This window comes from Opitutaceae bacterium TAV5 (genome assembly GCA_000242935.3).
Lineage (GTDB): Bacteria > Verrucomicrobiota > Verrucomicrobiia > Opitutales > Opitutaceae > Geminisphaera.
This window is the reverse complement of record CP007053.1, coordinates 1,604,112-1,719,454: the sequence shown is the minus strand read 5'-3', so window position 1 is coordinate 1,719,454 and position 115,343 is coordinate 1,604,112. Positions and strand designations below refer to the sequence as shown.

Annotated in this window: 87 protein-coding genes and 2 tRNA genes (2 of these 89 cut by a window edge); 36 read left to right on the top strand and 53 right to left on the bottom strand. The window is 63.8% G+C overall.

The genetic code is table 11. From position 1 onward, the window contains the following. Positions 1-1,070, top strand: the 3' portion of a protein-coding gene (locus OPIT5_07770; GenBank protein AHF90138.1) for an O-succinylbenzoic acid synthetase. It extends 121 nt beyond the left edge of the window; the window shows 1,070 of its 1,191 coding nt (coding positions 122-1,191); the start codon falls outside the window, past its left edge; its stop codon occupies positions 1,068-1,070. Positions 1,071-1,127: 57 nt separating this feature from the next. After that, positions 1,128-2,078, top strand: a complete 951-nt coding sequence (locus OPIT5_07765; protein AHF90137.1) for a 3-oxoacyl-ACP reductase — start codon at positions 1,128-1,130, stop codon at positions 2,076-2,078. On the opposite strand, the gene OPIT5_07760 is transcribed toward OPIT5_07765, so the two are convergent. Beyond that, positions 2,075-5,308: an autotransporter gene (locus OPIT5_07760; protein ID AHF90136.1), complete on the bottom strand. Its 3,234-nt coding sequence runs from the start codon at positions 5,306-5,308 to the stop codon at positions 2,075-2,077. The two genes, OPIT5_07765 and OPIT5_07760, sit on opposite strands and share 4 nt — an antisense overlap. A gap of 131 nt (positions 5,309-5,439) precedes the next feature. Here OPIT5_07760 and OPIT5_07755 point away from each other — a divergent pair, with 131 nt between their 5' ends. The 3 genes from OPIT5_07755 to OPIT5_07745 all read left to right on the top strand — a co-directional run bounded on the left by OPIT5_07755 (position 5,440) and on the right by OPIT5_07745 (position 9,756). Then, a complete protein-coding gene (locus OPIT5_07755) occupies positions 5,440-7,437 on the top strand; it encodes an ATP-binding protein (protein ID AHF90135.1) in 1,998 nt (665 codons plus the stop codon). Beyond that, complete coding sequence (locus OPIT5_07750; GenBank protein ID AHF90134.1) at positions 7,434-8,102, top strand: LuxR family transcriptional regulator; 669 nt, start codon at positions 7,434-7,436, stop codon at positions 8,100-8,102. Before OPIT5_07755 ends, OPIT5_07750 begins: the two co-directional genes overlap by 4 nt. Positions 8,103-8,238: 136 nt before the next feature. Further along, positions 8,239-9,756 carry a glucose sorbosone dehydrogenase gene (locus OPIT5_07745; protein ID AHF90133.1) on the top strand — a complete coding sequence of 506 codons (1,518 nt, stop codon included), beginning with the start codon at positions 8,239-8,241 and terminating at the stop codon, positions 9,754-9,756. Positions 9,757-10,170: 414 nt separating this feature from the next. Here OPIT5_07745 and OPIT5_07740 read toward each other — a convergent pair whose 3' ends face one another. Then, positions 10,171-11,310 carry a cell filamentation protein Fic gene (locus OPIT5_07740; protein AHF90132.1) on the bottom strand — a complete coding sequence of 380 codons (1,140 nt, stop codon included), beginning with the start codon at positions 11,308-11,310 and terminating at the stop codon, positions 10,171-10,173. 330 nt (positions 11,311-11,640) lie between these two features. Here OPIT5_07740 and OPIT5_07735 point away from each other — a divergent pair, with 330 nt between their 5' ends. The 3 genes from OPIT5_07735 to OPIT5_07725 all read left to right on the top strand — a co-directional run bounded on the left by OPIT5_07735 (position 11,641) and on the right by OPIT5_07725 (position 15,335). After that, positions 11,641-12,672: a membrane protein gene (locus OPIT5_07735; protein AHF90131.1), complete on the top strand. Its 1,032-nt coding sequence runs from the start codon at positions 11,641-11,643 to the stop codon at positions 12,670-12,672. Next, a complete protein-coding gene (locus tag OPIT5_07730) occupies positions 12,669-13,640 on the top strand; it encodes a membrane protein (GenBank protein ID AHF90130.1) in 972 nt (323 codons plus the stop codon). The genes OPIT5_07735 and OPIT5_07730 overlap by 4 nt, the downstream gene beginning before the upstream one ends. Before the next feature lie 126 nt (positions 13,641-13,766). Beyond that, on the top strand, positions 13,767-15,335 hold the full coding sequence (locus OPIT5_07725; GenBank protein ID AHF90129.1) for a calcineurin phosphoesterase: 1,569 nt from the start codon (positions 13,767-13,769) through the stop codon (positions 15,333-15,335). Between the two features lie 168 nt (positions 15,336-15,503). On the opposite strand, the gene OPIT5_07720 is transcribed toward OPIT5_07725, so the two are convergent. Further along, positions 15,504-16,484: a LysR family transcriptional regulator gene (locus tag OPIT5_07720; protein ID AHF90128.1), complete on the bottom strand. Its 981-nt coding sequence runs from the start codon at positions 16,482-16,484 to the stop codon at positions 15,504-15,506. A 157-nt stretch (positions 16,485-16,641) separates the two neighbouring features. Here OPIT5_07720 and OPIT5_07715 point away from each other — a divergent pair, with 157 nt between their 5' ends. From OPIT5_07715 to OPIT5_07700, 4 genes are all read left to right on the top strand, one after another. Continuing rightward, the gene (locus OPIT5_07715) at positions 16,642-17,037 is read left to right on the top strand and encodes a transcriptional regulator (GenBank protein AHF90127.1); all 396 of its coding nucleotides are present in this window, start codon (positions 16,642-16,644) and stop codon (positions 17,035-17,037) included. Between the two features lie 311 nt (positions 17,038-17,348). Then, a complete protein-coding gene (locus tag OPIT5_07710) occupies positions 17,349-18,803 on the top strand; it encodes a sodium:sulfate symporter (GenBank protein ID AHF90126.1) in 1,455 nt (484 codons plus the stop codon). Between the two features lie 691 nt (positions 18,804-19,494). Continuing rightward, the gene (locus tag OPIT5_07705; protein ID AHF90125.1) at positions 19,495-21,114 is read left to right on the top strand and encodes an autotransporter; all 1,620 of its coding nucleotides are present in this window, start codon (positions 19,495-19,497) and stop codon (positions 21,112-21,114) included. Further along, positions 21,111-21,779: a hypothetical protein gene (locus tag OPIT5_07700; GenBank protein AHF90124.1), complete on the top strand. Its 669-nt coding sequence runs from the start codon at positions 21,111-21,113 to the stop codon at positions 21,777-21,779. The genes OPIT5_07705 and OPIT5_07700 overlap by 4 nt, the downstream gene beginning before the upstream one ends. 16 nt (positions 21,780-21,795) lie before the next feature. Here OPIT5_07700 and OPIT5_07695 read toward each other — a convergent pair whose 3' ends face one another. Beyond that, complete coding sequence (locus tag OPIT5_07695) at positions 21,796-22,701, bottom strand: AraC family transcriptional regulator (GenBank protein ID AHF90123.1); 906 nt, start codon at positions 22,699-22,701, stop codon at positions 21,796-21,798. A gap of 86 nt (positions 22,702-22,787) precedes the next feature. On the opposite strand from OPIT5_07695, the gene OPIT5_07690 reads away from it, so the two are divergent. After that, on the top strand, positions 22,788-25,256 hold the full coding sequence (locus tag OPIT5_07690) for a hypothetical protein (GenBank protein ID AHF94177.1): 2,469 nt from the start codon (positions 22,788-22,790) through the stop codon (positions 25,254-25,256). A 184-nt stretch (positions 25,257-25,440) separates the two neighbouring features. Here OPIT5_07690 and OPIT5_07685 read toward each other — a convergent pair whose 3' ends face one another. Next, positions 25,441-26,541: a radical SAM protein gene (locus OPIT5_07685; GenBank protein AHF90122.1), complete on the bottom strand. Its 1,101-nt coding sequence runs from the start codon at positions 26,539-26,541 to the stop codon at positions 25,441-25,443. Positions 26,542-26,791: 250 nt separating this feature from the next. Then, positions 26,792-27,568: a nitroreductase gene (locus OPIT5_07680; GenBank protein ID AHF90121.1), complete on the bottom strand. Its 777-nt coding sequence runs from the start codon at positions 27,566-27,568 to the stop codon at positions 26,792-26,794. Positions 27,569-27,850: 282 nt separating this feature from the next. Here OPIT5_07680 and OPIT5_07675 point away from each other — a divergent pair, with 282 nt between their 5' ends. Then, positions 27,851-29,491 carry a spermidine synthase gene (locus OPIT5_07675; protein AHF90120.1) on the top strand — a complete coding sequence of 547 codons (1,641 nt, stop codon included), beginning with the start codon at positions 27,851-27,853 and terminating at the stop codon, positions 29,489-29,491. Between the two features lie 144 nt (positions 29,492-29,635). Here OPIT5_07675 and OPIT5_07670 read toward each other — a convergent pair whose 3' ends face one another. The 6 genes from OPIT5_07670 to OPIT5_07645 form a co-directional block, all read right to left on the bottom strand. Further along, complete coding sequence (locus OPIT5_07670; GenBank protein AHF90119.1) at positions 29,636-31,060, bottom strand: glycosyl hydrolase; 1,425 nt, start codon at positions 31,058-31,060, stop codon at positions 29,636-29,638. A 1,322-nt stretch (positions 31,061-32,382) separates the two neighbouring features. Next, entirely contained in the window at positions 32,383-32,757 is a 375-nt protein-coding gene (locus OPIT5_07665; GenBank protein ID AHF90118.1) for a hypothetical protein, read from the bottom strand. A gap of 154 nt (positions 32,758-32,911) precedes the next feature. After that, positions 32,912-34,201 (bottom strand): SAM-dependent methyltransferase, encoded by a 1,290-nt coding sequence (locus OPIT5_07660; protein ID AHF90117.1) that lies wholly within the window; start codon positions 34,199-34,201, stop codon positions 32,912-32,914. Between the two features lie 384 nt (positions 34,202-34,585). Next, complete coding sequence (locus OPIT5_07655) at positions 34,586-36,637, bottom strand: hypothetical protein (GenBank protein ID AHF94176.1); 2,052 nt, start codon at positions 36,635-36,637, stop codon at positions 34,586-34,588. A 423-nt stretch (positions 36,638-37,060) separates the two neighbouring features. Further along, entirely contained in the window at positions 37,061-39,655 is a 2,595-nt protein-coding gene (locus OPIT5_07650) for a hypothetical protein (protein AHF94175.1), read from the bottom strand. Next, positions 39,643-39,879: a hypothetical protein gene (locus OPIT5_07645; protein ID AHF94174.1), complete on the bottom strand. Its 237-nt coding sequence runs from the start codon at positions 39,877-39,879 to the stop codon at positions 39,643-39,645. The genes OPIT5_07650 and OPIT5_07645 overlap by 13 nt, the downstream gene beginning before the upstream one ends. Before the next feature lie 227 nt (positions 39,880-40,106). Between OPIT5_07645 and OPIT5_07640 the strand changes: the two genes are divergently transcribed. Then, a complete protein-coding gene (locus tag OPIT5_07640; GenBank protein ID AHF90116.1) occupies positions 40,107-40,994 on the top strand; it encodes an rRNA methyltransferase in 888 nt (295 codons plus the stop codon). Between the two features lie 62 nt (positions 40,995-41,056). After that, positions 41,057-42,340, top strand: coding sequence for a gamma-glutamyl phosphate reductase (locus tag OPIT5_07635; protein AHF90115.1), 1,284 nt, complete (start codon positions 41,057-41,059; stop codon positions 42,338-42,340). Positions 42,341-42,583: 243 nt separating this feature from the next. On the opposite strand, the gene OPIT5_07630 is transcribed toward OPIT5_07635, so the two are convergent. Genes OPIT5_07630 through OPIT5_07620 form a run of 3 tightly spaced genes read right to left on the bottom strand, consistent with a single transcriptional unit; the run spans position 42,584 to position 44,856 of the window. Beyond that, positions 42,584-43,060, bottom strand: coding sequence for a thioredoxin (locus OPIT5_07630; GenBank protein ID AHF90114.1), 477 nt, complete (start codon positions 43,058-43,060; stop codon positions 42,584-42,586). A 51-nt stretch (positions 43,061-43,111) separates the two neighbouring features. Continuing rightward, the gene (locus OPIT5_07625) at positions 43,112-44,110 is read right to left on the bottom strand and encodes a riboflavin biosynthesis protein RibF (protein ID AHF90113.1); all 999 of its coding nucleotides are present in this window, start codon (positions 44,108-44,110) and stop codon (positions 43,112-43,114) included. A 17-nt stretch (positions 44,111-44,127) separates the two neighbouring features. Then, positions 44,128-44,856, bottom strand: a complete 729-nt coding sequence (locus tag OPIT5_07620) for a tRNA pseudouridine synthase B (protein AHF90112.1) — start codon at positions 44,854-44,856, stop codon at positions 44,128-44,130. A 401-nt stretch (positions 44,857-45,257) separates the two neighbouring features. Between OPIT5_07620 and OPIT5_07615 the strand changes: the two genes are divergently transcribed. Further along, complete coding sequence (locus tag OPIT5_07615; protein AHF94173.1) at positions 45,258-45,461, top strand: hypothetical protein; 204 nt, start codon at positions 45,258-45,260, stop codon at positions 45,459-45,461. A gap of 11 nt (positions 45,462-45,472) precedes the next feature. On the opposite strand, the gene OPIT5_07610 is transcribed toward OPIT5_07615, so the two are convergent. The 4 genes from OPIT5_07610 to OPIT5_07595 all read right to left on the bottom strand — a co-directional run bounded on the left by OPIT5_07610 (position 45,473) and on the right by OPIT5_07595 (position 50,163). After that, positions 45,473-46,249, bottom strand: coding sequence for a glucose-6-phosphate isomerase (locus OPIT5_07610; GenBank protein ID AHF90111.1), 777 nt, complete (start codon positions 46,247-46,249; stop codon positions 45,473-45,475). Between the two features lie 257 nt (positions 46,250-46,506). After that, a complete protein-coding gene (locus tag OPIT5_07605) occupies positions 46,507-48,288 on the bottom strand; it encodes a mannose-6-phosphate isomerase (protein AHF90110.1) in 1,782 nt (593 codons plus the stop codon). A 201-nt stretch (positions 48,289-48,489) separates the two neighbouring features. Further along, a complete protein-coding gene (locus OPIT5_07600; protein AHF90109.1) occupies positions 48,490-49,119 on the bottom strand; it encodes a glucose-6-phosphate isomerase in 630 nt (209 codons plus the stop codon). Between the two features lie 54 nt (positions 49,120-49,173). Further along, positions 49,174-50,163 carry an ATPase gene (locus tag OPIT5_07595; protein AHF90108.1) on the bottom strand — a complete coding sequence of 330 codons (990 nt, stop codon included), beginning with the start codon at positions 50,161-50,163 and terminating at the stop codon, positions 49,174-49,176. A 236-nt stretch (positions 50,164-50,399) separates the two neighbouring features. Between OPIT5_07595 and OPIT5_07590 the strand changes: the two genes are divergently transcribed. Then, positions 50,400-51,170: a DeoR family transcriptional regulator gene (locus OPIT5_07590; protein AHF90107.1), complete on the top strand. Its 771-nt coding sequence runs from the start codon at positions 50,400-50,402 to the stop codon at positions 51,168-51,170. Positions 51,171-51,204: 34 nt separating this feature from the next. Here OPIT5_07590 and OPIT5_07585 read toward each other — a convergent pair whose 3' ends face one another. Further along, the gene (locus OPIT5_07585) at positions 51,205-52,236 is read right to left on the bottom strand and encodes a LacI family transcriptional regulator (protein AHF90106.1); all 1,032 of its coding nucleotides are present in this window, start codon (positions 52,234-52,236) and stop codon (positions 51,205-51,207) included. Between the two features lie 208 nt (positions 52,237-52,444). Between OPIT5_07585 and OPIT5_07580 the strand changes: the two genes are divergently transcribed. The 4 genes from OPIT5_07580 (at position 52,445) to OPIT5_07565 (ending at position 59,238) form a co-directional block, all read left to right on the top strand. Continuing rightward, a complete protein-coding gene (locus OPIT5_07580; protein ID AHF94172.1) occupies positions 52,445-53,371 on the top strand; it encodes a hypothetical protein in 927 nt (308 codons plus the stop codon). A gap of 56 nt (positions 53,372-53,427) precedes the next feature. Next, on the top strand, positions 53,428-54,867 hold the full coding sequence (locus tag OPIT5_07575; GenBank protein ID AHF90105.1) for an agarase: 1,440 nt from the start codon (positions 53,428-53,430) through the stop codon (positions 54,865-54,867). Then, complete coding sequence (locus tag OPIT5_07570; GenBank protein AHF90104.1) at positions 54,864-55,625, top strand: hypothetical protein; 762 nt, start codon at positions 54,864-54,866, stop codon at positions 55,623-55,625. Before OPIT5_07575 ends, OPIT5_07570 begins: the two co-directional genes overlap by 4 nt. Positions 55,626-55,794: 169 nt before the next feature. Continuing rightward, a complete protein-coding gene (locus OPIT5_07565; protein ID AHF90103.1) occupies positions 55,795-59,238 on the top strand; it encodes a hypothetical protein in 3,444 nt (1,147 codons plus the stop codon). Between the two features lie 18 nt (positions 59,239-59,256). Here the strand turns inward: OPIT5_07565 and OPIT5_07560 are convergent, their stop codons facing one another. The 9 genes from OPIT5_07560 to OPIT5_07520 form a co-directional block, all read right to left on the bottom strand. Next, complete coding sequence (locus OPIT5_07560; protein ID AHF90102.1) at positions 59,257-60,696, bottom strand: sodium:melibiose symporter; 1,440 nt, start codon at positions 60,694-60,696, stop codon at positions 59,257-59,259. A 218-nt stretch (positions 60,697-60,914) separates the two neighbouring features. Further along, positions 60,915-63,509, bottom strand: a complete 2,595-nt coding sequence (locus OPIT5_07555; protein ID AHF90101.1) for a hypothetical protein — start codon at positions 63,507-63,509, stop codon at positions 60,915-60,917. Between the two features lie 2 nt (positions 63,510-63,511). Then, complete coding sequence (locus tag OPIT5_07550; protein AHF90100.1) at positions 63,512-64,288, bottom strand: N-terminal cleavage protein; 777 nt, start codon at positions 64,286-64,288, stop codon at positions 63,512-63,514. Positions 64,289-64,341: 53 nt separating this feature from the next. Then, positions 64,342-65,175 carry a glycosyltransferase family 1 gene (locus OPIT5_07545; protein AHF90099.1) on the bottom strand — a complete coding sequence of 278 codons (834 nt, stop codon included), beginning with the start codon at positions 65,173-65,175 and terminating at the stop codon, positions 64,342-64,344. A gap of 156 nt (positions 65,176-65,331) precedes the next feature. Further along, positions 65,332-66,357: a LacI family transcriptional regulator gene (locus OPIT5_07540; GenBank protein ID AHF90098.1), complete on the bottom strand. Its 1,026-nt coding sequence runs from the start codon at positions 66,355-66,357 to the stop codon at positions 65,332-65,334. Between the two features lie 247 nt (positions 66,358-66,604). Beyond that, positions 66,605-67,642 carry a phosphoesterase gene (locus tag OPIT5_07535; protein ID AHF90097.1) on the bottom strand — a complete coding sequence of 346 codons (1,038 nt, stop codon included), beginning with the start codon at positions 67,640-67,642 and terminating at the stop codon, positions 66,605-66,607. Positions 67,643-67,863: 221 nt separating this feature from the next. After that, the gene (locus OPIT5_07530; protein AHF90096.1) at positions 67,864-68,229 is read right to left on the bottom strand and encodes a ribosome-binding factor A; all 366 of its coding nucleotides are present in this window, start codon (positions 68,227-68,229) and stop codon (positions 67,864-67,866) included. Between the two features lie 104 nt (positions 68,230-68,333). Then, positions 68,334-70,808, bottom strand: a complete 2,475-nt coding sequence (locus OPIT5_07525; GenBank protein ID AHF90095.1) for a translation initiation factor IF-2 — start codon at positions 70,806-70,808, stop codon at positions 68,334-68,336. A gap of 70 nt (positions 70,809-70,878) precedes the next feature. Beyond that, positions 70,879-72,108, bottom strand: coding sequence for a transcription elongation factor NusA (locus tag OPIT5_07520; GenBank protein ID AHF90094.1), 1,230 nt, complete (start codon positions 72,106-72,108; stop codon positions 70,879-70,881). Positions 72,109-72,339: 231 nt separating this feature from the next. Here OPIT5_07520 and OPIT5_07515 point away from each other — a divergent pair, with 231 nt between their 5' ends. Continuing rightward, a complete protein-coding gene (locus OPIT5_07515) occupies positions 72,340-72,744 on the top strand; it encodes a hypothetical protein (GenBank protein ID AHF90093.1) in 405 nt (134 codons plus the stop codon). A 588-nt stretch (positions 72,745-73,332) separates the two neighbouring features. Next, a complete protein-coding gene (locus OPIT5_07510) occupies positions 73,333-75,072 on the top strand; it encodes a hypothetical protein (protein AHF94171.1) in 1,740 nt (579 codons plus the stop codon). A 32-nt stretch (positions 75,073-75,104) separates the two neighbouring features. Here OPIT5_07510 and OPIT5_07505 read toward each other — a convergent pair whose 3' ends face one another. The 6 genes from OPIT5_07505 to OPIT5_07475 form a co-directional block, all read right to left on the bottom strand. After that, on the bottom strand, positions 75,105-75,899 hold the full coding sequence (locus tag OPIT5_07505; GenBank protein AHF90092.1) for a peptidoglycan-binding protein: 795 nt from the start codon (positions 75,897-75,899) through the stop codon (positions 75,105-75,107). A 25-nt stretch (positions 75,900-75,924) separates the two neighbouring features. Further along, positions 75,925-76,788, bottom strand: coding sequence for an iron ABC transporter permease (locus OPIT5_07500; GenBank protein AHF90091.1), 864 nt, complete (start codon positions 76,786-76,788; stop codon positions 75,925-75,927). After that, a complete protein-coding gene (locus OPIT5_07495; protein ID AHF90090.1) occupies positions 76,785-77,657 on the bottom strand; it encodes a membrane protein in 873 nt (290 codons plus the stop codon). Before OPIT5_07495 ends, OPIT5_07500 begins: the two co-directional genes overlap by 4 nt. Beyond that, on the bottom strand, positions 77,654-78,586 hold the full coding sequence (locus tag OPIT5_07490) for an iron ABC transporter permease (GenBank protein AHF90089.1): 933 nt from the start codon (positions 78,584-78,586) through the stop codon (positions 77,654-77,656). The genes OPIT5_07495 and OPIT5_07490 overlap by 4 nt, the downstream gene beginning before the upstream one ends. A gap of 73 nt (positions 78,587-78,659) precedes the next feature. Further along, a complete protein-coding gene (locus tag OPIT5_07480) occupies positions 78,660-79,598 on the bottom strand; it encodes a periplasmic chelated iron-binding protein yfeA (protein AHF90088.1) in 939 nt (312 codons plus the stop codon). A gap of 27 nt (positions 79,599-79,625) precedes the next feature. After that, a complete protein-coding gene (locus OPIT5_07475; protein AHF90087.1) occupies positions 79,626-80,543 on the bottom strand; it encodes a hypothetical protein in 918 nt (305 codons plus the stop codon). Positions 80,544-80,882: 339 nt separating this feature from the next. Between OPIT5_07475 and OPIT5_07470 the strand changes: the two genes are divergently transcribed. Next, on the top strand, positions 80,883-81,383 hold the full coding sequence (locus OPIT5_07470) for an Mn-dependent transcriptional regulator (protein AHF90086.1): 501 nt from the start codon (positions 80,883-80,885) through the stop codon (positions 81,381-81,383). Between the two features lie 334 nt (positions 81,384-81,717). Here OPIT5_07470 and tsf read toward each other — a convergent pair whose 3' ends face one another. Further along, the gene (tsf, locus tag OPIT5_07465) at positions 81,718-82,299 is read right to left on the bottom strand and encodes an elongation factor Ts (GenBank protein AHF90085.1); all 582 of its coding nucleotides are present in this window, start codon (positions 82,297-82,299) and stop codon (positions 81,718-81,720) included. Positions 82,300-82,373: 74 nt separating this feature from the next. Further along, complete coding sequence (locus OPIT5_07460) at positions 82,374-83,279, bottom strand: 30S ribosomal protein S2 (protein AHF90084.1); 906 nt, start codon at positions 83,277-83,279, stop codon at positions 82,374-82,376. A gap of 253 nt (positions 83,280-83,532) precedes the next feature. On the opposite strand from OPIT5_07460, the gene OPIT5_07455 reads away from it, so the two are divergent. Next, complete coding sequence (locus OPIT5_07455) at positions 83,533-84,792, top strand: MFS transporter (GenBank protein AHF90083.1); 1,260 nt, start codon at positions 83,533-83,535, stop codon at positions 84,790-84,792. 170 nt (positions 84,793-84,962) lie between these two features. Here OPIT5_07455 and OPIT5_07450 read toward each other — a convergent pair whose 3' ends face one another. The 6 genes from OPIT5_07450 to OPIT5_07425 all read right to left on the bottom strand — a co-directional run bounded on the left by OPIT5_07450 (position 84,963) and on the right by OPIT5_07425 (position 92,775). Beyond that, positions 84,963-85,769 carry a hypothetical protein gene (locus tag OPIT5_07450; protein ID AHF90082.1) on the bottom strand — a complete coding sequence of 269 codons (807 nt, stop codon included), beginning with the start codon at positions 85,767-85,769 and terminating at the stop codon, positions 84,963-84,965. Between the two features lie 49 nt (positions 85,770-85,818). Then, on the bottom strand, positions 85,819-86,268 hold the full coding sequence (locus tag OPIT5_07445) for a hypothetical protein (GenBank protein AHF90081.1): 450 nt from the start codon (positions 86,266-86,268) through the stop codon (positions 85,819-85,821). A gap of 61 nt (positions 86,269-86,329) precedes the next feature. After that, complete coding sequence (locus tag OPIT5_07440; protein ID AHF90080.1) at positions 86,330-87,766, bottom strand: multidrug transporter; 1,437 nt, start codon at positions 87,764-87,766, stop codon at positions 86,330-86,332. A gap of 18 nt (positions 87,767-87,784) precedes the next feature. Further along, positions 87,785-90,907, bottom strand: a complete 3,123-nt coding sequence (locus OPIT5_07435) for a multidrug transporter (GenBank protein AHF90079.1) — start codon at positions 90,905-90,907, stop codon at positions 87,785-87,787. 94 nt (positions 90,908-91,001) lie between these two features. After that, complete coding sequence (locus OPIT5_07430; GenBank protein ID AHF90078.1) at positions 91,002-92,162, bottom strand: hemolysin D; 1,161 nt, start codon at positions 92,160-92,162, stop codon at positions 91,002-91,004. Positions 92,163-92,238: 76 nt separating this feature from the next. Beyond that, positions 92,239-92,775: a transcriptional regulator gene (locus OPIT5_07425; GenBank protein ID AHF90077.1), complete on the bottom strand. Its 537-nt coding sequence runs from the start codon at positions 92,773-92,775 to the stop codon at positions 92,239-92,241. A 200-nt stretch (positions 92,776-92,975) separates the two neighbouring features. Between OPIT5_07425 and OPIT5_07420 the strand changes: the two genes are divergently transcribed. Continuing rightward, the gene (locus OPIT5_07420) at positions 92,976-93,914 is read left to right on the top strand and encodes a LysR family transcriptional regulator (protein AHF90076.1); all 939 of its coding nucleotides are present in this window, start codon (positions 92,976-92,978) and stop codon (positions 93,912-93,914) included. 423 nt (positions 93,915-94,337) lie between these two features. Here OPIT5_07420 and OPIT5_07415 read toward each other — a convergent pair whose 3' ends face one another. Beyond that, entirely contained in the window at positions 94,338-95,432 is a 1,095-nt protein-coding gene (locus tag OPIT5_07415) for a deoxyhypusine synthase (protein AHF90075.1), read from the bottom strand. A 526-nt stretch (positions 95,433-95,958) separates the two neighbouring features. On the opposite strand from OPIT5_07415, the gene OPIT5_07410 reads away from it, so the two are divergent. The 6 genes from OPIT5_07410 to OPIT5_07385 all read left to right on the top strand — a co-directional run bounded on the left by OPIT5_07410 (position 95,959) and on the right by OPIT5_07385 (position 101,501). Next, positions 95,959-97,839: an ABC transporter ATP-binding protein gene (locus OPIT5_07410; protein AHF90074.1), complete on the top strand. Its 1,881-nt coding sequence runs from the start codon at positions 95,959-95,961 to the stop codon at positions 97,837-97,839. A gap of 173 nt (positions 97,840-98,012) precedes the next feature. Next, complete coding sequence (locus OPIT5_07405; protein AHF90073.1) at positions 98,013-98,918, top strand: diacylglycerol kinase; 906 nt, start codon at positions 98,013-98,015, stop codon at positions 98,916-98,918. A gap of 171 nt (positions 98,919-99,089) precedes the next feature. Next, positions 99,090-99,165 (top strand) — tRNA-Ala (locus OPIT5_07400). A gap of 434 nt (positions 99,166-99,599) precedes the next feature. Next, complete coding sequence (locus OPIT5_07395) at positions 99,600-100,604, top strand: oxidoreductase (protein ID AHF90072.1); 1,005 nt, start codon at positions 99,600-99,602, stop codon at positions 100,602-100,604. Positions 100,605-100,656: 52 nt separating this feature from the next. Further along, positions 100,657-101,109: an elongation factor GreAB gene (locus OPIT5_07390; GenBank protein ID AHF90071.1), complete on the top strand. Its 453-nt coding sequence runs from the start codon at positions 100,657-100,659 to the stop codon at positions 101,107-101,109. Positions 101,110-101,189: 80 nt separating this feature from the next. Beyond that, positions 101,190-101,501 (top strand): cupin, encoded by a 312-nt coding sequence (locus OPIT5_07385; protein ID AHF90070.1) that lies wholly within the window; start codon positions 101,190-101,192, stop codon positions 101,499-101,501. 34 nt (positions 101,502-101,535) lie between these two features. On the opposite strand, the gene OPIT5_07380 is transcribed toward OPIT5_07385, so the two are convergent. The 3 genes from OPIT5_07380 to OPIT5_07370 all read right to left on the bottom strand — a co-directional run bounded on the left by OPIT5_07380 (position 101,536) and on the right by OPIT5_07370 (position 104,616). Further along, on the bottom strand, positions 101,536-102,243 hold the full coding sequence (locus tag OPIT5_07380) for a permease (GenBank protein ID AHF90069.1): 708 nt from the start codon (positions 102,241-102,243) through the stop codon (positions 101,536-101,538). Positions 102,244-102,452: 209 nt separating this feature from the next. Further along, a complete protein-coding gene (gene tpiA, locus OPIT5_07375; GenBank protein AHF90068.1) occupies positions 102,453-103,217 on the bottom strand; it encodes a triosephosphate isomerase in 765 nt (254 codons plus the stop codon). A 148-nt stretch (positions 103,218-103,365) separates the two neighbouring features. After that, positions 103,366-104,616, bottom strand: a complete 1,251-nt coding sequence (locus OPIT5_07370; protein AHF90067.1) for a phosphoglycerate kinase — start codon at positions 104,614-104,616, stop codon at positions 103,366-103,368. A gap of 106 nt (positions 104,617-104,722) precedes the next feature. Between OPIT5_07370 and OPIT5_07365 the strand changes: the two genes are divergently transcribed. Then, the gene (locus OPIT5_07365) at positions 104,723-104,854 is read left to right on the top strand and encodes a hypothetical protein (protein AHF94170.1); all 132 of its coding nucleotides are present in this window, start codon (positions 104,723-104,725) and stop codon (positions 104,852-104,854) included. A gap of 8 nt (positions 104,855-104,862) precedes the next feature. Here the strand turns inward: OPIT5_07365 and OPIT5_07360 are convergent, their stop codons facing one another. The 6 genes from OPIT5_07360 to OPIT5_07335 all read right to left on the bottom strand — a co-directional run bounded on the left by OPIT5_07360 (position 104,863) and on the right by OPIT5_07335 (position 112,986). Further along, a complete protein-coding gene (locus OPIT5_07360) occupies positions 104,863-105,909 on the bottom strand; it encodes a glyceraldehyde-3-phosphate dehydrogenase (protein AHF90066.1) in 1,047 nt (348 codons plus the stop codon). 283 nt (positions 105,910-106,192) lie between these two features. Beyond that, the gene (locus OPIT5_07355) at positions 106,193-108,004 is read right to left on the bottom strand and encodes a ribonuclease (GenBank protein ID AHF90065.1); all 1,812 of its coding nucleotides are present in this window, start codon (positions 108,002-108,004) and stop codon (positions 106,193-106,195) included. Positions 108,005-108,103: 99 nt separating this feature from the next. Further along, entirely contained in the window at positions 108,104-109,321 is a 1,218-nt protein-coding gene (locus OPIT5_07350; protein AHF90064.1) for a cell cycle protein, read from the bottom strand. A gap of 210 nt (positions 109,322-109,531) precedes the next feature. Further along, a tRNA-Val gene (locus OPIT5_07345) sits at positions 109,532-109,608 on the bottom strand. Between the two features lie 150 nt (positions 109,609-109,758). Then, positions 109,759-111,939 carry a hypothetical protein gene (locus OPIT5_07340; GenBank protein AHF90063.1) on the bottom strand — a complete coding sequence of 727 codons (2,181 nt, stop codon included), beginning with the start codon at positions 111,937-111,939 and terminating at the stop codon, positions 109,759-109,761. 60 nt (positions 111,940-111,999) lie between these two features. After that, complete coding sequence (locus OPIT5_07335) at positions 112,000-112,986, bottom strand: folate-binding protein (protein ID AHF90062.1); 987 nt, start codon at positions 112,984-112,986, stop codon at positions 112,000-112,002. Between the two features lie 892 nt (positions 112,987-113,878). On the opposite strand from OPIT5_07335, the gene OPIT5_07330 reads away from it, so the two are divergent. Beyond that, positions 113,879-115,045: an S-adenosylmethionine synthetase gene (locus OPIT5_07330; GenBank protein AHF90061.1), complete on the top strand. Its 1,167-nt coding sequence runs from the start codon at positions 113,879-113,881 to the stop codon at positions 115,043-115,045. Between the two features lie 41 nt (positions 115,046-115,086). Next, on the top strand, positions 115,087-115,343 hold the beginning of the coding sequence (locus OPIT5_07325; GenBank protein AHF90060.1) for an S-adenosyl-L-homocysteine hydrolase. 1,195 nt of this gene lie beyond the right edge of the window; only the first 257 of its 1,452 coding nucleotides appear in the window; its start codon is at positions 115,087-115,089; its stop codon lies off the right edge, out of view.

The window sequence follows — 115,343 nt, the reverse complement described above, 5'->3', positions numbered from 1 at the left end:
CGCCCGCCGGCCATGCGGATGATCCCGGCAGCCGGCCGCGTACCGGTTTCGGCGAAATCGCGCCGATCCCCTGGTTCGGAACGGAAACCGTGGACGAAGCCGAAGCCCTGCTGCGCGAACTCGGCGACCGGGTGAACGACGCAACGCTCGACGCCCTTCCTGCCCGCTACGCCTGCACGCACTTCGCCCTCCACTCCGCCCGCGCAAAATGCGGAGTGCGGAATGCGGCGTGCGGCCTCACCGAACCCGCTTCCGCGTCTCCGCTCTCCGTTCCGCATCCGGCCCCGTCCGCTCTCCCCGTCGCCGCCCTGCTTCCGGCGGGGCGCCTCGCGCTGACGCAAATCGCGCCGAAAGCGGAGCTCGGTTTCCGCACCTTCAAGTGGAAAGTCGGCGCCGGGGATGCCGCCGACGAACTCGCCCTCCTCGACGACGTGATCGCTGCTCTCCCCGACGGCGCCCGTCTGCGTCTCGACGCCAACGGCGCGTGGGATCACCGCACCGCCGGGCGCTGGCTCGAACGCGCCGCCGACCGCCCTGTCGAATTCATCGAGCAACCCGTCTCCCCGGCCGCGCGCGGAGCCGACGATCTCCTCCTCGGCCTCGCCGGCGATTACCCCACGCCGCTCGCGCTCGACGAATCCCTCGTCGGCGCGACGGACGCCGCCCGCTGGCTCTCGCTCGGCTGGCCCGGCATCTGGGTGATCAAACCCGCGCTCCTCGGCGATCCCGCCGGTGTGCTCGCGCAGCTCGCCGCCGCCGGCGTCGCGCGCGAGGATGTGGTCTTTTCGTCCGCGCTCGAAACCGCTGTCGGCGCGCGCGCGGTGCTCGAACTGGCGTTTGCATGGCATGCCGGCCCCCCCCCGGGGGCCGCGGGAGCCCCGGCTGCCGCCGGCGGCAGCAGCGGCGCCCGCCCCGCGAAACCGCGCGCCCTCGGTTTCGGCATCTGGCCGTTGTTCACCGGCGCGCACCGCGATTGCGACGGCCTCGGCGAACTCCCTTTCGTGCGCCCCCGCGATCCGGAACGCCTCGATGCGCAGGCCGCGTGGGACCATCTGCAACGGCCCGCGTGAGCCTTGCCGGACGCGGTGCCCTTGCCCGGCCGCGACTTTCGCCTATACTTCCCTGCCATGAGACCCTGCGGCGAACCCCTGCCTGACGATGCAGTTTTGCTCGTGACCGGAGCGAGCACCGGTCTGGGGCTGGCGCTGGCAAGGCGGTTGATCCGGGAAACGCGTTACCGGCTCGCGCTCACGGCCCGGACGAGCTCTCTGGAACGCTTCGCCGCGGCCGGCATCGTGGAGAGCCCGCGCATTCGCCTGCTGGCGCTCGACGTGGCCAGCCCCGCGAGCCGCGCCGCTGCGGTCGCCGCGGTGGAGGCGTGCTGGGGCGGGGTGGAAATCCTGGTCAACAACGCCGGCATCGCCACGCGGGCGGTGGTCGAGCACATCGCGGATGCCGACTTCGATGACGTGATGGCGGTGAATTTTCGCGGGCCGCTCGACCTGATCCGGCGCGTGCTGCCCGGCATGCGCGAGCGCCGCCGGGGCCGCATCCTCACGGTGTCGAGCGTGGGCGGCATGATGGCGATGCCGACGATGGCAGCCTACAGCGCGTCGAAGTTCGCCATCGAGGGCGCGTGCGAGGCGCTCTGGTACGAGGCGCGGCCCTGGGGCATCGGCGTCTCGCTGGTGGAGCCGGGATTCATCCATTCGGATTCCTTCACGCATACGCGTTATACCCGCGCAAGCCGGCGGGCGCAGGAGGATCCGGCCGATCCGTATCATCGTCATTATGACGCCATGTCGGGCATGATCGCCCGCCTCATGCGCCGCACCTGGGCCACGCCCGATCACGTGGCGGCGGCGACCGTGCGCACGATCCGCGCCCGCCACCCGCGGCTGCGCGTGCGGGCCACGCCGGATGCGCTGATCTTCGATTACCTGCGCCGCTGGCTGCCGCGCCGGCTGTATCACCGCGTGCTCTACGCCGGCCTGCCGGATGTGAAACGCTGGGGCCTGCCGCCGCCGGCTGCGCCGGATCGCCGGCCCGGCGAAACAGCCGGGAAAACCGCAGACTAGGCCCCGACCCGAGCCTGGGGCAGGTGACTCTTGCGGCGACGCACGACGGCGAGGGCAAGCGTGGCGGTGGCGAGGAGGGCGGCGACGGCGGCGGGCTCGGGGATGGCGGTGACGGTGAGCCGGAGGGCGCTGCCACTGAGGGCGAGGGCATAGTCGTATCCGGCGGGGGTGCTGCCGAAGACGAAACCGGAGACATCGAAATCGGCGAGAGTGGCGCCGGAAAAATCGAAGAGGGTCCAGGTGCCCGCGATGAGTCCGCCGGCGTCGGCGAGGTTGAGGGTGATTGTGCCGCTGCCGGGGCCGGAGAGGATGCCGCCGGAGATGCGAATCAGGTCGCGGTCGTCGCCGAGCTCGAAGTCGAGGATCGCGCCGGACTGGAGAGCGAGGCCGGCGGTGAAGGTGAGCGTGCCGGGGCTGTTGCCGGGGGCGAGGTGCGCGCCGGACCGGATCGTAGTCAAACCGCCGATACTGCCGCTGCCGCCGAGGGTGGCGCCGTCGGCGACGGTCACGGCGGTGCTGGCGAGGGAGCCGTTGACGAGGAGCGTGCCGGCGTTGACGGAGGTGGAGCCGGTCCAGGTGTTCGCGCCGGAGAGGGTGAGCGTGCCGGCGCCGGATTTCACGAGATTGCTGGCGGTCGTATTGGCGCCGTCCCGGTTTCGGATCGCGCCAGTGACGAGGATGTCGCCCGTGCCGGCAAGCGTGAGCGTGCGTCCGGTGTTGTTCTCCGAGAGGTTGATCGTGCCGAACGTGGTCAGGCCTGCGTTGTTGATGGTCAGGGTCCGGTTGCCGCCGGAGTTCGTGAGGTTGCCGTTGAAGGTGAGGTCCGCTGCGCCGCCGAGGGTGGAATTGGCGGAGAGGGTGACGGTGTTGCCGAGGGTGCGCGCGGTGGTGCTGGTCAGCGTGCCGCCATTGAGGACGAGCGTTCCGGTGGAGGGAAGCGCGGCGGCGCTGGCGAGGACGAGCGTGCCGGCATTGAGGGTCGTGGTGGCTCCGGCCCAGGTGTTGTTGCCGGAGAGGGTGAGGGTGCCGGCGCCGGATTTGGCGAAGGCTCCGGTACCGGTGATGTCGCCGGAAAGGGTGACGTCGTTGCCGTTGGTATTGAAGGTGGAACCGCCGGAACCGATGGCGAGCACGCGGCCGCCGGCGGTAACGTCGGCGGTATTGTTGGCGTCCCAGCGCAGTTCGCCGCCGGAGAGCGTGAGCGGGCCGGAACCGAGGCTGGCGAGACCGGAGAAGCGGAGCACGCCGCCGCTGACGGTGAGGCCGCCGGTGAAGTCGTTGACGCCGGCAAGGGCAAGGGTGCCGGAGGAGGTCTTGCGAAGGGCGCCGGAGCCGGTGATGGCGCCTGAAAGCGTGAGGGTGCGTCCGTTGGCGACCTCGATTGTGCCGGTGACGCCCGGGTCGATGGCAACGTTGCCGGCAAAGGCGGTGTCCGTATAGTCGATTTGCAGGGTGGAGTTGCCCGAAAAACCGAGGGAGCCGGCGCCGAGGCTGCCGGGCAGGGGATTGACGATGCCCTCCGCGATGGTGAGGCCGCCGGTAAAGGAGTTTATCCCGTCGAGATAGAGCGCCCCCGGGCCGGTTTTGATCAGACCGCCCGGGCCGCGGATCACACCCTCCATGTACATGATCTGGCCGGCGCCGCCAGGGGTGGAGAGCGTGCTGGTCGTGCCGGCCTTCAAGGTGATATCGGCATAGACGGTGAGGCTGCTCCGGTTGTTGCCGAGCACCTGCAGCGTGCCGCCGCCGAGTTCGAAGAGGTAGCTGGCCGCCGAGGGCGTGACGATGCCCGCGCCGAAGGCGTCGCCGACGACAAGCGTGCCGCCGAGCAGATGATATTCCGCCGTGCCCTTGAAGAAGTGGATGTAGCGCGTGACCGTGACCGTGCCGCCGTTTTGATTCACGATGCCCACTGCGGCGTCGTCGTTGCCAATGCGGAGAGTGAAACCGGCGTTGACCGTGCCGCCGTCGTTGATTTCGAGGGTGCCGCGCCCGGAATCACCGACGACGATCGCGGCGCTGGTGACGTTGAGGGTGGCGGAATCGCCGCCGACGGTCACCCGGCTGGTCGTGCCCGTGTTGCCGCCGATGCCGAACAGGTTGCCGACGGTCATCGTGCCGCCGTCCAGGATCGAGAGCGATCCGGTGCCATCCACGGCGACCACGTTCGTGGTGGTCCAGCTCGATCCCGCGCCGGTGATGGTGACGTTGGCGGTGCCGAGCCCGCTGCTGGCGCCGATGTTGCCGGAACTGCTGTTCACTTTTCCGCCGGCGCTGATGGTGGCCGTCGTCGCGCCCGCGGCGGCGCCGTTGCCGAAATTCAGGGTGCTGGTCGTCGTGAAGGTGGAGCTGGCGCCGGTCACGAGAAAGTCCGCCGTCCGGCCCGCCGCCGGTGCGAACACGGCAGGGCGGGCGAGCGTGACCGCGCCGCCGTTGGAGACGGTGAGGGAGCCGCTGCCGCCGGAGGCGATGGACAGGGTGGTGCCGCTCGTATGGGTGATGTTCCAGGCGGAGCCCGCGCCATCGACGGTGACGCTGCCGGTCGTGCCGGAGGCGCCGCCGAGCGTGGCGGTGGTGTTTTGGACCACCGCGCCGTTCTCGATGGTGAGCGAGCTGTCGGCCGTCGAGCCGACGCTCAGGGTCGAGGCCGACGCGCCCGCCACGCCGATGGAGGCTCCGCTGCCGCTCACGGCGAGAGTACCTCCGTTGACGAGGGTGGCGCCGGTCCAGGTATTGGCAGCGGTGAGGATGAGGGTGCCCGAGCCGGTTTTCGTGAAGCTGGTGGCGGCTCCGGCGAGGATGGAGGCCAGGGTCTGCGTGCCGTCACCGGTATCGACGGAGCCGATACCGGCGAGCGTGAGCGTGTTGCCCGTGATCGTGTAGCCATCGGTGGCGAACGTGAGCGATCCTGCGGAGATGGCTTCGCCGAGCGTGACCGTGCCGGCCGGGCCGGAAAACACGGCGGTGTCGAAGGCCGGGTTGCTCCATGTCTGGAAGGGCGGGGAGAGGGCGGGGTCGGGGGTCCAGGCCAGCTCCGTGGTGTCCCACGTGCCGTCGCCGCCTGTCCAGTGGATCACGTCGCCGGAGGCAGAGGCGGAGATGGCGAGCAGGAGCCCGGCGGCCAGCCGGGGCAGGCACGGGAGGAGACCGGGGAAGGTATTTCCCGCCGGCCGGCCGGCGCAGGATTTTGGTCCGGAAAAAGGCGAGGCGGGGGTCGGAGAGGAGTTCATGGGTGCGGGCATGGCACAAGAATGGCGTTTCCGCGTCCGCATCCGGCAACCGGTGAAACCTGTCATTTATACCGGGTTTGGCGGAAACAGGGAGCTTGCGCGGGGGGCCGGGGGCGGTGGAGCGTGGGGGCATGAAACCCGCGTCGATCCTCTCCTGGCTGCCCCTCGCGGGGGTGCTGGGCTTGGCGGCGCTGGCTGTGGGCGGCCTGATGTTCGGGCTGGCGGGCAACCATGCGGGGATGCGGAGGCTGCCGGACGCGGCCACCGGCTCGACCGTGGAGACGCTGCCCGATGCGGGGCGGCGGCTGTCGATCGACGAGGCGGCGGCGGCGCCCGCGAGCGCGTGGAGCGCATGGCCGGGCCGGGGCTACATCCACGCCGGGCGCGGCGATGCGGTGTGGGTGCGCGTGACGTTGCGCAATCCCGGGCCGCAGCCGGCGCGCGGCGTGCTGGCGGATTCGGAGTATTTTTCGGACCGCGTGGAGCTCTGGGAACGGGAGGAGGCCGGCGGCGGATGGCGGCACGAGGTGTCGGGCGAGGGGCTTGCGTCGCGGGAGAAGCCGCGGTGGGGCCGCATGGCCGCCTTCGCGGTCGAGGTGCCGGCGCGGGGAGAGCGGACGGTTTATCTGCGGGCGGAGGATTTTTTTGCGGTGTGGCTGCGCGCGGTGTGGTGGCCGGAGGAAGGGGCGTTCACGGCCGCGCTGGTGCGCGATGTGCTGGCGGAGGGGATCTATTACGGCGGGCTGGCCGCGCTGCTGTTTTACAACGCCGTCCTGTGGCTGCGGCTGCGGTTTCCGGATACGGGGTGTTACGCGGGTTATCTGGGATCGGTGGCGACGTTCAACTTTGTAGCGAACGGCGGGTTCGGGCTCCTGGGCGTCGGCGCGGGGTCGCCGTGGACCGAGGTGATCGCGACGGTGGCGCTGGCGGCGAGCGGCCTGTTCCTGCTGCAGTTTGCGCGGATGTTCCTCGAACTGAAGCGGCGCGTGCCGGTGGCGGAGACAATCACCCGCTGGCTGCAGGGCGCGCTGGCCGTGCTCCTGCTGGGCGGGCTGGCTTTTCCCTGGATGCAGGGCACGGGCTGGCTGCACTGGACGGTGCCGGCGGTCGTGGCCGTGCATGCCTGCCTGCTGGTCATCGCGGTGGCGGCGTGGCGGGCGGGCGCGGGGCAGGCGCGGTATTTTGTGCTGGCGTTCGGGTTCCTGTTCGCGGGCGCGCTGCCCGCCGCGGTGTCCTGGCTGGAGGCGGACACGCAGAAGCGGGCGGTCATGGGACTGCTCGCGGGCTCGGCGCTGGAGATGCTGCTGCTGTCGCTGGCGGTGGCCGACCGCTTCGCGCGCATCCAGCGTGAGAGGACCGAGGCCCAGGAACAGCTCGTGGAGGAAACGGAACAGCGGCGCGCCATCCAGGAGGCTTATGCCGACGAACTCGAGGTGGAGGTGCGCGAGCGCACGCGCGAGTTGCGGGAGGCCGGTCAGGACAAGGACCGGATGATCGCGGTGATCGGCCACGATCTGCGCGGTCCGCTCACGGCATTGACGCAGAGCGCGGAGCAGGCCGCGGTGGCGCCGTCCGTGTATCCTGATTTTGCATACGAGGCGGCGCAGGCCGGCCGGCGGGTGCTGCTGCTCATCGAAGACCTGGTGTTGTGGGCGCGCCTGCGCGCGGGCACGATCCATCCGGGCCGGTATCCGGCGGAGGCTTTCGTGGGGCCGGTGGTTGCCTTGCTGCGACCGGTGGCCGTGCAACGCGGGATCGCGGTGGCGGTCGCCGTGCCGGCGGATTTGTGCGTGACCACCGATCTGGTGCTGGCGCAGACGCTTGTGCGCAACCTGGTGTCCAACGCCCTGCGTTTCGCGCGGGCCCGCGTGGAAGTAAGCGCGGCGTCCGTGGCCGGCGGTGTGCGGCTGACCGTGGCCGACGACGGTCCGGGGCTGCCGCCCGCCGTGGCGGCGCGGTTGTCCGGCGACACGCCCGGCAGCGGGCTGGCGGAGGGCGGACTGGGGCTGCGGTTGTGCGTGGAGATCGGCCGGGCCCTCGGCATCCGCCTCGAAGTGAAGACAGGGGCGGGGGAGGGCACCCGGTTCGACTTCACGCTGCCGGCGGCGAAAACGGAGGACGGAGCATGACGGCGGGACCTCTTTCCGCTTCCGGAGCCCCGCGCCGGGTGCGCGTGCTTGTCGTCGAGGATCTGACGATGTTTCGCGCGTTCCTCGTCAAATGGCTGGCGGGCCGTCCGCGGTTCGAACTGGCGGGCGCGGCCGGATCGGGCGAGGAGGCGGTGCCACTGGTCGCCTCGACGCGGCCGGATGTCCTGCTGGTGGATCTGCATCTGACGGGCATGGACGGCCTCGAGTTCGTGCGGGCGGCGCGGCAGTCGAGGCCGCAGGTGCGGGCGCTGGTGCTGTCGTCGCTGGTCGATCCGCTGGCGCTGACGCGGGTGCGCGAGAGCGGCGTGGAAGGCTATGTCGAAAAGGATGCGGAGCCGGAATTGCTGGCCGAGGCGCTCGATGCGGTGGCGGACGGGCGGAGGTTTTATTCGGCGCGATTCGGCGAGACGCTGGCGCGCGAGGGAGCGAAGGCGGAGGCGGTGGGCAAGATCCTGTCGCGGCGCGAGCAGGAGGTGCTGATGCATGTGCTGGCCGGGCGAACGAGCCGGGAGATCGGCGAACTGATCGGGCTGAGCCAGCGCACGGTGGATTTTCACCGCGCGAACATCATGGGGAAACTGGGCGCCACCAACGTGGCCGATCTGGTGGCCAACGCCCGCCGCCACGGCTTCGGGTCGCCGTGAGATATGAGCACAAGGCCGGGGATTTTTCGCCCCCCCCGCCCCCCTGTGCCGCCGGCCCGACCGGCGGCGGCAAACTCCCCCGCCTGCTGGCGATTTCGGGCAACCCGGTTAAGCGTGGACTTTCACCTGACCCGTGATGATTCAACCGACCATGACGATCCCGCCAGCCCGGCGCCGCCTCCTCGCGTCCGTTATCGCCCTGCCTTTTCTGTTTTTTTGCGCCGCCCTGTTGCCCGCAGTCCGGGCCGATGCCACGCCGCCGGACACGATTCCCCCCTTCACCCTTTCCAAAGGCCGCGACGTTACCCGGCTCTACGCGCAGCTCTGCGCCAACTGTCACGGCGAGGACCTCCGGGGCAACAAGACCGATTCCCTCCTCGATGATCACTGGAAATACGTGGACGGCAGCGACGACGCCGCGATCGCCGCCGTCATCCGCGACGGGCTGCCCCGCTCCGGCATGCCGGGTTTCGCGGCCACGCTCAACGAGGCCGAGGTTCTCGGCCTCGTCGTGCTCATCCGCGAGACGGCCCGCCGCTCCGTCGATCCCGTGCCGCAGCGGGCGTCCGCCCTCCCGGAGGGCGTGCAGCACAGCGAGCGTCACGCGTGGCGCTTCGAATCCGTCGCCGAGGGCCGCGACGTCCCGTGGGGCATCGCCTTCCTGCCCGACGGACGCCTGCTCTTCACCGAGCGCACCGGCAAGCTCTACCAGCTCCCGCCCGGAGCCACCGCCGCCACCGCCAGTCCCGTGGAAATCACCGGCATCCCGCGCGTCTGGGTGCGCGACGAAGGCGGACTCATGGCCGTGGTCCCGCATCCCGATTATGCGCACAACGGCTGGATCTACCTCACCCTGAGCGACCCCGGCGACAACGACACCGGCATGACCAAAATCGTGCGCGGCCGCATCCGCGACGGACGCTGGACGGACGAGGAACCCGTCTTCGCCGCGCCCCGCTCCAGCTACACCGACCGCAGCGTGAATTTCGGCAGCCGCATCGTCTTCGAGGGAGACTACATGTTCTTTACCGTGGGCGAGCACGGCGCGACCGGGCAGGCCCAGGACCTCGCGCTTCCCAACGGCAAAGTGCACCGGACCTGGCACGACGGCCGCGTGCCGCCCGACAATCCTTTCGTGCACACACCCGGAGCCTACCCCTCCATCTGGAGCTACGGACACCGCAACCCGCAGGGCCTCGCCCGCAATCCGGCCGACGGCGGCCTCTGGTCCACCGAGCACGGCCCGCGCGGCGGCGACGAACTCAACTACGTCCGCCGCGGAGCCAACTACGGCTGGCCTGTCATCACCTATGGAGTCAATTACGACGGCACGCCCGTTTCCCCGCTCACCGCGAAGGAGGGCATGGAGCAGCCTGTGAAATACTGGACGCCCTCCATCGCCGTGAGCCCGATCCACTTCTACACCGGCGACGCCTTCCCGATGTGGAAAGGCAACCTCTTCCTCGGCTCGCTCGCGCAGCAGGAACTCCACCGGTACGAAATCCGGGGTGACAAGATCGTGCACGAGGAGCTGGTGTTCAAGAACCTCGGCCGTATCCGGGATATTGCGACGGGACCTGCCGGCGAGCTTTACATTTCGCTGGAGCTCCCCCGCGTCCCCGGCCGCATCGTCCGCCTCCTGCCTGCCGAGTGATTCATCCGCCATCGGCGAGAGCTGGAAATCCGGTCGCTATGGAGAAAGTCGTAAGGAGTCAGGCTGTATTCGTTGATTTTTGAAAAATCTGATTTCCCCTCCCAGGTTTTCACCACCAGCCAGCAGGGCAACCGTCTCCAGCTCGCCAGTCCAGGAACAGGCAGGAGGGTAATGAAAAATGCAATTGCATGCAGGGATGTGAGCTGCCTGTGCATGACTTTGCGCCGACAAGTGATCGTAACCTGCCAGAAATAAAGGAGTAACTTTTGCGAATGCTCCAATTGGATCCAAAAGAGCGATTTTTGATCCAAAGCAGGAAAAACGTCTCACCAGTGAGACGTTTTTAGTTTGTGTCTCATGGATCTGTATTTTTGAGACACAAAAACAGGAACGACTCACGGATGAGACGCAAACTCAGCCTACGGAGTCAAACTGCTGGCGGTTCACGATATTCAGCAACTCGGGAAAACGCAGGATAGCGGAACGGCGTCCGGCTCCGGGGCGAAGCGTCTCCAGGATGCCATTTTCGAGCAAAATGCCCACAATGCGAGCGGCTGAAGCCTTCGGAATGCGGGAGCGCGTGACAAAATCTGCCTGTCGGAAGACGGGGGCCATGAAGACGGCATCGAGCGCCGCCGCGGAAAACTGACTGTGAGTCAGGGAAGGCAATCTGGCCAGCAGGCGATCGTACAGAGCCAGGATATCTCTGGCTTGCCGGGCATTGGCTTCGGCCTGGGCTCGCACTGCTTCCAGAAAAAACAGCAGCCAGCCATTCCAGTCTCCTCGGGCAGTGATGCCAAGCAGGCGGTCACAATAGTCTTGCCGACGTGCTTCCAGGTAGGAGCTGAGGTAAAACATGGGACTGCCCAGCACCTTCTTCTCGAAGAGGAACAGGGGTACAAGCATGCGGCCGACGCGGCCATTACCATCAAGAAAAGGATGCAAGATTTCGAACTGGGCATGGATGATGCCAAGCTGGGCTATGGGATCACGCTCCTCATAATGAAGATAATTTTCAAAGTTGGTGAGCGCATCGGCGAGATCCATCGGGCTGGGTGGAATGAAACGGGCCTGCCCGAGATGGGTGCCTTGGCGGCCGATCCAGTTCTGTATCGTGCGGAATTGCCCTCGGGCCTTGTTGTGGCCTCGCACACTGTCCAGGAGGATGCCATGAGCCTTGAGCAACGTGCCCAGATGGAGTGGTTTTTCTTTCAGAAATTCACGGGCAGCATGGAGTGCCTTGCGGTAGTTGATGATCTCGAAAATATCGGCTCGCAGCGCCGGTTCTTTGGTTTCTTCACCGCTTTCGAATTCCAATACTTCCTGCAAGGTGGCCTGTGTCCCTTCAATTTTTGAGGACAGCACTGCTTCGTTGGCTGTAAGCGGAGAGAGTAGCACCGCAGGATTGGGCACATTGCGGAGTACGCCATCGTAATGAGCGATGGCACGATTGGCTTTGCCCAGCGGGCCGACCAGTTCTCCCCAGTCGAGCTTTTCCAGCGGCAGGCGATCAGGCCGGCAGGGTTGACTGGATACTGGGTCTTCAGTGCTCATGTGTAAAGTGACAGGCAGTCCGGTTTGGGATAGTCCTGCAACTCAATCCGCCAGCTTGCCACGGCCAAAAAACCCGAATGCAAAACCGGGCGATCCTGGAGACCCGTGTGCAAGATCGGGAGAACACAGGCTTCGCTGCCCCGGAGGCGCTTCCTGCCAATGGCCGGCCAGGATTCAATCCAGACGCATCCGCATTCCGGCCTGTCCCCGGGAGCCCGCTCGAAAAAATCGTCCGGATCCGGGCCGGTTAAGCTTGGAGGGGCGGCGCGCTTGCCCGAAGGTGCGCTTCCGTTCCACACGTTAACCTTCTGCTCAGGAAATATTCATTTGATGGCAAACCGACCTTACCCGGCCTCGGAGGGCAGCGACAATCCGCTGCTCGACTTCGTGCAAAGATACGGACGACGACTCTTCATCGTTCCTGTCATCCTCGTCCTGCTGGTCGCCGGACTCACCGGCTACTACATCGTGCAGCCCGAGGAGGAAGCGGTCGTCAAACGCTTCGGCCGCGTCATCGCGATCAACCAGCCGGGCATTCACTTCAAGCTCCCCTTCGGCATCGACCGCGTCCAACCCGTCCCGACCGCCCGCGTCCTCAAGGAGGAGTTCGGCTTCCGCTCGGTCGGCACCGACGCCCGCACCCACTATCGCAAGGACCAAGTGCATCGCGTCGAGTCGCTCATGCTCACCGGCGACCTCAAGGTCATCGATGTCGAGTGGGTCGTCCAGTACCGCATCAGCGATGCCGACAAGTTCCTCCACCGCGCCCGCGATCCCCGCGCCACCCTGCGCGACAACTCCGAAGCCGTCATGCGCCGCATCGTGGGCAACAGCCTCGGCAGCGACGTGCTCACCGAAAAACGCGTCCAGGTCTCCGCCGCCGCCCGCGTCGAATTGCAGGCGCTCCTCGACAGCTTCGATATCGGCGTGCAGATCACCACGATCGAGTTGCAGGACGTCACCCCGCCCGAGCTCGTCAAGCCCGCCTTCAACGAGGTCAACCAGGCCGAGCAGGAGCGCGAACGCCTGATCAGCGAGGCGGAGAAACGCCGCAACCAGGTCATCCCGCGCGCCGAGGGCGAAGCCCGCCAGATCATCGCCGAAGCCGAGGGCTACCGGGCCGAGCGCGTCAACCGCGCCCGCGGCGAAGCCGGCCGCTTCACCTCCATCCTCGCCGAATACAAACAGGCGCCGGACATCACCCGCCGCCGGCTCTATCTCGAAATGATCGACAACGTCCTGCCTCGCGCCGGCCAGATCTACATCATGCAGGAAGGCCACACGCCGCCCGTACCCCTGCTCAACCTCACTCGCGAGACCGCCCTCCCCCGACCCGTCCAGCCCGCCGCCTCCAAACGATGAACCGCACCACCACCTTGCTCATTCCACTCGGGCTTGTCGCGCTCCTCGCCGTCATCGTCCTCTTTGCCTCGGTTTACACCCTCGACGAATCCGAGCAGGCCATCGTCGTGCAACTCGGCGCCCCCGTGGGCGACCCGGTCACCCGGCCCGGCCTCTATTTCAAGAAACCCTTCGTCCAGGAAGTGCGCCGCTTCGACAAGCGCCTGATCTCCTGGCGCGGCGATCCCAACCAGATCCCGACCCGCGGCGAACAGTTCATCTCCGTGGACACCACCGCCCGCTGGCGCATTGCCGACCCGCTGCTCTTCCTGCAACGCGTGCAAAACGAGCACGGCGCGACGATGCGGCTCAACGACATTCTCGACTCTGTCGTGCGCGACCACATCTCCTCCAGCGACCTCATCGAGATTGTCCGGTCCAGGGACTGGGAGGTTTCCAAGGAGGATCTCAAGCGCGCCCAGGCCGGCAAGGACGACGAGGAGACTCTCCTGCAAAAGGTGTCCACCGGTCGTGAGGAGATCGTGCGCTCCATTCTCAAAAAAGCGCAGGAGCTGGTGCCGGAATATGGCATTGAGCTGGTCGACATCCGCATCAAGCGTGTGGACTACGTCGAGGCGGTGCAGCAGCGGGTGTTCGAGCGCATGATCGCCGAGCGCCAGCGCATCGCGGAACAATTCCGCTCCGAAGGCCAGGGCCGTGCCGCCGAGATCGATGGCGACACCCAGCGCCTGCTCGCGCAGGTGCGCTCCGAGGCGCAACGCCGGGGCGAACTGATCCGCGGCGAAGCCGACGCCGAGGCCACGCGCATTTACAATGAAGCCTTCAGCACGGACCCGGAGTTTTTTGCGTTCTTCCGCACCCTGGAAAGCTACAGCCGCTCGCTGGGGGAGAAAACCACGCTCATGCTCGGCGCCGATTCCGAATACGTGCGCTACCTCCGCAGCACGGAACGCGTGACCGACGAATAACCTCAGACAGACCGCACGTGAAACCACGGGTCGGGCAGAGCCAAAACCGGAGCATTGAACAGAAGATAACGAGAGGATGTTCCGGTTCCAGCCCCCCTGTGATTGCCTCGAATTGACCGGCCCGGGATGTGCTTCTTCCCGGCCATGCTTCCGTCATGCTGGCCCGGGTTTCTCGCGTTGTGCTGCCTGGCTGCGCCGGCCGGCGCGGCGTCGTTCCGGGTCGGCGGCGTGGTGTTCGACGATCGCAACGCCAACGGCCTGCGCGACGCCGGCGAACCCGGACTGGCCGGCGTGGGCGTATCCGACGGCGTGACGGTCGCGCTCACGGGCGACGACGGACGCTACGAACTGACCGTGGAGCCGGCCGCCGCCGGCGCCGAGGCGACGGTTTTTGTCATCAAGCCTCGCCACTGGCGTCCGCCCGTCGATGCCCGCAACCTGCCCCGCTTCCACCGTCGCGCGGCCGCCGCCGACGGCGGGATCGATTTCCCGCTCACGCGCCGCGAGGAACCCGACGCCTTCCGCGCGCTCGTTTTCGCCGATCCGCAGGTCGATTCGCTCCGGCAGGTCGATTACCTGGCGCGCTCGCTCGTGGCCGGGCTGGAGGGCGCGCGGGACTTTGCCTTCGGCGTGACGCTGGGCGACATCGTCAACGACCGCCCCGAGCTTTTCGGGCCGGTCAACGAGGTCATGGGCCGCGTGGGCATTCCCTGGTACAACATCAACGGCAACCACGATCTCGACCCCGGTGCCGGCGATGCCGGGCGCGCCTCGACCCGGACCTTCGAGGCGACGTACGGGCCGGCGACCTACGCCTTCCACTACGGGCGCGCGCTCTTTGTCGCGCTCGACAACGTCCGTCCGCAAGGCGGCCCCCGCGTCATCGGCGGCCTGCGCGAGGATCAGTTTCTCTTCCTCGAAAACCTGCTGCGCGCCACCCCGCGCGACGAACTCGTCGTGCTGATGATGCACATCCCCTGGTTTTATCCGGACCCGTCCCGGTCCGAAACGTTTCGCTCCGCCGACCGCGCCCGGCTCTTTGCGCTGCTGGAAGACCGCCCGCACCATTTGTGGCTTTCGGGGCACACCCATTACCAGCGGCACGTGTTCTACGGTCCGGCCGACGGATGGAAGGGTGCGAATCCACTCCATGAATACAACGTGGCCGCCGCCGGCGGCTCTTTCTGGACGGGGCCGCTCGATGCCGGGGGCCTGCCGCTGGCCACGATGTGGGACGGCACCCCGCCCGGCTACGCCGAGCTGACGTTCGACGGCGTCGAGGTGCGCGCCGACTACCGCCCGGCGCGCCGGCCGGCGGAGAGCCAGATCGGCCTGCACGCGCCCGCCGTGGCCCGGCGGGGCGCCGGTTATGTCTCGTTTTACGCCAACGTCTTTAACGGGCACGACGGATGGACGGTCGAAGCGCGGGCAGGCGGGCGGGACTGGCGGCCGCTGCTCCGCGTGCTCGCGTGGGACCCCGCCTACGCGCAGCTTTTTCTCGCGCAGAACGAGACGCCGGCCGTCCCGGCCGAGCCGCGCCTGCCCGATCCGGTGATCTGCCATCACCTGTGGAGAGGCTACCTGCCCGCCGATCTCCCGGCGGGCGTGCATGCGTTGGAAGTCCGCGCCATCGATCCGGCGGGGCGGACCTTCACCGCCACGCGCGAGGTACGCGTGGCCGAACCGGAGCCATGACCGGGGACAAGCGGACGGGGAGGCCAGGCCGTTGCCGGTTGATTTTCGGGAGGGAGATCTGGACCGGGGATCTGATCCGGGTTGGCCTGATCCGTCTCCCCCGGTAATACGACAGGCTGATTCCGGATTGATCAACTTGTCCACTCGGCGAATGGAACCGCCCCGCAATCAGCGAACAACAACCCGACCTTGTCTGTTTGTGCCTGCCCGTCCGGTCCGCTTGCGGCGTCTGTCCGACCGGACATTCTGATCATGCATCCAATCCTTTATGACAGATATGAAATTGGCGACGAGCGGGGAATTCTCCTTCTCGTGCCAGATGGCGGCCATGCGCGTGACCAGATCGTCCCCATCTTCCCTGAGCGGCCTCCACGCCAGATTGTGCGAGGCAATCCGATGAGTGCCTTTGGGGACCAGGGATACGCCCTGACCGCCGGCGATCAGGGCGATGAACGCCTCGTAACTGTTCACTTTTTGCATGGAAAATTTCCGGAATCCGCGGGCGTGGAAAATTTCCGTGAGGGATTTCGCATGGCTTGGGTTTCCCGGTAGCTCGATCGCAAGCAGCCGTTCGCCGAACACATCGTCGAGCGAGACCCGCCGGCATCGGGCCAGCCGGTGGCTCGAGTTCGAGATCATGCCCAGGGGCTGGCGGTACACGACCAGTTGCCGTATCCCCGGCATGGTCAGTTCGTCCGTCCCCTTGGTGATCCTGAACGCGAGCTGGATGTTGCCGTTGTTTCGCGAGATTTCCTGCTCGGCCATGCCGGTTTCGGCCAGGACAATCTCGACCTCCGGATATTTTTCCCGAAACAGGTTCAGGCAGGCGGGCAGGAACATGTGACCTATTTTCGAGGTGTTGCCGATACGCAGCACCCCGCGTTTGCCCCCGGCCGCCTCGCGAGTGGCCGTCGTCAGCGACTCCGTCGCTTCAAGCACCCGTCGCGCTCTTTCCAGCGCCACTTCTCCCGGGCCGGTGAGTCGCACGCGCGCGGTGTCGCGCTCCAGCAGGCGGGAACCGAGGGCGTCTTCCAGATCCCTGATCTGTTCGCTGAGCGTCGGAGGCGAGACGTGAAGCCTGTCGGCCGCCCGGCGGAAATTCAGCTCCTCGGCCACCGCGATGAAGTACCGGAGATGTCGCAATTCCATTTTCTCATCTGTTCGGAAGAACCGAACAAGATGCAAGGATCAAAGTAATTCCGTCCGGACGGGTTCGATGATAATCTGCGGGCCTGCCACCAACGAGCCGTCTCACCGGCGCACACCGTCTTTTCACTCACATCCGCAACCGACTCCGGATTCTGCCATGATTCCTGCCACCGATCCGTTCCAGCAAGCCCTTGGCCAACATCTCCCCGCGCGCTCGGGGGCCGGCAAACTTCGCTGCCGCTCGTTGCTCGCGCTGCTCGTCTCTGCCCAGAAAATCCGCTCCTTTCTCCGGCATTGCCTCTTGCGCCAGCAACTGACCGAGTGCGGCTTCAGGCTGCTGGCCGTGCTGGCGGCGCATGGCGACAGGCAGCCGCTGAATCCGACGCGTATCGCCAGCCTCGCTTCCATGTGGCCGCCCACGGTCACCGAAGCTCTCTCCCGGCTCGAGATGTCGGGGCTGGTCAGCCGCGAGCGCGACCCTCTCGACCGGCGCCAGATTTCCATCCGGCTCACGCCCGACAGAGGCGAACGGGGTCAGGCCGTTGTTTGCTGATTTTCAGGAAGAGAATCGGTCAGGAAATGTCGAGCGAACTTCGCCTCATCATGTCCCCGTTGGGAACGTAAAAGTCTTATAATGAATTGATAGGTTCTATCACCTGACACATCAAACTACTCAAAAATCAACAAACAACGGCCTGACCCTCTGGATCGGCTTCTGACCCTCTGGATCGGCTACCCTAAATAATTCGAGTTGCAGCGGCCCCAAAGGGGCGAGGCTCATGAATGAGCCGAGTATTGCCAATGCACCTTCAACGTGAAGTATGACGGGGACATAGCCCTAACGTTAACCAAAGGAATGGTCCGGTGAAAATCAAAACATCCTATGGTCTGAGCTGGCTGCCGCTGCTGGTTATTTTGACGGTTGGCTTGGTGCTGTGGCGGCTTGGCCCGCCCACCGGGCTAAGTATTCATGCCTGGCATTCAGCGGTAATATTCGTCGCCACCATTATCGCCATTGTGGCTAACATCTTGCCCATTGGCGCCATAGGCATTATCAGCATCACGATTTTTGCGTTGACCTATGCCGCCGGTGACAAGACCGCCGACGGCGCCATTGTCACCGCGCTCAGCGAACTTAACAGTTCGCTGATTTGGCTTATCGTCGTGGCCTTTATGATAGCGCGCGGTTTTATCAAAACCGGCCTTGGGCGCCGGCTGGCGCTGATGCTGATCCGGCTGCTGGGAAAGCGCACCCTCGGCCTGGTGTATGGCCTGGCGTTCGCCGATTTGCTGCTGGCGCCGGCGATGCCGAGCAATACCGCGCGCTGCGGCGGGGTGATTTACCCTATCGCCGATTCCCTGGCGCGCAGCTTTGATTCCCATCCCGATAACGCTTCCCGCAGTAAAATCGGCACCTTCCTGATTGTCTGTATCGGCAACGTCAATGATATTACCTCCGCGCTGTTTATGACCGCCTATACCGGCAACCTGTTGGCGGTGAAGCTGGCGGCCGACGTCGGCGTCCACCTCTCCTGGTTCGGATGGTTTCTCGCCGCGCTGCTTCCCTGCCTGGTGTCGCTTATCGTGGTGCCGCCCTGTGTTTATTTCCTGGTGCGACCGGAGATAAAAAAGACCCCGGACGCGCCTAAGTTCGCCGACGCCGAACTGACGAAAATGGGTCCGCTGAGCACATCGGAGTGGCTGATGGTGGTCACGGTATTGCTGCTGCTGGTGCTGTGGATTTTTGGCTCATTCCTGGGCGTCGATCCCACCACCGCATCGTTTGTCGGCCTGTCGTTCTTATTGCTGACCGGCGTATTGACCTGGGAAGATATCAAAAGCGAAAAGGGCGCCTGGGACACCCTGGTGTGGTTCGCCGCGTTGCTGATGATGGCCAACAAACTGAAAGACCTGGGCTTCACCACCTGGTTCGGCAATGTCATCGGCTCGAATATCGGCCACTTGATGGCCGGCACCCATTGGATATGGGTGCTGCTGCTGCTAAACGCCGCCTATATGTACACCCATTACTTTTTCGCCAGCGGCAACGCGCAGATCGCCGCACTGTATGCGGTATTCCTGGCAGTCGGCCTTCAGTTGGGCATCCCGGCGGTACCAATGGCCTTTATGCTGGCCTTTACCAGCAGCTTCTACTGCTCGCTGACCCAATATACCCACGCGCGCGGCCCGATCCTGTTCGGCGCCGGGTACGTGCCCACCAACGTCTGGTGGCGAACCGGATTTGTCATCAGCGTAATCAATCAGGTGATTTTTATGGGGGTGGGCCTGGCCTGGTGGCGGGTGTTGGGGTTGTATTGACCTGGTAAATGCGACGCTGTCCTGAGAACGGACCGTGGGGGAGGCCATTACCTACTCCCCTGCGGCGCGATCGTATGCGTCGCATAAAGTCCTGATATCCAACATACTGATGAGAAAAGACCAGAAATAGCACTCTAACTCTGCATGCCGATCCCCTGGTTTGGGGCCACGGGCCGAAAGTTTTCGAGGGACAGGCGAACGGGGTCGGGGCAGGCGAATGGGGTCGGGCAGGCGAATGGGGTCAGGCCGTTGTTTGCTGATTTTCAGGAAGAGAATCGGTCAGGAAATGTCGAGCGAGCTTCGCCTCGTCGCGTCCCCCGCTGGAAATGTAACAGTATGATAATGAATTTGTTGATTCTGACCCCATGCGTTTTCCTACCCCATGCGGTTTTCCTTGAAATCACCCTGCAATGATCTGGCCCCGTCCATTTGGACCGGGTGGTCGTAACAACCGGAAAGCATGGCGAAGGAGAATGAACGGACTATCGCCGCATGTTATTAAAATCAAAGTTTTGTTTCGGAACGTAAATCCATTCGTGTTGTTACCTGTGTTCTTGCAGGCAAATTGAGCTCCTGACTCCAGCCTCCCCGATTAACCTGTTTCCCCGGCGACTGACATTTGGACGGAGGCGCGGAAATCACCTCATACAAACCGCCCATGAACACCATCCACCGGTCTTCCCAAATCCCGATGCCCTCCTCGCGACACTCCGCCAGTATCGCAGTTTCCGGTCTCTTCGTCCTGGCCAGCATCATCGCCCCCCTCGTAGTGGCACCCTGCGCTTCTGCCCGGACATGGACAGGCGCCGGTGGCAACAGCGACTGGTCCACATCCGCCAACTGGGAAGGCAACCTCACCCCGGCCAACGACGGCACTGCCGACATTCGTTTCGATGCCACCACGCCCGCCTCATCTGCCAGCGCCCGCGTGGATGTGCCCTGGAGCATCAACAGGCTTTCATTCACCGGCGCCGACGCCACTCCCGCGATTACTCTTGCCGCCGCAACCGGTGCGTCGATCACGCTCCAGTCAACCGCATCAGGAACCGGTGCTGCGATTTTCAATGACACCACGGCCACGCAAACAATCCAGGCCAACCTCATCCTCGGCGCTACCGCTGCCAACAGCTCCCACTACATCAACGCCCAGGCCGGTACCCTGGATATCACCGGCAACATTGCGCTTTCCAGCAACCGCATCGTTCTCGCCGGCGCAGGCAACGTAAACCTCTCCGGGGTCATCAGCGGCAACGGTGCGACCACCGGTGCGATCGTTCTTGATGCCGGCTTTACCGGCATCGCCACGCTTTCCGGCAACAACACCTTCAGCCGACAGGTCTCCGTGCGCGAAGGCACCCTTGTCGTCAAAAGCAATGCCCCCGACAACGCCGCCGGAGCGCTCGGCCAATCCACGCGCGCCGTTGAACTCGGCAACCCCACCGGCGTCCGGGACTCCGCTCTCCTTGTCGACGGTGCCCATGAGATTGGCCGCACCATCCAGATCAAAAGCACGACCGGCGCAGGTCGCGTGACGCTCGGAGGCAACACCGCCGACGCCTCCGTCTTTTCCGGTGACATCACCCTTGGCGACGCGGGTGCAGCCGGTCGGGCCCTGCACCTCATGGCCGTCGCCGGAGGCACCGTTACCTTTTCGGGCAATCTCCTCACCGGCACCACCACCGGAGCCACCGATGCCGTCACCAAAACCGGCGCAGGCACCGTCATTTTCACCGGTACAGGCAGCACCTATGCCGGCGCCACCACCGTCAGCGAAGGCGTGCTTCTCATAAACGCCGCTTTCGCTTCCGCCGGCGCGGCGATCACCGTCGCGGCCGACGCCCGCCTCGGCGGCAGTGGCCTTATCAACCGTGCCGTCCACGTTCAGCAAAACGGTATCCTGATAGCCGGTACAGGCAGTCCCGGTGAAACCTTGGCCATCGACAGCGATCTCACCCTCGCCTCCGGCTCCATCATCGCCCTCGCGCTCGGAGAGGCTGGCGAACATTCCACGCTTGCCCGTCAGGGGGGCGTATGGCTGTTCGACGCCGGCCAGTCCTTTCTCGTCACCGACCTCGGCGCGCAGGCCGGCCTTTACACCGGCATCGTTACCGGGCTCACCGCCGACACCGACGTTAGCGGATGGACGATCCGCAACGCCGGCTGGGCCGGACAATTCGTCAACAATTCAGGAGCCATCGACCTCATCCTCACCCGGACCAGCATCCCCGAACCGTGCACCGCGACCCTGTTCCTTGCGCTTGGCACCTTGACCATCGGCCTCTTCATTCGGTCCCGTCGTACACACAAATGACAACCTCGCTCGCTTTCCCCCCGCCATCCTCCGCTCGCCCCCGCATGCTCCGGAGCGCCTTCACGCTGGTCGAACTGCTGACCGTCATCGCCATCATCGGGATTCTCGCCGCCCTCATCATCCCGGTGACCGGCACCATCCGCCAGCGCGCGCGCTCCGCGCAATGCGTATCCAACCTCCGCCAGGTCGGGATCGGCCTCACCGCCTATGCCGGGGAGAACAAAGGCAGATTTCCCCCCCGCTACTCCTCCAGCCCCGCCACCCCTTCCTGGCGCTTCATCCTCGGTCCCTACCTGGGCATCCACACCATGGGCAGCGCTCCCAGGCCCGGCTCCGACGGCGTGCTCCTTTGCCCCGATCACACCTACAACCCTCTCCCCGGCGGCGACGGGCGCAAAAATCCCTATGGCTACAACGCCAGCATCGACAAGGCCTTCGCTGCCGGCGCCAAAACCTGGGACTATCACCAGGCCGTCCCCGAACCTGCCCGCACCTTTCTTGTCGTGGAAATGGACATCAACAGCGATATCTTCCGGCCCGACATCAACATCACATCGTTGCGCCATCCCGGCAACTCCGCCAACTACCTCTTTGTCGATGGCCACGTCTCCAACATCAAGGACCTCATTCCCGAAACCGACCCCCGTTGGTACCGGGAACAGTGATACGATGGTCGTGCTCTCACGCCGCCTCACCGCCCCTCGGCGAACCCCACCCCAGCCGTCGGCGATACTCGCGCGGTGAAATCTGTTCCGCGCGACGGAACCAGATCGAAAATGTTGACAGATCCCGGAACCCCATTTCGTGCGCCACGGCCTTGATCTGTATCGCCGGATCCAGCAACCGCCTCCTCGCGTAACGAATTCTCAGATACCGAAGAAACTCATGTGCCGTCTGGTGGTGATGCCTCATGAAAAGCCGGTTCAGGTGGACGAAACTCACCCCTGCCACTTTCGCGGCCTCGCGCATATCCACCTCCTCCTCCATCGACCGGGCTTCAATCCATCGGCGCGCTGCGTCCACCCGCGGATCCGCCGGATGCGCTGCTTCCAGGTCGGGCATCCGCGCGCGCCACACCCTGAATGCTTCCGCCAGCCAGCCTGAAAACCAGTTCTTCGTCGTCAGGAACACCTCGAAATCGCATCCCCCGCCTCGCCTGAACCAGGCCCGGTCCGGCAACGGAGCGAGCAACCGCGCCAGCGCCGGCAATGTCTTGTCCATTCCCGACGCCTCTTCGCCGCGCACCAGCAGCCCCGGTCGCAGATCGATCAACGGCCGCCCATCCTGCCAGCACAACCGGAACATCAACGACGTCAGATCCGCATCCCTGGAAAAACGCTGCTTTCGATACCCGTTGGGCAAAAACAGCCAGTCGCCCGCCACCGCCCGAAACGACGCACGCGCCGTCCCCACCACGACACTTCCTGCGTGCAGGAGCCACGCGGTAAGATGCTCCGGCGAACACTCCATGTTACGCCCGTCAAGCAACGGCATCCCCTGATAAATCCGCACCACCCGTATGTGGCATTCTTCCCACGCTCCCGGCGTCAGCAGAAGCCGTTTCCCGTTTCCGGTCGTGTTTCCCATGGATGATCTTTAAAGCAAAGTTTTGAGTTTGAGTCCAAACTATTGACCATTGTCCCCCGAAACTCCGGAGGCCGAGATTCAGCACCATGCATCCTGCCCCCCTCCGGTCATGGTTTTTCAATCCGCCCCTCATGCGCCATTTGCTCGCAGCCACGTTTGCGGCACTCGTCCCCGTTGGCATCACTGCATCCGAAGCCGTGAAAGGCGTCTCTCCCCAATCCGGCACACCCGGCGTGGCCCGGCTGGAAACCGTCGGCGGAGTTCCGACCCTCGTCCTTGACGGACAACCCTGCGGAGCCATGATGATCAGCCGCTGCCGGGCCTCGTTTGAGCAGCTCGCCGAGTTCTCCGGAAACAACTTTCGACTTTACCAGGAGCAGGTTCCTCTCATCGGCCTGGAGGGTGACTCCTCCCGCGCCCTGCAAATCCTGGAAGAGCGCATCGGCCGTATAGTCGGGATCGCGCCCGACGCCTACATCGTCCTTCGTTTCAACACCGGAGTCCCGGCCGGTTTTCTCGAAAAATATCCCGACGAACTGATCCGGTTCGACGACGGCCGTCCGGACCATTTTCTCGGCCGCCTGCCCATCGCCGGCCGTCCCCCCGTCCCCACCCGTTACCCCAGCCTGGCCTCCACGGTATGGCGCGAACAGATTGCCGCTGCCATCAGCCGCCTCGTGCGCCATGTCGAAACCGGGCCCCATGCGTCGCGAATAATTGGATACATGATCGGTGGCGGTGCCACCGGTGAATGGAACTACTGGGGGCCGCAGAAATTCGACTCGCCCACGCTCGACATCGACTACTCCGCTCCGATGCTCGCCGCCTTCCGTCACCTCCTCCGTAACAAATATCCCGATGACGCCACCCTCCGCCTCGTTTGGGCCGATCCCCATGTGACGCTCGACACCGCCATGCCCCCGTCTCCCGCCGAACGGCGCCGCATGGAGTCTGGCATGTTTTACAATCCCCGCACCCAGCGCCGTGTCATGGATTACTACGAGGCCTGCAACCGCGCCATGACCGACAGCCTCCTCCACTTCGCCCGCGCCGCCAAAAGCGCCTCTGCCGGCGGCCGGCTTGTCGGCGGCTTCAACGGATACCTCCTCACCACCATGTACCTCGCCAGCGGCCACACCTTCGGCGATGAACTTCTTCACTCTCCGGACATCGATTTCCTCGCCGGTCCTCCGCAATACAAATACTGCGGCCCCGGCGACGCCACCCTCGACCGTTTCACCACCGAAAGCATGAAACGCCACGGCAAACTCTGGTTTCGCGAAGCCGATACCAAGACATGCTTTGCCGATCCCTGGACCGGCAGCCACCCGCGCATCGCACCGCCCGATCTCTTCCAGTCGCTTGGCATGTTAAAACGTGAATTCGCCGAAGTTCTCTGCCACGGCATCAATGGCTGGTGGTATCCCATCGAGTCCACCTACTTCAACCATCCACCCATCCTCGACCTCTTTGCGCGCATGCAAATCACGGGCCGGGCCGCGTTGCGATTTCCACGCGATTCCGATGCCGACATCGCCGTCGTCGCCGACTTCAAAAGTCTCCTCCACTCCGCTCCCTCCCACAGCGCGGCCATCTCCGATCCCGCCGCCGGCCCCTTTCCCGCCCTCCTTGAAGGTTTCCGCGTCCAGGAAATATCACGCATCGGCGCCCCCGTTGATTTCATCGGTCTCGATGACCTTCTGGCCGATCCGTCCCCCCGCTACAAACTGGTCATTCTGCTCAACACCTTTGCCCTCGACAACGCCCGCCGCCGTTTGATCGACCTCCGTTTGCGCCGCCCCGGCCGTACTCTTCTCTGGATGTTCGCACCGGGTATTTTTAATCCCGATGCCGGATCCGGAGCCGCCGGTGGCCAGGAACTGGACACTCGCCACATGAACAGCCTCCTCGGTCATAGCGTGGAGCTCACGACCGGCCGGGCATTTCCCTACGAACTTCGCCTGTCAGAACAAGGCTGGCGTGCATTCCCATCCTGGGAGCCCGGACAAAAATTCGGCTATGTCCGCCGCCCGGAGACACGCGTGGATGCCAGAGCCCGTTCTGTATCTTTCTTCACGCATCCGATACCCGCCTATCCCATGCGCTTCACTGCCATCGCCCCGCCGTCGGCGTCGTCCGTCGACGTCCTGGCCCGTTTTCCCGACGGAGCCGCCGGACTCGTTCGCACCCGCCGCCACGCGACCGGGACAACCGAATACTGGTCCGGCGTACTGGTGCTCCCCGCCGAGTTGCTGCGCGACATGGCGCGCGAAGCCGGATGCCATTTATTTACGGATACAAGTGAAATCGTATCCGCCAGCAAGAGCTTCCTGTCCTGTCACGTGGCGATTGCGGGTGAACGAACATTCCGGTTACGCCGGAGATCCGATGTCGTTGACGCCATCACGGGCGAGCTCATTGCCCACCAGGTGGAGACGTTCACCACGTCAATCCCCGCCTTCGATACCCGGCTCTATTTCCTTGGAGACTCCACCGAATGGCGCCAGGCCATGGCGGATGCCGCCGACTGGTTCCAGTCCCGGTCAAAAAACTGAAAACCTGTCGGAGCAGTCCAAAGGATGCATCCTTCGACGCATGCAGTGGCACAATCCGACAGGGGCAGGCGAATGGGGTCGGGGCAGGCGAATGGGGTCAGGCCGTTGTTTGCTGATTTTCAGGAAGAGAATCGGTCGGGAAATGCAGGGCAGGGGGGCGGGCGCAGAAGGGGGGGAGGGGGCGTCAGGCGCCGGCGGATTCGCGCGGGAACAGCTCCAGTTGCACGCCGCCGGGGCGCCGGAAATGTTCGGTCGTCAACTCCGGGCCGCCGCCATCGAGACCCGCCCGGCGGGCGGTGATGTGAAACAGGTCGCGTAATTGTTGGGCGAATACTCCCTGCCCCTGCATGCGGTCGCCCCACGCGGAGGAGTTGAGCCGGCCGCCGCGCAGGGATTCGAGACGGGAGAGGATGCGGGCCTTCTTTTCGGGCGCGTGGTCGTCGAGCCATTGCAGGAACACGTCCTTCACGGCGTAGGGCAGGCGCAGGAGGGTGTAGCCGGCCGTGCAGGCGCCCGCGTCGGCCGCGGCGGCGAGGATGGCGGGCAGTTCCGTATCGGTAAGGCCGGGGATGACCGGTGCGGCCATCACGCCGACGGGCACGCCGGCGTCGGCGAGCGCGCGGATCGTGCGCAGGCGATGTTCGGGACGGGCGGCGCGGGGTTCGAGCTTGCCGGCGAGCGTGGCGTCGAGCGTCGTCACGCTGAGGTAAACCATGACGCAGCGGTGGCGGGCGAGGCTGGCCAGCACGTCGAGGTCGCGGGTGATCAGGGCGTTCTTGGTGATGATCGTGACGGGATTGCGAAATTCCGCCAGCACCTCGAGACAGCCGCGCGTGATGCGAAAGCGGCGCTCGGCAGGCTGATAGCAATCGGTCACGCCGCTCATCGAGATCGTCCGGGGGCTCCACCGGGAAGTGGAGAGCGCGGCGCGGAGCAGGTCGGGGGCGCGGCGCTTGACCATGATCCGGGTTTCGAAAGCGAGGCCGGCGTTCCAGCCGAGGTAATCGTGCGTGGGGCGGGCGAAACAGTAGGCGCAGCCATGCTCGCAGCCGCGATAGGGATTGAGGCCCATGCTTATCGGCACGTCCGGGCTGTCGACCGGGTTGAGGATCGATTCGCTGGAGTCGTCGTAGAACTGTGTGCGGGGCAAGGGAGCCTCGTCTTCGGGGCAGGAGTCCGCGTCGGGGTCCGGTTCGAGGTGCAGGCGTTCGAAGCGGTTGGGCGGGGCGAGCGGGGTGCCGCGCCCGGGGATGGCAGAGCAGGCATGTCGGGCGGGCGCGGTCATGGCTCCAAACGTGGTCCGGAGAAGACGGACCGCAAGCCGCTCCCGGGCGCGCTTTTTCAGGGGATTGGCCTGTCGAGGCTTGGGGGAAATGGTCTTGGGAGATTCTAAAAATTGAACAGAAGGCAACGAAGAGAACGAAGAGCAACCAAGGTAGAGGGTAGCAGACTCCCCACTTTAACTAAATTAAAATAAATAAGTTATAACTCATGACCTTCTTTGTTTTCCCTTCGTTCCCTTTGTTTCCTTCTGTTCAAAAATGAATTTCTGGATCCTCTTTTTTTCCCGGCGGGCAATTACGATTTTTTATCTGTCCCACCGATTGCGCGAGCGAGATCCACTGGTTGCTGCGCAGGCCGAGCGCCGCGCCGAGTTTCGCCCGGTCGAAGGACATGCGCACGCCGGTGATCAGACCCTCGGACGCGCAGTAGAGCGACGCGTTTTGCGCGACCGCGCCGACGCAGAATGCCGCCGTCTCGCGCCGCAGCGCCGTCGCCTCCGCCGCCGGGAGCCCCTCGCCCATGCGGCCCATGCGCGAGAAATCCGTCACGTAAACCAGGGTCAGGGCCGCCCGCTCCACAAACGCCTGCGTGCCGCCCAGCGCGCGAAGATCCGGCGGACCGGTCTCCGGTTTCCCGGAGCTGCTTTCATCGCTGTTGCCGGGGGGGCTCCCGCTGCCCCCGACCGGGAGCAGAGCGTGTTTTCGGGCATTGTAAACAAAGGCTCCCTGGCGCAGCAGCACATAGATATCGACCTCCTGAACATTGAGCGCGGAGGGCGCCGTGCGTTTGCCGTCGGGCCGGTTGATGCCGAATGCCGCCCAGAGCAGGTCGGAGAGTTGTTGTGGCGTCAGGTCGGGCGCGTCCGCGTCGAACGCCCGCGACGTGGCTCGCCTGGCCAGCGTGTCCATCAACGGCGCCCCGCCGGTTTTTTGCGGCGCGGGCAGCGTGATCGCCGAGGCTGCTTGCGCGATGGCGGGCAGAGGGCCACCTACACAAACGAGCGAGAGAAACAGGAGGGCGCTTCGCATAACACTGCCGAGTCTGCCCTGGTTTTTTCCGGCAGGCAAATCCCGCGTTGATGGATCTGCTGCTCCGCAGACGCGGCGAGGTGGCACGGGCATCCTGCCGGTGGACGGCGCGAAGTGCATCCCGGCACATGGGCGAGGATGCCCATGCTCCGCATCCGGAATCACGGGCAGGATGCCCGTGCCACCCGCCGCCTGCGTAACTTCTGTTATGGATACCGCCATTTTCATCGTCCGCGGACCTGCGGGCTGGCAAACGGGCGGAAATCCGGATTTTTTGCCGGAATGTCCGGCCGCACCCAAAAAAACCGTCATCGGTCCACCTTTGCCCAAAACCAGCGCCAGCCGGCCTCCGCTGCGGCCGGCACCGGAGCCCTGAATCGCGGGTTGCACGCCTACCTGCTCCTCACCGCCTGCGTCACCGGCGCGTCCGTCATGATCGTGGAAATACTGGGAGCCCGGATGCTCGCTCCCTATATCGGCACCTCGCATTTTGTCTGGACCGCCCAGATCGGCGTGACGCTCGTGGCGTTGGCCGCCGGCTATGCGCTCGGCGGCTGGTTTGCGGATCGTGCTCCGCGTCCGTCGTGCATGTTTGCCGCCATCCTGCTGGCCGCGCTGTTGCTGGCGTTCACCGTGCTGGCCTGCAGGCCGGTGGCGCTCGCCTGCCTGCGCCTCGCTCTCGCGCCGGGATCGCTGCTCGCATCCGCCTTTCTGTTTTTTCCGCCCCTGCTTCTGCTGGGCATGGTGCCGCCGTTCCTCGTGCGCCTGCTCACCGTGTCGCTGGACAACGTGGGCATCAGCGTGGGCCGGCTTTCCGCCATCAGCACCCTCGGCAGCGTGGCCGGCACGATCGCCGTAGGCTACCTGCTGGTGCCGTTTTTTCCCAATTCGGGCATCATGTGTGGCACGGCCGGCGCGCTTTCGCTCCTGGCTCTCGGCTACTTCGCCGTCTGGCGGCGACGGCACATCGCCGGCGCGGCTCTCCTCACGCTCGCCACCGCAGGCGCAGGCGTGTGGGGCTCCGCCTATGCCACGCTCGTGCACCCTTCGCGTTTTGCGGAAATTTTTCGCGCCAATTCCAATTTCGGCCTCATGGAGGTGGTGGATGACCGGGAAACCGGCGTGCGCTACTACCTCAACGACCTCCTGGTCCAGAACAGCCATGATCCCGCGACGGATCGCAGCGACGCGCTCTTTACCTATATGCTTCACGGTCTTGCCCGCGCCTATACGCCGCAACCCGTCAGCGACGTGCTCTGTATCGGCATGGGCGTGGGGATCGTGCCGATGCAGTTTGCCCGCGAAGGCGCCGGCGTGGATGTCGTCGAGATCAATCCCGCCGTTCTCCCGCTGGCCCGGGAGTATTTCGGCTTCGACCCTGCGGCCGTGCGCGTCCACATCGGCGACGGGCGCCGTTTCATCGCCACCCCCGGCCGGCTCTACGACACGATCATCCTCGATGCCTTTCTCGGCGAATCCCCGCCCTCGCACCTCATGACGCGCGAGGCCCTCGCGGCCATGAAAGCCCGCCTCAAGCCCGGCGGCACGCTGGTGATCAACACCTTTGGCTCGTTCTGGCCCGGGCGCGATTTTTCGATCGACTCCCTCGACCTGACCCTCGCGGCAGTCTTCGCCACCGTACGCGTCCATCCCGACCGTGCCGGCGGCGGCAGCAGCGGCATTTTTGTGGTGGCCACGGACACCCCCGACGCCCGTCCCCTGCGCCGGCCCGATTTTGCGGACGCCCCTCCGCACCTGCGCACCCGGGCCCTCGCGGCCCTGGGTGCCGTTCACGTATTCGGAAACAAACGACAGGGAATCGTGCTCACCGACGATTACAATCCGGTGGATTATCACGACGCGGCCAACCGCGCGGAACTCCGCCGCCGGCTCGCCCTCGGCATGATCGCCCGGCGACCGTAGCGACCGGCTGAGGCCGGGGGACAGAGGCCAGAAGCCGGAGGACAGAGGCCAGAGGACAGACAACCAGCGGCCATAGCGGCCGGAGTCTGACTTCTGGCCTCTGGCCTCTGAATCATGGGCGGGACGCCCGCGCCACGGATTGGGTCAGAAGAACGTCAGGTAGCCGCCTTCGGCGATACGCTTGATCAGGAGCGCGAGCTCCATCGCGTGGTAGTCGCCCCACATCGAGGATTCGCCACAGGGGACTTTTTGGCCCTTCGGCACGTGATCCCAGCCGTTGGGGCGGTGATAGACGCTGTGCAGAAGCAGACCCTGGTGCTTCGGATCGGTGGAGAGGTAGGCGTCGCCGAAGAGCGTGTTCGCCACGGTGAGGCCGGCCTGCACGTAGCGTTTGCCGGCGGCCTTGTCGCCTTTCGACTGGAGCCAGAAGCCGAGGCGGATGAAACCCTGCGCGGCAATGGCGGCGGCGGAGCTGTCCACCGGTTCCCACGGGTTGAAGGGATCGGCGGGTTTGGCGGTGAAGTCGCCGAGTTTGTGCGTGTTGAGCGCGCAACTGTCCCAGTAAGGAATGCCATCCCTGGCGGAGTAGCCGTCGATGTAGTAGTCGGCGGTGGCGCGGGCGGTCTCGACAAAGAGGTCGGTCACGGCGCGGCGTCCGCCGACGGCGTCGAGTTCGCTGCCCTTGATCGTGTCGAGGAATTCGAGCTGTTCCGGATAACCGCAGATGATCCAGGCGGCGCCGCGCGTCCAGGTGGTGAAGGCGGAGTAGCCCTGCTGCGTGGAGGAGCAGCGGAACTGGCCGTCGTTGCGATTGAAAATGGATTCGTGGGCGACGCGTCCGCGCACGTCGTAGCTGTCGCGGCCCTGGCCGTAGAACACGTTGAAGCGGGCGGTGGTGGCGGCGTGTTCGATGGCGCGGTGGAGGAGGTTGATCGGCTTGTCGCCTTCGCCCATGAGCACGTGGCCGAGCTGGTGGGCGACGACGAGCGCGCGCATGGAGCGGATCGTGTCGGCGAAGAGCGACTGCGGGCCGTTGAACGAGTAGATGTATCCGGAGGGCACGACACCGACGGGGGCGCGGCCCTTGCCGACGACGGGGGACCAGGGGGCGGTCTGGTTGGTGGTGGCGTAGCGGGCGGCCTGGACGGCGCCGGAGACTTTAAGCGCGAGTTCGGCGTAGTTGAGTTCGTCCTGGTTGAAGGGAATCTGCCCCTCGAGCATGAGGCGGCGGAGGTTGCCGTAGGTGGAGACGTTGTTGAAGCCGTGGTCATGCACGCCGACGTGCGAGACGTGCGAGGCCATGTAGCGGAGGGTTTTTTCGCGGCCGAGTTTCAGGTACTTCTCGTCGCCGGTGGCGTCGTACTGGAGAAACGCCATGCCGAACTGGAAACCCTGCGTCCACTCGGTCCAGCCGCGCGAGGTGTATTTGCCGCGGACGGTGAAGACGGGGGTGCCGTTGGCGGAGTCCCAGGTTTTGTTGATGAGGTCGATCTTCCGGCCGGCGAGATCGAACACGCGATCGGTCTTCTTGAGGAGTTTGGCCGGGGTGAGGGTGTTGTCGATTTTCATGGATGGAGATGAACGGGTGCGGTGAGTGTGTGCGGGCGAGGTTGCGGATGAGGCGGGGCTGAACAAGGGCGAAGGCAGGGGGCGGTCGGGTTTGTCGCAGGGCGGTCGGTTCTGTGCTAACAACCCGGCATTGGAGTGTTATGGAACCTGGTTTTTGAACAGAAGATAACGAAGGGAACGAAGATGTCCCGGTTCCTGTAACCCGTCCCGTATCCGGAATTTTTTCCAAAATGGAAAATGGTTCTTTCGCTCAACCCGCCTGCCAGCCTCCAGCGAATCTTCGTTCCCTCCGTTCCCTTCTGTTCAATTTTCATTTCCTTTAGCCGTATTGAGCACATTGATTAAAAAACATTTTTCTGAACAACCGGAGATTTTATGAGTACGTCGGCAAATCAACCTGCTGCATTAATTATTGGGGCCAGTCGTGGCCTGGGGCTGGGGTTAACTGAACGCTTTCTGGAACGTGACTGGCAAGTCATTGCTACTGAACGTGAGGGGTCAACCCGTCCTGAGCTGCGCCAGCTCGCCGTTCGTGATCCGCGTTTGTCTATCGAAACGCTGGACATGAACAGCGATGAGTCGCTTGAGGCATTACATTCTCGCCTGGCGGGAAAAACGCTGGATCTGCTGATGGTGAACGCCGGTACGGTGGGTTCTCCTGATGAATCTTTCGCTCAGCGGGTGCTGACGGTAATGCGTACCAATGTCGCTGGTGCAATGTCTGCCGTGCGCATCCTGTCACCGAAGGTCCGAGCCGATGGTGTGGTCGCCGTTATGTCATCGGAACTAGCAAGTATTGCGGCGAATACTCAGGGTGGTTGGGAACCTTATCGTTCCAGTAAATCGGCGCTGAATCAGTCACTGCGCAGCTTCATCGCAGAAAACCCCCAAGCACCCTGGTCATTGACGGCGGTAGCGCCCGGTTGGGTACGTACTGAAATGGGTGGTCCTGATGCGCTACTGGATGTCGAAACCAGCACACGCGGCGTAACAGAAATGCTGATGACCCGTTTTAACCAGCGAGGCATCGCTTTCCTTAATTACCAAGGCAAAACGCTGGAATGGTAAGTCACCACAGCCATTAATGGCGGTGGCAGCACATTACACTTTGAAACTGAGGAACATCTAGCCGTCACATCTAGCCGTCGGCTGTTTTACCTTTGTGAGTTCTGAGATGCTGCCTATCGGGCTACTTGGCCCGATATCCGACAGTATCCATGTTTCACTACAAGCTGATGCCCGACATCCCCCGGCCGCCGGGTATTCGGGTATCGGTGCAAAACACGTTCTGCAAACAGCTCCGGCTTGAACGTGAACCGGAATCAGTCGAGGCCGCGGGCGGCGAGGTCGTCTTCGTCCCAGCCGAGGTAGTGGCCGAGTTCGTGCAGGTAGGTGAGGCGCACCTCGTCGCGGAAGATTTCCGGGTCGCCTTCGGCGAAATCCCACAGGTTTTCCAGATACAGAAAAATCTGCGGAGGCATCGGCTGATCCTGCGAGAGCTCCTCGTTATAGGCGGTGCCGCTGAAGAGGCCGAGGATGTCGGGCTCGAAACCTTCCTCGCGCAGCATGTCCTCGTCGGGCAGCGCATCGAAGTGGACGGTCACGCGTTCGGCGAGCCGGGCGATGTCGGCGGGGAGTTTCCGGCGGGTGGAAACAACAATGTGTTCGGCGGTCTGGACGAGCCGGGCGAGGGTCATGGAGGTGGGAGTTTGAAGTTGGGAATTGGAAGTTCGGAGTTGGGAATTGGTAGTTCGCAGTTCGAAGTTGGCAGTTGGTAATTGGCGGGTGAGGGATGTCCGGGGTGGAAACCTCCGGCTGCCGGGGCACCCATTTCCAACTTCCAATTCCCAACTACTCCCTCCGGCCCCGCCGGAGGGTAATGACACATTCGAGGTGGCGGGTTTGCGGGAACAGGTCAAAGGGTTGCACGGCCGTCAGTTCGTAGCCGGCGGCGAGGAAGTGGCGCAGGTCGCGCATCTGGGTGGCCGGATCACAGCTCACGTAAACGACGGCGCGCGGGCCGTATCCGAAAAGTTGTTGCAGGAACGGTTCGTCGCAGCCCTTGCGCGGCGGGTCGATGATGACGGCGGTGCCGGCGGCCGGGAAGGCGAGGCCGGCGAAGATCGCCGAGGCGTCGCCGGCCTGGAAGGTTGCGTTTTGAATGCGGTTGAGCTCCGCATTTTGCCGGGCAAAGGCGATGCTGCTCTCGCTGATCTCGATGCCGGCCACGCGTTCGAAGGCGGAGGCGGCGGTGAGGGCGAAGAGGCCGCTGCCGCAATAGGCATCGACCAGAAAGCGCGCGCCGCCCGCCGCAGCCTGTTCGCGGACGTAGCCGGTGAAAGCGGGCAGGATGAAGGGGTTGTTCTGGAAAAAATCGCGGGCGAGAAACCGCAGGCGCAGGTCGCCGACGGTTTCGGTGACGATGTCGTCGTAGCGGGTGGTGACGGCGCCGGAGGCGTCGCGCAGCAGGAGCGTGGCGCCGCGTTGGTAGTCGCCGGCGGCGACCTTCGCGCGGGTGGCGGCGCGGACTTCAGGGAGGCGGGCGTTGATCGCCTCGGTGGCGATTTCGCAGCGAGGCACATCGAGGATGTCGAAGCGCGTGCCCTGGCGGAGGAAGCCGACGGGGAGCGTCGCGGCGGCGGCGGGGTCGCCACGGTCGCGCGGGAGGTTGAAGTGCGGGGTGATTTTTGAACGGTAGCCGTACTGGCGCGGCGAGCCGATGACGGACGAGACCTCGGCCTCGATGCCGGCCATGTGGCGGAGGAGTTCGGCGACCTGGCGGCGTTTCCAGCGGAGCTGGGCGTCGTAGTCGAGATTCTGGTACTGGCAGCCGCCGCAGCGTCCGAAGACGGGGCAGGGGGGCGTGGCGACGCGTTCGGGCGAGGGCGTCAGGACGTCGAGCAGGTCGGCTTCGGAGTAGTTCTTGTGGTTGCGGAAGACGCGCGCCCGCACGCGTTCGCCGGGCAGGGCGAAGGGGACCATGACGACCCATTTCTGTTCGCCGCCGTCGGCGGCGGGCGCCAGCGGCACGCGGCCGAGTCCGACGCCGAGATTGGTCAGCGTGGCGATCTCCAGCTCGATCTCGGCGTGATAAGCGAACGGTTGGTCGTTGAGTTTTTTCTTTCTGCCCACGGCACACACGAAACACACAAAATGCAGGAAACGAAGCGGTTTTTATCGGGGAGCGGGAAACCGGGACAATGAACGGAAAAGGTGGCGGCAGGAGGGGGGGGAGGGCTGGCGGCGCCGCTATGCGGAGACAGCTTCACGGAAAGTATCCTGCGCAGACCTCCGCTTCGGCGAGCGTGCCGCAGAGGGCGAAGGCGCGGGTGATGGCGGTTACGAGATCGAGGAAACGTTTTTTGCTGTCAGGCAGGCCGAGGATATGGTTCGCGGCAAGGACGAGCAGGGCTTTTTGTAAGCGGAATAGTCGAAGCCGCCGCCCTGCTTGAAGAGGCTGCGGCAGGCGTCGAGTTTGGCGCGGAGGACGTTGAGGAACTCCTCGGCTTGGTGGCTGGGCTGACCTCACCCCACCAACGCGTTAATAGTCGACGGCGATTGCCAGACTTCAGATAATTTTGCCTCAAACGTCCGAAACCTCCCACCGTCGCCGATCGTGTTCGCAGCACATACAAGGCCACTGACATCTCTTGGGCTCAATTTCGAAACATCCGCCAGCTTGAAAATGAGGTAGTGAACTGAGCCGCTGGACGGCTCCAGAGTTGTCTCCCGGATGACAATGTCCCTGCTCACCAGTCGGCAGGAGATCACTCGCGCCATCCAGCCGACAGTGACAAAGGGTCCGGTGAGTGGACCTGACCAACCAATGAGAACGGCCCCTTGAGCGGTAGAAAGATCGAGCGATAACGGATGACCGTTTTCGTCGCTAGCTCGGCAATAGAAGAATCTCCCTTTGGCGAATTTGCTGACATCCGCCTTCCTCATGTAACCGAGAATTGCGGTGGCACTTGGAAGTGAAAGGGTTTCCTCTGCCGCGTCCGCTCGCAGGTATCTTAACGGCTCTTCGCGAATGATATCCTCGGTTGCAGTGGTGATCCGATAGCTCTGCGTGAACCGGTCGAGCTGATGTGTGAGAATCTCACGAATAAATTCGCAGACACTTCCAAGACCAGCCGGTGTCTCGCCCTGCTTCGCCGGACGCACCGCAAAGGCACCAATACCCGGAACGACTTCGTGGTAGCGTTCGTAGCGCGCAGCTTCTTTCCGTTGTGGTGGGAGCCCGGGATAAAGCACGTAAGAGCCGACCGTGCGCCTGATCGCTTCGTTGTAGGTGTGCATTTTGTAGAGATCTACACGCTTCACCGTCCCTTTTGCTCGTGAGGGACGGTCTTCAGGTTCGTCGTCCTCATTTTCTGCTTCACCGAAAAGCCCGGGCAGATTCTCGCCACGATATTTTGCATCGAAGTGGAGATATGCTATCCGACCTGCTTTTTCAGCAGCACATTCTGCCGCACTCCAGTCCGGTTGATCGAATTCCTCGGGAATGATCACGAGGGTGTAATCGGGGCGGAACGTTTTGCTGTAACTTCCGCGCTCGCCAATACCTTTTCGGCCAAACGACCGGTTGTAGAAAAAATGCACTCGGAGCGTGCGACCGTCTTTTTCCCAGCGGAACCGCGAGAACGACGCCTCGCTTTGACGAAGATTGATTACCAGCCGCCCGTCGTCTGCACGGCAGCAAAACGGCAGGGCGCCGTCAATTTTGGCGAGCGGGTCTTGTTCGGAAACCATTCCGAGCCTGTCGCGAAAAGCCCGAACCAACAGGAAGTATAACCAATATTCGTAGAGTGTGGCGACATCACGGGTCGTGCCATCGTAGGCGTCCTCACGACCCGGCCAATCCAATTGGGCCGCGGCATCGAGCATGAGCCACGCGAGCAGGATCTCGCGGTAACCTTCGTGGCGTTGGAGAGTCGTACTCTCAAACGGGATTCTTCGTAATTCGCCGACATCATCGAACAGCGGCTGTGCCAGCAGTGCGTCAAGTGACCGCAGCATCGAAGTCGCCTCGAGAGAGACGGAGTCTTCTGGCGCAAAAGCTTGTTTCCCGTTCCGCTTAGCCTGCAACACTGAATCGCAAAGCTCGCGAAACCCAAGGAGCGCAAACTTCACGAACCGGTTTGGCGGTGTATCGGCCGATTCGAATTTCCGTTCGGTTTGCATCCCAGCAGGGACAAGGCGGTCGCCGAGGCGTTGCCAGTCGCGACCTCGACGGAGTGAGTCAGCGGCCATAAACGCCGGGTCGGCGGTGCCAAAAGGTTCCCATTCGAGTTCCCGCTTCAATCGCGAGTGTGATCGGCGCGCGATAGTTTCGAGATACAGATCGAGCTTATCGGGTCCGAGCACATGGCGAAGGAAAAGAAACTGTTCGAGCAATGTCTGAGTCTGTTTCTCCGGATCAGTTGCGAGGTTCAATGAGGCTGGGGTTCCCCATTCTAAAAGCAGTTGCTGGCACTCCTCGCCGATGGTTTCAATCATCGACCGGTATTCCTGCTCATAAGCGAGCTTCGGTGAAGCAACCTCGAAGGAGATGCGGAGCGGGGGGTGCCCAGCCACTACCGCTTCTATCCAGGCAGAACCCAGATAATTGACGAACCGGAATCGGCCGTAATTGCCACGTGCGCACCACAATTCCCGATCAACCGAGCGTTCCAAGCTCGAGGTCACTGCCACGGGCGGGTGAGCATCATCCCCCGTGCGGCGGAGTTCCCATGCATAAGCACGCAGCTCAAAGATGCGTAGGTTGTGAAGGCCTCGCTCGGTGGCAGCAGGATCGAAAAGAATCGGCGGACGACCTGCGGGCGTTGCTGCGTCGAGTCGACGCTTACTGGCGATGCCCTGCCATCCCCTTGGCAAGCCGGGAAGCGCCTCGAATTTCCCACCCGACGCAGATTGCGACGCTGTCTCCTCCTCCAAGAGTAGAGAAAGATCCCCGCCGAGAGGAATCAGAAGCGATTCACAGAATAACGAGTCCACGATTTACTGGATGAAGCTCACAAACTGGTCACGCCTGACAGCCTCCATCATCTCGCACAGCTTGACGTAGCTCTCTTTGAACATCGGAGATTTCTCTCTCTTGTCTTGGGCCGCCAGATAGGCCTCAGCCTTGGTTTCGGCCATCAGTAGTACCTCCGCGTCTGTGCGGTTGGCGTGCTCGCAGTATGTCGCGAGTGCCGCTATTAAAGCGCCAATTTTGCGTTTGGATCCATGCAGCTTGGGCAGAATTTTCTGAAGAATCTGTGCATCCATTGCACCCTTCCAATTCCACACCTCTGCCGCGGGCTTGAGTTCATAATCCACTGCCAGGAAACGAAGGACCTCCGCCATCGTGCGGAAGGCGAACTCCTGGTGCCGCTTCTGCATCAGCATGAAAAGATCGGTAATTGCAGCGTGGCATTTCTCAATGCCTTCTTCCGCGTCGGCAGGTGGAGCATCAGGATCGGCAACAAGCAGCAAAGGCGCGCCTCTTACGCTTCGTGCGCGGAGCGACAACTCGAGAAAACCTTCAGCTAGTCCTGTCGATGCGTGAGCAACTTCACCAATGCTCCGTCCGCCCGATTTCAGAAACTCGGCAGGTGCATCCGTGCCCACTCGAAACTCGATGACATTCGCGCGGTCGAGGACCTTTGGACTGAACATGTAGGTCGTTTCATCGACGTTCACCGTGCCGATGACGAAGACATTTCGGGGCAGCATCAATGCCTCAGGCACGTCGCATGGCCCATCTGGCTTACGCGGGAGCGAACGCCCTTCACGATGAAGCAAAAGCCGGCTTTCCTTCGACTCCATCGTGCTAAGGAAATCCGCAAAATAGCGTTCCACGTGCGAGAGGTTCATTTCGTCGAGGATCAGGAAGAAAGGCTTCCCTTCGTTTTCCCTTCGGCCTGCATCCAGAAGAAGGTCGAGAATTCTGGTCGTCTGGTAAATCGGCAATGTCATGTCGGTCCCGGCCTCTATCGGGCTTGTCGTGCGCAGGTGATTCACAAAGCCGAGGACGTTTCGATTGTCGGTCCAATCAGCACCAACGGGGACAATGACGAACTGACTCGTAACACCTTGACAAAGCCACTGAACAAAAAGTTCGGCTAACTTGGTTTTTCCTGTTCCAGAGTTGCCTGTCAGAATCAAAAATGGCTTGGTAACAAGCGATGTTACGAAGCGATCGAAAAGCTCCTTTTCAGTGTGAAAGTGAGCAGACTCGACAGCAGTATAGCCGGCGTGGACAGCGGCATCATCAAACGCGACTATTCGATGTGGCGTTTCGTCCATCGCCTCATGTGACAATGAATTATCTTCAGTCTCTAATATGGGAAATTTTGATCCGGGCAGGATATAACCTTTTCCGCTTGCACTTCCAGACTTACGAAGACTGTTGGAGAGTTCAGGGCTGAGTATGGTGTCGTCATTCAACATAACGTTGGCAAGTGTCTTTACACTTTCCGGATCAAACTTGATTCGCCACTGGTATCGGTCACTTTCGCCAAGATTAGGCTCATCGGGCCATTCGATCTCCACACTCTGAAACGGCGGTCCGGCTATGCGTGCGTATCTCAACTGCGATAGCTTCTGGCCTTTCCACTCCTCAAAAGGGGTGCGGGGGCTTCCTCCCGAATATCCCGCACCTAAAATAATGATGTCTCCAGGCTTTAGCTTCTCAAAGTCTTCGGGTTTTGCATGAGATTTGAAGCCCCAGATCCCGTTTTTTAGGCCATGGCTTAGGTTTGCTTGGCTCGCTTTCGCGACAAATACTGCCAGTAGGCGAACTGGCGCATCATCCTCGGATTTCCACCGTTCTCGCAGCGGGGAATCATAGAAGTCAAGTATTTCGCCTGGATGCTCTGCCTCAAGTTTTCGGCGTAATGTCAGTAACGCATCGTCAAGCTGGCGGTCGCTCCAGTTTTTTGTTTCATTTTCCGCTGCAACTCCAAATCCGTCAAGTACCGCCCAGCGCTCACGGTTTGAAGATATCCGCTCAACACGATCCGGGAAGCAAAAATACCTCAACATATGCCGAAGTTGCCGGTGTCCATCTTGCGGAACCTGAGAGATCCAATCGATGAATGCCTCATAATCCGACATCAGCTTCTGTCGCTCGTCCGCAGGTCGTTTCTTCAAGTCACCGACTAGCGAGATCAGGAAAACCATTTCCCGCCAGCGATGATTATTGAAGCCGGGACCTCCAGAGCCGATCCCCGCAAGGACGTCGTCACCGAGTAGCAACTGACCTTCACCCAATTTTTCGCCTGACATTGACCACATCTCGCCGACTTGCTTGCGCTTCGTTGAAGCTTTTATATTCGATGGAAAAAGCAGAAGCAACCACACCATCTCCGCCATCAGTCGTTTCGCTGAAGGAGACGCGGGCTCCATCTGCCCTTTCAACTTGGTGGAGAAGTCATCTCCCCCTTCGTCAGGGTGGTCGACAAAGGCGTTGTGGACTTCCGCTATGTTTTCTGGCGTCCAAAGCGGCCCACTCGAGAAAACCGAGTTGTCGCCAATAAGGCAGTTTTGGATCCACTGCTGGGCTGCATTGATGACCCGTTCAAAATTCCGGCTTTTGGTTAGTCGTGCCATAAGTTAATTGAGCCAAAGGTGTGGATGGGCAGCGCGGCAGGTGCCAGTTCCTCGCGGCGGAGGTCGAAGGCGTCGGAGACGTATTTGAGAAAGATGAGGCCGAGGACGGCGTGCTTGTAAACGGCGGCGTCGAGGTTGGAGCGCAGGCGGTCGGCGGCGTTCCAGAGCTTCTTGTCGAGCTCGTCGAGAAAGGCTTGTTCGTCGGTGGTGGTTGGTTTGGTCACTGAGGGTAAAGGGAGCTTGGCCGGATATTGCAAAAGACTGGTTTCAGGCATCGGTCGGCGTTGATTTAATCATCTGTCGTCAAGAGGAATGAAAAATCGGCGGCAGCCGTGACACTTCGCGGCAAAGCGCATACGGCGGAAGCCGGGGATTCAAGCGGCAAATGGGCGGACGACCATTCTTCGGTTGCCGCCCGGCGGCCCGGGATATTGGGTGGCCGGCCTTTCAGATGCCTGTCGAAAAAATCACCAGCCTCCAGAATCCGCGCATCAAGCAGCTTGTGAAGCTGCGCGACCGGCGTCCGCGCGACGAGGCGGGGGTGTTTCTCGTGGAGGGTTATCGGCAGATCCGCCGGGCGCTGGAGAAGAACGTGCGGATCAACGAGCTGTATTTCGCGCCCGACTGGTTTCTGGGCGAAAACGAGCCCGCGCTCATCGCGCAGGCGCAGGCGGCGGGCGCGACGGCGATCGAGCTCTCGCGCGAGGCTTTCGCCAAGGTGGCCTACCGCGAGCGTCCCGACGGCCTGCTCGCCGTGGCCCCGCAGTGGCGGCACTCGCTGGACGATCTGGCCGGCTGGCTGGAAGCGGCGCGGACTCCGGCCGGCACGGCGGGTGCGGCCGGCGCAGCCGGGGCAGGGGTGGGGCGCATCCCGGAGCGTGCACCGTTCCTGCTCGTGGTCGAGGCCATCGAGAAGCCGGGCAACCTTGGCACGATCCTGCGCAGCGCCGATGCGGCCGGGGTGGATGCGCTCATCGTGTGCGATCCGGTGACGGATCTTTTTAATCCCAACGTCGTGCGCGCCTCGACCGGCGTGCTGTTCTCCGTTCCCGTGATCGTGGCCGAGAGCCGGCCGGTGCGCGAATGGCTGCGGGCGCGCGGCATCCGCGCCGTGGCGACGACGCCCTCGGCGACGGTGTTGCATACCGGGGCCGACCTGCGCGGCCCGCTGGCGATTGTGATGGGCAGCGAACAGTACGGGCTCAGCGACTACTGGCTGGCCGAGGCCGAGGAGCGGGTGCGCATCCCCATGGCCGGCCAGGCGGATTCGCTCAACGTGGCGATGGCCACGATCATCACGCTCTTCGAGGCGGTCCGGCAGCGGGGCGGGGGACACTGACGGGCCTGCGAAAACTCCATTGCGGAAAGCCCGGCGAAGGGCCATCCTCTTTCCTTTTCGCCATGTCATCCGCCGACCTCGCCACGCTCGTCACCGACCTTGCCCGCCGCGCCCGCGCGGCCTCGCTCGTGCTGGCGACCGTGCCGACGGAGCAGAAAAACGCCGCACTCCTCGAACTCGCCCGGCTCCTCGAACTCCCCGCGTCCGCCGAGGCCCTGTTCGCCGCCAACGCGAAAGACCTCGCCGCCGCCGAGCGCCACGGCCTCGCCAGGGCGCAGATCGACCGGCTCACGCTTACGCCGGCCCGGCTCGAACACCTCGCCGAATCCGTCCGCCAGGTCGCCGCGTTGCCCGATCCCGTGGGCGAAGTGCTCGACGACCGCACGCGTCCCAACGGCCTGCGCATCCGCAAGGTCCGCGTGCCCATCGGCGTGATCGGCATCATTTACGAGGCGCGGCCCAATGTCACCATCGACTGCGCCATCCTCTGCCTCAAGTCGGGCAACGCCTCCATCCTGCGCGGCGGCAAGGAGATTTTCCATACCAACACCGCCTTTGCCGCGCTCATCCGGGAGGCGCTGGCCGCAGCCGGGCTCCCCGCCGACGCCGTGCAACTCGTGCCGACGACCGACCGCGCCGCGCTCAACACCCTCCTCAAGCTCGACACGCTGATCCACTGCATCATCCCCCGCGGCGGCGAATCCCTCATCCGTTTCGTGGCGGAGCACAGCACCATCCCCGTCATCAAGCATTACACCGGCGTGTGTTTCATCTACGTGGACAAGTCGGCCGACCTCGCGCAGGCGGAAAAAATTCTCGTCAACGCCAAGACGCAACGCCCCGGCGTGTGCAACGCCGCCGAACAGCTTCTCGTCCATGCCGACACCGCCGGCGAACACCTGCCGCGGCTCGCCGCCGCGCTCCTCGCCCGCGGCGTGCAACTGCGCGCGGACGAACGCGCCGCCACGATCCTCGCCCGCGCCGGCCTCGCGCACACCCTGGCCGCTCCGGCGGACTACACGGCGGAATTCATGGACCTGATCATGGCCGTCCGCGTGGTCGATTCACTGGAGGAGGCCATCGCCACGATCAACCGCGACAGTTCCGCGCACAGCGACGCGATCCTCACGACCGACGAACTGGCCGCCCAGCGATTCCTCGCCGGGGTGGACAGCGCCACGGTGTACTGGAACGCGAGCACGCGGTTCACGGACGGCTTCGAGTTCGGTTTCGGCGCCGAGATCGGCATCTCGACCGACCGCCTGCACGCGCGCGGCCCCATGGGCTTGCCCGAACTGTGCAGCTACAAATACCTGCTCACCGGCGACGGCCAGGTGCGGGAGTGAGGCGCACACCTCCCGAATACCGGGCCTCCGGACTCATGATCCGGACGTGTGGCGCGGGCGTCTCGCCCGCAGATGGCATGCACGGAGGCATGCCGCTACGCGGAGAGGCAACGGATGCGGGCGGGACGCCCGCAGAACACGGGCTGGAAGCCCGTGCCACGCGATCCGGCGGCTTCGCCGTCTGCGGGCGGGACGCCCCGCGCCACGTTGGCGGCCGACCCGCGTCTCCCGTTGCGGTAAAACTCAGTTCGCCGCCTGCTTTACGACCTTGTCGAGCGAGGCGACCCATTTCTCGGCGCCGCCGGCCTGGTAGCCGAGTTCGCCGAGTTTTTTCTCGCCGGCATCGAGCACGACGATGGTGGGGAAACTTTCGATGCCATATTTTTTGGCGAGCTCCTCGTTCTGTTTCTTCTCGGTGGCGCTTTGCGGCTTCTTGGCCGGGAAATCGAGCTTTACGAGCACGAGGTTCTTCGCGGCGTATTCGCCAAAGGCTTTTTGTGAAAAGACTTCCTTGTCGAGGCGCATGCACCAGCCGCACCAGTCGGAACCGGTAAAATCGAGCAGCAGGGCTTTCTTTTCCGCGGTCGCCTGTTTGACGGCGGCCTGGTAATCGGTGAGCCAGGCGGCTTCGGCGGCGCGGGACAAGGAGCAGAGAGAAAGCAAGGCAAGGGCGATAACAGCAAGGAGTCTGGTTTTCATGGCAGAAAATACGATCCGCATTAGTCCGGATTGGCAAATCGCGGAGCAGAAAAGAGGACGGTGACGGAAGGGTTAACCAGTCCCGGCAAACCACCGCGCTGCATTCTCGCGGTCGACCGCGATCTGCGCGACGAGCGCGGGGAGGTTTTCGAAACGGCGCTCGGGACGCAGGAAACTCAGCCATTCCACCGTCACATGATCGCCGGAATGAAAGGGACAGGTAGCGGCGAGGACGTGAATCTCCAGCCGGGGACGGGTGGCGTTTTCCACCGTGGGCCGCAGGCCGTAGTTGGCCACGGCAGGCAGGCCGGCGGCGGCATCCGGAGCACTCGGGGCCGGCGGCGTGGCGAACGGTGATGCCGGACCGGCGCTGACGCGCACGGCGTACACGCCGAGGCGGGGGCGCAGGTCAGGCTCCCAGTCCACGTTGAGCGTCGGAAAACCGATGGTGCGGCCGAGCTGCTTGCCCGGCGTGACGACGCCCTCGGCGAAGTAGCTGTAGCCGAGCAGGGTGTTGGCGTCCTCGATCTCGCCGGCCTCGAGGTGCGTGCGGATGCGGGTGCTGCTGACCGGTTCGCCGTTATGATTGACCCGTTCGGCGCTGAACACGGCGAGGCCGTGTTTTTTGGCCTCGGCGACGAGAAACGCGATATCGCCCTCGCGGCCGCGCCCGAACCGCCAGTTTTCACCGACGTAGATCGTGCGCAGGGTCGGAAAGTGATGCCGGAGCAGCGGGATAAATTCGGCAGCGGCAGTTTGCGCATAGGCGGCGTCGAAGGGCTGGCTGATGATGGCGTCGACACCGAGCTGGAGGAGGAGCCGGTTTTTCAGCGCGGGCGTCATGATCATGCGCACGGGCTCTTCGGGGCGGAAGATGCGGCTCGGGTGCGGCCAGAACGTGAGCACGGCCGAGGTGCCGCCGCAGCGCCGGGCGGAGTGGACGGCGGCCTCGATCACGGCCTGGTGGCCGAGGTGGACGCCATCGAACATGCCGATGGCCAGGTGCAGCGGGCGCGCGGGCTGCGCGGCGAGTGCGGCGGCGGCTTCGGCGAGTGAGGTCCAGGTGCGCATTTCGGAAATCGGGTGCCTCACCCCACTGCCACACGGGGGGCGACCTGGTGGCCGGGGATCAGTGTTTTTTCGATCTCCGGTCGCGACATTTTTTGCAGCGCCTCCAGCGTCACGGCGCGGTCGATCGTGAGGGGACCGCAAGCGGTGCGGCGCAGGGCGGAAAGGTGGCCGCCGCAACCGAGCTTGTCGCCGAGATCGTGCGCGAGGGTGCGCACGTAGGTGCCCTTGCTGACTTTTACGCGGAAGTCGATTTCCGGCGATTGCCAGCGGGTGAGGTCGAACTGGCTGACGCGGATGAAGCGCGGCTCGCGTTCGATGTCCTCGCCCTTGCGGGCGGATTTGTAGAGGGGCACGCCATCGATCTTGATGGCGGAAAACATGGGCGGCATCTGATACTGGTCGCCGAGCATGGAGCGCAGGGCAGCGGCGACCTGCGCCTCGGTGAGCGGGGGGACAGGCCGGGTTTCGAGCATCTCGCCTTCGGCGTCCTGGGTGTTGGTGGTTTTGCCGAGGGTGACGGTGCCGGTGTACCCCTTGTCGGCGCTCATCAGATACTGCGAAAGGCTGGTGGCCTTGCCGACGAGGACGACAAGGAGCCCGGTGGCCATCGGGTCGAGCGTGCCGGCGTGGCCGACGCGTTTCATGTGCAGGATGCCGCGCAGGCGCGCGATGACGTCGTGCGAGGTGTGGTCCGTGGGCTTGTCGATGAGCAGGACGCCTTCGAGTTCTTTGGGCGGTACGAGCATGGAAAAAACGGAAAAGTAACGGGCAGCGGGCGGCGCGGGGCGAGGAGAAAGTCCGGGGGGAGAGCGTGTGGCGGCTGCAAAACCGGGACGTGCCGCAGAGGTGTGGACACAGGGGTTGCAGAGATCCCGGAAACAGCTTCCGGATTCGATATGTTCCTCCCTCCCGTCGATTCGCTTATTTTCTTAACACAATAATTATAAAAATCTTGTGATGATAACTGATGTTGCGCATTCTGTAGCCCGCGCCAGCCGGACGAACTGGCGATGCCCCAAGGTATTCGCGGGCTTCGCAAGCGAAACCCCTACGGGGATCTGCGTAACATCAGATGATAATATGCGGCGAAAGCCGATGGATTTCTCCGGCTTGCCTTTCTCCAGGCCGGCAGGATTTCCCATTCGCGATGCGGATCGGCGGCGACGAGATGCGGGTAGGCGTCGATGCGAACGGCATCGTAGCCACGTTCGACGAAACCATCGAGCGCCTCATCCTGGTCTTCATAACCCGTGCCCGGCCAGCGGCGTTCGAGCCAGGAAAAATCTCACATGGTGATGGCCCTCAAATCGATCTCCTTTTCGTGTCATTTCGTGTGTTTCGTGGGCGATGAGAGGGTGGGGATTACGGGGTGAAGTTTTTCCAATGCCTGGCTTTGAGTTCGGGGTTGGGCACCCAGTCGAAGCGGGCCGGATCGTGTGCATATTGTTCGTAAACGGCAACGCCGGAAACGAGTCCAAATTCCGGATACAGACGCGGAGCGCGACAGGTAAGCGGGCGACTCACGGAATAACGCGGGTTTTCTTCCCACTCGAGTTTTCCGTCTGCAGTGAGAATCGGGAAATGGGCGAGGCCGCCATGAGCACGAACGCCATCGTAAACGAAGCCGTAGGCGCGGTCGCACCACGCGCCGAAAACCAGCGGCTGGTGCGGGTCGGCACTGATCGTGGCGTGTGCCCAGCCGGGCGGCACGATGACCACCTCGCTGGCCCCGGCGGTGATGGCGAAGCAGCGCCCCGGATCGTCGCCGTCGGACTCCTGCATGAGGATGCACGCGCGGCCCTGCCAGATTTCGTAGAGTTCGGGCGTGCTCCAGCCGTTGCGCGGACTTTTTTTGTGAACATGACCTTGCGAGCGCACGGGCTCGTCGCCGAGGCGTCCGGCGGCATACGCAACCGCGCCGAAGAGCAGGTGGCGTTGCACAAGATCGGAGCGATGTTCCTCGCGACCCACGTCCATGACGATGGCATAAACGGGATCGGGTCCCTCGCATGCCGGATTCCGCAGGCTGGGGCGGATGGTGTCGAGGCAGCGCAGTTCGGGCGTCGGACCAAACATGCCAAGGCCGTATGTCCAGCCGAGTGGCGAGTGCGTTGCATCGAGCGGGAGTCCGGTGGTCATTTTGTCAAAACAGAAGAGATTGAGCAGGAGCCCGATGACCCGGCAGGCCGGGAAATGTCGGGAATCAACGTGTGATAAAGGAAATGAAGAATTGGACAGAAGATAACGAAGGGAACGAAGATTCGCTGGAGGCTGGCGGGGGGTTGAGCGAAAGAGCCATTTTCTGTTTTGGAAAAGAGGTCACGGATACGGGATGGGTTACGGGAACCGGAATATCTTCGTTCCCTTCGTTATCTTCTGTTCATTGGTTTCAGGCCTCAGGCACGGGTGCGGACGAAGGCCTTGATCGTGGCGCACCGGGCCCCGGGCGTGACGGGGCGGATCGTGTAGGCGCCAACGGCGGCGGGAACGATGAACGTCTCCGCGTAGTGCACGGTGAACGGTGCAAATGCGCCCGACGGGCTTTCCACAATGGCCGCCTCGCCTTCGACGAGATTGAGGACGTTGACACCGCCGCGTTCCATACCGCCGGTGTCATGCCGGACTGTAGTCGTGAACCAGTGACGTCGCGTTTCGATAAACTCCGCTTCGTGCAGTCCGGTGCGTTCCTCGATCCAGCCGTCACCGCGGGCGACTTCGCTGACCTGGTTGACGAGGCGGGCGCGAGCGTAGCTTTCGTTGCGCTCCGGGCGAATCACCTCCTTGCCGCGAGCGATGTTCACCGGCCGAGGGAGGCCGTCGAGCCCGAGGCGGGCCCAGTCCCAGAGCTTGAACGTGAAAATGTAGGGCGTGGCGCTGATTTCTAGCACCATGGTGTTGGCGCCTGAACAGTGCAGGGTGCCGGAGGGAATGAGGAAGTGATCATGTTTTCTGGCCGGAAAACGTGCGCCAAATTTTTTGTCGTCAAAGGGAGCGCCTCCGCCCTGTGCGGTTTCGAGGGCGGCAATCAGTTCGTCCGGGCTGGTGTCGTCCTTGTGGCCGAGGTAAACGACAGCGCCGGGGGCGGCGTCGAGAACATAGTAGCTCTCGTCCTGCGTGTAGGGGATGCCGAAGTGTTCGCGGGCGTATTCGATATCCGGATGCACCTGGAAGCTCAGGTTGCCGCCGCCCATGGTATCGAGAAAATCGAAGCGGATCGGGAACTCGTGGCCGAAGCGTCCGAAAACCGGTTCGCCGAGCAACGACCTGGCCTGCGCAAAAACGAGATTGATAGACGGGATTTCCACGCGCTCGCCGCCGGCGAATTCGAGCAGGAGCGAGTTTTCCTCGGGCACGCAGTCGAAACACCAGGCGTAGTTGGGCGGACCCTCCGGAAGGACGCAGACTTCACGCATCCACTGTCCGCCCCAGGGGCCGGGATCGAAGAAGGGAACGGCGCGGAAGGGCCGCGTCGTTGCGTGTTCCAGTGCGGCGAGGTGGGCGGCGCCGGTGATGAGCGCGGGGACGGCGCTTGTCGTTGTGGTATCCAATAAAAAATGCCAGCGGGCGAGGGTGCGACGTTTGTGGCGGTCGGCCACGCGCCAGTCGATGAAGAAGGAGCGCTTGTATTGCAGCGACGCTTTTATGCCAGATCCGCGGTTGCGCACGCCGAGGTTGTCCGCTTCGCCGCGACGCTGGCGAAGCTGGCCTTCCCAGCGGGGCATGTCGGCGTAAACGAGCAGGGCATCGTCCGGGGCGAGCAGCGAGGCGGCGGGACCGACGACGAGCACCAGGCCGTTTGTCGAACGAATCGTGGCTCGCAGGACGTCGGCTTTGTCGGGGGCGAGGAAGTCGGCGAGTTCGAGCGAGGTGCAAAGGCGACCGAAAACAGGATCGTCGCCGCCGAGGAAGGGCGCGACGAGGGCGTCGATTTCGCCGGCGGGTTTGAAGGCCTCGGCAGTGTCGACAACCAGCGCCGGCACGAGGCGGCGGGCGAGCTGTTCGCGCACGCCGTCGGCATGGACGCCGGGGTAGCATTCGACGGCAATGACATGCGTAGTTGTTTTTTGGATGCTTTCGTTGAGGTGCGTGGCGATGGCCTCCCAGCCGCGCCAGCAGGCGGAGGCGTGCGGAGCGGGCACAGGGATTGCCGGTGTCTTGTCGTAATTGGGCGCGCGCAGACCGAGGTTTTGCAGGTAGTTGCTCATGGTGAAAATGGACGGAAGATGTCTAGAAATTAACTGAAAAGGCGCGAAGGGCAGCGCTTTCCTGTGAAGACACGAGTCTCTTACCTTTTATTTGTTAATTTCTTACGGCTTTTATTAAAGACAGGTCGGGCTGCTTTTTCGTGGATTGATCTCTGTGTCTTTGTGCCTCTGTGGTTAACTCATTACGCGGTCGCGTCGTCGCAGAGCAGGTTGGCCATCGGGGCCGCAAACGACGACGTGGGCGAAGTTCTTTTCGGCAATCGCGCCGTAGTCGTGACCGGCGTTGGCGGGATAGATGCCGAGATACACGAGAGGTTCGTTGCCGGTATTGACCGTGCGGTGGGCGGTGTGACCGGGGACGTAAATGACCGTGTGGGCACGGAGCGGAGCCAGCCGGCATTCGTCGGTGTTGTGCTCGTCTTCCAGGAGCATCGCGCCGTCGCCGGAAAGGCCGATGTAGATTTCGGCGGCCGGACGGTGCGCGTGCAGGTGGCCTTTGGTCAGGTAATATTCGTTGCCGATTTTGCCGGGATAGAGGATGCCGAGCCCGTAGTGAAGCTGTCCGTCGCCGACGGCGGGTTCGACGGAGGTGACGGTGTAGAGCAGCGGATCGTCGCCGCGGGCGAGGGCGGCGTCGAAGGCGGCCGTGTCGGCGAAACAGCCACGCAGGTCGGAGAGTCGCCGCGTGACCATGGGGCGATCGCCGAGGCGGGCGGTGTCGAGGCCGAAGGAGACGCAGAGGTCATTGGCCCGGATGGACGCAAGCGGCGAGGCGGGGGTTTGGGCGGAGGTGGTGTTGTTCATCGGATGATCGGAAGGGCGACGTCGTGTGCCGTCGGGGAGGGCAGGGGGGGAAAGTCAGGCTTCGGCTGCGGAGTCGGTCGGGGAGTTCGTTTGCGAGAAATCGAGGCGCGGCAGCGGATGGATTCCGGCGGCGCGGAGAACGTTGAGGGCGGCGCCGTGGAGCGGCGGGCCGACGGGCTCCACGATTTTGGCGCGCGGACATGTGGCGCGGATTTCGGTTTCGATCATCGGCTGGTAGGGTGCGCCGCTGCGGGCACAGCCGCCGAGCAGGACGACACGCGGGCCTTGCGGAAACCTGAGTGCGGAGGCGGCGCCGGATACCAGCGCGGCCAGGGCGCGTGCGCCTTCGGCCAGCAGTTTGCGGGCGGTGACATCGCCCTCGGTCGCGTGGCGTGTCACGACCGGGGCGAAGGCGGCGACCTCGCCGGGCGTCCATTTTTTGGCATAAAAACGGGCGAGCAATTCGTCGGGTTCGCTGACGCCGAAGAACGCGAGAGCGGCCGGCAGGAGACTCGTCGGGCGTGCGCGGTGGTCGGCGGCACGGGCGACGGCGCGGAGCGCGGCGAGGGCGAGCCCGAAGCCGCTGCCTTCGTCATCGAGCAGCCAGCCCCAGCCGCCGCACATGAAGGTGTTGCCCGAGGCGTCGCGGCCGAGGCAGTTGGAGCCGGTGCCGGCGATCAGGGCGATGCCGGGCCGGCCTCCGAGCCCGCCGGCAAGCGCGTTGTGCAGGTCGTTCTCCACGGTGACGGTCTCGGCGGGAAACCCGGCGAGTTCGGCGGCGGCGGTGAGTTGCAGGATGTCCGGGCGCGACTTCACCCCGGCGCAACCGATGAACACGAGGGCCGGTTGCCGGTGGCGCGGCCTGTCCGCGGCGCTCCAGGCCATGTCCGCCGCCTCGTTCAGGTGGCGGGCGGCGGTCTGCACGCCGACGTTGTGGCAATTCGCGGGGCCGGCCTCGCCGGTGCCGAGCACGACGCCGGCCTCCGTCACGAGAATCGCGCGAGTGCGGGTGCCGCCGCCGTCGATGCCGAGCAGAAAATCCATGCGCCTCAATCTGGTAAGGCGGAAAACGATCGCCATCGAAATAACACTTTATAACATTTTCCGGGCGACATAACATTTTGTTTCTTCACATTATGGCCCACGAAACACACGAAAGGACACGAAAAAACCAATCCGGATCTCACCAGATGGCCCCCGTGAAATAGTCTCGGAAAAACAAAGACTTTTTCGTGGTATTCTTTTCGTGTCTTTTCGTGTGTTTCGTGGGCAACTTTTCCATGCTCTCCACAGTCCGCCATCAACGCATCCTCACCCTGCTCCGCGACAACGAAGCCGTCTCTGTCTCGCAGTTGCGGGACCGGCTCGGCGTGACGGCGATGACCGTGTGGCGCGATTTGCGGGTGCTGGAGGAACTCGGGTTGCTGCGTCGCGTGCGCGGCGGAGCGAGGGTGTGCGAACGCGGAACAAGCGAGCCGGATTTCGAGGCCAAGGACACGCGGGCAGCCGACGCCAAGCGGCGTATCGCGGCGCGGGCGGTGAGGGAGTTTGTGCGCGAGGGCGACACCATCGTGCTGGAAGGCGGCACGACGGTGGCGGCGCTGGTGGATCATCTGCCGGAGACGCGTGTCTCGGTGCTGACCAACAGCCTGCCGGTGGCGCAGCGGTTGCGTGTTCTGCGGCCGGCGCTGGCGGTGCGTGTGACCGGTGGCTGGCTGAGTCCGGTGTCGGGAAACACGACGGGACCCGAGGCGCTCCGGGTGGTCGGGAAGCTGACGGCGGCGGTCTGTTTTCTGGGGGCGACGGCGTTTGACGGCGAGGTGGGTCCGAGTGATCCCAATCCGCTGGAGATCGAGGTGAAGCGGGCGCTGGCATCGATTTCACGCAAGGTCGTATTGTTGCTGGATGCGGGGAAATTTGGCATGCCGCGTTCTGCCGCAGTGATGATCCATCCGCGCCGGCTGGACGCGCTGGTGACCGACGCCTCCCCGCCGCCCGACGTTCGCCGCCTGCTCAAGGCGAATGGCGTAAAAGTCCTCGTCGCGAAATGAGAGCCGCCCGGCGAAGGAGAGAGAGCAGGGAATGCTATGGTTCGCGCGTGGTCGTGCCCTGCACCCAGCGGCCGGGGATGGTGAGCACCTTCGGGTTTTTCGGCAGACCGCACTCGTTGTTTTCGAGCTGTTCGATGACGAGGTCGACGGAGGTTTCGCCGAGCAGCTCGGGTTGCGGGTCGATGCCGGAAAATTCGGGCGAACTCGGACAACGATTGAGCACGGCGATGGACACATCCTCGGGGATACGCTTCCCCGCCGCCAGCAGCCAGTCCCGGACATACCAGTTGAAGGTCAGGACGGCGTCGGGTTTCTCGCGGCGAAACCACGCCATGAACGCCTGCTCTGTCCAACCCTCGGGAGTATCCGGTATGTGAATACTAGGTATGTTGTCGAACGATCCCTGCACCTGGGCGATGGATTCGTGATACGCCGCCGCGATGTGGAAGCGGGCGCTGCGCGCATTCACGCATGAGTAGGCGAGGCCGATCCGGCGGCATCCGCTTTGCCGCAGATGCCTCATCGCCGTGACCGTGTTGGTGAAATAGTCCTCCATTACCCGGTGAATGGGCGGACCGAGCGAAAAATCGCTTTGGGTGGCCACGGCGAATTTTTCCCAATCCAGTTCGATGGCCGGTTCGAATTCACGAAACAGGGCCAGCACGGCGCCGCGAATCCCGCGCGCGCTCCAGATTTTTTCCAACCGTTCCGGTGGCATGTCCGGGTCATTGTACCAGAAAAAATCGGGACGGTAACCACGCTCGGCCAGTCGCACCTCCATGCCGCGGAAACGCCGGTCGACAAAAACGAATTCCTTTCGGGCGTTTCGCGACGGGTGCGCCATGAGAAATGCGATGGCGGCCTTGCGCGGCATGCGTCCGCCGCCTTGGCGGATGTGTTTCATCAACGTGGATACGTGGGCGTTGCGCTGGTATCCCAACCGCCGCGCGATCTCGTTTATTTCAACCCGGCGCGCGACGGAGATCAGGGGCGAACCGCGCAGCGCCATCGACACGGTTGCGATCGTGGCGCCGGCCTCGGCGGCGATGTGCTTGAGCGTAATCATGAACAGAAAATGGGCGAAAAAGGGGCAGTGAGTGACTGACGGCCGAGTTTATTTAACGATTTAAATTACGGCTCTCTTGATACGATCTGGAAATCCCGTCAAGACATGTCCCGTTCGCGACAAAATCCTTGGAAGTCTGCCGGGAGCACTCCGGCGGCACCCCAAGCCATCATCCCCCCGCATCCCATCATCACTAGGTCATCCCGCCATGAAACACACCACTCATCTGCTCCTGACCGCACTCGGTCTCCCCGCGCTCGCCGCCGCCTCGCTTCAGGCGGCCACGCTGGTCAGTGACTCGTTCGCCGCCAATTCCCACCTCACGCAGGATCTCGCCAACCAGAAATCCGCATGGTATTTCTCGGCGGCATCGACGAACCTCGATGACAGCGCCGACGGTTCCCTGAAATTTACCACCTCGGCAACATCCGGTATCCAAAGTGTGGTGACCTATTTTTCCGACACGCCCGTGAGCCTGGCCAACAACGGCGACTCGCTGAGCGTCTCGCTGAAATTTTCCGGCTACGTTACCGAAATCGGCGAGCTTCGCCTTTCATTCTTCAATTCCGGCAGCCAACGGGTGGATGCGGACGGCCTGGGGTCATGGAATAGCAAATTCACCGCCTACCGCGGCTACACCACCTACGCAGATACGAGGCTCAACTCCCGTGATCCCCTCGCCCTTCTCCTGCGCAATACCAACGACGGCACCATTGTCAACGGGAGTTCACACCAGGGGACGACCGACACCGGCGGCAACCCGATCCCGCGTGGCGGCGTCCAGTCCGCCTCCAACGACTTCGCCAACAACGTGGACTATATCGCCACCTATACCATCACACGGGCCTCTGCCGACACCGTCAGCATCACAATGAGTCTCACCGGCGGTGCCCTCACCGGATACAGCTACACATGGACGGAGATAGCCAGCGATTATGCCAATACCGGCCTCGACACCTTTGTCATCACCACCGCCAGCCAGTTCACATTTGACAGCCTCACGCTCAAGCAAGCCACCATCACTTTCACTCCGGCCATCCCCGAGTCTTCCACGACGGCCGCCATGCTCGGCGTCGCCACGCTCGCACTGGTTTTCGGAGCGGCCGTTCTTCGCCGCCGCCCGACAGCCCGGTGAACTGATTCTGATACGTCCCCCCTTTCTTCCCAAGGCATCCTCAAACCCTCGCCGAAATGATCCGTTCACCGCTCCTGCTCTCCGTTCTTGCCACCGGCGTTTTGACTCTCGTCGGCCCGACTTGCCTGCAAGCGGCGGGGAGCGGATTTTTTGGCGTGACGAAAGCGGAGGACGGGCGCTGGTGGCTGATCGCACCCGACGGAGAACGCTTCATTTCCAAAGGCGTCTGTAATGCCAACTATCACCCCGACATCATCCGGAACACCAACCGCTCACCCTACGCCGAAGCCTGTGCCCGGAAATACGGCACGCCGGAAGCCTGGCGATCCGCAGTGGCCCGGCGCTTGCTGGACTGGGACTTCAACTCGGTGGGCGCGTGGTCCGACCTCCGTCTCTCCGAACCCGAAATAGACGGCCGCCATCTCGCCCGGACGCCGATTCTCAACCTCGGTTCCATCTTTGTGAAGGAGCGGAGCCGGCAGAATTCCGGCCAGAGCCATGCCTGGTTGCACGGTGTTTTTCCTGACGTCTTTGATCCTGAATTTGAAACCACCGCCCGGCGGCTCGCGCGAGAGGCGTGCGCGCCCCACGCGAACGCCCCGTGGGTGCTGGGCTGGTTCACCGACAACGAACTGCGCTGGGGCCCCGACTGGCGCAACCTCGACGAGCTCCTCGTCAGTTTCCTGAACTCTCCGCTTTCCTCCGACGGCCGCCAGGCGGCGCTTGCCGTCCTGCAGAAACGCTACCCCGACATCGCCACTCTCAATCGCGTCTGGAAAACCGGATACGAATCATGGGCCACGCTTGCCGCCGCCGCTCCCGGCGACATCAAGAGTCCCTTCCCCCGCAAGGCCCTTTCCCAGCAAAACGAAGAGGTCGAACGCCAGCTCAACGACGCCGATCCTGACCGGGCGCGCTTCCTGGCCGACTGCGACGAATTCCTCGGCCAGGTCGCGGAACGCTATTTCAGGATCACGGTCGAGGCCGTCCGCGCCGCCGCTCCCCGACACATGGTTTTCGGCAGCCGCTTCGCTTACGTCCCCGGCCAGCCCGTGGTCGATGCCGCCGCCCGCTGGCTGGATGTCATTTCCTTCAACCGCTATCACGACGATCCCGCCTCCGCGATCGCCCGTTACGCCGTGTTTGGCCGCCCCCTCATCATCGGAGAATTCGGGTTCCGCGCCGCCGACTCGGGCCTGCCCAACACCAAGGGTGTCGGCCCCATCAAAAAAAACCAGCGCGAGCGCGCGGAGGCATTTTCCAATTACGTCCGGAAGGCCATGGCCAGTCCGTTGGTCGTCGGCTATCACTGGTTCGAGCACGCCGACCAGCCGTCCGAAGGCCGGTTCGATGGCGAGAACTCCAACTACGGACTCGTTACCATCCAGGACGAGCCCTACGAGGACTTCGTCACCATGGCCCGCGAAGCAAACGTCTCCGCCGAACGCTGGCATCAGCCTTCCCCGACCTCCCCCCATTCTCCCACCATCCCATGAAAACGATACTCCTCCAGACGCTCCGCCGCCGCCCCGCTCACCATCGGCGTGCTTTTACGCTGATCGAACTGCTGACCGTGATTGCCATCATCGGCATCCTGGCGGCGATCATGCTCCCCACCGTCGGAAAAGTCCGCGAATCCGCTCGCAATGCCCAATGTCGCTCCAACCTGCGCCAGCTCGGCGTCGCCACGCATCTCTACATCGCCGACAACCGAAAATTCCCGTCCGGCGATTCTCCGATGTGGACTCTTGAGCTTTCTCCCTGGTTGAACCCGCTCGCCCAAACCACGTTTGCGAAACAGGCGGGCTGCCAGATCGACGAGTGCCCTTCGCGCGGGCTGAAACTCGACGGCTCCGTCAACCGTTCCTACTCGGCCAACCCGCTTGTTCTCGTGCTCGGTCCGGAGTCTACCGAGTGGGACCCCGACCGCGCGGTCACGCCGGACCAGATCATGCGCCCTACGGAAATCATCATGTTTGCCGAGGGTATGCAGCGCCCGGCGGATGCCTCGAACTGGAAGGCCTGCGCCGCCAACCGTCTCACGGAGTTGAACAAAACCGCCTACCGGAGCGCCACCGCGGCGACCGCCGATGATTACCTGCCTCCGAGCGAGGACTTTGAGCCGAACGCCGGCTCGTTCGATTATTTCCGGTTCCGTCATAACGGAAAACTCAACGCCGTCATGGTCGACGGCTCCGTCCGCCCGTTCGAAAAAGACAAGGTCAAGCAACGCAACGTAGTGATCAACTACTGACCACCGGCTTCAGCCTCCATCTCCGCCCACGTTGCCCCCACGCGCATTCCCCATGAAAACCATCGGCAGGCTCCCCGCTGCGCCTCTTTGCACCGATGGTTCCCGACATAAAATACTGAGCCCGCCACGCACCGTTTCTTCGCCTGAGCCCCCCTGTCCGATTCTGAAAATGACATCCCCCCGCCTGCTCCCACTCGCCATCGCACTCGGTCTCGCGTTTTCGCCTGCCGTTCCCGTCCATGCCCAGGGCCCGTCCGCCCCCGCCTTCCCGGTCGCCGGCCTCAATCTCAGGCCCAACGGCGTGTTCCTGTTTGACGGCGTGGAGGCCGTCGCCGGGCACTTTGACCGGGGCTGGGTCAACCGCATCGACCAGAGCCAGCTCCGGGTCGCTCCCGGTTTCCCGAAACGAGCCGCCGGTACTTGGCAGGTTCGCGGCACGCTTGCCGTCAAGGACGCCCCCGTCCCGCTCACCCTGACGCAAAGGCTGGGCCGTATCGACGCCCGCGCCTTCAGCGCCGCCTACGAGGTCGCTTGCGAGGCCAAATCCGGCCTGCCCACCAGCGAGGTGTTTCTCCAGTTCGGGATTCCGCTCTCCATCGGTGCGGGCAAGTCCGTCCTCATCGACGGCGTTGCGCATCCGCTGCCCGTCGCGTTTGGGCAGTCGCATATTTTCGGGGACAGGCAGCGCATCCCGCGCACGCTCATCCTGCCCGCCGCCACCGGCACGATCACGATCACCGGCACGTTCAGCCTCCTCATGCAGGATCAGCGCCAGTGGAAACGGGACGCTTACGCCGTGCGTATCAATTTTCCGGTTACGGATGAGGTTCTCACCCGCTCGGCCCTCGAAGTCACCGTTCGGCACACGCCTCACTCCAGCACCCCCCTTTCACTCCGCTCCGCCGCCAACTTCGGCTTCCGTGACGAGGTCGCCGGCGACGGCAAGGGCGGCTGGACAGACCAGGGAGCCGACAACGACATCCGCTCCCTCCCCGCCGGACCCCTCGCCGCGGCGGGTGTAAACTTCGAGATCCTTGACGACTCCCCCGGCGCGCCGACCCCCGGCCGGGCCGCTCTCGTCCTGGGCAAGTCCGACCAGACCTTTCTTCCCAAAAACGCGACCCTCCCTGTGTCCGGGGTGTTCTCGAGCCCTCCGCGCAACCTCTACCTGCTCCACGCCGCTGGCTGGCTTCCGCCCTCGGGCCGGTCCGTCGGCACGGTCGTCCTGCGCCAGATCGACGGCTCCGAAACGCGCCGGGAGATCGTCAGCGGGCGCGACATCGGCAACTGGCGGTCGCCTGCCCCGCTTCCTGATGCGGCCGTCGGCTGGACCGGCGAAAACCCGCGCGGCACCATCGGACTCTATGTGTCCCGCGTGCCGCTTCCGCCTGGCAAACCTCTCTCGGAGATCCGCTTCGAAAACACCGGCGAAGCCATCTGGATGGTGGCCGCGCTCTCCCTGTCGCCCGACGACATCGTGCCCTTCACCCCGCAAACTCCCTGGACGGTGCAAGCCGGTCCCGAATGGGTGGCATTCGACCACCGGCATGACATCGAGGCCGGCAGCGTCTTCGATTTCTCGTCGTACCTCGATGCTCCCGCCGGAAAACACGGCGCTCTCGTCGTCACTCCCGCCGGTCACTTCGCGTTCGAAAAAACGCCCGCCGACCGCGTACGATTCTGGGGCGTCAACCTCTGCTTCTCGGCCAACTACCTCGAAAAAGACGAGGCCGACCGCCTGGCCGAACGGCTCGCCCGGTCCGGCTACAACAGCATAAGGATTCACCACTACGACCGCGAGCTCCAGCTCAAGGGCGGACTCTCCCACGAACTCGATCCGCAAAAACTCGACCGGCTCGATTATCTCTTCGCCGCGATGAAGAAACGCGGCCTCTACATCAACATCGACCTTTACACCTCCCGCGCCTTCAGCCCGGCGGAGTTCGCCGCCTTCGGCTTCGACACGGCGACCGATCCCGATGTCGCCAGTGGCCAGATGCACTGGCGTTTCAAGGCGGTGATGCCTGTCTCCGAACTCGCCTTCGAAACCTGGTCGAAGTTCGCCGCCAACCTCCTCACGCACCGCAACCCTTACACCGGTCTGACCTGGGCCGAAGATCCCGCGCTCATCGGCATCTGTCCCGTCAACGAAGATTCCCCGTCCGAACGCATCGACAACGATCCGGTCATCAACCGCCTCTACCGGGAAGCCTTCGTCCGGTGGCGCGGCCAGCCCGAAAGCCACCTCCTCCCGGCCGCCGCCGGCGAGACCGAGGCGACCGCCTTCAACCGTTTCGTTTACGAGGCCCACATCCGGCACGATGCGCGCATGGCGGACTTTCTGCGCAACCGGCTCGGCGTGCGCGCACTCCTGTCCGGAACCAACTACCGCAACAGCCAGGAACTGGCATATGTGAGAACTCACTACGACTACGTGGACAACCACATGTATTGGGATCATCCCACCTTCCCCGTGCGGACGTTTAACCTGCCGTTCCAGTTCGATCAGGCCGGCGCGATTCGCCGCGCCGCGCCTGTCCCGCGCGAGGTCATGCCCACCCGCCTTGTGGGAAAACCCTTTGCGGTGACCGAGTTCAATTTTGTCCGTCCCAACCGTTACCGGGCCGAAGGTGCGGTCCTCATGCCTGCCTACGCCGGCCTCCAGGACTGGGATGCGCTCTACAATTTCGACTACGCCAGCAGTCGCGGCGGCGTGAACGACCCCGGACAGGTCAGCAGCATCTTTTCCCTGGCCAGCGACCCCGTCGGCCTGATCGGTGACCGCGTGGGAGCCGCGCTCTTCCGGCGCGGTGACATCGCTCCGGCGCGCGGCGGGATCACCTTCGCCGTGCAGGACGGCGCCGCCTTCAGCCAGCGCGAGCGCCGGTTCCCGAACGAGTTCTCCCGGCTTGGGCTGGTGACTCGCATCGGATCGCGCCCTGCCTCGCCGGATACGATCTTCCGGGAAAACCGGCCTGCCGCCGTCGTCGTCGATCCGCAGGCCGGTGCGGCCGCATCCGGTGCGAACCGCGTGTATCCGGCCACATCCGAACTCGCCGACCGGCTCCGGCGCGACGGCGTGCTGCCCGGGGATTCGATTTCGGATGACGGAAAACGTTACCGGAGCGACACCGGCCAGATCGAGTTGCAGACCGAGGCCGGCACACTCCGGGTGATCACGGAACGCAGCGAACTCTTCGTGCTCCCTGCCGGGGCGCAACTCGAAGGCGGACGGGTTTCGGTGCGCAACGGAGAAACGTTTGGTTCGATTGCGGTGGTCGCGGTGGACGGCCGGCCGGTGGCGGAGAGCGACCGCTTGCTCGTCGTGCATCTCACGGATGCGTTGCGGACGGGCATGCACTTTGGCGGGCAGGACCGGCGGCTGCTCGAAAAAATCGGCACGTCTCCGTATCTCGTGCAACGCGGTTCGGCTGACATCACGCTCCGGCTCGCGGGTGGCGGACCGTGGAAAGCCTGGGCCGTGTCGCCCGCCGGAGCGCGGCTGCGCGAAGTGTCGCTCACACGCAACGCCGACGGCAGCGCGTGGACGCTCCGCGCCGAAACCGTCACCGTGCAAGGCACGCAGCTCGCCTACGAACTCGCCAGAAAATAGCGAGCCTCCCTGCGACCCTCAGACTGCCGGGCGGCGGGTTTCCAGTTCCTGGCGGATTGCGGCGACTTCGCGCGGGCCGAGTCGGTAGAACATGAACAGCACGAGACACGCGCCGAAAAAGAAGCAGGGGGCGAGCGAGAAATACACGCGCAGCCGCAGGATCGTCTCGGGGGCCTGCGCGCCGCCGAGCTGTTGCTCGAAACCGGTCAGCACGAGCACCACCCCGGAAAGGGTGAAGGTCAGCGAGGCGGCGAGTTTGTGCACCCAGCCGGAGACCGCTCCGAACATGCCCTCGCGGCGATTGCCGGTGCGCAGCTCGTCCTCGTCGCAGATGTCGGCTTTCATCGAGTGCAGCAGTATCCAGAATCCGGATGAGCCGGGCACGAGAAAAAGCGGCAGCGCGAGCTGCCAGTAAGGATGTGCGGGATTGAAAAGGAACCATTTCAGGATGCCTGCAATGATGCCGAGGCAGAGGCAGATCCGGATGGTGCCGGTTTTTCCGATACGTCCCGAGAGCCAGGTGATCGCGGGGATCGAAATCCAGGCGACGGGCAGGCTGACGGACACGGTGAGGCCGAGGAACATTGCGGCCTGTTTGGTGTCGCCGCCGAAGACGTAATAGGTGTTCACGTAGATACCCAAGGCATTGAACGTGTTGATGCCGATGACCATGCACACGGAGACGGCGAGGATGATGCGGAAGGGGATGCTCGAAAAGGTGACGCGGGCCGATTGGAACAGCGGGACTTTGGGCCGGCTTTGCGCGATTTTCTGGTAACGTTCGCGCAGAAAGAGGGCGGGCGGGAGTCCTCCGATGAGAAAGAGCGCGCCCATGCCGATGCCGACCCAGCGCATGCCGGTGAGGGTGTCGGGAAAAAGGTCGAGTTGCGCGAGTTTGAAGGCCCATGCGATGATGAGCGAGGTGAGCGTGGCGAAGAGCGAGCGCGCGGCGGTGACGCGGGTGCGTTCGTGGTAGTCGGGCGAAAGCTCCAGGCTGAGGCTGAAAAAGGGAACGCTGAAGAGAGTGAAACAGGTGTAAAAGAGGAGCGAGGTGACAAGAAACCAGACAGCGGCGGCGGTGGTGCCGGAGTGCGCAGGGACGAACCAGATGAGCGGAAAAACGAGCGCGGAGAGCAGCGCGCCGACGGCGATGAAGGGGCGGCGCCGTCCCCAGCGCGAGCGGCTGTTGTCGGAGATCGAGCCCATGACCGGATCGGTGAACGCATCCCAGAGGCGCGCGATCATGTGCATGGTGCCGATGACGGCGGGGTTGACGCCGAGCACGATGTTGAAGATCGGGTTGGCGAGGTTTTTGAGCGATTCGATCCCGAGGCTGTAGGGCACGCCGCCCGCGCCGAATGCGGCGAGATCGCGGAGGCGGAGTTTGCCGGAGGAGGCGGGAGCGGAGGAGGCAGAGGTTGCCGGAGTGGCGACCGGAACGGTGGTGGAGGGAGGCATGTTTTAAAGTGGCGCGGGCGTCCCGCCCGCCGGGTAGGGGCGTCGCTTGCGACGCCCGCGCATGTCATTTGATGCCGCGTCCTGCATACACGGGCTTCGCAAGCGAAGCCCCTGCGTGTGGCGCGGGTTGTTCGATGCGATCGAGGGCAGCGCGGACTTCGGAGGCGGGAAACGCCTGCGGAGAGAATCTGGCCCCTGGACCTTGTTCCGGTGCGGGTTCAGTCACCGATCCGGTCATCCTCCCAGCGGGCGCTGTTGGGTGGAAAGACGGAAGCAGGCGCGGCGCGTTTGAGGATTTCGTCACGATGTTGGCGCAGGTCGTCGCCAAAGAGAGCGCTCATTACGGTCTGGTCCGGATTGAGCCAGTAAAAGGCGGAGGTGATGTCGTGCGGATAGGGACGGTCGGGATTCTGTTTGGTGCCGACCCACTGGCGGTTGGCGACGGTGGAGGCGAAGGAATCCAGGATGGGTTCGCGGAAGGCGGGCAGGAGCGATGGATCGAGGGCGCAGGCATAGGCCATGATGTAGCGAAGGTTGTTGCCAGCCAGTCCGCCGGCGCGCGGAGTCTGGGTGCGCGTGCGCGAGGGACTGTGCACGAAGGCGCGGTATTCGGGACGGTAGAGATTGTCCGCAGTGTAGCGGGCGGCGGCGATGATGTTTTGGCGGATGTCGTCGCGGTGCGTGAGTTTCCATGCCTCGATCATGCCGGCCGTCTGGAAGGCGACCATGAAGGAGAGTTCGCCCGTCTTGACGTCGCCGCCGGTCTGGTTGGCGCGCAGGGGACGGAGCCAGACGCCGTGGCCTTCGGCCTTGAGGAGCACGTTGTCGGCGAGGCGATTGAGGGCGGCAAGGTAGCGGTCGTCCGCCGTGGCGCGCCAGGCGGCGGCGAGGTTGACGAGGGTCCAGCCTGGTTCGCGGGCAGTGATGTATTTGTAGCGAGGATTGGTGACGAGGGGATCGGTGAGGAGGCGGTCGGTGACTTTACGACCGGCTTCGAGGGCGCGGGGATCGCCGGTGAGTTGGTGGTTGAGAAAAAAACTGGTGACGCGGATGTGACCGGGAGTGCTTCTGCCGAGAAAAAATTCATCGTCTTTGCGTCCGCCGTTGGGGAGGTGCATGTCGGTCTCCGCGCCGGGCGTATAGTAGCCGCCGGTGTGCCCGACGGAGTGTTTCCATTTGAGGCCGACGCGAGCGGGATCGACGTGGTGGTTGATGATGTCGATGTCACGCAGGTGCGTGGCCTGGCGGACGGCTTCCCGAAACATCTCCGGGTCCTGGAAACGGAGGGCCTGGCGAAAGAGGTTGGCGGGGAGGTCGTATTCGTGGTTGCACCAGTTGTATCGACGTTCGCCATACCAGTCGCCCCAGTTGAGCAAGCCATACCAGCGGTTTTCCTTTTGCTGGTCGAAGTAGGAACGGGTGGCGGCAAGGAAGGCGCGATCCCAATCGTCGAAGAGTCCGCCGCTCAGGGGAGGCAGCATGGAGTCGTCGATTCGGGTGGCGTTGATGTAGTCGAGGGGAGGGAGGACAACCGGGAGGGTTTGCAGGGCGCGTGCAATGGTGTGTGCGGAATCGGGCGAGGGTGCCCAGCCGATGAAGAGGCGATGGGATTTTTCCACGCCTTGGCGGACTTCGTAGGCGCCGGTGCGGAGGTAGTAATACCAGATTTGTTCGTCCTTGCGGCTGGCGTAGGGATTGGTGGAGGAGAGGGTGAGGGTGGGGAAGAGGTCGATGTCGAAGCCGTCTCCTGCCGGGGTGGCGCTGAAGGCTTTGGGCCATTGTTGCCAGAAGTCACGGACGGTGGCGTAGGCGGTGCTTGTGACGGATGCGGAGGGGGAATCGGGCGTGGCGAGGAGGATGCCTTCGGCGCGGGCGCCGGTGGCGTGGGCGGCTTCGATGGTATAGGCGTTGTCCTCGTGCTGAAAGAGGCGCTGGCCGGGAAGGAGTTGGCGGGATTCGGTGGTGAGCTGGAGTGTGGTCCGGCTGGCGGACGCGGGTGCGAAACGAACGGGGATGCAGGCGGAACGGAAGCGTTGCATTTCGCGTTCTCGGTTCTTTGCAGGGTCTTCGCTGAGCGGGGCAATGGCATGGTCGATTTCAACGTGGGTGGCTCCGGCGTGCAGCGTGAGGAGAATGTCGAAACGTCCGTAACCGGCGGGGACGACGGCATTGCCGCCGTCTGCGGGCGGGACGCCCGCGCCACGGTGGAAGCCGGTGGTGCGGATGACGGTGCGCAGCGGGCCGCTTTCGAGGATTTCGAGGGTGTCGATGCGGGCGGTGAGACTGGCGCCGTCAGCGGTGGTGAGTTGCGAGAGGGTAAAGGTAAGCGCGGGGTGGTCGGCGAGGGCGAGCCGTGCCGTGGCGGTGGCGCGGTCGAGCGCGAAGGTGAAATCGCCGGTGCGAATTTCAAGCGAGGCGACCGGACCGGCGTCGGGTGTGCGCGTGAGGCGGAGGGCGGAAGGAACAGGAGGGAGGGGGGCGTTTTTGCGAATCACGAACGTTCGCGTCGCATCAGACGGGAGGGGGGGAGGGCAGGTGACTTGCGCCCACTGAATGGAGCCGTCCGGCCAGCGGTTGAGGGCGTGCCATTGCTGGGGCGGGGTGGCCGTGCCGTCCTGAATGTGGACGTCGTCGGTGGAGGCGAGGGCGCCGCGCGCGAAGGGGATGCTGAAGGTAACAGGCGTGGTGTAGTTTTCGGGTAGATACGTCTTGAGCGCGACGGAACCGGCAAGGGATGCACCTGTGAGTGAGATCGTGGCGAGTGTGATGGCCAAAAGGCGCAGGCGCGCGGTGAGGGCGTGGGTTGGGATCATGGCTATTCGAAGGTTTCGGTTTCGCCGAGGGTGGTGAAGTAGCAGTCGCTGTTCATGTAGGCGGCCTGAGTCTCGGGAATGTGTTTGGTGAAATAGGCGTCGTCCTTGGCGGAGACGTGGAAGTCGGCGAAGAGGGTGTTGGCGCGGTTGGAGTGGCGGCGGTGGATGCGTTGATTGGCGGTGGAGTTGGGCGTGGGATTGATGCCGTAGCCTTGGGTGGGGCGTCCGTTGGTGTTGGATTTGTCGAGCCAGATGCTGTCTGCGATGAGGAAAAAGTCGGACGGGTTTTCGATGGCGGTCAGGGGGGTGTCGAGGTGGCGGTCGGTGCCCCATTTTCCGCCGGGGCGCATCCACATCCGCATGCCGTAGGTGAGGCCGCCGGTGTCCTCGATTTTTTCGGAATCGGGAACTTCGGAGTCGCGCGTAGGGAAAGCCGCCGGGCAATAAAAGGCGTTGCGGTCTTTGAGGATGCCGTGGCGGTAAAGGCGCGAGGTCCAGAAACGGAGGGATTTGGAGGGGTTGGCGTCGGTGTAGGGAATGTCTTTTTCGAGGTTTCGCGGGGGGAGCTTGTTGTTATTCTCAACGGTGAAGACAGCCAGCGCTCCGCCGAGTCCGCGGAGGTTGCTGATGCAGCGGACGTTCATGGCGCTTTTGCGGACTTTGCCGACGACCGGGATCATGATCGCGGCGAGGATGCCGATGATGGCGACCACGGTGAGGAGTTCGACAAGTGTAAAGCCGGAGTGGATACGACGGCGGATGCCAGCGCGGGTGTTCATGGCGTGAGGGGGGGACTAGGGACGGGGTTAGCCAGGGGAGACGGTCGCAGGCGTCATGCCCTGCGATGGCGGCGGGCGAAGAGGCCGAGGGCAAGCGCAACGAGGCCGGCGAACGCGGCCCAGGTGGAGGCTTCGGGCACGGTAGAGAGAGGGTTTGTATCGTAGAAACCGATACTATCGATACGCAGGGAGGAACCGTCGGAAGCCGACGTGGGGATGAGGCTGCGAATGTCGAATTTGCGGAAGGTCGTTCCGTAACCTGAAAATGTGAAGCTGGATATAACGGTTTGGCCATCAAGATAGATGGAGGCGGTTTGGTTGGTCAGATCGATTCCAAAGGTGAAGGTATGCCATTGATTGTCGGTGTATTTGATGTCGGTGCCGATGCTGGCGGTCCTGGTGTCAATGTTGGTGGTCGCGTCACCGACAGTGGGCACATAAGCGACCCTGAATACGTCGAGGTCATCACGGAACAGGATGGTGACGATATTGTTGGTGCCGTCACCGAAGCGAATTTGCGGACGGTTGGTCGAATTCAGGTCTGTGTTTGTGAAGTTGGCTTGGACGGAGAATTGCACCCAGTAAGTGCCGGTGACGGGGACGCCCGAAAAGGTGCGGGAGGCTGATATTTCGGCGGCGGTGGTTCCGAGTTCGACGTATTTTGTGCCGGAGTGGGCGACACCTGTGGCGCTGGCAACCAGAGTGGTTGTGCTGGATGTCCAGACAGATGTTCCACCGGAGACGGTCTGGAGGCGTCCGTTTTCGTAGGTGTCGAAGTTGTCGCCTGCGATGAGCGCGGCGCGGGAATCGTGGGCGAAGGCGGCGGTGAGAGCGAAAAACGCGACAACGACGGCGCGGCGCAGGTTGGGTTGGCGATGTGTTTTCATAGAGTTCGCAGGGTGTTTCATGGGTTGGACCAAGTGGCTTGGCCTGAATCTGCGGGACGCGGGCAGAGTGTAAAACGGCGCGTTGCTTTCATCGTAAAGTAACGCGCTCGCCAGACCGCATGCTTTCGAGGGGGGAGGGGGAGGTTGCAGCGGGTGCTACGGCGGGTCTGCCGGCGGCCGGGTGGTGGCGCCGGCGATCCAGTCGCTTTCGATCAAAACGGTTTTAGGATGACGGGGAACGCCGAGGTGGTTGTGGTGCATTTCCTCGATCACTACGTCCACAGCGGTGGCGCCGATCACTTCGCAATGCTGGTCGGTGCCCGAGAACTCGCATTCCTCGGGGTGCAGGCTCAGGTGCGCCACACCGACTTCGCTGGGAACGTCGCATCCGAGTTGGCGAAGCCAGTCCGCCACGCAGGTGTCGAACGTGGCGATGGCATCAGGCCGCCAGCGGCGAAACCACTGGTCGAAGTCACCTTGCGAATTCCACGAGAGGACGGGAATGGGATGGCACTTTTCGTCCTGACGGAAAAAGACATCGTAACCCGCCAGCCAACTCCAGTCCACGCGGGGGTTTTCGCGTTCGTGCAATACGATTCCGAAGCGGCGGTAGTCGCAGCGATGCAATTCCGTGAGCACGCGCATCATGGTGCGCGCATGGTGGTTGGCCACCCGGTGTCCTTTCAGGCCGGTGATCGAAAAGCCCAGGAGTACCGTCGCGAATTGCTGCCAGCAGGTTTCCTCCGTGCGGGTGAGCACGGGGGCGGGCGCAAGAACGATCCCGCGTATGTTGCGCTGCCAGAGGATGCCGGCCATGCGTTCGGCGGTCATGCCTTTCTCCGCCAGGTTGAATTTTTCCAGGCGGTAGCCGAGGGATTTGGCCCGCTTCTGCGCGCCGAGGAAAAATTTCGCGTGGGTCGTGGTTTGCACCCACGTATGAACCGGCATGTCGCGAGTGACGTAGGCAATGGTGGCGGCGGCGCCCCGCCGCTTCTTGGTGCGCAATTCAGTCATCAGCGTGGCGACCAGGGGATTGGGACGGTAGCCGAGGGACTCGGCGAGTGTCCGGATGCGCTGTCGTGTCCGGTCGGGGATGCTGGGGTGGTTGCGCAGGGCCAGCGAGACCGTCATTGCGCTGACCTTGGCTGCGTTTGCCACATCACGCATGGTTATGCCTGGCAGTTCCATTTACGGATAAAGCAGGGCTCCCTGTGCGTCAGGCCAAGTCTAAAACTTTCGTCTGCTCTCCAACAAAACACGCGACAGGACGCGACGGCGGTGGACATGCTGATCGGGATGATGCACCGGGGGGAACGCGGCGTGCCGGTGCAGGCGCACAGCACGCTGGTCAGCGGATTGTGGGTTGCCGGACAAACCCTGCGCGCGGGCAGCAGGAGGGTTTTGCGGCGTTCATGAGCCCGGCGGGCCGTCAGTCCGTCGGATTTCGCTCCACGGCGGCAAACTGCGCGGCGATGGCGGCGACGAGGGCCTTGCGGAAATCGGCGAGCGCGGGGCGGGCGTCGCCTTTCAGGTTGAGGCCGGCAGCGCAGGCGTGGCCGCCGCCGCCGAATTGCGCGGCGATGCGGTCCACCCGGTAACGGGCGTCCTTGGCGCGGAGGCTGGCCTTGATGCTGTCGGGGCGCTCCTCGATCAGGGCGCCGATATCCACGCCTTCGATACAGCGGGCGTTGTCCACCAGGCCTTCGGTGTCCTCGGGGCTGGCGCCGAGTTTTTCGAAAACGCCGTCGGGGAGAAAACCGATACAGGCGCGTCCGTCGCATTCGAGCTGGAGCGAATCGAGGAAATGCCGTTTGAGCTGGAGGCTGGCGAAGGTCTCGCGTTCGTAGAGCTGGTAACCGGCGGCGGCGGGATCGGCGCCACGGCTGACGAGCTCGGCCGCAAGGGTGAAGGTGCGGGCCGTGGTGGCGGGGAAACGGAACTGGCCGGTATCGGTCGAAATGCCGGTGTAGAGCGCCTGGGCGGTAAGGGCGTCGATCGGCAGATTGTTGTCGAGGAAGAGGCCGGCGAGGATTTCGCAGGCGGCGGCCGCAGCGTTGTCCACGATGTTGTGGAGGGCGAAGCCGGGGTTGGAAAGGTGGTGGTCGATGTTGGCCGCAGGCGTCGGGTACCGGGCCTGAAAGCGGGGGCCGGCGCGGTCGGGGCCGGCGCAATCGACGAAGAGGGCGGTACGCTCGCCGCCGATACGGGCGGCGTCGGCATCGAGGTCGTCGTACCGGAGAAACGGGAGTTCGCCGGAGGCGAAGAGGACGCGGCGTGGCACCGGGTCAGGGTTGGCGCAGATCGTGTCGAAGCCGCGGGCGAGGAGTACGCGGGCGAGCGCGGCCTGGGAGCCGATGCAGTCACCGTCGGGGCGGGCGTGGCCGATGACGACGAGCGGGGTTTCCGGCGCGCGGTCGAGGTCGGCGAGGAGGGCGGCAAAGAGGGGGGAGAGGCGCGGGAAGTGCATCGTCGAAGTAATGAAAGGCGGAATGTGTGCGGAGGAAAAGAGTGGCACGGGCTTTTTCCGGCCATTCGCCCGCAGAAGAGGTGGGCGTCGCCGCATCGCTGTCGAACATTAAACGTTGAGGAGCGGGCGTTCAACGGAACGAGGCCGGGCGACGCTTCGCGTCGTCACACGGGCTGGAAGCCCGTGCCGCGTGGGAATCATGGGCACGGTGTCCGTGCCACTCAGGCGGACGGCGGGGTCTTGCGTTTTTCCTCTTCGGCGAGCCGGTCGAGGAGGTCGAGGATGCGGTTGCCGCGTTCGGTCGCGGTGTCGAATTCGTACGCGAGCACCGGCATGTGCTTGAGGATAATGGTGCGGCCGAGCTCGAAGCGGAGTTCCTGCGCGTGCTTGCGCAGCCAGCGGAGTTTTTGCGTGGCGAGATCGTCGTCACCGGTGACGGCCACGAAGACCTTGCCTTCGCGGGTGTCGGGCGTGACGGCAACGCCGGTGATGGTGATCAGCGCGGCCTCCTCCTGGTAGCGTTTGCGAAGGATGGCGCTCAGCTCGCGCTGGATGAGCTCGTTGACGCGGAGTTGGCGGGTGGACATGACTGGTGGAAATTAAGAATTAATAGTTAAAAATTAAGAATTGAATACAGGGTCGATTGCCCGGGTTTGGGTCTTTTAATTCTTAATTATTAATTCTTAATTGGTCAGAGCGACGCTCTGACTTTCTGGACTTCGTAGACTTCGATGACGTCGCCGATTGCGTAGCCGCTGAAGTCGTCGAGCTTGATACCGCACTCGAGGCCGGCGCGCACTTCGTTGGCGTCGTCCTTGAAGCGTTTGAGCATGGCGACCTTGCCTTCGTAAACGACGTCCTTCTTGCGACGGACGCGCGCGGCGGCGTTGCGGGTGATCTTGCCTTCGGTGACGAGACAACCGGCGACAAATCCCTTGGCCAGCGGGAAGGTGGCGCGGATCTCGGCGGCGCCGAGCTTGACTTCCTTGAGGTCGGGTTCGAGCAGGTCGGCCATCATGTCCCGCACCTTGTCGGCGAGTTCGTAGATGATGCCGTAGGTCTCGATGCGTACGCCGTGATGCTTGGCGAGCGGGGTGACGCCGTTTTCGAGCTTCGTGTTGAAGCCGATGATGACGGCGCCGGCGGCGCTGGCCATGAGGACGTCGGTCTTGGAAATGAGGCCGACCTCGTCGGCCACGATCTCGAGCGAGACCTTGTTCGTCTTGATGCCTTCGAGGACGTTGCGGACGGCTTCGGTGGAGCCGAAGACATCGGTCTTGATGATGAGCTTGAGAACTTTCTCCTGGGTGGCGGCGATGTTCTGGAAGAGGTTGTCGAGGGAAACGTCCTTGGGAGCGGAGGCGGCGGTGGCGGCCGTCTGGCGGATGCGATGCTGTTCTTCCTCGGCGAGATTTTCGGCTTCGCGGGCGTTCTTGACGGTCCTGAAGGCGGAGCCGCTGTCGGGCGCGCCGTTCCAGCCGATGACGCGAACGGGCGTGGAGGGCAGGGCCTGCTTGATGCTGTTGCCCTGGTCGTCAAAGAGAGCCCGGACCTTGGCCCAGACGGGACCGCAGACGAGGGAGTCGCCGACCTTGAGCGTGCCGCGCTGGACGATGACCGTGGCGAGGGGACCGCGCCCGATGTCGATCTGCGATTCGATGATGACACCGCTGGCCTCGGCCTTGGGGTTGGCCTTGAGTTCGAGGACTTCGGCCTGGAGCAGGATCATGTCGAGCAGGTCGGGGATGCCGGTGCCTTTGACGGCGGAGACAGGCACGGTGATCGTCTCGCCTCCCCAGTCTTCCGGGGCGATGTTGCGCTCCTGCATCATCTGCTTCACGCGTTCGAGGTTGGCGCCTTTGACGTCCATCTTGTTGACGGCGACCATGAGCGAGACGCCGGCGTCCTGCGCGTGCTTGAGGGCTTCGTCGGTCTGCGGCATGAAGCCGTCGTCGGCGGCGACGACGAGGACGGCGATGTCGGTGACGGCGGCGCCGCGGGCGCGCATTTTCTGGAAGGCGGCGTGGCCGGGCGTGTCGAGGAAGGTGATTTTTTTGCCGGCGTGCTCGATCTGGTAGGCGCCGATGTGCTGGGTGATGCCGCCGGCTTCGCCCTTGGCGACGTCGGCCTTGCGGATGGCGTCGAGGAGGGAGGTCTTGCCATGGTCAACATGGCCGAGGATGCAGACGACAGGCGGGCGCGGGGCGAGATTGGCGAGTTCGCGTTCCTGGGCTTCCTTGGCGCGGCGCTTTTTCTCGGCTTCCTTGTCCTTGGGGGTGACGGGGACAGGGATTTCGCGGTGCTTGATTTCGAGAAGGAAGCCGTGTTTCTCGGCGACGCGGGTGGCGACGGCGTCCTCGATGGTCTGGTTCATCGAGGCGAAGATGCCCATTTCCATCAGTTCGGAGATGAGCTTGAAGGGCTTCATGCCGAGCGCGGTGGCGAAGTCGCGCACGATGATCGGCGGCTTCAGGTGGATGATGGGGATGTCGCCCTCGTTGGTGATGGTGGCCGTCTGCGACGGGGGAACCGGCGGGATGGGCGGCGTGGTCGATGTGGAGAAGGACGGGGTCGGGGGCGGAGCACCGGCGGTGGCCGGACGAGGCGGCACGGAGAGCGGCGGCAGGCTGGACGGACGGGAAACGGGAGCGGGCGGGGGGGGCGGAGCGCTGGCGGCACGGGCCGCCGGTGGCGGCGGAGGAGCGCTCACGCGGGCCTGAGCCGGAACCGGAGCCGGAGCGGGCGGGGGGGGAGGTGTGGAAACGGCCGGTGCGCTGGCAGGGGCCGGAGGAGGATTGGCGGCGGCGCGGGCCTCGGCGGCAGCGGCCTCGGCCGCGGCTGCTTTTTCGGCTCTTTCACGAACGACGTCCTCGGCGCTCTTGACCATGACGCCGGCAGGCAGGCGGGTGACGAAACCTTGCGGCGGGAGCGGTTCGGCGGAGGTCGCGGCAGACTCGTCGGGCTGGTCGGCCGTGGCGTCGCCGGCAGCGGCGGTGCCTTCGGCGGGAGCGGTGGCGGCAAATTCCTCAACGAGGGCCTCGGCATTGATATTGTCGACGGTGCTCGAGACGCTCTTCACGTCAAAGTTGCGCTCCTTCAGCAAGGCGAGCAGGGCCTTGTTTTCCATGCCGATTTTTTTTGCGAGTTCGTGGATGCGGATGCTCATTCTTGCGTGTTAGTGAGGCGGGAGGCCGAAGGAGGGCGGATGATGAAGGTGTGGACGGGGACGCTGGCGATCAGGCGGTGCTGCTGACGCGGCCGATGATTTCCTGCGCCTCTGCGGGACTGAAGCCGGCGTCGGTGAGATCCTCGGCGTCGACGCCTTCGAAGGCGGCGGGCGAGTTGATGCCGACGGCGACGAGGCGCGCGGCGAGGTTTTCGGCGAGGCCGAAGGTCTGGACAAGGAGGCGGGTGGCGGCGGTGCGCGGGTCGATGGTCTCGACCTTGTGTTCCTCGATATCGAGGCGCCAGCCGACGAGGCGGGAGGTGAGGCGCGCGTTCTGGCCCTTGCGGCCGATGGCGATGGCGAGGTCGGAGGCGGCCACGCGGATGAGGATGCGGCGGGACTTTTCGTCGAGGATCATCTCGCGCGGCACGGCGGGCTTGAGGGCTTCGGCCACCATCTGCTTCGGGTCTTCGAACCAGTTGATGATGTCGATCTTCTCGCCATTGAGCTCACGGACGATGGTCTTGACGCGGGCGCCGCGGGCACCGACGCAGGCGCCGACAGGATCGACCTTGGGGTCGGTGCTGATGACGGCGATTTTTGTCCGGTAGCCGGGTTCGCGGGCGAAGGCCTGGATCCTGACGGTGCCGTCGGCGATCTCGGCGACCTCGACTTCGAAGAGGCGGCGAACGAACTTGGGACTGGCGCGGCTGAGGATGAGCTCGGGACCGCGCGGGGTGTTGTCGATGGCGAGCAGGAGGCAGCGGATGCGGTCGCCGGCTTGGTATTCCTCGCCGGGGACCTGTTCCTTGCGGGTGAGGGCGGCTTCGGCCTTGCCGAGATCGATGTAGATGTCGTCGCGTTCGCGGCGGCGGACGGTGCCGGTGACGATGTTGCCGACCATGTCCTTGAAGTCATCGTAAATGCGGTCCTTCTCGAACTGGCGGAGTTTTTGCATGACGGCCTGGCGGGCGGTCTGCGCGGCGATGCGGCCGAGGGAGGCGGGGTCGACTTCTTTCTCCACGATATCACCGATCTGGGCGCCGGGCTGGATGGCCTGGGCTTTCTCGATGTGGATCTCGAGCCTGGGGTCGCCGATGGAGTCCACCACCTTGAGAAGCTGCCACGCGTGGAGCTGGCCGTTGCGGGGGTTGATGTCGATCTTGAGCTCCTGGCCGGCGGAGACGCCTTTCTGGGCGGCGGCCTTGATGGCATTGACGATCGCGGCGATCATATCGGCGCGCGCAATGCCCTTCTCCTTTTCCATGTATTCGAGGACTGAAAGTATTTCGCTGCTCATGAGACTGTTGGGAAATCGAGGAAAAAAAAGGCGGGCCAGAGGCCCACCCGGGTGAAAAGTGACCGTTACTTAGTGAAGCCGTTGAGAGTGTGAGAGTGGATTTTTTATGTCAAGTCCCCCGGGGAGGGGACGGAGGGAAGGGGAGCAGGAGAGAGAAACGGAGACCGTTGTAACCAGGTCCGGCGGGCGGCGTCTTGGCCCTTGTTCGTTTTGTTACCAACCCGATTCAATATGAAAACCAGATATACGTTTGCCGCGGCGCTTGCCTCGCTCGCTTTTGCGATCTCCGGCGCCGCTCTTCACGCTGAAAGCGAAAAACCATTCGGCAAGTCTGACCGGCCCCCTGCGCGGCAATCGGCCGAACAGCAACTCGAGCACCTCAAGACGGAGCTCAACCTCACGGACGACCAGTCCACCAAAATCAAGGCGATCCTTGCTGACGAGGCCGCGGCCGTGAAAACGATCCGCCAGGACGAGTCGCTGGACAACAAGGCCAAGCGCGAGAAAATGCAGGAGGTGCGCAAGTCCGGCCGTGAAAAAATCGAAGCGGTGCTGACCGCGGAACAGAAAGCCGCATTCGAGAAACTCGCATCGGAAAGACGCGGACCAAAGAAGGAGAAAAAATCCAAAGACTGACCTTTTCCGGGTACAGCAACCCGGTTCTGTAAGGGGATACTGCCGTCGGGACTGAGGGTCCCGACGGCTTTTTGTTTATAGATTGCGATAGTTAACGAGAAAACAGTGAAAAAAGTGCAAAAATCAGGGTTTTACCTGACTACCGCATTTTCAGGAAACTGGTATTGTTACCCCGTTCTCCTTGAAAGCCCTCCGGGGCATTCTTCCAGTTGAGTCCCAGTTTGCGACTTCCGTCACGTCAGTGGCGGATCCGGGTGTGGTAGCCCGGTTTCCTGAGTCGGGCGGGGCGTCTGATGCCGACAAGGCTAGACGGCGCCCCGCTTTTCTTTTGCCCGCAGGAAGCGGTCCGCAAGAACGGGAACCGGCCGCTGCCGGCGCGGATTTGCAGACATCGAATTTGTATCTTTTTTATGGATACATGGTTTCCGGCATCGGGTGTTTACCCGACTAGCGCGGGTCAGGTTCACCCGGTATACTCGTCGCGCACACTCATTCACATCACTCCACGCCGGCTGGCCATTCCACGTCTCCCGCACGGCGTCTGACACTTCTTCCGGCGATCTTGCCACATTCCGTACTTATTTTCACATGACGACCAAACCCATGCTCAAACAGGCGGCATTCATTGCCCTGCTCTCCCTGCTCCCATCCGGTGCCCGCGCCGACTATGACGGGGGCCAGATACTCAACAAGGACGAAACTTTTTCGGGCGAGATCAAGGTGACCCTGGATTCTCCCAACGCGGCGAACAGCGCGGTGCAGATCAACGGCGAAAAATCCGGTTACACGACCCTCCTGGAAGGTGACATCCGGATATCGTCCGGAAAAAACTACGAGACGTCGACCAGTCCGATGTACGGACACGGCGTTTACCTGAATGGAAGCACCGGCACCGGCAACAACATTGTCCTGAAGACGGCTTCGGCTTCTGACCGGATCATCATCGACGTTTACGATTATGTCGGTTCCGGTGTGCGTAATGACAAATCCGATGCAACTTCGGCCATTACCCTGGATGCGTCGGCATCTTCCGGTGGCGGGATCAGTATCAATCTGAGAAACACGACTCATCCCGGAAGCAGCACGACAGAAGCCGCCGGTATTTATGCCAGCGCCGGCAAGGTGAATGTCACCGGCGTATTGGGAATCACCACCGCCCAGGAGCGCGGATACGGCCTGTGGACCGGAAGCGCATCTTCCGATATACGGATCACCGGTGACACGACACTCGCGACGACCGGCAAAGGAAGCTACGGCATCCGGGCCGATGGCGGGACTGTTTCCATTGACGGCGATCTGACCGTCACGACGACCGGCGCGAAGTCCCCGGGGTCTTTCTTGTCCTATGGGGCTTACGGCATCCATGCCCGGGGGCAGGCAACCGTGACGGTGACCGGGACCGCCGACATCACAACCTCCGGAGAGGCCGCCCACGGGCTTCATACCGGCGCGCTTCTGAGTGGAACGCCCGGAATCATTGAGGCAGGTATCTTGAAGGTAAATACAGACGGGTCCGGCGCCCATGGCCTGTATGTCCTTTCGGGAGGTTCCATCCGCTCCGACGAGGCAACCGTCACCACCACCGGCAGCAATTCCTACGGCCTCTATTCTTCCGGCACAGGCAGTAACATCACGATCAAAACCGGTAAGGTGAATATCAATACCACCGGCCACGGCGTCTATGCCTCCGGCACCAACAGCAAAATCACGCTCAACGGCATCGAAACGCTCACCGTCGGTTCGGGCGCACATTCCATCCATGCCGCCAGCAAGGGCCGCGTCGAGGGCGTCGGACAGTACACCTTTACAGGCGACATCTATTCTTCCGGCTCGGGGAGCATGGTCGATCTGACCATGGAAGACGCTTCCCGTTTCACAGGCCAAACGACCGTGGTCAGCAGCGGCGCCATCGACCTGGCACTCGCCGGCGTCTCGAACTGGACGCTGACGGCCGACTCTTCCCTGAGCAATCTCACCATAGACGCCGGTTCCTCGCTGACATTCACCCTCAGCGGGCAATACGATTTCACCAAAATCACCGGCAGCAATCTCCTGACCATGGAGACCGGGTCTCTGATCGAGGTGGTGCTGGACGGTTATTCCGCTCAGGCTGGCGATTCGTTCCGGCTCATTACCGCGAGCAGCTACGATGTCGCCGATGTGAGTTTCGATTTTGACCGGGCGCTCCTTTCGGCCGGTCTGTACTGGGATACCGGAGATTTTGCCGACACCGGCACTATCCGGGTTACGGCCGTTCCCGAGCCTGCCGCCTGCGCCCTTCTCGCCGGCGCCGTGCTCCTCGGCTGGGCGGTGATCCGCCGCCGGTGATGGAGAGGCGGTTCGGGAAAAGGCATTCCCGGTTACGCGTAGCGGCTTTTCAGCGTGGAGAAGGGAAAATAGCGTCCCGGGCACACCGTGTGGTTGATATCCACCCACCGGTGAACCGTGACGGACGGCGTGCCGCCGAGCGGAGCGTCGTCGCGGAGCCAGTCCACCAGGGCGAAGAGCGAATCGAGCTGTTTTTTGTCCGGCCGGCGGTTCTGGAAATTGCCCACCAGGCAGATGCCGATGCCGTGCTGGTTGTACACGCGGTTGCGGACGTGGCCGCCATCGAGTTGTCCGCGCCAGCGCGGGCCGATCTCGATCTTGCCGTCAGGTGAATCGCGCCCGTTGCCGATGACGAAATGGTACGCGAGCCCGTGCTCCATGCCGCGGCGCAGGTGGGCGCGGTGATAGGACAGCGCGTTGCCGCGCTCGATGCCGCTGTGGTGGACGACGATGTACTTCCAGCGCCCGCTCCGGATGCGCACCTTGCGGGTTTCCGCAATGACATCGTCGAGCACGGCAGGCGGGCGCGCCGCGCTGCGGGCGGCAACGGCGGAGGAGGCCCCCGCCGCGGCCGCACCGCGTGAGCCGGATGCGGCCGGGATGACGAGTTTCTGGCCGACCTTGATCACATCGCCGGTGAGGCGGTTGCGCTGCCGGAGCGCAGCCACGGTCACACCGTAGCGCGCGGCGATGGCGGAGAGCGTGTCGCCCTTGCGGACGACATGCGTGGCCTCACCCGCGGCGGCCAGCAAGGCGGCCGGGACAAATCCCGACCCCGGCAGCGCCAGGCAGGCAATCCGTAAAAATGTACGGCGGGTGATGGTCATCGACCCTCACACCCTAACATTGCCGTCAACCCGTCCGGGCCGGGTTCATCGCCCGGCGTCGGCGCAGAAGCCGGTTGGCGAGCAGGCCGCGTTTCGGCGCGAAGACGAGCGCGAGCACAAACACGGCCGTCTGTGCCAGCACGATGCAGGAGCCGGTCGAGCCGTTGATGAAAAAACTTACATACACGCCGGCCAGGCTGGACCCGACCGAGGTGCCGACCGCGACGAGCATCATCGGACCGAAACGGTCCGTGAGCAGAAAACCCGTGCAGCCCGGCGTCACCAGCATGGCGACGACGAGAATGACGCCCACCGCCTGAAGCGAGGCCACGATGGTCAACGCCAGCAACGAAAGCATCACGTAGTTGAGAACCGTTACATTGATGCCGACGCTGCGGGCGTGGCCGGGATCGAAGCAGAAAAGCAGCAGGTCCTTGCGCAGCGCGAGCGTCACGAGCAGCGTCGCGCCGCCGATGATCGCGGTCTGGATCACCTGCGCTTTCGGCAGGCCGAGCAGGCTGCCGAACAGGATGTGGTTGAGGTGCTGGTCGCTCTCGACCTTGGTGAAAATCACCAGACCGAGCGCGAACAGGCCGGTGAACACCACGCCCATCACGGTGTCCTCCTTCAGGCGGCTGTTGCTCTTGATGAAACCCGTGCCGATCGCGCAAGCCAGGCCGGAGAGAAACGCGCCAATGGCCAGCGGCACGCCCGCGACGTAAGCCAGCACGATGCCGGGCAGCACGGCGTGCGAGATGGCGTCGCCCATCAGCGACCATCCTTTCAGCACGAGGAAACAGGAAAAAACGGCGCAGACCGTGCCGACGAGCACGCTCAGCGCGAAGGCGGCCAGCATGAAGTCGTAGTGGAAAGGGCTGAGCCAGTTCATGCCGGCCTCCTTTCGAGCGCGCGGCGACGCCGGGCGCGGCTCGCGAGCATCCCGTGTTTCCGGGCAAATACGAGGGCGGCGAGGAAGATCAGCGTCTGCAGCACGACAATGCAGCCGCCGGTCGAGCCGTCGAGGAAGTAGCTGGCATAAGCGCCGGTCAGGCCGGTGGCGACCCCGATGCTCCCGGCGATGGCGAGCATGCGGGTGAAACGATCCGTGAGCAGATACGCGGTGGCTCCCGGTGTGACGAGCGTCGCCACCACGAGGCACGCGCCCACGGTTTGCAGGGCGGCGACGGCGGTCGCGGCCAGCAGCGTGAGCAGCGTGAAGTGCAGCGCGAGGACGTTGAGGCCGAGCGCGCGCGCCTGGTCGGGGTCGAAACAGAAGAGAACAAGGTCCTTCCGTTTCAGGCCGAGCACGGCGACGGTGACCAGCGAGATGATCGCCACCTGTTTCACGTCGGCGTCGGAAATGCCGAGGATGTTGCCGAAGACGATCGTGCGCAGGCTGACGCCGCTCGGGTAGATCGAAATGAGCAGCACGCCGAGCGCGAAAAACGCCGTGAACACCACGCCGATGACGGCATCCTCCCGGAGCTGTGTCTTTGTCTTCACAAAGCCCATGCCGAGGGCCGCGAGCAGGCCGGAAAAAAACGCGCCGGGCGCGAACGGAGCGCCGAGCAGATACGCCAGCGTGACGCCCGGCACGATCGCATGCGAAAGCGCGTCGCCCATGAGGGACCAGCCTTTCAGCGTGATGAAGCACGAGAGCAGCGCGCACACGCCGCCGATCAGGGCGCTCACCCACATGGCCTTGAGCATGTACTCGTACTGAAACGGGATGAGAAGGGATTGCAGGTGTTCACTCATGATTTTCCCCCCGCCTCTCTCTCTTCGCGGGCGCGCTTTTCCAGGAGAGATTCATGGCCGGCACGGTGCGGGAATTCGAGGTGGCCTCCCTTGCCGAAGACGAGCGGGCGCTCGTCGTCGGTGAGCACGGTGACGGCGCGCCCGTCATGTTTTTGCACCGTGGACTCGTCGAAACGGAAATGGCGGAGCACACCGCCGAAGGCCTTGGCGAGATTGGCTTCGGTAAAAACGTCCGCGATCGGCCCGAAGGCGAGCACGGTGCGGTTGATGATCACGGCCTGGTCGCAGAATTCGGGGACGGAGCCGAGATTGTGGGTCGAGACGAGGATGATGTGGCCGGAGGCGCGGAGTTCGCGCAGGAGGTCGATGATGGCGGCCTCGGTCTTCACATCGACGCCGGTAAACGGTTCGTCGAGGAGGATGACACGGCCTTGTTGCGCCAGCGCGCGGGCGAGGAAGACGCGCTTTTTCTGGCCTCCGGAGAGTTCGCCGATCTGGCGATGGCGGAAATCCCACATCTGCACGCGGCGCAGGCTTTCCTCGGCCAGCCGTTTGTCTTCGGGCCGCGGGATGCGCAGGAAGTTCATGTAGCCGTAGCGCCCCATGAGCACGACGTCCCACACGCTGACGGGAAACGACCAGTCCACTTCCTCGGCTTGCGGCACATAGGCGACCCGGTTTTTCTTTTGCGCGGCGGCGACAGGATCCCCGCCGATCCGCACCCGGCCCCGGGCGGGCGTGAGAAAGCCCATGATCGCCTTGAAGAGCGTGGATTTGCCGCTGCCGTTGACGCCGACGAGCGCGCAGATCGTGCCCGCGGCCAGCCGGAAACTCGCATCGAAGACGGCGACATTGCCGTTGTTGTAGGTGACCGTGACGTCCTCGACGGAGACGTCGATGGTGGCGGCAGTTGAAGGATTCGTTCTCATAGTTTGAAGACAAAGGCCCGGCGGCGGGTTTTTCCCACGCGGCCGGGCTTTTGTTGTTTTCCGTCCGCGGAACTCATTTTCCGAAAAAGCCGTTCACAATCGTCTGGGCATTGTATTCGAGCAGCTTGAGGTAGGTGGGAGCCGGCCCGTCGTCGGTCGTGAGCGAATCGACGTAGAGGACGCCGCCGTAGCGGGCCTTCGTTTCCTTGGCCACCTGGCGGGCCGGCTTGTCGCTGATCGTGCTTTCGCTGAAGACGACCGGAATCCTGTTCTTGCGCACGATGTCGATGACCTTGCGGACCTGTCGCGGGGTGCCTTCCTCGTCGGCATTCACGGGCCAGAGCCAGACCTCCTTCATGCCGTAGTTGCGGACCAGGTACGAGAATGCGCCCTCGCTGCTCACCAGCCAGCGCTGGCTCTCGGGGATTTCCTCGAGTTTTTTGCGGATCGGCTCGTCGATGGCCTTGAGCTTTTCGGTGTAGGCGGCGGCGTTGGCGTTATAGGTGGCCGCGTTTTCGGGATCGAGCGCCACGAATGCCTTGCGGATGTTCTCCACGTAGATGATGGCGTTGGCGGGCGACATCCAGCTATGGGGATTGGGTTTCCCGTTATAGGGGCCTTCGCTGATGCTCAGGGGCTCGATGCCTTCGGTGAGGACGACACTCGGAACGTTGCGGACATTGCTGAAAAATTTCTCGAACCAGCGTTCCAGCCCCATGCCGTTCCAGAGGACGAGATCGGCGGACTGGGCTTTGACGATGTCGAGCGGTGTGGGCTCGTATTCGTGAATTTCCGCGCCGGGCCTGGTGATGGATTCGACGATGGCGGCGGTGCCGGCGACATTCTGCGCCATGTCCTGGATGATCGTGAACGTGGTGACCACGCGTTTGGGCTTGGCATCGGCCGCGAAGCCGATGCCAAAAGCGCCGAGGACAAGCGTTGCGATCGTGAGCGCCCGACGCGCCCGGCAGGGAAGGCCGCGCAGGGCGGCGGTGGATTGTATGGTATTCATTTATGTATGACGAATGGAGGAAGAGAGTCAGAAGCGCCGGGAAAATCCGGCGAAGGGTTGGTAATCGGGCGCCGAGTCGGTGACGCCGAAGTTGCAGCCGAAATCGAGCTGGCTGTTTTCACCGAGAGCCCAGGTGAACCCGATGTCCACCTGGCCCTGCCATCTGAAGCCGGGCGCGCTGCCGGTCACGGCCACGAACTCGATGTAGCCGCCGAGTTTTCCGGTGATGTCGTGGCTGAAGGTGATGGAGTTGACCCATTCGGTGTCGTAACCGCCGTCGCCGTCGCTGACGAAATCCACCTCCGTCATGGCTCCCATGCTCCAGTCGGCGGGAAGCCCGGCGGCGAAGGGGACGATCACGCCGCCCTCGGTCTTGCCGTTGCGAATGTCATTGGACGACAGGGGCCACTTGACGAAGGGCATGATGCCGAGGGCCGTCGCGCCGCCGTCGTTGCCCCACAAGTTGATCTTGAGGCGGGTCGTGAGGTCGCCGGATCCCGAAACCGTGGTTCTGGTGCCGGCGTTGCGATCCTTGACCTGCGAGCGGATGTAAGGATCGACCATCAGCTGGAGATCGACGTGGTTGAGCAGGCCGACCTTGAGGTTGAGCGGAGCCACTCTGTACTCCCGGGTGCGAATGCCGCCGTCGCTGTCGTACGTGTAGTTGACGAAATCGAGCTCGATCTGGACGTGGCCGGCATCGACCGTGTACGGGCTTTCGGTCTGGTCGGGCCGGTCAGTGGAGAGTGCGCGCATCCACTCCTTCGGCGTGGGATTGAAGAGCGTGCAGGCCGACTTGTCGGGCGGGGTGTCGTCTCCGGCCCGCAATGGCGGGGCGGCCAGAACGATGGAGAGCCCCGCCACCGGAAGCGCGCAGCGGAAACCGGCCGCGCTCTTTTTACGATACGGCCGGGCGTTGGTGGATGTGGTGTTCTTTTTTTGCATGAAGGAAACGGTTCTTCGTTTTGCGGATTGCCGATCCGGGTGTCCGGGCGGCTGACGAGTAGCTCGTGGGAATAGATTTAGCATAAGCTACAATTAATAGCCGAAGCATTTATTTGTGGCCGTCAAAACAAATCTCGCGTTGTTGCAAAAACAGGAGCGGCGGCGTCCCCGCCGCCGGACGGGATGACAGTCCCGCCATCATACCAGACAGGCGCGCTGGCGCGCGTCCGGCGGCGGGGACGCCGCCGCTCTGTCTGAGCCACTTTGATTTACATCCGTAGCAAGCGCTACATCCTGTTTGTCTTGGACATGAGGCGCGTTTTGGTGTGAAGTGCCGGCATGACATCCGGAGCCACCCGATCGACCGCCGCTACGCGGAAGAATGTCGCGCGCAAACCCTCCGCTCGCGCCGGAGCGGCGGCGTCGCGCAAGGAAAAGCTGACGCAGGCGGAGGGGCTGCGCAGCACGCGGGAAGCGCATGCGCGCGAAACGGCCGAAGATTATGTGGAAGCCATTGCCGAGCTGATCGCCACCATGGGCGAGGCCCGCGTCACCGATCTGGCGCGCAAGTTCGGGGTGACGCATGTGACCGTGAACCGGACGATCGCGCGGTTGCAGCGTCTGGGCTACGTGACGTCACTGCCGTATCGTTCGATTTTCCTGACGGAGCTTGGCAGCAAGACCGCCAGTGACGCGAGGCGGCGGCACGAGATCGTGGTGGAATTTCTGCGTCTTCAGGGCGTGCCGGAAGCCGCGGCGCAACGCGACGCCGAAGGCATCGAGCACCACGTGAGCCCGGAAACCCTGGCGGCCTTCGAGCGCGCCCTGAAGCGCGGCTGAAGGTGAGTGGCGGGGGGCCATACCAAAGCCCCAAAGCCTTCGGATTTTTACACAAAGGCCTTGGGGTGGCTGAGCCGCAACCGAAGGAGGAAGAATGGCCACGAAAAACACGAAAAAACACACCGCGCATGAAATCCCCCATCGCGCTTATAAGCGCGCGAGAGATTCTCGTCGGACAGAAAGGAATTTTGTGTTTTTTGTGGCCCTCCCGGTTTGAATCCGGAACGCATACGATCCGTAATGGCGATCCTCCCGATGCGGGCATAAAAAACCGTCCCGGAGTGCCCGGGACGGTTTTTGGAATGAAGCGAAACGGTTCGCCGGACCGTGCCGGTCAGGCGCCGAGCTGGAAGCGGGCGAAACGGCGGATCTGGATGTTCTCGCCGGTCTTCGCAATCTGCTCGGTGAGGATTTCCTTCACCGTCTTTTCGGGCTGCTTGACGAAAGGCTGGTCGAGCAGGGCGACGGTCGAGAAGTACTTGTCGAGCTTGCCTTCGACGATCTTCTGGATCGCCGCGGGCGGCTTGCCGGCGACCTGCGCAGTGGCGATCTCGCGCTCCTTGGCGATGTTCTCTTCGGGCACCTCGTCGCGCGACACGCAGATCGGGCTGGCGGCGGCGATGTGGAGGCAGATGTCCTTCACGAACGCGCCGAACTCTTCGTTGCGGGCCACAAAATCGGTCTCGCAGTTGACCTCGACGAGGACGCCTACCTTGCCACCGAGGTGGATGTAGCTTTCGACCCGGCCTTCCTTGGTGGCGCGGTCGGCGCGCTTGGCGGCGGAGGCATTGCCTTTCTTGCGGAGGATGGTGATGGCTTCCTCGACGTTGCCGTTGGTTTCGACCAGGGCCTTCTTGCAGTCCATCATGCCGGCGCCGGTCTGTTCGCGCAGGCTGTTCACCATCTGGGCGGTAATTGCTGTCGTTGTTGTAGCGGTACTCATTGTTAAACGGGTTCCTTTCCGGAGGGAGGGATTGGCTGGAGGGCGGCTTACTCGTCGTCCTTGGGGGCGGCGATTTTCTTGCGGACCGGAGCGGCCTTCTTCTTGGCGGGCTTGATGACTTCGCCGTCTTCACCGATGATGTCGGCGACGACTTCATCCTCGATTTCGACCACGGCCACGGCGGCGGGTTCTTCGGTGATGCCGGCGGCGGCGGCCACGGCGGCGCTGGCGGCCTTGAGGTCGGCGGCGCCACGGGCGGCGCGACGGCTGTCACGCTGGGAAAGTCCGCTCTGCACGGCCTCGACGATGGTGTCGACGATGATGCGGATGGATTTCACCGCGTCGTCGTTGCCGGGAATCGGGTGGGAGAGTTTGGTCGGGTCGGAGTTGGTGTCGACCAGGCCGACGCAGGGGATGCCGCAGCGGGCGGCTTCGGCGACGGCGATGTCTTCATGATTGGCGTCGACGACGAACATGGCCGAGGGAAGCTCGGGCATGTCGACGATGCCGGCGAAGTTCTTGTTCATGCGGACCATCTCGCGCTTGATGGCGGCGCCTTCCTTGGCGGAGAGCTTGTTGATGTCGCCGGAGGTCTCGAGGGCCTGGAATTTCTTGAACTTGGCGATCGATTTCTTGACGGTCGCGAAGTTGGTGAGCGTGCCGCCGAGCCAGCGGTCGACGCAGTAGGGCATGCTGGTGGAGGTGGCGGCCTCGCGGAGGATTTCCTGGGCCTGCTTCTTGGTGCCGACAAAGAGCACGTTGCCGCCGTTGGCGACGGTGTCCTCGATGAAGGTGTAGGCTTTCCTGAGCAGTTCGTGGGTCTTGCCGAGGTCGATGATGGTGATGCCCTGGCGGTGGTCGAACACGTAGGGCTTGGAGCGCGGGTTCCAGCGCTTGGTCTGGTGACCGAAGTGGACGCCGGCGTCGAGCAGGTCTTTGGCAGTGACGTTCATGATGTTGATCTATGTATCTTCCTGACACACAGGTCGGCCAGTGGGCCGCCTTGCGATCGGGTGATGGAGTGTTGTGGTTGTGTGTGACTGGTTTCCCGGCCCGGAAGCGGGCAGGAAAGGGTCGATCACACGGATCAGGGGAGGCCGAGGCAAGCGCGAAGTGCGGGAAGCCCGGGCCGTCGGGCCCCGGTCACCGTTTTCGGGTATGGACGGTGTCGTCGGGACGGGTTGATGATGGGCGGTTTCTTTTCCCGTGAAAACCGTTTCGCTCCTGCGCTCGTTCCGTTCCCGCAACTACCGGCTGTTCTTCTCCGGCCAGGCGATCTCGCTGATGGGCAACTGGATGACAACGACAGCCTCCATGTGGCTGGCGTACAAGCTGGCGGCGAGTCCGTTTCACGTGGGGCTGGTGGGGTTTGCCACGCAGATTCCCCTGCTGGTGCTGGCGCCGTTCACGGGGGTGACGGGCGACCGGCTGGACCGGCGCCGGCTGCTGATCGGGTTGCAGATGTGTTCGCTGGTGCAATCGGCGTCGCTGGCGACCGTGACGCTGACCGGGAACATGACGATCACGGTGCTGGTGGGGCTTTCGCTGGTGCAGGGATTCATCAATGCGTTCGAGTTTCCGACGCGGCAGTCCTTCGTGGCGGAGATGGTGGACCGGCGCGAGGATCTGCCCAATGCCATCGCGCTCAATTCCTCGATGTTCAACATCGCGCGGTTGCTCGGGCCGGCGATCGCGGGCGTGCTCATCAACCGCTGGAGCGCGGGCGTGTGTTACGCGATCGATGCCGTGAGTTACCTGCCGGTGATCCTGAGTCTGTGGATGATGCGCGTGCAGCCGCGGCCGCCGCGCGAGCGGGTGACGCGGGCGTGGGAAGACTTCGGGGCGGGCCTGGCCTACGTGCGGGCGGAAGGCGGGCTGCGGAGGCCGCTCCTGCTGGTGGCGGTCAACGCGCTGGCGGGGTTCGGGGCGAGCACGCTGGCGTCGGTGTTTGCGGGCGGGGTTTTTGACGGCAATGCGGCCATGCTGGGGCATTTTTATTCGGCGGTGGGCGCGGGGGCGTTGCTGAGCGCGATCATCCTGGGGACGCGCACGACGGTGGACCAGCTCCGTCCGTGGATCGTGCGCGGCACGGTGCTGGTGGCGGCGAGTTCGCTGGTGATCGCGCTGAGTCCGTCGGTGTGGGTGGCGTATGTCGGTTATTTTGTCAGCGGGACGGCGGTGGTGCTGGTGATGGCGGGCAGCAACACGCTGATCCAGGCGCGCGTGGCGGACGACAAGCGGAGCCGCGTGATGGGGCTGTTTGTGATGGCGCAGGGGGTGGCGCCGATCGGGGCGCTGCTGACGGGGTGGGCGGCAGCGCACTGGGGTCCGCGGCTGGCGCTCGGCCTGTGCGCGGCGGTGATGGCGGTGGCGGCGGTGGCGTTTGCGAAACCGCGCTCGGCGCCGGCGGCGGGTGAGCCGGTCCGGCCGGTCGTCGGCGAGGGCACGGGAGCGCCGTTCGTGTGAGCGGAAACCGCAGCAGAGGGAACCGCTAAAGGGCGCTAACGGACGCTCAACAAAGACATTGTCAGACAGGACGACCCGACAATGTCTGCACTTGGGAGGTGATGCCCCGCTCTCCTGATTCCATTATCAACCGGTTCTCCTTTAGCGGTTTTTAGCGTCATTTAGCGGTTTCAACTCTGGCGGGCGCCGGAATCGGTGACGAGTTTCCGGAGGATTTCCAGGTCGGGGCGGGGTGCGCTCACGGATGCGAGGGAGAGGAAGCGCGGGGCGGGCAGCGGCTCCGTCGTGGCCGGGGCGGGCGGCAGATCGGGTTTGTATTCGAAAGGAGCGGCGAAGCGGACCCGCCAGATGTCGTAGAGGTGTCGGCGGCTGCCGGGGAGGCGGACGCCCTTGCCGTTGGGGCGGCTCACGCAAATGCGCACCGGGAGGGTGTGGAAGCCGGGCGTCAGTTCCGCGGTGGCGCGGACGGGGAGTTCGTAGACGGCCGCCTGGCCGGCCGCGAGGTGGAAGTCGAGATAGTCGCGCACGGGGCGGTCGAGGCCGGGATGGTGCGAGATGCGGGCGTGGACAACGCGCTGGCGCGAGGCGTAGTTTTCCAGGAAGACAAGAAGGCGCGCCGTGCCGCCGGGAGGCAGGACGTCGGGATAGACGAAAGCCGTGGCGGCGACTCCGCGGCTGGTGCAGATGACGTTGAAACCGAGCACGCCGGCGAGGACGGAATGCGAGCGGGGCAGCACGCTTTTATCGCGCAGGGCCCGGATGACGCAGAGCCATCCCCACAGGCTGAGCGCGCCGGCGAGCGTCGCCGGAATCCAGGCGAGAGTCGGGGCATGGCGACCGAAGAACGCGAAGCCGGCGATCGCCGCCAGCGTGCCGACAAGCGAAGCGAGGACCACCGGCCAGCCGCCGCGGCGGTACGGGCCGGCGTCGGGGGCAGGGTCAGCGGGAACGGCGCGGAGGAGTGGCGATGTGCTCATGAGAGGGAGACGGCGGGGGGCAGGGTCCGGCATGGCCGGAACCCGGCCGTCAGATATGATGACGCCGGCGGTAGCCGGTGCGCACGGCCATGACGAGACCGAGCATGATCAGGATCCGGGAGGCGATGCCTTCCATGAAGTGGTTGGGTATCGAAAAGGCCAGCCAGACCTGGAGGCCGACGTAGAAGAGGAAGGCGACCAGCGATGCGCGGAAGGGCGCGTACTTCGCCCACCAGGCGAGGGCGAGGAAGAGGAAGCCGACGCCGAACATCACGCAGACGACATCGCGTATCGGCACGGGGATTACGGGCGCAGCGACGCGGCGCGAGAGAAAGAGATTCGCCAGCCAGAGGTAGAGCGGATAAAGCGCGGTGAGAAACTCGACGAGGGCGGAGACGAGCAGCCAGTCGCGACCGGAAAAAAGTTGCTGCTCTTGCGCGGAGCGGGTCTGGCACTCCCGCAGAAGGTGCCAGGGATCAGCCGGGGAAGGTGGGTGCATGGGAGGGGGGAGGATGGGAGGCAGGGGAGAGATGGGAGGTATGGGAGATATGGTTTTGGCTTCAGCTTTTGGGCTCCTGGTCTTCGGGTTTTTCCTCCTGTGTCCAGCCGCCGCCGAGAGCCTTGTAGAGATCGACGAGGCTGATGAGGTGGAGTGCGCGCGAACGGATCAGGCTCTGCTGGGCGGCGAAGAGATCCTGCTGCGCGGTGAGCACGGTCAGATAATCGGCCACGCCGCCCTTGTAACGGATGTCCGAAAGATCGTAGCGGCTCTGCTCGGCGGTGACCTGCGCTTCCTGTGCGGCGAGCTGTTCGTCGTAGGAGGAGCGGGCGGCGAGGCCGTCGGCGACTTCGCGGAAGGCCGTCTGGATGGCTTTTTCGTAGGCGGCGATCTCGATGCGTTTCTGGATCTCGGCGACATCGAGCGTGGCGCGGTTGCGGCCGCCGGTGAAGATCGGAAGCGTGATCTGCGGGGCGAAGCTCCAGGTGCCGGAGCCGGCCTTGAAGAGGCCGTCGAGATCGGCGCTGCTGGTGCCGCCGAAGGCGGTGAGCGTGATCGACGGGAAGAAGGCGGCGCGGGCCGCGCCGATGTTGGCGTTGGCGGAGCGCAGGGTGTGCTCGGCTTGCAGGATGTCGGGCCGGCGTTGCAGGAGATCGGCCGGCAGGCCGGCGGGAAGATCGGTGATGAGGTTCTGGCCGGCGAGGGGGAGCGCGGCCGGCAGATCGTCGGGGAGGGGCGCGCCGACGAGGAAGGCGAGGCCGTTGCGCGCCTGCGCGAGGAGGCGCGTGTATTCGGCGATGGTGGCGCGGGTGCTGGCGACCTGGGCCTCGGCGGTGCGCAGGTCGAGCTCGGTGGCGACGCCGTTGTCGTAGCGATGTTTGATCAGGTTGTACGAATCCTGGACGAGCGCGAGCGTGCGGCGGCCGAGTTCGAGCTGCTCGTCGGCGGAGCGTTCGGTGAGGTACTGGGTGGCGAGGGTGGAAATGAATGCCAGTTGCGCAGCGCGGCGGGCTTCTTCGGTGGCCAGCCAGGTTTCGAGCGCGGCGGCCTTGAGGCTGCGCACACGGCCGAAGAAATCGATCTCCCAGGAGGCGACGCCGCCCACGCGGTACTGGCTGGCGGTGTAGGCCCGGCCGGAGGAGGAGAGGTCGGCAGGCGTGCGGCCGCGGCTGCCGTCGGCGGCGCCGTCGAGCGTGGGCCAGAGGGAGGAGCCCTCGATCCGGTACTGGGCGCGGGTCTGCTCGACGCGGAGGAGCGCGGTGCGCAGGTCGCGGTTGTTTTCGAGGCCGACGGTGATGAGCGCGCGCAGGCGCGGGTCGCCGAAAAAGGTGGCCCAGGGGATGTCGGCGGCCGTGCCGGCCGCGTCGGCGGACATGGCGGTGGCGGCGGGCCAGGCGTCGGGGACGGGCGTGGCGGGACGCTCGTAATCGGGCGCGAGGGTGCAGCCGGCGAATGTCAGCAGGAGGGTGATGGCGGCAGCGGCGAGAGTGCGGTGCATGGAGGAGAGTACGTGAGTTCAGGATTTCTTGACGGGACCGCTGCGGAAGAGGCGGGTGACGACGACGTAGAAGACCGGCACGAGGAGCACCGCGAGAGCCGTGCCGGTGATGACGCCGCCGAGGACGCTGGTGCCGATGGCATTTTGCGAACCGGAGCCGGCGCCGTTGGAGAGGGCGAGCGGGAGCACGCCGAAGCCGAAGGCGAGCGAGGTCATCAGGATGGGCCGGAGGCGGAGGCGCGCGGCGTGGATCGTGGCTTCGACGAGCCCCATGCCGTGATCGTAGCCTTCCTTGGCGAACTCGACAATGAGGATGGCATTCTTCGACGAGAGGCCGACGGTCGTGAGAAGGCCGACCTGGAAGTACACGTCATTGGGCAGGCCGCGGAACGTGACGGCCAGCACGGCGCCGAGAATGCCCAGCGGCACGACAAGCATGACGGCAAAGGGTACCGTCCAGCTTTCGTAGAGCGCCGCGAGGCAGAGGAACACCACGATCAGCGAGATCGCATAGAGCGCGGGAGCCTGCGAACCGGAGAGACGTTCTTCGTACGAGAGGCCGGCCCAGGAGTAGCCCATGCCGCCGGGGAAGGCCTCGGCGATTTTTTCCATGGCCGCCATGGAGGCGCCCGAGCTTTTGCCGGGAGCGGGGTTGCCTTCGATCTTGATCGAGGGAAATCCGTTGAAGCGCTCGAGCGCGGGAGAGCCGTAAATCCAGCTCGTGCCGGAAAAGGCCGGGAAGGGCACCATCTGGTCGAGATTGTTGCGGACATACCAGCGGTCGATGTCCTCGGGATTCATGCGATACGGAGCGTCGGCCTGGAGGTAGACTTTCTTGACGCGACCGCGGTCGATGAAGTCGTTGACGTAGGTGGAGCCCCAGGCGGCGGAGAAGGTCCGGTTGATGTCCCCTATCCTGAGACCGAGCGCGGAGGCTTTTTCGTGATCCACGCTGAGCTTGAATTGCGGGGTGTCGTCGAGGCCGCTGGGCCGCACGCGGGAGACTTCGCCGGTGTGTTCGGTGAGGGCCGACTGGAGGAGATCGCGGCGGGCGGCCATGAGGGCGTCGTGGCCGAGGCCGGCGAGGTCCTGGATGCGGAAATCGAAGCCGTTGCCGGTACCCATTTCCGGAATGGCGGGAGGAGTAAAGGCGAAGATCTGGGCGCCTTTGACCGTCTGGAACCGGGCCATGGCGCGGTCGATGACGGCGTTGACCTTTTTCTCGGCATCCTTGCGCAGGCTCCAGTCCTTGAGCTTGATGAAACCGAGTCCTGCGTTCTGGCCGCGTCCGCCAAAGCTGAAACCGGCCACGGTGAAGAGCGCCTCCACGGTGTCTTTTTCGTCGTTGAGGAAGTAATGTTCGAGATCCTCCAGGACGGCGCGCGTCTGCTCCTGGGTCGAGCCGGGAGGGAGGCTGAGCTGGAGGTAGGCCTTGCCCTGGTCCTCGTCGGGGAGGAAGGCGGTCGGTATGCGCATGAAGACCACCGCCATGGCGACGGCGATGCCGCCGTAGACGAGCAGCGAGCGGCCCCAGCGGCGGATACAGGCGGTGGTCGCCGCGGAATAACCCTGGGTGAGGCGCTCGAAGCTGCGGTTGAACCAGCCGAAGAAGCCCCGCTTCGCCGCGTGGTGCCCGGGATCGACCGGCTTCAGGATGGTGGCGCACAGGGCGGGCGTGAAAACGATCGCCACGAGGACGGAGAGCATCATCGCCGAGGCGATGGTGATGGAGAACTGCCGGTAGATGACGCCGGTGGAGCCGCCGAAGAAAGCCATCGGGATGAAGACGGCGGAGAGCACGAGCGCGATGCCGACGAGGGCGCCGGTGATCTGGTCCATGGATTTGCGCGTGGCCTCCTTGGGTGGTAGCCCTTCCTCGGCCATGACGCGTTCGACGTTCTCGACGACAACGATGGCGTCGTCCACGAGCAGGCCGATGGCCAGCACCATGCCGAACATGGTGAGCGTGTTGATGGTGAATCCGCATGCGGCCATGACGGCAAAGGTGCCGAGCAGCACGACGGGCACGGCGAGCGTGGGGATGAGGGTGGCCCGGATGTTTTGCAGGAAGAGAAACATCACGATGAACACGAGCACGATGGCCTCGATGAGCGTCTTGACGACTTCCTCGATGGAAAGAAGCACGAACGGCGCGGTCTCCATCGGGTAGATGACCTTGAGGCCGGGGGGGAAGAAGCGGGAGAGTTTCTCGATCTCGGCCTGCACGAGGTTCGAGGTGTCGAGGGCGTTGGCGCCGGAGGCGAGCTTGATGGCGAGGCCGGACGCGGGTTTGCCGTTGAGCCGGGCCTGGGTGTTGTAGTTTTCGCCGCCGAGTTCGATGCGGGCGACGTCGCGGAGGCGGACTTGCGAACCGTCGGTGTTGACGCGCACGAGGATGGCCCCGAATTCCTCGACCGTGTTGAGCCGGGTCTGGGCGATGATCGTGGCGTTGAGACGCTGGCCGGGCTGGGAGGGAAGGCCACCGAGGGAGCCGGCGGTCACCTGGGCATTCTGGGCGGTGATGGCGTCGGTGATGTCGTTGATCGTGAGCCCGTAGTTGGTGAGCGCGTCGGGGTTGACCCAGATACGCATGGCGTACTTGGCGCCGAAAAACTGGGTGTCGCCGACGCCGGGAACGCGGCCGATGGGATCCTGGACGCTGGAGGCGATGAAGTCGGAGATGTCGGCCTCGGTCATGGAGCCGTCTTCGGAGTAGAAGCCGGCCACGATGAGGAAGTTGCGGGTCGACTTCTTGACCGTGATGCCCTGCTGCTGCACTTCCTGCGGGAGCAGGGGGGTGGCGAGCTGGAGCTTGTTCTGCACCTGCACCTGGGCGATGTCGGGATCCGTGCCCTGGTTGAAGGTGAGCGTGAGCTGCATGGAGCCGTCGGCGTTGGAGGTGGACTCCATGTAGCGGAGGTTGTCGATGCCGTTCATCTGCTGCTCGATGACCTGCGTGATGGTATCCTGCACGGTCTGCGCGGAGGCGCCGGGATAGGTGGCCTGCACGTCGATGGTCGGCGGCGCGACGTTGGGATACTGCGAGATGGGCAGCGTCTTGATGGCGAGGGCGCCGGCCATCATCATGATGATGGCGATGACCCAGGCGAAGACGGGACGGTCGATGAAAAATTTGGCCATGTGGTGGAAAGGCTGAAGGCTGGAAACCTGAAGGCGGAATCAGGACTCGGCAGTGGGCGTGTGGTCGGGTGGGTGCGTGACGGGATGCTGCCTTCTAGCTCTTCGGGCTGTCGGGCCTGGCCCACGAGGGAGCGACGGGTTTCACGTGCGTGCCGACGCGGATGCGCTGGAGGTTTTCGACGATCACCTGGTCACCGGCCTTGAGGCCGGATGTGACGAGCCACTTGTTGCCGATGGTGCGGTCGGTTTGCAGGACGCGCTGTTCGACCTTGTTGTCCTCGCCGACGACAAGCGCCACGGCTTCACCGCGCATGTTGCGGCTGACGCCCTCCTGCGGGACGAGCAGTGCATCCGGATTGATGCCTTCGACGAGCTGCGCGCGGACAAACATGCCGGGGAAGAGATCGCCGCGGGGATTGGGGAAGACGGCGCGGACGGTGATCGAGGAGGTCGTGGGGTCCACGGTGATGTCGGCGAACCGGAGCGTGCCGGCTTCCGGGTATTGCCGGTTGTCGTCGAAGAAGAGCCGCACCTGGGCCTTGCCGTCGGGGGTGCTCCTGAGGCGACCCTTTTCGAGATCTTCCTTGAGGCGGAGGATCTGGCTGGCGGGCTGGACGACATCCACGTAGATCGGATCGGTCTGCTGGATGGTTGCCAGGAGCGTGGCGGAGCCGGCCTGGACGTAGGCGCCTTCGGTCACCCAGGATTTGCCGATATGGCCGGAGATGGGGGCGTAGACTTTCGTGTAGTTGAGATTGATCCGGGCCGTGGTGACGGCGGCCTTGGCCGAGGCGATATCGGCGGCGGCGACCTTTTCGGCGGCGAACGCATCGTCGTAACCCTGGCGGCTGACGGCGTTGACCTTGATCAGTTCGGCGTAGCGTTCGACGTCGAGTCTGGCGGACGCGTGGCTGGCCTCGGCGCGGGCGAGCGCGGCTTCGGCGCTGGCGAGCGCGGCCTCGTAGGGCTCGGGATCGATCTGGTAAAGTTGTTCACCTTCCTTCACATCGGCGCCTTCCTCGAAGAGGCGCTTGAGGACGATGCCGTTGACGCGGGCGCGGACCTCGGCGATGCGCCAGGCGGAGGTGCGGCCGGGAAGGGAGCGGGTGAGCGTGACCGACTCGGTGGCGAGGGTGACGACGCCGACTTCGACCGGAGGCGGTTCCTTGGCGGTGCCGGCGGCGGAGTCGGTCTTCGAGCAGCCGGCGAGAAGGGCGGCGGCAAGGGTGGTGACGAGGAGCTGGATATGGCGCATGTGCGTGGTTTGAAAAACGGGAAAACGGAGGATGACAGCAGGGAGCGGAGACCGGCGGAATGCTGTCCCGGACAGATCAGGCCGAAGCCGGAGTGAGCCTGGTATTGCTGCTTTCAGCAAGTCGGGCCGTGCGGGCATCGAGCGTATCACAGGCCGCACGGAGAGCCGTTAAATGCGAAGAGTCCAGCGGCTCCATCATTTCGATCATGGTGTCGAGAACATGGGCGACCGCCGCGGTGTATTTTTTGTGGCCGGCGGGCGTGAGCCGGGCGAGGACCTGGCGACGATCCTGCTGGCTGCGTTCGCGGGCGATGAGGCCGGAGAGTTCGAGGCGTGTCAGCACGTCGGTGACGGTCGGAGGCCACATGACGGCGAGGGCGGCGAGCCGGGTGGGCGCGAGCGGAAGCGGATCGTGAGACGAGAGAACGGACAGAATCTTGAAACCGGTTTCGGTGAGCTTCTGCTGCGAGAGGCTGTGCCGCAGCAGGGTCTGGATGCGCGACGACGTGTTCAGCAGGGCGAGCAGGATGCGGCAGCGCGGTTCCTCCTCGCCGGCGCTCTGGCTGGCATGAAGACGGAGGGCGTCCCGGAGAGGATCGGTAGCAGGTACCATGGTGTGTGACGGATTGAAAACCGGAAAGGCGAACGCAATGGCGAGCCGGTGTGGTAGCGTCTGGATCGGAAAAAAAGAACCGCCGCGGGTCGTCGTTCGTTACGGGGCCGCGGCGGAAGTGCGGGAAGATAGCACCGGATGGCCGGGAGCGATATGACTTTGTTGTTTGCCCGCTGATAACTTCCGGTTATCAGCAGGGGATGGAGTTGAGGCATCTGCGTTATTTTGCGGCAGTGGCACAGGAATTGAGTTTTCGGCGCGCGGCGGAGCGGCTGCATGTGGCGCAACCGGCGTTGAGCAAGCAGATCAGGGATCTGGAGCATGAGGTGGGCGTGGAATTGCTGGAACGCGATACGACCGGGGCCCGGCTGACGGATGCGGGAACGGTGTTTCTGGCGGAAGTGGAACGGGTGCTGGAACAGGTGCGGCAGGCGGTGGAGTTTGCGCGCGAGGCGAAGCAGGGCAAACGGGGCCAGTTGACGATCGGCAACGTGGGGACGATGTCGGCGAGTTTCATGCCGGCGAGCCTCGCGGCGTTTCGCGAAAAATATCCGGATGTGGATGTGGCGTTGCGTGAAATGCGTTCGCTGGACCAGATCAACGCGCTGACGTCGGGAACGATCCAGATCGGTTTTGCCGGCAGCATCGGCACGGCGATTCCGGAGGAGGATGTGGAGATGTTGCCGGTGTTGCAGTCGCCGATGCGGGTCATCCTGGCCCGGGCGCACCCGCTGGCGGCTAACCCGACGCTATCGTTTACCCAGTTGCTCGACGAACGGTTGCTCGGCGTGGCCGACCCGAAACGGGTGGGACCGGATCACGGCGAACTGATACGGGGATTGTTCACGAAACGGGGGATGAGGCCGGGCATCGTGAAGCGGGTTGACAGCCTCGAGTCGTTGCTGGCGCTGGTGGCGGGGCAGCAGGGCGTGTCGATCATGCCGCACATTATCAGCACGCATCATGCCGACGGGATCGTGAGCCGGTCGATCCGGGAAGGTGGACCGGAACTGATGTTTCATCTGTGGGCCGTGTGGCGGCGCGGGGAAACGTCGCAGATCGCGCACAATTTTATCGATGTGCTGCGCAAGGTCCAGGGGAGAACCCGGCGCGAACGAAAGGCCGCCGCTGCACGATAAAAGGAGCGGCGGCGGAGAGGAAGAAGTTCGGGGAATCATCACCCCGCGACAGCGCGTCGGCGGGTGGTCGGGCGGGTATCCGCCGACCCGGTAAGGTCTTTACCCGACTACCGGTGGCCGGCGAAATCTGTAAGATGTCTGGTGTCAGTCGCCCGGATACATTTCCGGAGGGCACGGTGCAGGTCACTGGGCCCTCCCGGATCAATGCAACGACGGTGGCAGAGAGTCAGGGCATCGAGGGGTTTTCATGTTTCCCCCTGGTTGCCCGGCACTTTAGTTGCCGCCCGTTTGCGCCGCCCGCCTTGGCAGTTTACTGCGAGGCGGGCGGTTTTTGTTGGCCGGCGAGGTCCGCGAGCGGGGCAAGGCCGGGCGAGGACAGATCGCCGTTGATGCCCTGCGCGGCCTTGCCCGGTCGGGGGGGCGTTACTGCCCGAGCACCCAGGCGAAGATCAGCGGCGCGACGATCGTGGCGTCGCTCTCGACGATGAACTTCGGCGTGGAGGCGGCGAGCTTGCCCCAGGTGATTTTTTCGTTGGGCACCGCGCCCGAGTAGCTGCCGTAGCTCGTGGTCGAGTCGCTGATCTGCGAAAAATAGCCCCAGAGCGGCACGCCGGTGCGCTCGAGGTCCTGGTGGAGCATCGGCACCACGCAGATCGGGAAATCGCCCGCGATGCCGCCGCCGATCTGGAAAAAGCCGATGGAGCCTTCGCCGGTCTTCAGCGTTTTGGCGGTCTTCGTGTACCACTCGGCCAGCCAGGCCATGTACTCGATGCCGCCGCGCACGGTGCGGGCGTCGCGGATCTCGCCGGTGACGACGCGACCGGCAAACATGTTGCCCAGCGTCGAGTCTTCCCAGCCCGGGACGATGATCGGCAGATTTTTTTCGCAGGCGGCGAGCATCCACGAGTTCTTCGGGTCGATCTGGAAACTCTTCTCCAGTTTTCCCGAGCGGATGATCTTGTACATGAACTCGTGCGGGAAATACCGTTCGCCGGCCCTGTCGGCTTTCAGCCACTCCTCGGCCACGACGGCCTCGATGCGGCGCATGGCCTCGGCCTCGGGGATGCACGTGTCGGTGACGCGGTTCATGTGACGGTCGAGCAGCGCCTGCTCGTCATCGGCGGTGAGGTCGCGGTAGTGCGGCACGCGTTCGTAGTAGTCGTGGGCGACAAGATTGAAGATATCTTCCTCCAGATTGGCGCCGGTGGAGACGATGGCGTGGACCTTGTCCTGCCGGATCATTTCGGCGAGCGAGAGGCCGAGCTCGGCGGTGGACATGGCGCCGGCGAGGGTGACGAGCATCTTGCCGCCGGCCTTGAGGTGGGCCTCGTAACCTTTGGCGGAGTCGATGAGGGCGGCGGCGTTGAAGTGGCGGTAATGGTGCGCGATGAACTGCGAAACCGGTCCCTTGCGGGCGGCGAGTTTTTTGTTCACGTCCTCGGTGCGTTGCGACTGGCGCTTCGCGGACTTGATGACGCGAGCTTTGGTTTGGGTGGCAGCTTTGGCTTTTGCTTTCATGGAAAGAGATACGGTGTTTCTGACAAAGTCTCCCAGCAAACCCCGACGCGCTCCCGCGCCAACAACAAAGAACATCCCGGTACGCTGTCCCGGATAATTTCAGTTCATGATCGCATCAGGCAAACGGGACGATCCGCTGCCTGGATCGTTGAATACCGGCGGATGGAATCCACGGCTTCGCCAGCATCGCAGGAGGCATGCCAGTGCCGGCCGGTGCCGGCGCAACCACCGTGGATGGCGATGCGACCGGCGGCGGAACCGGTGAGCGAACCGGCGTTGACGCGTGTAGTGCCTCACCACTACAGAAACACGCTGTCGGCGATGGAGAGGGGGCGAGCGCCGGGTTACCGGCGGCCGGATTTGCTGACGGTCGGCAAACCGTCAATCAGACAACGCAATCGTTCATACAGGCCGCGCCGACAGCCTGAGCGACCTGCTGCGTGCTTTCGCACGCCTTTCCCGATTTTCCTCTGCCATTGACCGCGCCGCCCCGGCCCCGTTGGCTGACACGTTTCCGCAACCGCACATGCTGACCATCGCCGACGTCTCCAAGTCCTACGGCACCCGGGAACTGTTTTCCGAGGTGTCGCTTTTCATTTCCCGCGAAGACCGCCTCGGGCTGGTCGGTCCCAACGGCGCGGGCAAGTCCACCCTCTTCGGCCTCATCCTTGGCGAGGAACGCCCCGACACCGGCACCATCGAGTGGGAGCGCGGCGCCGATTTCGGCTATCTCCCGCAGGAAAGCGCTCCCGCCGGCGACGAGACCATCCTCCACATCGCCACCAGCGGCAAAAAACTCGAACCCACCGAGGACGACTGGGATATCGACTACACGCTCGAACCCCGCGCCCGCAAGATCCTCGCCGGTCTCGGCTTCAAGGAGGGCGACGCCGAAAAACAGGCCAACACCTTTTCCGGCGGCTGGGTCATGCGCGCCCACCTCGCTCGCCTCCTCGTCGCCGAACCCGCCCTCCTTCTCCTCGACGAACCCACCAACCATCTCGATCTCGAAGCCCTTCTCTGGTTCCAGGACTACCTTACGCGCTATCCCGGCGGCCTCGTCGTCATCTCCCACGATCGCGCCTTCCTCAACGCGCTCTGCACCGGCATGCTCGAACTCCGCGCCGGCACGCTCCATTATTACCACGGCAACTACGACCGCTTTCTCGTCGAGAAAGAGGAGCGCAAGGCCCAGCAGGCCGCCGCGTACAAGAACCAGCAGCGCGAGATCGCCCACCTCCAGAAATTCGTGGACCGCTTCGGCGCCAAGGCCTCCATGGCCACCCGCGCCAAGTCGAAGGAAAAACAGATCGAACGCCTCCAGGAGGTCGCCGTCGAGGAACCGGCCGAAGAACTGAAACGCATCCACTTCAAATTCCCGCAGCCCCCGCGCTCTGGGCTCAAGGTCGTTGACCTGAAACACGTGCAGCAAGCCTACGGCGAGCACGTCGTGTATCGGGATCTCAACTTCAGCGCCGAGCGCGGCCAGCGCATCGTGCTCGTCGGCCCCAACGGCGCGGGCAAGTCCACCCTCCTCAAAATCCTCGCCGGCGTCATCCCCATCCAGGGAGGGGAGATCGAACTGGGCAGCAACGTCTTCACCGGCTATTTTGCGCAAAACCGCCTCGATAATCTCAATCCCGATGCCACGGTTTTCGAAAACGTCATGGAGCTGCGCACCAACGAAAACCAGCTCACCGAACAACAGGCCCGCGCCATCCTCGGCGCCTTCCTCTTCCGCAAGGACGACGTCCACAAAAAAGTCTCCGTCCTCTCCGGCGGCGAAAAATCCCGCCTCGCCCTCGCCCGCCTCCTCGTGAAGCCGCCCAACCTCCTCCTGATGGACGAGCCCACGACCCACCTCGACATCCCCTCGATCGATGCCCTCGTCGGCGCGCTCAGGAACTACGAAGGCACGCTGATCTTCATCAGCCACGACGTGCACTTCATCCGCTCGCTCGCGGAAAACGTTCTTCACGTCCACTCCGGACGCCTCACGCCCTACGCCGGCAACTACGACTATTACCTCGAAAAATCGAAGGCCACCAACGAACGCGCCGCCCTCACTGCCGGCTTCACCGACGCGCGTCCGACGCAGGCTGCGCCTGCGAATCCCAAATCTGAAATTTCAAATTCCAGATCTTCGCCAGCCGCCGGCCGCGTCTCGCCCGGCGAAATCCGGAAACTCCGCGCCGAGGTCGAGCGCTTGGAGCAGGAGATCATCAGGCTGGAGACCCAGCAAAACGAACTCACCGCCGCTCTCGAAGCCCCCGAGACCTACGCCGATCACGGCAAGGCCCTGCATCTCAACCGCGAGCTTTCCGCCGTCGTGGACCAGCTTCAGGCTGTGACCCACGATTGGGAAAAAGCCGGCGAAAAGCTGGCCGCCGCCGAAGCGAAAAGCTGAAATCACGGATTACACGGATTTTCACGGATGCAAATTACCTCCGGAAAAGCATCGGTGTTTTTATCCGTGCTCATCCGTGTAATCCGTGGTCAAAGACAACATTGCGGATTCCGGAATGATTCCCGGCCCAATCTCTGGTGAACAAAACAGGTTAGCATTTCAGTTTTTTCTCCATGCCCACACTCCGCTTCATCCTCAATCCCCGTTCCGGCGTCCACCGGCCCGGCGAAGACATGGCGGCTCTCGTCCGGGGCTGGATTGCCCGGCATGCCCCCGGCGCCCGGCTCGCCCTCACCGAACACCCGCATCACGCCACCGAACTCGCCCGCCAGGCGCTCGACGAGGGTTGCGGGCTTGTCGTCGCCATCGGCGGTGACGGCACGCTCAACGAAGTCGCCGCCGCCCTCATCGGCACACCCGCCACGCTCGGCATCATCCCGCGCGGCTCCGGCAACGGCCTCGTCCGTCACCTCCGCCTCCCGCTCGTACCCGAAGCCGCCCTCGCCAATCTCCTCACCGGCCGCCCCCGTGCCATCGATACGGGGCTCGCCGACGGGAGCCATCCGTTCCTCAACGTCGTCGGGTTCGGATTCGATGCGGAGATCAGCCGTCGCTTCAACCGGCTCACGAAGCGGGGACTCGCCGGCTATGTGCGCACCATCGCCGGCACGCTCCGCTCGTATCGAAGAAACAATTACAGAATCATCGCCTGGCCGGATGCCGGCGCCGCGCCGCTCACGCATGAATTGCCCGCCTTCATCATGGCCGTGGCCAACTCGTCGCAATACGGCAACGATTTCCATATCGCTCCCGACGCGGCCGTCGATGACGGGCTGCTCAGGCTCACGGCGATCCGTCGCGTCCATCTTTTCAACGCTCTCCCGCTGGCGCTGCGCATGCGGCGCGGCACGCTCCGCCCGTCCGGCAATGTCCTGCAACTCGCCGCCCCCCGCTTCACGATCGAATCCGCCGATGGCGCTCCGCTCGTTTGCCACACCGACGGCGAAGTCCGCGAAGCCGGCCCGCGCCTCGAAATCACCGTCCGCCCCCTCAGCCTCAAGGTGATGGCGCCGCGCTGACGCGCTGGGTTCAGAGTTCAGGGTTCAGAGTTTGGGGTACAATGTTGCCTTGGCCAGGCACTCCAGGATCCTGAACGACAACCTCCTGAGCTCCCGCGCGTCAGCGCTGCCCACGAAAAATAGATGTTTACTCCCCGCCCGGCTTTGCTCAAAACCTCGCCCTTCCTGTTTGGGGCAGTAGCTCAGTTGATAGAGCGCGTCGTTCGCAACGACGAGGTCGTCGGTTTGATCCCGATCTGCTCCACCACTTTACCGGCGGAGGTGGCAGCGGCGATTCTCCCCGCGCCTCGACCTCACGCCGAACAAGCCTTGACCCCGCCGTCTCCATGCCGGACAAACTGGCTCCAGCATGATTTGCCCGCTCCCCCATCACCGAAATACCAGGCTTCCTGCCGACTGTCCGGGTTCGCCCGGCGGCGGAAACCAGGCGAACGCATAGGGACCCGCCAGGTCCCGGTTCGCCGGAATTCCGGGCGCCGGGCCGCTGATTCAGGTAAAAAACACCACCACCCCGTTTTACGCGCGGGAAATTCGTTCTATAGTGTGACCGCGTAAGGTCGCTCCCCTTTTTACCCGGTTTGATCACCGCTCGTGCGCGCCTGCTTCCGGCAGGTCCGCAATGTCTTCATTTTCATCCATCGTCACCCGCGGCCATGACCGCACGCCAATCCCGATCCTGCCATGAAACAGAACAAACTCGGCCGCACTGAACTCCACGTCTCGGAACTCTGCCTCGGCACCCTGAGCTTTGGCTGGAGCACGCCCGAACCTCTCTCCGTCTCCATCCTCGATGCCTTTCGCGAGGCTGGCGGCAATTTCATCCAGGCCTCCGGCCTCGGACCTGAAATCGAGGGCAGCCCCGTGCTCTCCAACCCGTCCGAAGAGTACGTGGGCCGCTGGCTCGCCGACCGCCAGGTGCCGCGCCATGAGCTCATCATCGGCACCCGCGTCGCCCTTCGCCGGCATCAGCCCGGGCCCGAGTACGTCAGCAACGCGCTGCTCCGCTGTTGCGAATCCTCCATCCACCGCCTCGGCTGCGGACATCTCGACCTGCTGCTGGTCGAGTGGCACGACAGCCTGCCGCCGACCGACGACCTGCTCGCGGCCATCGACATCCTCAAGCGCGCCGGTCTCGTCCGCTGCGTCGGCGCCTCCGGGTTCCCGACCTGGCGCGTCATGGAAAGCATCGGCCGCGCCGCCCGCCTCAACACCAACCGCTTCGAAGTCGTCCAGTGTGATTATTCGCTGCTCGACCGCGGGCGTTACGAAGAAGACACCCTCGACCTGTGCCAGGAACACCGGCTCGGCTTCCTCGCCCGTTCGCCGCTCGCCGGCGGTTTCCTGCTCGGCGGCGGCCCCGGCTCGCCCCACACGGCCCGTTCGCAGTGGCTGCGCGCCCGCTACACTTCCGCCCATTCCGACGTTGTCGTGAGCATCCTCGGGGAAATTGCGGCCGCCCGCCGCGTGACGCCGCAACAGGTGGCGCTCGCCTGGGTGATCGCCAACCCGCGCGTCACCTCGCCGGTGATCGGCGTGAACAACCTCGACCACCTGCTCGCCTCGATCGAGGCGACCGGCATCGAACTCACCGCCGACGAACTCAACCGGCTCGGCGCTGCCGTCCTGCCGGCCTCCATCCCCACGGCTCCGATCCAGTCCGCAGAGGCCGATCCGGCCCGCTCCTGAACCGCGTCCGTTTCCGGACGCACTACCCGCCCGAACCACCAATCCCGTCTTTATGATCATGGAAAACAACACCGACCTCTACATTTCCCGCGCCGACCTTCTCCAGATCCGTTCCCGGCTGAATCTCATTTCCGAAGGCAAGCACGACCGCGAAAACCTCGCCCGCCTTCAGGCCGAGCTCGACCGGGCCCTCATCATCGAGGATGATACCGCCATGCCCGACGGTGTCGTGATGATCAATTCCGAGGTTCGTCTCCAGGATCTGGATACGAACGAGGCCGAGACCTGGACTCTCGCGCTTCCCGAGCACGCCGACCCGGCTGCCCGCCGCCTCTCGATCCTCGCGCCGATGGGCGCCGCGCTCATCGGCTACAAGGCCGGCGATGTCGTCACCTGGGACATGCCCGGCGGCGTGCGCCGGCTCCGCATTGTCGAATCCCGCCGCCGGCCCCGCCCGGTCGTGCCGGCCATGACGCTGCCGGCCTTTGGCCCGCCCCCGTCCTGAGTTTTCCCGCGGTGACGGACGCCCGTTCCTTCCGGGGCGTCCGTCGCCCTGTTCCCGTTTCCTTCCCACCCTCAACCCGTATGCCACAAAGCAGCTACACCCTCCCCGAGGACCACACCGCGTTCCTCGCCCGCAAGATCCATGACGACAGGCGCCTCGAGTGCATCGTCGCTCTCGTCGGCCCCGGCGGCGGCCGGATCGCCGACCATGCCCACGCGCATGATCACCTCATTTATGTGATCGACGGTTCCGTGACCGTGCGGTTCGACGGCAACGATATCGTTGTGGGCAAGGACCAGACCCTGCTCGTTCCCGCCGGCACCCTGCACGCGATCCGCAATCCCGACCACGTGGCTGCGGCCAGGATCGTGCGCATCGAGATTCGCGGGTAACACGGGCGAACGCCCGTGCCGCCGCACGATCCGTTCAATTCCGGCTGCGCAGGAGCAGGATGCGCAGCACGTACCAGAGCAGCAGCATCACGCCGGAAAACAGCGCGAGCGAAGCCGCCACGTGCTGATCGGTGCGGTAGTGATGAATGATGTTGGACGTGGTGTAGAGAATCGAACCGCCGGCGAAAAACACCATGATCCCCGAGAAAACCAGGCCGAGCGTGAAGCCGAAAATGAGGCTGCAAACGATCACGCCGAGCGCGACAAACCCGCCGATGGTGAGGATGCTGCCCAGGAACGAAAAATCCTGGCGCGTGATGAACGCCGTCGCCGTGAGCCCGGCGAAGAGCAGGCCGGTGATGATGCCCGCCGTCGGGATCACCGTGGGATCGCTGTAGTACGCGGCGATATACAGCAGCGGCAGGAAGATGATTACCTGGGCCACGACGTAGAGGCCCAGGCCGATATACTGGGTTGTCTGCGAGGCATCGGAACGGGCCCAGCGGTCCGCCAGCCAGGACACGCCCATGAAGGCGCCGAGAACGATCAGCCAGCTCATGCCGTTGGTCATGGCACCGACGAGGTTTTCGATGCCGGGCATCTGCAGCAGCAGCGCTTCGAGTCCGACAAATGCGAGGATCGCACCGGCGAGGTGCAGGTAGGTGCGCCGGATAAACAGAGCACGATCGGCCGCCCCGGCGTCGGCGGCGGTCACGAAGGGATTTCCGTAGGCAGGATTCATAACAGGCCGATTCATGACTGTTCGGGAGGCCGGAGGCAAACCCGAAGGCAAGGGGGCAGGAAACGGACGTGTAATCGAAAGTGGTGGTGTGGCATGGGCATCCCTGCCCATGAAGTGGCACGGGCTTCCAGCCCGTGTTCCGGAAGGCGGCGCTTCGCGCCGTCCACGGGCAAGGATGCCCGTGCCACTTCTCCGGCATTCTCCACTTCCTATTTGGTCGCGGCGGCGGCGTTGACCAGCTCCACGAAACTGCGGGCCTCGAGCGAGGCACCGCCGATGAGGCCGCCGTCGATGTCTTTCTGCGCGAGGAGTTCGGGCGCGTTGGAGGGCTTCATCGAACCGCCGTAGAGGATGCGGATCTTCTGCGCCACCGCATCGCCGAAGAGCTTGACAAGGAGGCTGCGGATGAAGGCATGCACTTCCTGCGCCTGCTCCGTCGTGGCCACCTTGCCGGTGCCGATCGCCCAGACGGGCTCGTAGGCGATGACGATGGCGAGCGCCTGCTCCTTGCTCACGCCTTCGAGGCCGGCCTCGACCTGCGTCTGCACGACCTTGAGCGTCTGGTTGCCTTCGCGCTCGGCGAGCGTCTCGCCCACGCAGAGGATCGGCTTGAGCTCGCTCTTGAGCGCGGCGATGACCTTCCGGTTGATGAAGGCGTCGGTCTCGGCGAAATAGGTGCGGCGCTCGCTGTGTCCGAGGATCACATGCGTGACGTAGAGGTTGCGCAGCATTTCGGCGGAGATCTCGCCAGTGTACGCGCCGCTCTTTTCCGGGTGCATGTTTTGCGCGCCGAGCTTGATGACGGAGCCCTCGAGGGCCTTGCCGGCCGCTTCGAGCGCCGTGTAGGGAGGACCGACGACGACGTCGACATCGGTTTGCTTGCCGACAGCGGCAACGATCTCCTGCACGAGCGGCGTGGCTTCGGCGGAGGTCTTGTTCATCTTCCAGTTACCAGCGATGAGTTTTTTGCGGATCATGATTTTTTGATGGAAAGAATTTTGCAGGAAATCCGGAGTCCGGGATTCGGTGCGAGTGGCGCGATCGGCCGATCGTGAGACGGGCCGGATGCGGAATCGACCAAATTCAGACCCCGGACTTCCGGTTTCACACCCGGCGGGCGTCTCAGTTTTCGAGGAACACGACGCCCGGCAGGGCCTTGCCTTCGAGGAATTCGAGGCTGGCGCCGCCGCCGGTCGAACAATGGGTGACCTTGTCGGCGACCTTGAATTTCTTCGCGGCGGTGGCGGTGTCGCCGCCTCCGACGACCGTCGTGGCGCCGGCAGCGGTGGCGGCGGCAACGGCGGCGGCCTGGGCCTTGGTGCCTTCGGCAAACTTCTCGAATTCGAACACGCCGGCGGGGCCGTTCCAGATGATGGTCTTGCTCGCCTTGATCGTTTCGGTGAAGAGCGCGATGGACTTCGGGCCGATGTCGAGACCCATCCAGCCGGCAGGGATGCCGCTGGCGTCGTCCGCCGTTTTCGAGGCGGCGTCCGCGGCGAACTTGTCGGCGATGACGTAATCGACGGGAAGGACGATCTTCACGCCCCTGGCCCTGGCTTTCTCGACGAGTTCGGGGACGAGCTTCGCGCCTTCGGCGTCGAAGAGGCTGTTGCCGATTTCCATGTGGTTGATGACCTTCTTGAAGGTGAAGGCCATGCCGCCGCCGACGATGATGGCGTCGGCTTTCTCGATGAGGTTGTTGATCAGCGGAATCTTGTCCGCGATCTTGGCGCCGCCGAGGATGGCGAGGAGAGGACGCTGCGGGTTGTCCAGCACCTTGGCGAAAGCGGTAAGCTCGGCCTCCATGAGGACGCCGGCGGCCTTGGCGGGAAGGTTGACGCCGACCATGGACGAGTGCGCGCGGTGGGCGGTGCCGAAGGCATCGTTGACGTAAACGTCACCGAGCTTGCTGAGGCTGGCGCGGAAGGCTTCGACGGCGGCCTTGTCGGCCTTGGTGGAGGTGCCGTCCTCGTTCTTGACCTTGCCTTCTTCCTCGATGTGGAAGCGGAGGTTTTCGAGGAGGACGACGTCACCGGCCTTGAGCGTGCCGGGGGCGCAGGCGGCCTCGACGGCGGGGCCGACGCAGTCGTCGAGGAATTTTACCGGCTTGCCGAGGAGCCTGGCCAGTTCGTCGGCGACAGGCTTGAGGGTGTATTTGGCGACTTTCTGGCCGTTGGGACGGCCGAGATGGCTGGCGAGGACGACCGCGGCGCCTTTTTCGAGGGCGTAGTTGATCGTGGGGAGCGCGGCGACGATGCGCTGGTTGTTGGTGATGGCGCCGGTGGCCTTGTCCTGGGGAACGTTGAAATCGACGCGGATGAAGACGCGTTTGCCGGCGAGGTCGAGGTCGCGGATGGTTTTGAATCTGGCCATGGTGGGAAAGTGTTAAAGGGCTGAAAAACTGAAGGAGGAGAGCCCGCGAAACACACGAAAGGACACGAAAAACAGGTACCCGGTGGTTTTCTTTTCGTGTCCTTTCGTGTGTTTCGTGGGTCTCTTTTTTCCGTGGTTCAAAAAAATAACCGCAGGGTTCGCAGGCTTCGTGGAGGACTTTCTGTTTTCCCCGGCGAGCCCCGCGCCCTGCGGTTACGTGTTCAAGGTTGTCGGTTGATGACCGGATCAGAGCTTGGCGGCGATGATCTTGGTGAGGTCAACGACGCGGTTGGAATAGCCCCACTCGTTGTCATACCAGCTCACGAGCTTGAAGAAGTTCGGGTTGAGCTCGATGGAGGAGCCGGCGTCGAAGATCGAGGAGAGCTTGTCGTGGATGAAGTCGGAGGAGACGACTTCGTCCTCGGTGTAGCCGAGGATGCCCTTCAGGTAGGTCTCGGAGGCCTTCTTGATGGCGGCCTTGATTTCCGCGAGGGAGGTGGCCTTGACGGTCTTCACGGTCAGATCAACGACGGAGACGGTCGGAGTCGGCACGCGGAGGGACATGCCGGTGAGCTTGCCCTTGACCTCGGGGAGCACGAGCGCGACGGCCTTGGCGGCGCCGGTGGTGGAGGGGATGATGTTGATGGCGGCGGAGCGGCCACCCTTCCAGTCCTTCTTCGACGGGCCGTCCACGGTCTTCTGCGTGGCGGTGTAGGAGTGGACGGTGGTCATGAGACCTTCGGCGACGCCGAAGCCTTCCTTGATGAGCACGTGTACGAGCGGCGCGAGGCAGTTCGTGGTGCAGGAGGCGTTGGAGATGATGTTGTGCTTGCTGACGTCGAGCTTGTCGTCGTTGACGCCGAGGACGACGGTGATGTCCTCGCCCTTGGCGGGAGCGGAAATGATGACCTTCTTCGCGCCGGCGGTGAGGTGGCCCTTGGCCTTCTCGGCGTCGGTGAAGAGACCGGTGGACTCGATGACGAGATCGACTCCGAGCGCCTTCCAGGGGAGCTCGGCGGGGGTCTTGGCGGCGACGACCTTGATTTCCTTGCCGTTGACGACGAGGACATCGTCGTCGGCCTTGTCGGCGGCGGACTTCTTCGAGGAGACGGTGCCCTGGAACTTGCCCTGGGTGGAGTCGTACTTGAGGAGGTAGGCGAGGTTGTCGGCGGGGACGATGTCACCGACGGCGACGACGTCGAAGGTGGTGCCGAGGAGGCCCTGCTCAACGAGGGCGCGGAAGACGAGGCGGCCGATGCGGCCGAAACCATTGATTGCAACTTTAACTGCCATGGAGGGCTCCGATTTCTGGTGGATGATTGTTACTATTTACTACAGGTGAACGCACCCTTGCAGGCGCGGAAGGGCGTGAATGAAGCGGGCGCGGGCCGGGGAATCAAGGGTTTTGGCTGCGCATGGACTGACAAATCTGTCTCACCCCTTGCCGAGGAAATGCGGAAGAGAAAGACAGGTGAAAGAGTTAGCGAACGGCGGGAAGGAGGGGAGAGAGGTATCCCGGGAAACGCGACCGGGGGGGGCCGGGCCTGCCACCCCCCCTTCCGGTCGCACCGTCCCGTCAGCGGTACTCTTCGCCGGTGGCCGTGTTGATGATCTTGAAGTTCTCGACGTGGTAGCTCGGGTCGGCGCGGAAGGCGAGTTTGACACCGTATTCGCGCTCCATGCGCACGAGCAGTTCGGCGTCCTCGCTGCGGAGGCGGTCGAGGATGCCGGGGTGCACCATCACGCGCAGCGAATAGGTCTTGCCGTCATTGCGCGAGGTGAGCCGGCGCACGATCGACGAGAGCTTGCGCTGCAACTCGACACTCATGGTGGTGGCGCTCTTCACGATGCCGCGGCCGCGGCAGTAGGGGCAATCCACATACATGTTGCTCGTCAGCGATTCCTGCTGGCGCTGGCGGGTCATCTGCAGGATGCCGAGTTGCGAGATGGGCAGGATATGGGTTTTGGCCCGGTCGTGGGCCATGGCCTCGCAGAGTTTCTCGTACACGCCGTTGCGGTGACGGCGCTCCTTCATGTCGATGAAGTCGCAGATGATGAGGCCGCCGAGGTTGCGCAGGCGGATCTGGCGGGCGATTTCGGCGGCGGCTTCGAGGTTGACGGAGTAGATGACGTTTTTCTCGTCGCCGCCCTTGTTCTTGTGGGAGCCGGTGTTGACGTCGATGGCGATGAGGGCCTCGGTCTCGTCGATGATGATCTCGCCGCCGCTGGGGAGCGAGACCTTGCGCTGGAAGGTCTGCTCGATCTGGCGCTCGATATTGAAGCGCTCGAAGATCGGGATGTTGTCCTTGTAGAAGGCGATCTTGTTCCTGGAGCGGGCGGAGATCTGCGCGACGGCGGCCTGACAGCGGGCGTGGTCCTCGGTGTTGTCGATGAGCACGCGGTCCACTTCCTCGGTGAGGAAATCGCGGACGGTGCGCTCGACGATGTCGGGCTCCTGGTAGAGGCACGCGGGGGAGCGTTCGTTTTGCAGCTTTTGCTGGATCTCGGACCAGGTCTTGAGGAGCAGGTGGAGGTCCCGGACGAAGTAGCGGGGTTTCTTGCCTTCGCCGGCGGTGCGCACGATCACGCCCATGCCTTCGGGAATGGTGAGCTCGTTGACGAGGTGCTTGAGGCGCTGGCGTTCCTTGCCGTCCTCGATTTTTCGCGAGATGCCGCACTGGTCGCTGAAAGGCATGAGCACGAGGTAGCGGCCGGGCAGCGAGAGGTTGGTCGTGGTGCGCGGGCCCTTGGTGCCGATGGGGCCCTTGGTGACCTGGATGATGATGTCGGAGCCGGGCGGATACAGGTTGGGGATGTCCTTGACCGTGGGCTCGGCGGGGCGCGGGGCGGCGTTTTTCTTCTTGTTCACGCGGACGATTTCCACGGAGGAATCGGCGGCGGCGGGGAGCATGTCCCAATAATGAAGGAAGGCGTTTTTCGTATAACCGATATCGACGAACGCGGCCTTGAGGCCGGGGTCGAGGTTCTTGATGCGGCCCTTGTAGATGCCGCCGACCATGCGGTCGGCATTGGAGCGCTCGATCTCGAATTTTTCGAGGACGCCGTCCACGAGGAGGGCGACGCGTTTTTCGAGCGGCTCGGAATTGATGATGAGCTCGCGGTAGGAGGTCTTTTCCTTTTTGAAAACCGAGAGGATTTTCTGGAGGAGGGGACGCTGGCGGGAGCGTTCCTGGGCGCCGGACTTGAGTTCGCGGCGGTCTACGGGCTCGCCTTCCTGCTGGACGGGCGGTTGCGTGAGCTGTTCGTCGAGGGTGGCTTCGGGAGTCGGCTGATCGGGTGCGGAGGTGGAGGCCGATACGGGGTCGTCGGCATTGGTGTCGTCAATGGGTCCGTCGTTGTCTGACGGGCGTTGTGGTTGGTCGCTCATGTCGGGTGTGTGTGTCGGGTTTATGGGGGCCCCGATGTGCGGAAGTGGCGGCGCAGGAAATCCCGGTCGCGAGGTCGTGGTCGTCGGAAAGGTTCAGTTTCACGTGAAGTCCTTTCTGAAACGATAGACGCTCTGGACCAGTCCTTGCAGCAAACAGCAACTGAGCACAAAGGAACCACCGTAGCTGATAAAGGGAAGTGGTATGCCCGTGATGGGCACCAGCCCGATGGTCATGGCGATGTTCACAAACACGTGCACTGCGAACAGGACCGTCACGCCGATGGCGATGAGTGATCCCATGCGGTCCCTTGCGAGGACGGCGATGCGTATGCCGTTGAACAACACCACTGCAAACAGGCCGAGAACCGTGAGGCTTCCCAGAAATCCTTCTTCCTCGGCGATGACCGAGGCGATAAAATCATTGTGCGCGACCGCGCGGGGCAGGTAGCCGAGCTGGGCCTGCGTGCCCTTGGTCCAGCCCTTGCCGGACAGTCCTCCCGAGCCGGCGGAGATGAGCGCCTGGCGCTGGTTCCAGCTGATGCCCGTGCCTTGCGGATCGATTTTTTCGGGCACGACAAAGGCCACGATGCGGTTGCGCTGGTAATCGTGCAGCGGGAACCAGGTGTGGTCTTCGTAACGGGGGTCGCCGGCCTTGCGGCTGCTGTAGGACAAGCCGTTCTCGTCCATGAACCGGATGTAGCCGTGCGCGTCCCATGCCACGGCCGTCACCACGACCGCAAACGCGCCCAGCACCGCCAGAAAAAAGCGGGTCGAGAGCCGGGAGACATAAAGCATGGAGAATACCATGGGCGGGAGAACGATGGCGGATTTGAGGTCGGGCTGGAGCAGGATAAGGAATATGGGCAATCCGACAGCAAGCGCCAACTTGCCAAGTGTGTTCAAAGATTCGCGGAGGGTGCCGATCTGCGAACGCGCGAGGATGCTGGCCGTGATGAGGAGGACGGCGGCCTTGGCGGGTTCGGAGGGCTGGAGGGAAAAAAATCCGAGGTCGATCCACCGCTGGGCGCCGAAACGTTCCTGGCCGATGCCCGGGATGAGCACGAGGATGAGCGGGAGGAGGCTGCCGAGGTAGAACCAGTGGGCCACGCCCATCCAGAACCGGTAGTCGATGAGCGAGATGGCCGTGTAGACGCCGGCGCCGGCGACGAGCCACACGATCTGGTTTTTCCAGTTGGAGAGCGGCGTGGAATACTGGGCGCTGTAGATAAAGGCGACGCCGATGGCGCTGAGCAGGACGAGGGCACAGGGAGTCCACCAGTCCCAGCGCTCGCGCGTGGTGACCTTGAAGACGCTCATCCACTCGGCTGGCCGGGTCAGGTTCACAGGAAGAAAACAAAAGGAACAAACGGGTTTCGCCGCCCTCCGCAAGGGTGGTGACGCCGACGGGTGAGAAAAGGGAAGGCCGTCCGCACAACAACCGGTGCGGGAGGCGGGGACCGGGATGAGGCCGGAATACGCAGATCCTTCGCCGGCAACAAAAAGCCTCCGGTTTTCCGGAGGCTGAAATGGTGGACCCTACTGGACTCGAACCAGTGACCCCTTCCATGTCAAGGAAGTGCTCTAACCAACTGAGCTAAGGGTCCAAAGCTGAAAGAGCCGCGGAGTAAGCAGGACCGGGCGCGGGGGGCGCAAGCCAAAATCCGCGTTTTTTTCGCCGGCCTTTTCCGTCCCGAAACCGGTGTCAACAGAACCGGGAGCCGGGTTGTGCCGACTCCGGTACCATGCCACCGGTGTCACGCCGCCGGCTCTTCCGGTCCGGACTTTTTGGCCGGGCGCCGGCTGCGGGAGCCGCCGGAGCCGCCGCTCTTGCCTCCGGTGCCGGTGCGGCGTGCGGAAGAGGAGGCGCGGGATGCCTTGGCATTGAGCCAGAGCGTCTCGTCTTTCGCATTCCGGTTGAACCAGAAAATCTCGGCTCCGTGTTCGACAAAAACCGGTTTCGCTTCGGGATCATCCGGCACGACCAGGCCCGCTTCGCCCAGAGCGGCCAGCAACTCGGGTTCGCTTTTGCCGAGCGAGCGCGCGAGGAAACCGACCTCGCCGGAAACACCGGTGCCACGCCGGTTTGGCTTGAGCAACAGGCGGAGAGCGGTGAGCGGCGAGGGCGCGCCCGGTGATGCGGGGACGGCTTCGGGCGTATCAGGCCCGGGCTCAGGCTCGCCGGCACTTTCGCCTTCGGCGCCGCCGGCATCGCTGGCCGCCGTCTCTTCTTCCTGATCCGCATCATCCGCATCGGTTGCTGCATCGGCGGCTTCATCCGGAGCCGGGGTGCCGGACAATGCAGCGTCGTCAGGGTCGGCGGTGTCGGCAACCGCCGGTGTCGTCGCCGGTTCCGCATCACTGCCGGCAGGCGCAGGCGGTGTGTCGGTGCTTCCGGCCTCCGATGATTCCGGCACGGTGGCGGCCGCAGCCGGTTCGGGCGTCTGCGATTCCGGAGAGGCGGAGACGGTGGCGGCCGGTTCTTCGGTGCCATTTCGGAGGGAAGACGACTCTTCGGAATGATCCGCGTCGGTACCGGCGTCGGTTTCATCGGTGGCGGCGCCTTTGGCATCCGGCGCGGAAGCCACGTCATTCGCGGGGGCGGCGGGAGCCGACGGGCGTTCGCGTTTTTCGCGGGTATTGATCCAGAGTCCGCCGCGGCTGTCCTTGTTGATCCACCAGAGGTTGTTGCCGATTTCGGTGAAGACCGGCTTGTCGCCGGATCTGGCGGGGGCGGTGAGGCCGAGCGCGGCGAGTACGGCGACGAGATCGGCCTCGGATTTGTGGAGGGCCTTGGCCAGAAAATGGGTGGAGCCGGAACTGCCGGGACCGCGCCGGTTGCGACGCAGGAACGGTTGCAGGATTTCGAGCAGGGTTTCGCTGCCGGGCAACCCTTCGGCGGCGGATTGCTGCGCGGCCTGTTGCGCAGCCTGGAGCGCTTCCTGTTGCTCGCGACGCGCGGTTTCGGCGGCCTGGCGGGCGGTTTCGCGTTCGGCCCGGCGGGCGGCCGCCTCGGCTTCACGTTCGGCTTGCTCCTGCGCGCGGCGGGCGCGCTCGGCGACTTCGGCGGCATGCTCCTCGGCAATGGCGGCGACGGACGGATCGGCCGGATCGAGGCGGGTGGCGGTGGCGATCCTGAAGCGGGGACGCGGTTTTTCGCGGGTGTTGAGAAAGAGTTGTCCGCGGTTGTTGCGGTTGAGCCAGTAGAGGTCTCCTTCGAATTCCAGATAGACCGGCTCGCTGTCCTCGCCCTCGGGAAGGACAAATCCGCATTCTTCGAGCGCGCCGACGAGGTCGCGTTCGGGCTGCTCCCAGCGCTTGGCGAGATAATCGATGGCGACGGACATGCCGGGGCCGCGCTGGTTTTTGCGCAGGTGCGGCTTGAGCGCGTCGAAAAAGTTGGGGAGGTCGTCCTCCTCGGTATCGAGGTTGTCCCATTCGTTCAGGCCGGCAGCCTCGTCGGCAAGGGCCTCGGGATCGTGATCGAGGTCGGTGTCGCGGAGCTGGCGCAGGCCGTTTACCTCGCCATCCGCAGCGGCTCTCTCGGTTCCGGAGCGGTTCGCCGCCTGTCCGTCGCCGGTTCCGGCCTGAAGGTCGCCGGCGTGCTGACGGGCCATGAGCTCGGCCCGGATCTTGTCGGCCTCGACCTTGGCCGCAGCGGCCACAGCCGCCTCGAGCGTCCAGTCGCGCTGCGTGGGGCGGCGGGCAAGCCCCTGAAAAGCGAGGGCGTTGTCCGGCTGCGTATGAAATTCAATGATCTCCCACTCGTCCTTGCCGAGCTGATTGAGAAAATTTTCGAGCAGGGCGGGCGTAGCAAATCCGCCTTTGCCGCTGCTAATGACTTTGTATTCCCAGAGGGCCATAGAGTTTTCCTTTAAAAGGGCCGTGAACGCATTCCAGATGCACCCGGGCTTGCCGAGATAATTTTCGACAAACACGCCTGCGATTCTTTCTCTCCCGGGCAATCTGTTCCCCGAAGCATGTGCCCGGAGCGGCAGTTACACCAGATAATCAGGACGGCTTTCCGCTTGCGCCCGTCCGGCCCGGGCCGCCGGCAAAAAATCGTCGTCCGACAACTTGACCGCTGCCTCTCCGCCCGGCGTGCAGGCGAACACGGCTTCCGGCTCCAGGCCCGCCAGCGACAGCATGGCCAGGCCGGCAAATCCCGTCCTGCATGCCACCGCGGAGCGGATTTCGCCGATCTTCCTGCCGGCCCGGTACAAGGGGGCGGGCAACGTCTCCGGCAACGGACCCGCCCCCGTCACCCGCAGGAGCCGGCGTCGCACCTGGCCCATTGCCTTGAGCCGGGCCATGATCTCCTGTCCGAGGTAACAGCCTTTGGTGAACGATATCGCCGTCGCATCCAGACCCCCCTCCGCCGGCAAATCGGCCGGTCCGATATCCACCGGCACCCGGGGAAGCCGCGCCCCGATACGGGCATTCTCCATCACTTCCGCAGCCAGCGGTTCCCATCCGTCGAGGGGAGCCTCGCGACCCGCAGGGGCAAGCCACTCCCATGAAATCCCCAGGCCTCTCTGCCCCTGAAGCACAAACCCTTCGTTCGCAGCGACAAATTCCCCCGGGGCCGGCAGGTCGCGACCGAGGAGGGCCCGCAGCCCGTCCGCTGCGCCTGTCCCCGCAAATGTGGTTACCGTCCAGCCACTGCTGAAATCCGAAATTTCCACATCATCCGCTACGATATAGTCTTCCAGATGTTCCCGCACTATGCCCGATGGCGTTGCCTCGCTCCATAACCACCATTCCGTCGGGTTCACCTTCAGCGCATGCGCATCGGCCAGGACCTTGCCTTTCTGATTGAGGAATAATCCGTAACTTTTTGTAAAGTCGTGAGTTGAACGGATATCTTGCGTGATCTGCCCTTGCAGGAAAACCGCGGCGTCCTCCCCCGAAAGCCGGAGGAGTCCGGCAATCCGGCTTCTGCATGCGAATCTTCCGTCCAAAAATAAATTTCGTAACTCATTCATTTCCATGCCCCATAAATGCCGCTGCGAAAAAACAGCAAGTTTTTGTTGACGAAAGGAAGAGGCGGTCTATCACTAGCAACATCAGATTCACACTTTCTCCCGCATAGCGGGAGTTTTGGGGTAACTAAGAAAGCAAATGGCCGGTCGCTTAGGGGTAGGCGACCGGCCAACTTTTTGTCCGGATTTCCCGGTCTGCAAGTTCGAAGGAAGCTTTCTCCCTTTCGCCAACATGCTCCCCGCTTTTCACGACCAGGTTGTCCGGACTTGTTTTCCCGTTCTTCCTTGTGGTGCTCCCGTCATGATTTCACGACTTCCTGGCCCGGCACATCCCGGCCGGATAAAGAAACCCGGTCTTTCGGTCCGGGTTGCGAAGGAATTCCGCTCACAAAACTAAAGCTTTATGATGTTGGTTTGGAGCTAGTTAAAAATCGGACGAAGATTTTTTCGATTTTCTGTTGACGAAACCGTCCGGCGGTCTATCACTAGCAACATCAGATTCACACTTTCTCCCGCATAGCGGGAGTTTTGGGGTAACTAAGAAAGCAAATGGCCGGTCGCTTAGGGGTAGGCGACCGGCCAACTTTTTGTCCGGATTTCCCGATCCGCCATCCTCAGACCCGAATCGCCGACCGGTTTTACGGGATCACGGTTTCGCTCCGTCACTCCGGAGGTATCTTGCGTGAAATGCAGGCGGCAGCCCGGCAGCAACCGGGAGGAAGCTGACCTCTTTCCCCGGCATGTTCGCAGGCTTCCCCGGGATGTTCTCTGGCCGATAACCAGGGTCAGTTATTCGTATTATGGAATCCGGATGCGTTGATGTTTCAACTTGCACCCTTGTCCGTTTCATGGCTGGGTGCCTGTCCCGTTTCCCGTTGTCCTTTTTCCATCCATCATGTCCCAGGAATTTGTTTTTTCCTCCGAATCCGTCGGCGAAGGCCATCCCGACAAAGTAGCCGATCTTGTTTCCGACAGTGTGCTCGACGCCTGTCTCGCCGTTGATCCGCAGAGCCGGGTCGCCTGCGAAACCATGGTGAAGTCCAACATGGTCATCCTTGCCGGCGAGATCACGACGGCCGCCAGGCCCAACTACGAGGCCATCGTGCGCGAGGCCATCCGCGAGATCGGCTACACTCACGCCGACGATGTCTTTCACGCCGACACCGTATTCATCAACAACTACCTCACCCGCCAGTCACCCGATATCGCCCAGGGTGTCGACGCCCGCGGTGCCGAAGGCAAGGAAACCGCCGAACAGGGCGCCGGTGATCAGGGGCTGATGTTCGGTTACGCCTGCAACGAGACCCCGGAAATGATGCCCACGGCAATCATGTTCGCCCACCGTCTCGGCCGCGAACTCACGCGGCTGCGCAAGAGCGGTGTCGTCAACTGGCTCCGCCCCGATGCCAAATCCCAGGTCTCCATCCGTTACGTGGACGACAAGCCGGTGCGCGTCGAAAACGTCGTCATTTCCACGCAGCACCAGGACGGCGTGGCCCACGGCGCGATCAGCGATTTTCTCGTGGAGAACGTCATCCGCAAGGTCATCCCGGCCGGGATGATCGACGCATCCACCCGGTTCTACATCAACCCCACCGGCCGTTTCGTCGTCGGCGGCCCGCAGGGTGATTCCGGTCTCACCGGCCGCAAGATCATCGTCGATACCTATGGCGGCTGGGGTCGCCACGGCGGCGGCGCATTTTCCGGGAAAGATCCGTCCAAGGTGGACCGGTCGGCCGCCTACATGTGCCGGTGGGTGGCCAAGAACATCGTGGCCGCCGGTCTCGCCGACATTTGCGAACTCCAGGTCGCCTACGCCATCGGCTACCCCGACCCGGTCAGCATCTGGGTGGATGCGATGGGCACGGCGAAAGTACCCGAAGAGAAAATTGTCGCCGCCGTGCGCAAGGTTTTCGATTTCAAGCCCGCCGCCATCATCCGGCAACTCGACCTGCTCCGCCCGATCTACCGCTCGACCACCAACTACGGGCACTTCGGCAAACCCGATCTCCCCTGGGAGCAAATCAACCGCGTCGCCGACCTCCAGGCCGCCGCAAAATAATCTGTCACCGGAAAATCATTACATATCCAGAATCGCTCCGCATGTCCGCCACCGCCACACCCGCCGCTCCCGTCACTTCCGCCGTCCCTGCCACCGACTACGCCATCCGCGACATCGCCCTCGCCGAATGGGGTCGCAAGGAGATCGCCGTATCCGAACACGAAATGCCCGGCCTCATGGCCATCCGCAAAAAGTTCGGCCCCTCCCGCCCGCTGGCCGGCGTCCGCATCACCGGATCGCTCCACATGACGATCCAGACCGCCATCCTCATCGAAACGCTCACCGCTCTCGGTGCGGA

Excerpts from the sequence above, each read along its gene's own strand:
- OPIT5_07525 (AHF90095.1), bottom strand. The coding sequence starts at position 70,808 with ATGAGCATCCGCATCCACGAACTCGCAAAAAAAATCGGCATGGAAAAC.
- OPIT5_07755 (AHF90135.1), top strand. The coding sequence starts at position 5,440 with ATGAAACCCGCGTCGATCCTCTCCTGGCTGCCCCTCGCGGGGGTGCTG.
- OPIT5_07695 (AHF90123.1), bottom strand. The coding sequence starts at position 22,701 with ATGGGAAACACGACCGGAAACGGGAAACGGCTTCTGCTGACGCCGGGA.
- OPIT5_07765 (AHF90137.1), top strand. The coding sequence starts at position 1,128 with ATGAGACCCTGCGGCGAACCCCTGCCTGACGATGCAGTTTTGCTCGTG.
- OPIT5_07585 (AHF90106.1), bottom strand. The coding sequence starts at position 52,236 with ATGATTACGCTCAAGCACATCGCCGCCGAGGCCGGCGCCACGATCGCA.
- OPIT5_07415 (AHF90075.1), bottom strand. The coding sequence starts at position 95,432 with ATGAAAGCAAAAGCCAAAGCTGCCACCCAAACCAAAGCTCGCGTCATC.
- OPIT5_07720 (AHF90128.1), bottom strand. The coding sequence starts at position 16,484 with ATGGAATTGCGACATCTCCGGTACTTCATCGCGGTGGCCGAGGAGCTG.
- OPIT5_07470 (AHF90086.1), top strand. The coding sequence starts at position 80,883 with ATGACATCCGGAGCCACCCGATCGACCGCCGCTACGCGGAAGAATGTC.
- OPIT5_07625 (AHF90113.1), bottom strand. The coding sequence starts at position 44,110 with ATGCGCACCTGGACCTCACTCGCCGAAGCCGCCGCCGCACTCGCCGCG.
- OPIT5_07385 (AHF90070.1), top strand. The coding sequence starts at position 101,190 with ATGCCACAAAGCAGCTACACCCTCCCCGAGGACCACACCGCGTTCCTC.
- OPIT5_07620 (AHF90112.1), bottom strand. The coding sequence starts at position 44,856 with ATGCTCGTACCGCCCAAAGAACTCGAAGGCGTCCTGCTCATCGACAAG.
- OPIT5_07490 (AHF90089.1), bottom strand. The coding sequence starts at position 78,586 with ATGAGAACGAATCCTTCAACTGCCGCCACCATCGACGTCTCCGTCGAG.
- OPIT5_07350 (AHF90064.1), bottom strand. The coding sequence starts at position 109,321 with ATGAGCGTCTTCAAGGTCACCACGCGCGAGCGCTGGGACTGGTGGACT.
- OPIT5_07690 (AHF94177.1), top strand. The coding sequence starts at position 22,788 with ATGCATCCTGCCCCCCTCCGGTCATGGTTTTTCAATCCGCCCCTCATG.
- OPIT5_07565 (AHF90103.1), top strand. The coding sequence starts at position 55,795 with ATGACATCCCCCCGCCTGCTCCCACTCGCCATCGCACTCGGTCTCGCG.
- OPIT5_07360 (AHF90066.1), bottom strand. The coding sequence starts at position 105,909 with ATGGCAGTTAAAGTTGCAATCAATGGTTTCGGCCGCATCGGCCGCCTC.
- OPIT5_07440 (AHF90080.1), bottom strand. The coding sequence starts at position 87,766 with ATGCACCGCACTCTCGCCGCTGCCGCCATCACCCTCCTGCTGACATTC.
- OPIT5_07335 (AHF90062.1), bottom strand. The coding sequence starts at position 112,986 with ATGAATGAGTTACGAAATTTATTTTTGGACGGAAGATTCGCATGCAGA.
- OPIT5_07685 (AHF90122.1), bottom strand. The coding sequence starts at position 26,541 with ATGACCGCGCCCGCCCGACATGCCTGCTCTGCCATCCCCGGGCGCGGC.
- OPIT5_07495 (AHF90090.1), bottom strand. The coding sequence starts at position 77,657 with ATGAGTGAACACCTGCAATCCCTTCTCATCCCGTTTCAGTACGAGTAC.
- OPIT5_07675 (AHF90120.1), top strand. The coding sequence starts at position 27,851 with ATGTCCGGCCGCACCCAAAAAAACCGTCATCGGTCCACCTTTGCCCAA.
- OPIT5_07600 (AHF90109.1), bottom strand. The coding sequence starts at position 49,119 with ATGAACAACACCACCTCCGCCCAAACCCCCGCCTCGCCGCTTGCGTCC.
- OPIT5_07510 (AHF94171.1), top strand. The coding sequence starts at position 73,333 with ATGACGACCAAACCCATGCTCAAACAGGCGGCATTCATTGCCCTGCTC.
- OPIT5_07505 (AHF90092.1), bottom strand. The coding sequence starts at position 75,899 with ATGACCATCACCCGCCGTACATTTTTACGGATTGCCTGCCTGGCGCTG.
- OPIT5_07405 (AHF90073.1), top strand. The coding sequence starts at position 98,013 with ATGCCCACACTCCGCTTCATCCTCAATCCCCGTTCCGGCGTCCACCGG.
- OPIT5_07370 (AHF90067.1), bottom strand. The coding sequence starts at position 104,616 with ATGGCCAGATTCAAAACCATCCGCGACCTCGACCTCGCCGGCAAACGC.
- OPIT5_07355 (AHF90065.1), bottom strand. The coding sequence starts at position 108,004 with ATGAGCGACCAACCACAACGCCCGTCAGACAACGACGGACCCATTGAC.
- OPIT5_07590 (AHF90107.1), top strand. The coding sequence starts at position 50,400 with ATGCTCTCCACAGTCCGCCATCAACGCATCCTCACCCTGCTCCGCGAC.
- OPIT5_07410 (AHF90074.1), top strand. The coding sequence starts at position 95,959 with ATGCTGACCATCGCCGACGTCTCCAAGTCCTACGGCACCCGGGAACTG.
- OPIT5_07395 (AHF90072.1), top strand. The coding sequence starts at position 99,600 with ATGAAACAGAACAAACTCGGCCGCACTGAACTCCACGTCTCGGAACTC.
- OPIT5_07445 (AHF90081.1), bottom strand. The coding sequence starts at position 86,268 with ATGCACCCACCTTCCCCGGCTGATCCCTGGCACCTTCTGCGGGAGTGC.
- OPIT5_07570 (AHF90104.1), top strand. The coding sequence starts at position 54,864 with ATGAAAACGATACTCCTCCAGACGCTCCGCCGCCGCCCCGCTCACCAT.
- OPIT5_07640 (AHF90116.1), top strand. The coding sequence starts at position 40,107 with ATGCCTGTCGAAAAAATCACCAGCCTCCAGAATCCGCGCATCAAGCAG.
- OPIT5_07475 (AHF90087.1), bottom strand. The coding sequence starts at position 80,543 with ATGCAAAAAAAGAACACCACATCCACCAACGCCCGGCCGTATCGTAAA.
- OPIT5_07555 (AHF90101.1), bottom strand. The coding sequence starts at position 63,509 with ATGATCCCAACCCACGCCCTCACCGCGCGCCTGCGCCTTTTGGCCATC.
- OPIT5_07460 (AHF90084.1), bottom strand. The coding sequence starts at position 83,279 with ATGAACGTCACTGCCAAAGACCTGCTCGACGCCGGCGTCCACTTCGGT.
- OPIT5_07500 (AHF90091.1), bottom strand. The coding sequence starts at position 76,788 with ATGAACTGGCTCAGCCCTTTCCACTACGACTTCATGCTGGCCGCCTTC.
- OPIT5_07560 (AHF90102.1), bottom strand. The coding sequence starts at position 60,696 with ATGCCTCCCTCCACCACCGTTCCGGTCGCCACTCCGGCAACCTCTGCC.
- OPIT5_07680 (AHF90121.1), bottom strand. The coding sequence starts at position 27,568 with ATGCGAAGCGCCCTCCTGTTTCTCTCGCTCGTTTGTGTAGGTGGCCCT.
- OPIT5_07425 (AHF90077.1), bottom strand. The coding sequence starts at position 92,775 with ATGGTACCTGCTACCGATCCTCTCCGGGACGCCCTCCGTCTTCATGCC.
- OPIT5_07420 (AHF90076.1), top strand. The coding sequence starts at position 92,976 with ATGGAGTTGAGGCATCTGCGTTATTTTGCGGCAGTGGCACAGGAATTG.
- OPIT5_07450 (AHF90082.1), bottom strand. The coding sequence starts at position 85,769 with ATGAGCACATCGCCACTCCTCCGCGCCGTTCCCGCTGACCCTGCCCCC.
- OPIT5_07665 (AHF90118.1), bottom strand. The coding sequence starts at position 32,757 with ATGACCCTCGCCCGGCTCGTCCAGACCGCCGAACACATTGTTGTTTCC.
- OPIT5_07535 (AHF90097.1), bottom strand. The coding sequence starts at position 67,642 with ATGCACTTCCCGCGCCTCTCCCCCCTCTTTGCCGCCCTCCTCGCCGAC.
- OPIT5_07515 (AHF90093.1), top strand. The coding sequence starts at position 72,340 with ATGAAAACCAGATATACGTTTGCCGCGGCGCTTGCCTCGCTCGCTTTT.
- OPIT5_07530 (AHF90096.1), bottom strand. The coding sequence starts at position 68,229 with ATGTCCACCCGCCAACTCCGCGTCAACGAGCTCATCCAGCGCGAGCTG.
- OPIT5_07670 (AHF90119.1), bottom strand. The coding sequence starts at position 31,060 with ATGAAAATCGACAACACCCTCACCCCGGCCAAACTCCTCAAGAAGACC.
- OPIT5_07730 (AHF90130.1), top strand. The coding sequence starts at position 12,669 with ATGAACCGCACCACCACCTTGCTCATTCCACTCGGGCTTGTCGCGCTC.
- OPIT5_07430 (AHF90078.1), bottom strand. The coding sequence starts at position 92,162 with ATGCGCCATATCCAGCTCCTCGTCACCACCCTTGCCGCCGCCCTTCTC.
- OPIT5_07610 (AHF90111.1), bottom strand. The coding sequence starts at position 46,249 with ATGACCACCGGACTCCCGCTCGATGCAACGCACTCGCCACTCGGCTGG.
- OPIT5_07435 (AHF90079.1), bottom strand. The coding sequence starts at position 90,907 with ATGGCCAAATTTTTCATCGACCGTCCCGTCTTCGCCTGGGTCATCGCC.
- OPIT5_07545 (AHF90099.1), bottom strand. The coding sequence starts at position 65,175 with ATGAAAACACATCGCCAACCCAACCTGCGCCGCGCCGTCGTTGTCGCG.
- OPIT5_07715 (AHF90127.1), top strand. The coding sequence starts at position 16,642 with ATGATTCCTGCCACCGATCCGTTCCAGCAAGCCCTTGGCCAACATCTC.
- OPIT5_07760 (AHF90136.1), bottom strand. The coding sequence starts at position 5,308 with ATGAACTCCTCTCCGACCCCCGCCTCGCCTTTTTCCGGACCAAAATCC.
- OPIT5_07480 (AHF90088.1), bottom strand. The coding sequence starts at position 79,598 with ATGAATACCATACAATCCACCGCCGCCCTGCGCGGCCTTCCCTGCCGG.
- OPIT5_07735 (AHF90131.1), top strand. The coding sequence starts at position 11,641 with ATGGCAAACCGACCTTACCCGGCCTCGGAGGGCAGCGACAATCCGCTG.
- OPIT5_07745 (AHF90133.1), top strand. The coding sequence starts at position 8,239 with ATGATTCAACCGACCATGACGATCCCGCCAGCCCGGCGCCGCCTCCTC.
- OPIT5_07750 (AHF90134.1), top strand. The coding sequence starts at position 7,434 with ATGACGGCGGGACCTCTTTCCGCTTCCGGAGCCCCGCGCCGGGTGCGC.
- OPIT5_07740 (AHF90132.1), bottom strand. The coding sequence starts at position 11,310 with ATGAGCACTGAAGACCCAGTATCCAGTCAACCCTGCCGGCCTGATCGC.
- OPIT5_07595 (AHF90108.1), bottom strand. The coding sequence starts at position 50,163 with ATGGATTTTCTGCTCGGCATCGACGGCGGCGGCACCCGCACTCGCGCG.
- OPIT5_07550 (AHF90100.1), bottom strand. The coding sequence starts at position 64,288 with ATGAACACCCGCGCTGGCATCCGCCGTCGTATCCACTCCGGCTTTACA.
- OPIT5_07635 (AHF90115.1), top strand. The coding sequence starts at position 41,057 with ATGTCATCCGCCGACCTCGCCACGCTCGTCACCGACCTTGCCCGCCGC.
- OPIT5_07380 (AHF90069.1), bottom strand. The coding sequence starts at position 102,243 with ATGAATCCTGCCTACGGAAATCCCTTCGTGACCGCCGCCGACGCCGGG.
- OPIT5_07705 (AHF90125.1), top strand. The coding sequence starts at position 19,495 with ATGCCCTCCTCGCGACACTCCGCCAGTATCGCAGTTTCCGGTCTCTTC.
- OPIT5_07630 (AHF90114.1), bottom strand. The coding sequence starts at position 43,060 with ATGCGGATCGTATTTTCTGCCATGAAAACCAGACTCCTTGCTGTTATC.
- OPIT5_07390 (AHF90071.1), top strand. The coding sequence starts at position 100,657 with ATGATCATGGAAAACAACACCGACCTCTACATTTCCCGCGCCGACCTT.
- OPIT5_07330 (AHF90061.1), top strand. The coding sequence starts at position 113,879 with ATGTCCCAGGAATTTGTTTTTTCCTCCGAATCCGTCGGCGAAGGCCAT.
- OPIT5_07700 (AHF90124.1), top strand. The coding sequence starts at position 21,111 with ATGACAACCTCGCTCGCTTTCCCCCCGCCATCCTCCGCTCGCCCCCGC.
- OPIT5_07615 (AHF94173.1), top strand. The coding sequence starts at position 45,258 with ATGCGGATCGGCGGCGACGAGATGCGGGTAGGCGTCGATGCGAACGGC.
- OPIT5_07575 (AHF90105.1), top strand. The coding sequence starts at position 53,428 with ATGATCCGTTCACCGCTCCTGCTCTCCGTTCTTGCCACCGGCGTTTTG.
- OPIT5_07580 (AHF94172.1), top strand. The coding sequence starts at position 52,445 with ATGAAACACACCACTCATCTGCTCCTGACCGCACTCGGTCTCCCCGCG.
- OPIT5_07650 (AHF94175.1), bottom strand. The coding sequence starts at position 39,655 with ATGGCACGACTAACCAAAAGCCGGAATTTTGAACGGGTCATCAATGCA.
- OPIT5_07520 (AHF90094.1), bottom strand. The coding sequence starts at position 72,108 with ATGAGCAGCGAAATACTTTCAGTCCTCGAATACATGGAAAAGGAGAAG.
- OPIT5_07725 (AHF90129.1), top strand. The coding sequence starts at position 13,767 with ATGTGCTTCTTCCCGGCCATGCTTCCGTCATGCTGGCCCGGGTTTCTC.